Source organism: Bacteroides sp. DH3716P (assembly GCF_025914115.1).
Taxonomy (GTDB): Bacteria; Bacteroidota; Bacteroidia; order Bacteroidales; family Bacteroidaceae; genus Bacteroides; species Bacteroides ovatus.
On record NZ_CP083673.1, the window covers coordinates 230687 to 346029 of the forward strand.

General features: G+C 40.1%; 84 protein-coding genes and 1 pseudogene (2 of these 85 running past the window's edge). 45 read left to right on the forward strand and 40 right to left on the reverse strand.

The features are described from left to right. Window positions 1-1091 carry the 3' portion of a glycoside hydrolase family 28 protein gene (locus KQP79_RS00670; protein ID WP_004308505.1) on the forward strand. It extends 373 nt beyond the left edge of the window, so only the last 1091 of its 1464 coding nucleotides appear in the window; its start codon lies beyond the left edge, outside the window; its stop codon occupies window positions 1089-1091. A 68-nt stretch (window positions 1092-1159) separates the two neighbouring features. On the opposite strand, the gene KQP79_RS00675 is transcribed toward KQP79_RS00670, so the two are convergent. The 6 genes from KQP79_RS00675 to KQP79_RS00700 all read right to left on the reverse strand — a co-directional run bounded on the left by KQP79_RS00675 (window position 1160) and on the right by KQP79_RS00700 (window position 11848). Beyond that, window positions 1160-2635, reverse strand: coding sequence for a hypothetical protein (locus KQP79_RS00675; RefSeq protein WP_229093001.1), 1476 nt, complete (start codon window positions 2633-2635; stop codon window positions 1160-1162). Between the two features lie 31 nt (window positions 2636-2666). Next, the gene (locus KQP79_RS00680; RefSeq protein ID WP_262912952.1) at window positions 2667-4331 is read right to left on the reverse strand and encodes a DUF4450 domain-containing protein; all 1665 of its coding nucleotides are present in this window, start codon (window positions 4329-4331) and stop codon (window positions 2667-2669) included. Beyond that, a complete protein-coding gene (locus KQP79_RS00685) occupies window positions 4297-4806 on the reverse strand; it encodes a DUF4450 domain-containing protein (protein ID WP_004308507.1) in 510 nt (169 codons plus the stop codon). The genes KQP79_RS00680 and KQP79_RS00685 overlap by 35 nt, the downstream gene beginning before the upstream one ends. A gap of 39 nt (window positions 4807-4845) precedes the next feature. Then, window positions 4846-5922, reverse strand: coding sequence for a glycoside hydrolase family protein (locus KQP79_RS00690; protein ID WP_004308508.1), 1077 nt, complete (start codon window positions 5920-5922; stop codon window positions 4846-4848). A 663-nt stretch (window positions 5923-6585) separates the two neighbouring features. Continuing rightward, window positions 6586-7365 carry a hypothetical protein gene (locus KQP79_RS00695; protein WP_008642253.1) on the reverse strand — a complete coding sequence of 260 codons (780 nt, stop codon included), beginning with the start codon at window positions 7363-7365 and terminating at the stop codon, window positions 6586-6588. Window positions 7366-7489: 124 nt separating this feature from the next. After that, a complete protein-coding gene (locus KQP79_RS00700; RefSeq protein ID WP_004308509.1) occupies window positions 7490-11848 on the reverse strand; it encodes a hybrid sensor histidine kinase/response regulator transcription factor in 4359 nt (1452 codons plus the stop codon). Between the two features lie 302 nt (window positions 11849-12150). Between KQP79_RS00700 and KQP79_RS00705 the strand changes: the two genes are divergently transcribed. The 5 genes from KQP79_RS00705 to KQP79_RS00725 are packed head-to-tail and all read left to right on the forward strand — an operon-like array spanning window position 12151 to window position 22849. Continuing rightward, on the forward strand, window positions 12151-15291 hold the full coding sequence (locus tag KQP79_RS00705) for a SusC/RagA family TonB-linked outer membrane protein (protein WP_004308510.1): 3141 nt from the start codon (window positions 12151-12153) through the stop codon (window positions 15289-15291). Window positions 15292-15302: 11 nt separating this feature from the next. Then, the gene (locus KQP79_RS00710; RefSeq protein WP_004308511.1) at window positions 15303-16922 is read left to right on the forward strand and encodes a RagB/SusD family nutrient uptake outer membrane protein; all 1620 of its coding nucleotides are present in this window, start codon (window positions 15303-15305) and stop codon (window positions 16920-16922) included. Between the two features lie 38 nt (window positions 16923-16960). After that, window positions 16961-20203, forward strand: coding sequence for a DUF4450 domain-containing protein (locus tag KQP79_RS00715; RefSeq protein WP_008775435.1), 3243 nt, complete (start codon window positions 16961-16963; stop codon window positions 20201-20203). A 42-nt stretch (window positions 20204-20245) separates the two neighbouring features. Then, window positions 20246-21238: a fimbrillin family protein gene (locus KQP79_RS00720; RefSeq protein ID WP_008650787.1), complete on the forward strand. Its 993-nt coding sequence runs from the start codon at window positions 20246-20248 to the stop codon at window positions 21236-21238. 21 nt (window positions 21239-21259) lie between these two features. Then, window positions 21260-22849: a fimbrillin family protein gene (locus KQP79_RS00725; RefSeq protein WP_004308514.1), complete on the forward strand. Its 1590-nt coding sequence runs from the start codon at window positions 21260-21262 to the stop codon at window positions 22847-22849. 96 nt (window positions 22850-22945) lie between these two features. Here the strand turns inward: KQP79_RS00725 and KQP79_RS00730 are convergent, their stop codons facing one another. Next, complete coding sequence (locus KQP79_RS00730; protein ID WP_008645566.1) at window positions 22946-24916, reverse strand: rhamnogalacturonan lyase; 1971 nt, start codon at window positions 24914-24916, stop codon at window positions 22946-22948. A 260-nt stretch (window positions 24917-25176) separates the two neighbouring features. Here KQP79_RS00730 and KQP79_RS00735 point away from each other — a divergent pair. The 24 genes and pseudogenes from KQP79_RS00735 to KQP79_RS00850 all read left to right on the forward strand — a co-directional run. Then, a pseudogene (locus tag KQP79_RS00735) lies at window positions 25177-25470 on the forward strand (right-handed parallel beta-helix repeat-containing protein); the annotation flags it as partial. A gap of 362 nt (window positions 25471-25832) precedes the next feature. Further along, window positions 25833-27143 (forward strand): glycoside hydrolase family 28 protein, encoded by a 1311-nt coding sequence (locus KQP79_RS00740; RefSeq protein WP_004324943.1) that lies wholly within the window; start codon window positions 25833-25835, stop codon window positions 27141-27143. 302 nt (window positions 27144-27445) lie between these two features. Beyond that, complete coding sequence (locus KQP79_RS00745; RefSeq protein WP_373167095.1) at window positions 27446-29875, forward strand: glycoside hydrolase family 88 protein; 2430 nt, start codon at window positions 27446-27448, stop codon at window positions 29873-29875. 83 nt (window positions 29876-29958) lie between these two features. Further along, on the forward strand, window positions 29959-31644 hold the full coding sequence (locus KQP79_RS00750; protein WP_061448103.1) for a polysaccharide lyase family 1 protein: 1686 nt from the start codon (window positions 29959-29961) through the stop codon (window positions 31642-31644). Between the two features lie 29 nt (window positions 31645-31673). Beyond that, window positions 31674-32249: a hypothetical protein gene (locus KQP79_RS00755; protein ID WP_061448048.1), complete on the forward strand. Its 576-nt coding sequence runs from the start codon at window positions 31674-31676 to the stop codon at window positions 32247-32249. A 31-nt stretch (window positions 32250-32280) separates the two neighbouring features. Beyond that, a complete protein-coding gene (locus KQP79_RS00760) occupies window positions 32281-34542 on the forward strand; it encodes a fasciclin domain-containing protein (RefSeq protein WP_061448104.1) in 2262 nt (753 codons plus the stop codon). Window positions 34543-34562: 20 nt separating this feature from the next. Further along, window positions 34563-37820, forward strand: a complete 3258-nt coding sequence (locus tag KQP79_RS00765) for a SusC/RagA family TonB-linked outer membrane protein (RefSeq protein WP_061448049.1) — start codon at window positions 34563-34565, stop codon at window positions 37818-37820. 13 nt (window positions 37821-37833) lie between these two features. Further along, window positions 37834-39375, forward strand: coding sequence for a RagB/SusD family nutrient uptake outer membrane protein (locus KQP79_RS00770; protein WP_004304466.1), 1542 nt, complete (start codon window positions 37834-37836; stop codon window positions 39373-39375). Window positions 39376-39392: 17 nt separating this feature from the next. Then, window positions 39393-41117, forward strand: a complete 1725-nt coding sequence (locus tag KQP79_RS00775) for a DUF5108 domain-containing protein (protein WP_061448050.1) — start codon at window positions 39393-39395, stop codon at window positions 41115-41117. Window positions 41118-41120: 3 nt separating this feature from the next. Next, complete coding sequence (locus KQP79_RS00780; RefSeq protein WP_061448051.1) at window positions 41121-42788, forward strand: hypothetical protein; 1668 nt, start codon at window positions 41121-41123, stop codon at window positions 42786-42788. Window positions 42789-42808: 20 nt separating this feature from the next. Beyond that, window positions 42809-45952: a SusC/RagA family TonB-linked outer membrane protein gene (locus KQP79_RS00785; protein WP_061448052.1), complete on the forward strand. Its 3144-nt coding sequence runs from the start codon at window positions 42809-42811 to the stop codon at window positions 45950-45952. After that, window positions 45952-47634 carry a RagB/SusD family nutrient uptake outer membrane protein gene (locus KQP79_RS00790; protein WP_061448053.1) on the forward strand — a complete coding sequence of 561 codons (1683 nt, stop codon included), beginning with the start codon at window positions 45952-45954 and terminating at the stop codon, window positions 47632-47634. The genes KQP79_RS00785 and KQP79_RS00790 overlap by 1 nt, the downstream gene beginning before the upstream one ends. A gap of 121 nt (window positions 47635-47755) precedes the next feature. Next, a complete protein-coding gene (locus KQP79_RS00795) occupies window positions 47756-49867 on the forward strand; it encodes a hypothetical protein (RefSeq protein WP_061448054.1) in 2112 nt (703 codons plus the stop codon). 16 nt (window positions 49868-49883) lie between these two features. Further along, the gene (locus tag KQP79_RS00800; protein ID WP_081104618.1) at window positions 49884-53147 is read left to right on the forward strand and encodes a DUF4450 domain-containing protein; all 3264 of its coding nucleotides are present in this window, start codon (window positions 49884-49886) and stop codon (window positions 53145-53147) included. A gap of 35 nt (window positions 53148-53182) precedes the next feature. Next, window positions 53183-54592 carry a glycoside hydrolase family 28 protein gene (locus KQP79_RS00805; RefSeq protein WP_171036015.1) on the forward strand — a complete coding sequence of 470 codons (1410 nt, stop codon included), beginning with the start codon at window positions 53183-53185 and terminating at the stop codon, window positions 54590-54592. Window positions 54593-55225: 633 nt separating this feature from the next. Beyond that, window positions 55226-55918 carry a hypothetical protein gene (locus KQP79_RS00810; protein ID WP_061448057.1) on the forward strand — a complete coding sequence of 231 codons (693 nt, stop codon included), beginning with the start codon at window positions 55226-55228 and terminating at the stop codon, window positions 55916-55918. Window positions 55919-55955: 37 nt separating this feature from the next. After that, entirely contained in the window at window positions 55956-56678 is a 723-nt protein-coding gene (locus KQP79_RS00815) for a DUF4369 domain-containing protein (RefSeq protein WP_061448058.1), read from the forward strand. Window positions 56679-56973: 295 nt separating this feature from the next. After that, entirely contained in the window at window positions 56974-57483 is a 510-nt protein-coding gene (locus KQP79_RS00820) for a DUF4251 domain-containing protein (RefSeq protein ID WP_004304492.1), read from the forward strand. A 16-nt stretch (window positions 57484-57499) separates the two neighbouring features. Then, window positions 57500-58315, forward strand: a complete 816-nt coding sequence (locus tag KQP79_RS00825) for a DUF4369 domain-containing protein (protein WP_004304494.1) — start codon at window positions 57500-57502, stop codon at window positions 58313-58315. Between the two features lie 26 nt (window positions 58316-58341). Beyond that, window positions 58342-59175 (forward strand): DUF4369 domain-containing protein, encoded by an 834-nt coding sequence (locus tag KQP79_RS00830; RefSeq protein WP_061448059.1) that lies wholly within the window; start codon window positions 58342-58344, stop codon window positions 59173-59175. After that, complete coding sequence (locus KQP79_RS00835) at window positions 59168-59542, forward strand: DUF1573 domain-containing protein (protein ID WP_061448105.1); 375 nt, start codon at window positions 59168-59170, stop codon at window positions 59540-59542. The genes KQP79_RS00830 and KQP79_RS00835 overlap by 8 nt, the downstream gene beginning before the upstream one ends. Window positions 59543-60056: 514 nt before the next feature. Beyond that, window positions 60057-61220 (forward strand): O-antigen ligase family protein, encoded by a 1164-nt coding sequence (locus tag KQP79_RS00840; protein WP_264386653.1) that lies wholly within the window; start codon window positions 60057-60059, stop codon window positions 61218-61220. 23 nt (window positions 61221-61243) lie between these two features. Next, a complete protein-coding gene (locus KQP79_RS00845) occupies window positions 61244-63193 on the forward strand; it encodes a discoidin domain-containing protein (protein WP_138343483.1) in 1950 nt (649 codons plus the stop codon). Further along, a complete protein-coding gene (locus tag KQP79_RS00850) occupies window positions 63184-63606 on the forward strand; it encodes a PD-(D/E)XK nuclease domain-containing protein (protein ID WP_004304505.1) in 423 nt (140 codons plus the stop codon). The genes KQP79_RS00845 and KQP79_RS00850 overlap by 10 nt, the downstream gene beginning before the upstream one ends. Before the next feature lie 291 nt (window positions 63607-63897). Here the strand turns inward: KQP79_RS00850 and KQP79_RS00855 are convergent, their stop codons facing one another. After that, window positions 63898-64332: a DUF6078 family protein gene (locus KQP79_RS00855; RefSeq protein ID WP_032842376.1), complete on the reverse strand. Its 435-nt coding sequence runs from the start codon at window positions 64330-64332 to the stop codon at window positions 63898-63900. 432 nt (window positions 64333-64764) lie between these two features. On the opposite strand from KQP79_RS00855, the gene KQP79_RS00860 reads away from it, so the two are divergent. After that, window positions 64765-69051 carry a two-component regulator propeller domain-containing protein gene (locus tag KQP79_RS00860; protein ID WP_234120719.1) on the forward strand — a complete coding sequence of 1429 codons (4287 nt, stop codon included), beginning with the start codon at window positions 64765-64767 and terminating at the stop codon, window positions 69049-69051. Between the two features lie 65 nt (window positions 69052-69116). On the opposite strand, the gene KQP79_RS00865 is transcribed toward KQP79_RS00860, so the two are convergent. After that, a complete protein-coding gene (locus KQP79_RS00865; protein ID WP_004301669.1) occupies window positions 69117-70256 on the reverse strand; it encodes a glycoside hydrolase family 88 protein in 1140 nt (379 codons plus the stop codon). Window positions 70257-70520: 264 nt separating this feature from the next. Between KQP79_RS00865 and KQP79_RS00870 the strand changes: the two genes are divergently transcribed. Together KQP79_RS00870 and KQP79_RS00875 are read left to right on the forward strand one after the other, a co-directional pair. Continuing rightward, entirely contained in the window at window positions 70521-70844 is a 324-nt protein-coding gene (locus tag KQP79_RS00870) for a nucleotidyltransferase domain-containing protein (protein ID WP_004301671.1), read from the forward strand. Continuing rightward, window positions 70841-71242: a HEPN domain-containing protein gene (locus KQP79_RS00875; RefSeq protein WP_004301673.1), complete on the forward strand. Its 402-nt coding sequence runs from the start codon at window positions 70841-70843 to the stop codon at window positions 71240-71242. Before KQP79_RS00870 ends, KQP79_RS00875 begins: the two co-directional genes overlap by 4 nt. A gap of 23 nt (window positions 71243-71265) precedes the next feature. Here KQP79_RS00875 and KQP79_RS00880 read toward each other — a convergent pair whose 3' ends face one another. After that, window positions 71266-71916 carry an HAD family hydrolase gene (locus KQP79_RS00880; protein WP_004301675.1) on the reverse strand — a complete coding sequence of 217 codons (651 nt, stop codon included), beginning with the start codon at window positions 71914-71916 and terminating at the stop codon, window positions 71266-71268. Window positions 71917-72095: 179 nt separating this feature from the next. Between KQP79_RS00880 and KQP79_RS00885 the strand changes: the two genes are divergently transcribed. After that, on the forward strand, window positions 72096-72470 hold the full coding sequence (locus KQP79_RS00885) for a hypothetical protein (RefSeq protein ID WP_004301677.1): 375 nt from the start codon (window positions 72096-72098) through the stop codon (window positions 72468-72470). A gap of 2 nt (window positions 72471-72472) precedes the next feature. Further along, window positions 72473-72901, forward strand: coding sequence for a DUF6575 domain-containing protein (locus KQP79_RS00890; RefSeq protein WP_004301681.1), 429 nt, complete (start codon window positions 72473-72475; stop codon window positions 72899-72901). An 82-nt stretch (window positions 72902-72983) separates the two neighbouring features. Here KQP79_RS00890 and KQP79_RS00895 read toward each other — a convergent pair whose 3' ends face one another. The 3 genes from KQP79_RS00895 to KQP79_RS00905 form a co-directional block, all read right to left on the reverse strand. Continuing rightward, window positions 72984-74660: a glycoside hydrolase 43 family protein gene (locus KQP79_RS00895; RefSeq protein ID WP_004301683.1), complete on the reverse strand. Its 1677-nt coding sequence runs from the start codon at window positions 74658-74660 to the stop codon at window positions 72984-72986. A gap of 154 nt (window positions 74661-74814) precedes the next feature. Then, window positions 74815-76056, reverse strand: a complete 1242-nt coding sequence (locus tag KQP79_RS00900) for a DUF4861 domain-containing protein (RefSeq protein WP_004301684.1) — start codon at window positions 76054-76056, stop codon at window positions 74815-74817. Window positions 76057-76220: 164 nt separating this feature from the next. Further along, complete coding sequence (locus KQP79_RS00905) at window positions 76221-77840, reverse strand: glycoside hydrolase family 28 protein (RefSeq protein WP_004301686.1); 1620 nt, start codon at window positions 77838-77840, stop codon at window positions 76221-76223. 351 nt (window positions 77841-78191) lie between these two features. Between KQP79_RS00905 and KQP79_RS00910 the strand changes: the two genes are divergently transcribed. The 3 genes from KQP79_RS00910 to KQP79_RS00920 are packed head-to-tail and all read left to right on the forward strand — an operon-like array spanning window position 78192 to window position 80822. Next, on the forward strand, window positions 78192-79049 hold the full coding sequence (locus KQP79_RS00910) for an enoyl-ACP reductase (RefSeq protein WP_004301687.1): 858 nt from the start codon (window positions 78192-78194) through the stop codon (window positions 79047-79049). A 6-nt stretch (window positions 79050-79055) separates the two neighbouring features. Then, window positions 79056-80063, forward strand: coding sequence for a hypothetical protein (locus KQP79_RS00915; RefSeq protein ID WP_061448063.1), 1008 nt, complete (start codon window positions 79056-79058; stop codon window positions 80061-80063). A 54-nt stretch (window positions 80064-80117) separates the two neighbouring features. Beyond that, on the forward strand, window positions 80118-80822 hold the full coding sequence (locus KQP79_RS00920) for an SAM-dependent methyltransferase (protein ID WP_004304520.1): 705 nt from the start codon (window positions 80118-80120) through the stop codon (window positions 80820-80822). Here the strand turns inward: KQP79_RS00920 and KQP79_RS00925 are convergent. From KQP79_RS00925 to KQP79_RS00935, 3 genes are all read right to left on the reverse strand, one after another. After that, window positions 80788-81906: a hypothetical protein gene (locus KQP79_RS00925; RefSeq protein WP_008650834.1), complete on the reverse strand. Its 1119-nt coding sequence runs from the start codon at window positions 81904-81906 to the stop codon at window positions 80788-80790. The genes KQP79_RS00920 and KQP79_RS00925 overlap by 35 nt on opposite strands. A 63-nt stretch (window positions 81907-81969) precedes the next feature. Continuing rightward, window positions 81970-82818 carry a lipoyl synthase gene (gene lipA, locus KQP79_RS00930; protein WP_004308530.1) on the reverse strand — a complete coding sequence of 283 codons (849 nt, stop codon included), beginning with the start codon at window positions 82816-82818 and terminating at the stop codon, window positions 81970-81972. Then, complete coding sequence (locus KQP79_RS00935) at window positions 82818-85028, reverse strand: S9 family peptidase (RefSeq protein ID WP_004308531.1); 2211 nt, start codon at window positions 85026-85028, stop codon at window positions 82818-82820. Before KQP79_RS00935 ends, lipA begins: the two co-directional genes overlap by 1 nt. Before the next feature lie 154 nt (window positions 85029-85182). On the opposite strand from KQP79_RS00935, the gene KQP79_RS00940 reads away from it, so the two are divergent. From KQP79_RS00940 to KQP79_RS00950, 3 genes are all read left to right on the forward strand, one after another. After that, the gene (locus tag KQP79_RS00940) at window positions 85183-85485 is read left to right on the forward strand and encodes a hypothetical protein (RefSeq protein ID WP_004301693.1); all 303 of its coding nucleotides are present in this window, start codon (window positions 85183-85185) and stop codon (window positions 85483-85485) included. Window positions 85486-85624: 139 nt separating this feature from the next. Next, the gene (locus tag KQP79_RS00945) at window positions 85625-85993 is read left to right on the forward strand and encodes a BlaI/MecI/CopY family transcriptional regulator (protein ID WP_004301694.1); all 369 of its coding nucleotides are present in this window, start codon (window positions 85625-85627) and stop codon (window positions 85991-85993) included. Between the two features lie 23 nt (window positions 85994-86016). Beyond that, entirely contained in the window at window positions 86017-87648 is a 1632-nt protein-coding gene (locus tag KQP79_RS00950; protein ID WP_061448064.1) for a M56 family metallopeptidase, read from the forward strand. 49 nt (window positions 87649-87697) lie between these two features. On the opposite strand, the gene miaA is transcribed toward KQP79_RS00950, so the two are convergent. The 21 genes from miaA to KQP79_RS01055 form a co-directional block, all read right to left on the reverse strand. Further along, window positions 87698-88594 (reverse strand): tRNA (adenosine(37)-N6)-dimethylallyltransferase MiaA, encoded by an 897-nt coding sequence (gene miaA, locus KQP79_RS00955; protein ID WP_004308534.1) that lies wholly within the window; start codon window positions 88592-88594, stop codon window positions 87698-87700. 121 nt (window positions 88595-88715) lie between these two features. After that, on the reverse strand, window positions 88716-89270 hold the full coding sequence (locus tag KQP79_RS00960; RefSeq protein WP_004308535.1) for an IS1096 element passenger TnpR family protein: 555 nt from the start codon (window positions 89268-89270) through the stop codon (window positions 88716-88718). Window positions 89271-89291: 21 nt separating this feature from the next. After that, window positions 89292-90059 carry an acyl-ACP--UDP-N-acetylglucosamine O-acyltransferase gene (gene lpxA / locus KQP79_RS00965; RefSeq protein WP_004320906.1) on the reverse strand — a complete coding sequence of 256 codons (768 nt, stop codon included), beginning with the start codon at window positions 90057-90059 and terminating at the stop codon, window positions 89292-89294. Window positions 90060-90077: 18 nt separating this feature from the next. Continuing rightward, window positions 90078-91463, reverse strand: a complete 1386-nt coding sequence (locus KQP79_RS00970; RefSeq protein ID WP_004301699.1) for a bifunctional UDP-3-O-[3-hydroxymyristoyl] N-acetylglucosamine deacetylase/3-hydroxyacyl-ACP dehydratase — start codon at window positions 91461-91463, stop codon at window positions 90078-90080. 11 nt (window positions 91464-91474) lie between these two features. Then, window positions 91475-92515, reverse strand: coding sequence for a UDP-3-O-(3-hydroxymyristoyl)glucosamine N-acyltransferase (gene lpxD / locus KQP79_RS00975; RefSeq protein ID WP_004308537.1), 1041 nt, complete (start codon window positions 92513-92515; stop codon window positions 91475-91477). An 82-nt stretch (window positions 92516-92597) separates the two neighbouring features. Further along, window positions 92598-93827: an HD domain-containing protein gene (locus tag KQP79_RS00980; RefSeq protein WP_004308539.1), complete on the reverse strand. Its 1230-nt coding sequence runs from the start codon at window positions 93825-93827 to the stop codon at window positions 92598-92600. A 30-nt stretch (window positions 93828-93857) separates the two neighbouring features. Beyond that, a complete protein-coding gene (gene pyrF, locus KQP79_RS00985) occupies window positions 93858-94682 on the reverse strand; it encodes an orotidine-5'-phosphate decarboxylase (RefSeq protein ID WP_004301706.1) in 825 nt (274 codons plus the stop codon). Window positions 94683-94764: 82 nt separating this feature from the next. Continuing rightward, window positions 94765-95877 carry a peptide chain release factor 1 gene (gene prfA / locus KQP79_RS00990; protein WP_004301709.1) on the reverse strand — a complete coding sequence of 371 codons (1113 nt, stop codon included), beginning with the start codon at window positions 95875-95877 and terminating at the stop codon, window positions 94765-94767. A gap of 3 nt (window positions 95878-95880) precedes the next feature. Next, window positions 95881-97047 (reverse strand): AIR synthase-related protein, encoded by a 1167-nt coding sequence (locus tag KQP79_RS00995; RefSeq protein ID WP_008997792.1) that lies wholly within the window; start codon window positions 97045-97047, stop codon window positions 95881-95883. A 128-nt stretch (window positions 97048-97175) separates the two neighbouring features. After that, window positions 97176-98945, reverse strand: a complete 1770-nt coding sequence (locus KQP79_RS01000; RefSeq protein WP_004308543.1) for a TIR domain-containing protein — start codon at window positions 98943-98945, stop codon at window positions 97176-97178. Between the two features lie 34 nt (window positions 98946-98979). After that, window positions 98980-99324, reverse strand: coding sequence for a hypothetical protein (locus KQP79_RS01005; RefSeq protein WP_130060920.1), 345 nt, complete (start codon window positions 99322-99324; stop codon window positions 98980-98982). Window positions 99325-99393: 69 nt separating this feature from the next. Next, entirely contained in the window at window positions 99394-99975 is a 582-nt protein-coding gene (locus tag KQP79_RS01010; protein ID WP_004304537.1) for a LemA family protein, read from the reverse strand. A 48-nt stretch (window positions 99976-100023) separates the two neighbouring features. After that, complete coding sequence (locus KQP79_RS01015; protein ID WP_195455756.1) at window positions 100024-100971, reverse strand: TPM domain-containing protein; 948 nt, start codon at window positions 100969-100971, stop codon at window positions 100024-100026. Window positions 100972-101043: 72 nt separating this feature from the next. Beyond that, complete coding sequence (locus KQP79_RS01020) at window positions 101044-101994, reverse strand: alpha/beta hydrolase (protein ID WP_004301723.1); 951 nt, start codon at window positions 101992-101994, stop codon at window positions 101044-101046. Between the two features lie 18 nt (window positions 101995-102012). Further along, on the reverse strand, window positions 102013-102759 hold the full coding sequence (locus KQP79_RS01025; RefSeq protein WP_004304542.1) for a shikimate dehydrogenase family protein: 747 nt from the start codon (window positions 102757-102759) through the stop codon (window positions 102013-102015). A gap of 6 nt (window positions 102760-102765) precedes the next feature. Beyond that, window positions 102766-103794: a hypothetical protein gene (locus KQP79_RS01030; RefSeq protein WP_004308551.1), complete on the reverse strand. Its 1029-nt coding sequence runs from the start codon at window positions 103792-103794 to the stop codon at window positions 102766-102768. A gap of 17 nt (window positions 103795-103811) precedes the next feature. Then, window positions 103812-104549: a bifunctional demethylmenaquinone methyltransferase/2-methoxy-6-polyprenyl-1,4-benzoquinol methylase UbiE gene (ubiE, locus tag KQP79_RS01035; protein ID WP_004308553.1), complete on the reverse strand. Its 738-nt coding sequence runs from the start codon at window positions 104547-104549 to the stop codon at window positions 103812-103814. Between the two features lie 162 nt (window positions 104550-104711). After that, complete coding sequence (locus KQP79_RS01040) at window positions 104712-105656, reverse strand: phosphoribosylaminoimidazolesuccinocarboxamide synthase (RefSeq protein WP_004301731.1); 945 nt, start codon at window positions 105654-105656, stop codon at window positions 104712-104714. Window positions 105657-105727: 71 nt separating this feature from the next. After that, window positions 105728-106744 carry a PhoH family protein gene (locus tag KQP79_RS01045; RefSeq protein ID WP_004301740.1) on the reverse strand — a complete coding sequence of 339 codons (1017 nt, stop codon included), beginning with the start codon at window positions 106742-106744 and terminating at the stop codon, window positions 105728-105730. Window positions 106745-106845: 101 nt separating this feature from the next. Then, the gene (locus tag KQP79_RS01050; protein WP_004301742.1) at window positions 106846-107523 is read right to left on the reverse strand and encodes a DUF5715 family protein; all 678 of its coding nucleotides are present in this window, start codon (window positions 107521-107523) and stop codon (window positions 106846-106848) included. Between the two features lie 84 nt (window positions 107524-107607). After that, a complete protein-coding gene (locus KQP79_RS01055) occupies window positions 107608-108468 on the reverse strand; it encodes a hypothetical protein (protein ID WP_004308557.1) in 861 nt (286 codons plus the stop codon). 191 nt (window positions 108469-108659) lie between these two features. Here KQP79_RS01055 and KQP79_RS01060 point away from each other — a divergent pair, with 191 nt between their 5' ends. Continuing rightward, entirely contained in the window at window positions 108660-109097 is a 438-nt protein-coding gene (locus KQP79_RS01060; RefSeq protein WP_004304549.1) for a DUF6078 family protein, read from the forward strand. A gap of 629 nt (window positions 109098-109726) precedes the next feature. Here the strand turns inward: KQP79_RS01060 and KQP79_RS01065 are convergent. Together KQP79_RS01065 and KQP79_RS01070 are read right to left on the reverse strand one after the other, a co-directional pair. Then, on the reverse strand, window positions 109727-111379 hold the full coding sequence (locus KQP79_RS01065; RefSeq protein ID WP_004301748.1) for a flotillin family protein: 1653 nt from the start codon (window positions 111377-111379) through the stop codon (window positions 109727-109729). 20 nt (window positions 111380-111399) lie between these two features. Then, window positions 111400-111897, reverse strand: coding sequence for a hypothetical protein (locus KQP79_RS01070; RefSeq protein WP_004301750.1), 498 nt, complete (start codon window positions 111895-111897; stop codon window positions 111400-111402). Window positions 111898-112026: 129 nt separating this feature from the next. On the opposite strand from KQP79_RS01070, the gene truA reads away from it, so the two are divergent. The 3 genes from truA to KQP79_RS01085 are packed head-to-tail and all read left to right on the forward strand — an operon-like array spanning window position 112027 to window position 114457. Further along, a complete protein-coding gene (gene truA, locus KQP79_RS01075) occupies window positions 112027-112830 on the forward strand; it encodes a tRNA pseudouridine(38-40) synthase TruA (RefSeq protein WP_004320895.1) in 804 nt (267 codons plus the stop codon). 29 nt (window positions 112831-112859) lie between these two features. Continuing rightward, entirely contained in the window at window positions 112860-113762 is a 903-nt protein-coding gene (locus tag KQP79_RS01080) for a DMT family transporter (protein WP_004301754.1), read from the forward strand. A gap of 44 nt (window positions 113763-113806) precedes the next feature. Beyond that, window positions 113807-114457, forward strand: a complete 651-nt coding sequence (locus KQP79_RS01085; RefSeq protein WP_004304571.1) for a DUF3256 family protein — start codon at window positions 113807-113809, stop codon at window positions 114455-114457. Here KQP79_RS01085 and KQP79_RS01090 read toward each other — a convergent pair. Next, window positions 114449-115343, reverse strand: partial view of a phosphotransferase enzyme family protein gene (locus KQP79_RS01090; RefSeq protein ID WP_004301757.1) — the 3' portion only. 194 nt of this gene lie beyond the right edge of the window; only the last 895 of its 1089 coding nucleotides appear in the window; its start codon lies off the right edge, out of view; the stop codon is at window positions 114449-114451. The two genes, KQP79_RS01085 and KQP79_RS01090, sit on opposite strands and share 9 nt — an antisense overlap.

The following is a 115343-nucleotide window of genomic DNA, read 5'->3' on the forward strand; positions in this document are numbered from 1 at the left end:
CGGAATTTCCTTCCCGCATTGCCGGTATCGAAATGACATGGCCTTCGGCCGTTATCAATATAATGGATGCGGAAAATGCCGCTCTTACGGGGGAAGGTTTTATCGATTGCCGCGGAAAAGTATTCTGGGATAAATATTGGGCGATGCGGGAGGAATATGAGAAGAAGAATCTGCGTTGGATTGTGGATTATGATTGCAAGCGGGTGAGGGGAGTACTGGTTTCCAACAGCAAGCATATCACGTTGAAAGACTTTACGTTGGTGCGTACGGGATTCTGGGCTTGTCAGATTTTGTATTCGGATCATTGTTCGGTGAGCGGACTTACTATTAATAATAATGTAGGAGGTCACGGACCAAGTACGGATGGCATTGATATTGATTCATCTACCAATATTCTGGTAGAAAACTGTGATGTGGATTGCAACGATGATAATATTTGTATTAAGGCAGGGCGTGACGCCGACGGACTGCGTGTGAATCGTCCCACGGAGAATGTGGTGGTTCGTAACTGTATTGCCCGTAAAGGTGCAGGGTTACTGACTTGCGGAAGTGAGACTTCCGGTTCTATTCGTAATGTACTGGCTCATGATCTGATAGCGTATGGCACAGGATCTGTATTACGGCTTAAATCGTCTATGAATCGTGGTGGGACAGTAGAGAATATTTATGTCACAGGAGTTGAGGCTGATAGTGTATCTAATGTATTGGAGGTGGATTTGAACTGGCATCCAAAATATAGTTATTCGAAATTACCTGTAGAATATGAAAGTAGGGAGATTCCTGCACATTGGAAAATAATGCTGACTCCAGTAGAACCTAAAGAAAAAGGGTATCCACACTTTCGCAATGTTTATTTCTCTCATGTAAGAGCGAAAAGATCTAAATGTTTCATTACAGCTTCGGGGTGGAATGATAGTTTACGTATTGAGAACTTCTATCTATTTAATATTCGAGCACAAGTGAAAACAGCGGGAAAGATAGTGTATGGAAAAAAAGTTCGATTAAGTGAAATTTATTTGGAAGTGGAAGATAAGAGTCAAGTAAGACAAGAATACAATATTGATAGTAAAATAGAAATCAGTTATCAGTAGGAATATTATGGACAGTGTCCAGAAATATATAGAATGAGGGTGTATCATTGATCACCCTCATTCTGTGGCTATTTGACTAGCGTTACTCCCATCAATCCTATCACGACTTCATTGGCTGTCGTCTCCAAAGATAATGATTTTAATTCTTTAACTGGATTGAGTGGCAGATCAAGCATTGTAGCCATACCACCATCAATAGATATCGGGTTGTTCGATATTGTTTTTCCAAGTTCGCCTGCATGATATTTGCTTACATCACCTGTTTTAAGGCGTACTCTCCACGGACGTGGATCTTTAGTGTTGAAAGCATATCCATCTACGAATATATCCTGATCTAAAGGAATTAAATTATCTGGTAATATAAGTTTCAGTACTTCTTTTTGTCCATCTGTATATTCTATTTTGATTTCGCCATTTACTATATGAGATTGCATATAATAAGTGGAAGCTGCAATGAGGAAATAGGCTTTAGAAGCTTTACCGTTTAGTGGTATATTAATGGAAGTCGGGTAGTTATCCCATAATGTGGTGAATGCAATATTATTATATTCTTTTTCTCCTGGAGTACTGAAAGGTATTCCTTGTGGCATAATGAATCTATTGTTATTTCTTGAAGCCTTATTTCTTATTCCACGGTCATCAATAACAGAAATACTTTGAGGATGACACCATTGTCCCATACCTTGGGTCGGAACTTGTAATGTGGTGTATTTCCATCTTGGGAACATATATTTTCCATAAGCGAATATATTACTTACTTTGTCATTAAATATTTTCTTCATGTCTACCGTCTTATAAACTGATTTTTCCGGTACAGAGATATTCCAATTGATGGCTCGAAAAGAGTAAGTGTCTTTTCCGGATTTGACTTTTATTCTATTAGTTCCTGAAGATGCAATGGGAATATCAAATTCATAGTTGTTTTTTCCATGAGCTTCTATATTGATGTTTTCATTCACCTTTTTACCATTGATATACAAATCACCTTTTATCACTTTATCCATATTGTTTTTCAAGGTAAAAATAAGAGAAGAAGATTCAGAATCACAAACGATATCAAGCGGATTGTTGACATTTATATCTATGGGAAGCCAATAATTCATATTTCCATTGGTGATATTGACAAATACAGTGCGATGTCCGTTTTGAGCGGTTATAGTGCCGGTTAGTATGTCATTCTTTAAGTTTGCATGACGCAGAACGTTTTGCGGGTCATATATTTTTCCTGATTTATAAGGAATATTTAGTCTGAACTGGCTGCCATTGGCTACATTGACAGATATCATGTCTCTGTTTATTTTTTCTCCGTCCCATTCTATCGTGATATCGTATTTGTCAGCTATTCCTGCCTCAAACTTAATTTCTGGAGATAAAATAGTGGTTGTAAGTAAAGTATAGGGTGTATCTTTTCCATTTACTTTGATAGATTTAATTTTGTTTCTTATAGCTTTTATTTCCATTGACAAGCTGACATCTTTTTTGAGTAAATTAGGAGTTATAGAATACCTTTCTATATTGCCTTTCCTTTCAAAAGTATATGCCATATTTTGAGTTTCAATTTCTGCAAAATTCCAATCATCGGGGGAATCCGGGTCTTATCGTTAGTCTATTATTAATAAGATCTGGCATGATACCGTACATACCCTGTACAAGAGCACGTACCCCTGTCGCTATTCCATCGGCAAAATCACGATATGTCTCTCTGCGGGCTGCGTCATAGAATGACAATTGTGTGACATTTCCCGGACCTGAACCAAGGTACATCGCATCCAGAACAGCTCCTTTGAACATTTTGAAAGCCTCTTCATAACGTCCTGTTTGCCAATAAGCAAGGGCGGTATGTGAGATTTCTCCGAAAGCGACATTGTTGATAGACCACATATAAGGTTGCCAGTTTGTTGTTGAAATCACATAATTGGCAGTATCCTTCAAACCTTTTCCCATGACGGGGATGTGGGGGATTTCCGTATCTATATATCGGGTTGCCTGATATGCCTTGAAGGGATCATGTATATCAGAATCTATTGCATGATAAATAGTCCATATGGCAGCGTTGTCATGTCGTATCCGGTTTCCCATATTATCTTTAAACTCCGCCCACCATCCTTTGTCTTTTATCCATAATTCTTTGTTTATGGCAGATAATATAAGTTCTGCTTCTTTTTTGTATATGCTTGGATCTTTTCCTAATTTTTCGGATATTTCTGCCATTATTTTATTTGCCCGGTAGTTATATGCAGTAGAATGTGTCACTTTACCGCCATTGTATTGTAATGCGTCTGAAGCCCAGATACAAGCATAGGCATCATATAACCCGTCGTTATCGGGGTCGAATAGTTTTTTTTCCCATTTAAAGTGACGTTGGAGGGCAGGATATATTTCTCGTGCGTAATCAAGATCTCCGGTCCATTTGAGATGCCACAACAGTTGGTCTATAAAGACTAGATTCATATCATAATGATGCATGACGTCTCTTCTATTAGGAACTCTTCCTATATAACCATTACTATACATGGGGGTTCCCCATATTTTTGCAGACCGTGCGAGGTTTAGGGCTGTGTCCTGAAGATGGGGTAATGTGACGGGAACATCTATAACTTGCGAATTAAGATAACCGTTAAAGTGAGTTTTTGCCCTATCTTCTAATCCCATCAAGTCTGCGAGATAAGCCCCTCTCCAACCGGTAAGAAGTAATTCGCGGAAACAGATGGCTCCATGTAGATACGATGGAGATTGCCATACAGCATCTTCCGCTCCAGAGAAGGTGCCTCCTAATGTGTTCAGAAATGGATCAGGTGTTTTTATTTTGATTCTGGAAGCTATTTGGGTTCTGAACTCAACACCTTTGTTGAAAACATTACTGAGATCATTATATTGAAACTCACTATGACTTTTAGGGTTGTGCAGTTCAATATAGAAAGGAATGGTACTAACCGGATATTTTGCTATGATAACCGGTTTGTTTGATTTGCGGGATGTGATAAGTTCGTCCAATTGGTCAATAAGGTTTCCATCCACTTCTTTTATATCAGTTCCGATAGGAAAGGTTCCTGCTATGGACATTACTTTATGTTGAGAGGCTCTGTTGCTGGTGTGGTGCCCGTATTGTATCGTAAATTTGTTTTGATTAATTTGATATATATTTCCGGAACAATTGTTGGCTTTAATGAAAAAACAATCGGCTGGGTCGGAATTCAAGTCTCCCTCACGTCCGAATTTCTGATTGTTGGCTCCCCCCATATATCCACAAGATTTTAGTGCCGGCAGGGATGTCTTTGGCTTTGTATCTTACTACTAATCCATCGCCATCGGACATAGCTACAGCATCAATTGTCAGACTGCCGTTTCCTAGATGTCTCCTGTCTCTCACAATGTAGGTGCGTTGCCCGGATTTAAAACGAGATTCAATGAATTCCATATCTTTTATCCAAGTAATATTTGAGGGGGTAGATATAGCCATATATACACTTCCACCGAGGTTAGGCATGTAAAGTCCGAATTCGGGGAAGTCACTGGTTTCAAAACGAAAGCCGGTATTAGTTCCATAAATAGCTCTAGTAAATCTTTTATTTCCATTGGTTATTACAAACTCTTCTCCTTCGGGTTTATATCGAAGAGTTCTTTCTTCTCCGTGCCAATAGGAGGAGTGAGGCAAGTCTTTTGCGTTTGCCGGGAATTGCAACAAGGTAAATAATATCAATATAATTTTTTTCATAACAGTTTTTTATAAGTGTACTTTAAGTTCTATGTTCGTTTATTCGGGCTTGATTTTAAAGACGAAACCTGAAGATGTTTCTGCTTTTCCCCCTTGGGAAGCCGTGAAAAGGTAAGCCGGTTTTCCATTTTTCATTAGTACTTGCAGGCGTTCGAAACGTCCATAACGTTTGAGATGTTTAGGAGCGGGTGGTTGTTTGATATAATGCTCTGCTCCAAACCAACCAATTTGAGGGTTTTGCCAGTTCAGCCCGTCTTTGGATTCGAAATAGAGCCCCACTGTATGGTCGTAGAACCCCATATCTCTCATTAACATTTTGAATATACCGTTTTCATACCAGATATACGCATCTTCTACTTGCCTGTTTTCTCCGAAACCGGAGAAATCGACGATCGGATTTTTTTCATATCGTCGATAAGGTCCTGTGATTTTATCTGCAAAAGCTACCCCATATTTCCGGTTACCTGAAATACCATTGATATGTTGGTTCACATATTCATTTTCATTACAAGATTTATAATAAAGCCAGTATTTTCCGTCCGGATGTTTTAAGAAAGCTGGATTAGTGGTAATATAATCATCCCATTCACCTGTATTTCCAGGCATTAATAATGGTTTTTCGCATCTTTCCCACGGTCCCCAAATAGAGTTTGCTACAGCGTATCCGATACGTTTCGTTCCAAATTTACCATTGGTTGCTCCCATGTAAAATAGCCAGTAACGACCGTCTATTTTATAAATGCTTGGATTGTGACATGTATTACCATCAAAATAGCCCGGGCGGGGGGACAGTACTGTTGATACATATTTGTATGGGCCTTCCGGTTGGTCGGCTACGGCGTGTGCGATTTCACAATGCCCCAGCCATCCTTTCATTTCATACTTTTTTTCCCAACGTGAATAAAATACATGTACTTTATTCTTTTCATCTATAATTGGTGCACAACACCACACATAATAATTATCGTCTTCCAAGATGCGTCCCATAGGTTCCAGACGTTCAGCAAAAGAAGAAATAGCATCTGCTGGATAGTTCTTCGGCTGGTCAAGACTTTGGGCTTGTGCCGACGCAATCTTTAAAATAAAGAATAATGCATAAAAAAGGATGTGTTTCATAATTTCTGTGATATTTATATATGATTAATAATTCTTTTAGACCTGTATGACAAAATTAGGTTGATTCTGCAAATAGCTATGATGAAAAAATTCCATTTTGTATGTAGTTTTATCCACAAATAGCGATATTATGGTTGTAAGGTATTAGATATGGAACTTTGTTACAAATACTTTTTCTTATAGTAGCGCACTCTTGACAAAGCCTTTTTAATTTTGTATATTTGCAAGCGGAAAGATTAATGGATAAAGAATTTAAAAAAGAATGAAAATAGAATAGTACAATATTATAACAATATATCAGAAGCTCCTTACAATAGTTAAGCTGTGAGAGTTACCGTATAAGCTAAAGGCTGCAAATCTTTATAAGGTTCGCAGTCTTTTTTGTTATGAAAAAGTACAGGGAGAACCTTAAAATCGAAATTTATAATTTATAATAAACTTGGATACCGTTTTTAATAAACTCCTCAATAGTTTATTAAAAACAGAAAGCTTGTCTATTAAAGATAAGTCATTTTTTTTCTTTATGTGAAGGAGGAGGATAATACTTATTATGATGTAAAATGACAGAAGTGAATTTAAGTGACATGATTGTAAAAACAATGGAGCATTGTACACAATTCAATGCTCCATATTACATCATAATGCAATAATAAAAATAGATTTTTATTGAGCTATCACACCTGCCCAACTGGAAGAGAAGCGGAAGTTACCGACATTTCCGGTCAAATCATCGCGGTTCCTAAATGAAATAGAACGAATCCCCCCTTTTAATTTGTTATTATCTTCGTCCCCCTTCGCTACCACATCGGGTTGAGGTTCTTCTGCTGTTAAGGCTGGGTCTACAAATAATGAAACCTCGTTCTTTTTATAATCCAGTTTGAGAACCAATAGATGCGTCTTATTAAGCGCATGGCTTTTGAAGGATTCTGCATTAACTCTTAACAGATTAGTCCCGAATCGGATATGTTCATCGTCTATCTTACCGACATATACTCTGGCACGCAGATTACCGCCAGTATGAACAGGGGAAAGAGCAATGAAATCGCCTAAGCGACTGGAAGCGACGGAGGAAAAGTTTGCCAAAAATGAAAGGTATAAAGTTCCCCTGCAATAGTCATTCTTTTCAGAAATGGAATATACGCTAAATCTTGAACCTTTCACATTTTCCGGGAGTTCTCCTATTTTGATAGATACTCCTTTTTCCGTATATCCCTCATAACTGAGCTCTTGTCCGGTAATGGGACTACCGGCATTCTTGTCAGTTTGGGAAGAGAATGCTTCACACCAGGTATCTATTTTTATCGGAGCATCAGCTTTATTATATGTAGCTTTTTCCAATTTATCACCTTGTTTATATCCATTTAGCAGATTGCTTTTTAATACTTGTGCGTTGCTTGATAATACAAAGGCTGCCAGGCTTAAAATTAATACTGATCTTTTCATAATGCTATAATTAAATGTGTTGATAATTTTTTCTGAGACAAAATTAGTCTGAACTTTTTATTCCGACTAGTGAAAAAATTCCATTAAACATGTACATATGTTCACAAACACATAAATATATTTATTAATCTTCGTTTATTTCTGTTTCTCTTATGCCCTCTTGGTATCTTTTCTGATAACTGGAAGGAGAGATGCCAAATTGAGCCTTAAAACATCTGCTGAAATAGAACGGGTCATTGATGCCGACCATATAAGTTACTTCAGATACGGTATATTTCTTGGTTGACAACAATTCAGCAGCTTTCTTCATTCGCATGATACGAAGATATTCTTTGGGAGTATATCCGGTCACTCCACGCACTTTACGGTAAAAGATGGTGCGACCCAGTGACATCATAGAAGCAAAATCATCGGCAGTAAATTCAGGGTTAGTCAGTTGTTCTTCCACTATCTTGGTCAGATTTTCGACAAACTCCTTGTCTTTATCCGATGTACACATCACAGGACGTTTGGCTGACAAGTCATTGGAAAACTTCTCCTTTAGTTTGTCACGCTGTTCTATCAGTTTGAATATGCTTGCCAGTAACAGTTTGGTACTGAAAGGTTTTGTTATGTAAGAGTCTGCACCGCTTTTCACTCCTTCCAGATGGCTTTCCGCTGCATTCAGGGCTGTAAGTAGGATTATAGGAATATGACTGGTACTAAAGTCACTTTTTAGTTTACGGGTTATCTCGAAACCATTATATCCAGGCATCATGACATCGCTGATAATGAGGTCTATATCATTATTATGGGCATACTCCAGACCATTTTTTCCATCCGCTTCGGCAGCAACCTCGAAATATGGGGTCAGTTCTTCTTTCAAGAATTCCCGTACGTCATTGTCATCCTCGATAATAAGTATTTTCCGTTTGTTTAGAGGACCCTCTTGATCAGATGCGTTCAGTTCTGTTTTTAGTTCTTTCTCTATATTTTCTACTTCTTTATCTATTTCTTCTTCTGATTCAGAGTGAGCATTTTCCTCATTAAGAGCAGAAAGCGAAGGATGGTTTTGTGCTTCTTCTTTTAATATGGCATTTTCAGGAATAAGGAAGTCGTTAGATTGATAAATGGAAGAATCAGTAGGTAAAGTTACAATGAAAATAGAACCACCTGACGGATTTTCTTCATAGCAGATGTTCCCTTTGTGAACATGAACCAGTTCATGGGTAAGATGTAAACCTACTCCTATACTGTCGCTAGAAAAACTGCTTTGCATGAAACGTTTAAACAGCTCATTACGTTTTTCTTTGGGTATGCCTACACCTGTATCCGTTACTTTCATGATTAATAGCTGTTTCTGTTTATCAATATAAATGCTGAATTCTATCTTTCCACCGGAAGGAGTATATTTGAAAGCATTTGATAAAAGATTGTAGGCGATTTTGTCGATATTACCTTTATCAATATACATTTTGTATGAATTGACGGATGGTATAAATTTGAAATCCATATTCTTGGATTCGGCTGTATCCTGAAAGCTTAGGTAGATTTCATATAAGAAAGCGATAACGTCAGTTTCTTCAAGTGAAAGGGCGAGTTTGTTGTTCTGCATTTTCCGGAATTCAAGTAATTGGTTGATCAGACGCAGCATACGCTGGGTACTTTTGTCCATTAGTTTGATAGAGTAACGTATCTCCTTGGGGATATTGTGGGTACGGTGGATTCTGTCCAAAGCCCCTTGTATTAGTGTAAGCGGAGTTCTGAATTCATGTGAGATATTGGTGAAAAATACTAACTTGTATTCTGTTAATTGCTTTTCTACTTTAATTTTATTCCGCAAGTTGTTAATATTCCTGATAGTACGATATACAAAATACATGATAATGCCTGCAATGAGTATGTAAACAAAGAAAGCCCATCCGGTTGCCCAAAAAGGGGGAGTTACTTTGATTTCAAGTGTCTCCTCGTTATCACTCCATATACCTGATACGCTGCAGGCTTTGACATGTAGATAGTAGGTACCTGCCGGTAAGTTTTTATAAGCTGCAAAGTTTAATGTAGAAGGAATACTCCAGTCATCGTCATATCCTTCAAGTTTGTAGCTGAACCTTGTATTAGTCGAAATGGGATAGTCAAAAGTGGAGAAGTCTATGACAAAGGAACTTTGGTAATATTTCAGACTGATGGCATCTGTATATGCCAGAGCGGCTGTCAATGGAGAGTCCATATCGGCAGGACGGACTGATATTCCGTTTAACTTTAAGTCTGTAAATGTAACGGACGGAATTTTCTCTTTGTTTTTAATTTGCTTAGTATTGAGTATTATAAGTCCGTGGTTGGTGCCGAAAGCCAAACGACCATCTTTTAATTTGGCACATCCTTCTGTATATACATTCCCCAATATATCATTAGAAAAGAAGTAATTGTTGAATATTTTGTTTTCCGGGTTAAAACAAGAAATCCCATATTCGGTGGATACCCAGATATTTCCTTCATCATCTTCAATGAAAGCTTGTACTACACTGTGGACAAGTCCATCATTGACCGTATAGTGAGTAAAGGATATATCTTTATAATCATTCTTTATATTGGCTACGCAAAATCCGATACCTGATTCGGCAATCCATATCCTGCCTTTCTTATCTTGTATAATTGATTTTATTTCATTGCTTTTCAGGGCATGGTTATCCAGATTGTATTGGTAAAAATCGTTCGGGTCTTTTATAATACGGTCAGGATCGAATACAAAAACACCTTCACTGGTTCCTACCCATATCCATCCGTTACGGTCTTCGCAGATAGTGCGGATTTCCTTTTGGCCATAAGTCTTATTGAAAAAATGCCGGAATATGTATTTGTCTTTTTTAGGAACAGCGAGATCAAGTCCTCCGCCGAACGTTCCTATCCACATACGTTGTTTGCGGTCTTGCAAAATGCAGAATACTGGATCGGCAGCTAAGGAATTTGTATCGGTTGCCTGATGTATATAGTGTTGGTCGTCTCCGACTTGGAGCCCTTTCCCGCGTGTTCCCAACCATATATTACCTTTACTATCCTCACATGCAGAATAGATATTTATATCATAATACTTTTTGCTTTTCTGTTTTGTTAGTTTATTATCGTAGATATATAATCCGCCTGCACGCGTTGTTATCCATACTTCGTCATCTTGCATGTGGGATATGAAGCGGATGGCATTTGCCCTGTCGATATTTAATTCACCTTCGGGATATACTTTTGCAGCCCCTTTATTTATGATTTCAATTTGGGATATACCGGAATATTCGCTACTTGTCCATAAATTGCCCGAGTGATCTTCTATTATATATTGAAGATAGTTTGAGGCGATGGGATTTGTATGATTGGCGGTTGCGGTAAAATGTTCCAGTTCTTTAGTAGTAGGATTATAGGCAAAAAGTCCGTTCCCATAAGTCGTTATCCATATAATGTCTCTGGAGTCATGATAGACATGATAGCGTTCGTAATCAATGAAATATGGAAGCTTTGACGATCTTACATCAATCTTTTTGACACTACCGGATTCTTTTTGAATATAGTTAATGTATCCAGTCTGATTATGAACCCAGTAGTTGTTGCGGTTATCTTTCACTACCAATCCATTACGGATATTGAGCTCTTCCGGAGCAATTCTGGTTGTATTGGTCTTGGGATTGAATAAGATTCCGCCTTGTTTGGTAAATAACAGCCATTCGTTACGTAATACAATATTGCCTGTTAGCAAAAAATCAGTTGATGTGGCAGTATTGGCAACTTTCGTGAGGTGCTGCTGGTTGTATTTCCAAATAAATCCCTCTGATGTTATGAAATAAATAGTATTATCAATGACTGCGCTTTGAAGGAAGTAGTGAGTCGAATCTATACATTCGAGCGTGTTATCTTTAAGTAAATACAGCCCTTTTCCTGTACCAATCCAAATGGAATTTGAATCAAATACACTAAGAAAACGTATATTGTCGGATTTTAGTTTATGGTTGTCGGTAGAATATGTTTCCGAACTGAATTTGTTGTTTTTATAAGTAATTTTCCGGCAGCCTTGCACCCTTCCCCAAAGCCATATATCCTTATTAGGGAGGATTGTGACTTCATTATAACGGTCTTTCATTTCTCCTTTGCCGGTGAAATCTACAAAACAGTCTTTTTTCAAATCATAACAACTGATTTGTTCCGCGGAAGTTGTAATCCATAGGAATCCGTCAGAGTCTTCCTGTACACTTCTGATACGATGATCCGCTAATGACAGTTCTTCACCGCTCTGGGGACGGAAAGTAACAAATGAATTTCCATCATAACGGCTCAGGCCATTTAAAGTAGAAAACCAAATGAATCCTTTGCTGTCTTGATAGATATGCCTGATAGAATTATTGGCTAATCCGTCAGTGGCAGTCAGATTCCTAGCATGTATTTCTATGGAGGCGTTTGCCGGATATATAATACATGTACATATAAAAAAGAAAATTGTAGCTTTAATGAAGAATCTCATACTTGTATAGTGATAATAATGATTGTGTTTTTTTAGATTTGCGGTAAAGATAGATAAATAGCACGTAATTTTAAAGTTTAAATTCAGACTTTTGCATTGAATTTCTTGAATAACCTGAAAAAAAGAAAGAGGGACTATATAAGAATGTTCAGGTGGACAAATGTGCATGGTATATGGAGAAAAATGCATGAGCAGCTTCATGTATGCCGCTATATTTGCTGTTGAATTGATAACTGGATTTTGTATTACCATGGTTTATGAGATTGTATAAAACTAATATTATTAAATGAAAACTAGAATGTATGAAAAGCACTGTTTGTGAGATTAGCTGTTGGAGAAGAAAATATATATTTTTCTTCTTGATGATGATTTCGGCTCTCCATTCGGTCACAGTATTTGCACAAAAACGTACCATATCCGGTACGGTGGTTGATGAACGAAATGAACCGTTGATCGGGGCAACTATTGTAGCAGAAGGGAAGTCTGGAATGACAATTACCAATGTGGATGGCAAATTTACTCTTACAGTTCCTGATAAAGCTAAGACAATTGAGGTGTCTTATTTGGGATATGCTTCACAGACTATTTCTATTAAAGGAAAGAGTGTTTTTGCCATCAGGATGAGCGAAAATGACGTGCAAATGGACGAAGTGGTTGTAATCGGTTATGGTACAGCCAAAAGGGGGAATGTGACCGGGGCCATTGCCAAAGTTGATGCAGCGAAACTTGAAGACCGTCCGGCACCCAATCTTGCCTCTTCATTGCAGGGGCAGTTGGCGGGAGTAGAAGTACGGTCAACTAATGGTGCGCCGGGATCAGAATTACAGATTCGTGTGCGCGGAGCTGCTTCCATTAATGCGGATGCCACTCCTTTATATGTAGTAGATGGAATTCCGATAGATGATTTGGGAAGTATCAACCCAAATGATATTCAGTCGATTGAAGTTTTGAAAGACGCTTCATCTTCTGCTATTTACGGTTCTCGTGGTGCTAATGGTGTTGTTTTGATTACAACTAAAATGGCTAATAAGGATGATAAAGTCCGGGTACAGTTTTCTGCTGCATTCAGTATCCAACAATTGGAAAAGAAAATAGATGTACTAAGCCCGGAAGAGTGGATCACTTTCCGGACTGCCTATAACAATAGTAGATACCTTGCTGCTTTAGGAGGAAAAGGAGCTACGGCAGATGATGATTGGGATACCCGTTATGCCTTGAATGGTAATCGGGTAAACTATGAGTATATGAATGACCCGCGATGGACACAGCCCGGTTACGGTGGATTAAGACTAATTGACTGGCAGGATGAATTTTATCGTTTGGCTCCGATGCAGAATTATCAGCTTTCTGTTTCAAATGGTAGAGGGAATACTCAATACCGGCTTTCTCTGGGATATATAGACCAGCAAGGTATTGCTATAGAGAGTGCTTACAAACGTTTGAATCTGCGGGCTAATGTGGAGACAAAATTGTATGATCGCATCACTTTAGGCGTTAATATGGCTCCGTCAATGGACTGGAAAGATGGTGGGCGTGTGGATGGCAAAGATCAGCAGGCAAATCAGGTTTTGACAATGTGTCCAGTTGCAGAGCCAGATGCTGGGATATATTCCGGTGCGGAACCTTATGCCTCTTATTTATGGTCTAGTACAAAAATCAGCCCTATTGCTTATATGGAGCAGGTCACCAATCATATCGAAACGGCCCGGTTGAATTCTTCAGCTTTTATCAGAGTCAATATTATTGACGGATTGAGGGCGGAAGTGAAAGGTGCGTATGATTTTACAAGCCGTCAGACTCGCACTTTTACTCCGAGTTCGGTAATTAAGAACTGGACGGATGGTGAAGGGTATCATAGTTCTGCCAACCGTATAGATATACGGTCATCCAAATATCTGTTGCAGGCTGTATTAAATTATGATAAGAAATTAGGCAAGCATAATATTGCCGCTATGGCAGGTTATTCAATGGAAAGTTCTTCGGGAGCCACTACAAACTTGTCTGCGCAACAGTTCCCGGATAATTCACTTGAAGTTTTCAACCAAAGTGATGAGGCTATAAAAGTTGCGTTAGCTACCTTGTCAACTCCCAATCGCTTATTATCCTATTTCGGGCGTGCCCAGTATGAATATGATAACCGTTACCTGTTGACAGCAAGTATTCGTCGCGACGGTTCTTCACGTTTCGGAAAGAATAATCGTTGGGGGATGTTTCCTGCTGTTTCTGCTGCCTATCGAATCTCTAACGAGAAGTTTTGGCCGGAAAAGTTTGTGGTCAATCAAATGAAAATACGCGGTAGCTGGGGTATGAATGGAAATAATTCTATTTCTACTAACGCTGCTATCGGGCTGATGGGTAGTTCCAACTATTCAATTGGTGGAAGCCTGACCAATGGTTTTGCTCCCTGTTCAATTGATAATAAAGAACTTGGATGGGAAAAGACACACAGTTGGAATGTTGGTTTGGATTTGGGATTTTTTGATAACAGGATAACTCTTGCTGCCGATTATTATGATAAAACGACTAAAGATTTATTATATCAGGTTTCTGTTCCTGGTACAATGGGATTCACACAAGCATGGGGGAATATCGGTAGTATAAAAAATAAAGGGTTTGAGATTGAACTGACTACCCAAAACTTGACAGGAAGGTTCAAGTGGACTACTTCTTTGAATATAGCTTATAATAAGAATAAGGTGTTGAGTTTGGGAGAAGATAATAGTACGGTTTTCATTGGATGGGATAAATCGAATACACAGGTATTGATGGTTGGACAACCTTTGAGGGCATATTATATGTATGATGCTGTAGGAGTGTATCAGTATAAGGAAGATTTGAGGAAATATCCTACAATGTCCAATTCTATCCAGGGTGATGTGAGATACCGTGATGTGAATGATGACGGTAAGATTAATGACCAGGATCGTACGTTGGTTGGTAAACCGGATCCCGATTATACTTTTGGTATGACAAATACCTTTAAATATAAAGATTTCGACCTGTCTGTATTACTGACTGGACAGACAGGGGGAATGATATATAGTCTGCTCGGTCGTGGCATGGATCGTCCGGGTATGGGAGCATCTATCAATGTATTGTCACGTTGGGAAAATATGTGGGTTTCCGAGGAACAGCCGGGTGATGGGAAAACTCCCGGTATTAATAACTCTAATACAGGTTCACTGTACGATACCCGCTGGTTGTATAGTACCGATTTTATTAAAATTAAAAACGTAACGCTGGGCTATCGTATTCCCATCAAAAATAAGAAGATAATTAATTATGCCCGTGTTTATATTTCGGGAGAAAATCTTCTGATGTGGGATAAATATGAAGGTGGTTATTCTCCGGAAGTAAATAATGACGGAAAGAATAGTGACTATGATTACGGTTCATATCCGCAGGCTAGAACTATTACTTTAGGGGTAAATGTAACATTCTAATAAAAGAAACTATGAAACTATATCAATATATACTAAGTGGAGCTATGAGTATGGGATTGTTATTCTCTTCTTGTAGTGACTGGCTAGATGTCACTCCGGTAGATACCCGTACTACTGAAAACTTTTATACGACCCCGTCGCAAATGGAGCAAGCGTTGATAGGAGTATATAACGGACTGCTTCCGTTGTCGACTTATGCTTTACTTATGTCAGAGGTTCGTTCGGATAATACATGGTGCGGAGAACTGAGTACGGCACAGCGTGACTATATGGACATCAGTTCTTTTAACCCTAATATATCGACCATTGCAACAGTTCGGGATGCATGGAATGACTTGTTTGAGATTGTTTCGCGTGCCAATTTGTTTTTGTCCAAGGTAGATGGGGTGAATTATACTATTGAAGGAATAAAGGAACAACAAATAGGAGAAGCGCGTTTTTTGAGAGCATTAGCTTATTTTGATTTGGTTCGTTATTACGGGCGTGTTCCTTTGACGCTTGTTCCTCAGACTATTTCAGAAGCAATGTCGACTCCGCAGTCGGAGGCTGTAGAAATTTATGAGAAGGTTATTATTCCTGATTTGGAATATGCTGTCGGAAGCCTGACGGAGGAACCGAAGGATTATCTAGGAAGGAAATCCGCCAGTGGCCGTGCAACATTGACTGCGGCAAAGGCATTGTTAGGAAGAGTTTATCTGACAATGGCGGGATTTCCTCTGTATGATGAAACTAAAAAGGAACTCGCTAGGGAGCTTCTTGAAGAAGTAATTGATTATGCGGATGCAACCGGTAAATTTTGGGCTAAAAATGCAAGTGAATGGCAAAGAATGTGGATAAATGAGAATGATAATAAATATCACATCTTTGAAATTCAATATATAGTCGCTAAAGATTATGGTAATCCGATGGTATTTCACTCCGTGCCTCGTTTACCTTCGAAATATGTTACTCTTGAAATGTCCGGTAATAGTATTGCTTGTGCGAAGGGGCTTGATAATTTATTGAAAGAGGAACAAGATGAAGAAGGACATTTTCTTGATGTACGGTGTCTGGCTACTATTGATACGACCAAGTTTGTGAATGATGACAATCCTAATAGTGTGACGAAATATGCAGGTGAGGATTTCTTTATCAAATTCCTGGAACATAAAATGAAAAGAGAAGCATTGGGGTATGATGATATTAATGCGCAGATAGTGGATCGTACTTATTTCCCTCTGAATTTCCCGTTGATTCGTTTGGAAGATGTGATGTTGATGTATGCCGAGATTGTAGGTCCAACTTCAAAAGGGGTTGATATGGTCGACAGGATACGGCGGCGTGCAGGAATACCGGTATTGACAAATGCCGAAAAGGAACCGGCTGCATTCCGGGAATGTGTTGACAAGGAGAGACGGAGAGAGTTGGCTTGTGAAGGAATCCGTTGGCATGATTTGGTACGTCATAATAATCTTCAAGCTGTTCGTGATAAATTTCAGGAATATGCAGTGGATGCCAATGGTAATGTCATACGTCCGACTTTGTTATTGTATATCCGGCAAATAAAGGATGGAACTTATCTCTATCCTATTCCCGATTCGCAGATGAAAGTGAAAGAGGGGCTGTATGTACAAAATGAAGCGTATCGTTAAAAATTGAAGTAAATGTAATAAATATAGGATAGGAAAATATGAATAAAAGTTGTTTGATTGGTTTTCTGATGTGCTCTGCGTTCTCACTTGTTGTACAAGCAGCGACAGATGGGGCGCATATAACAAAGACAATTTCCCAAATTGAACGTAAAAAAGGGATAAAACGTACTATACAATATCGTCCGGATGGTAATGATTTTGTTTGTGTGAACGGCAAGAATCGCTATACTCGTGCATTGTACGGAGGTATTACAGACTTTAGGATTGAAACGAGCGACCGGCCTGTGTTTGCTACTTATAAGCCGAAGGATAGTAAGCATATCTGTTTTCGCTTGCAATGTGGTAATCAAAGTATAGCCCTTGATTCTTTAAAATTTTGTGAGGCCAGATACAGGGCGGGAAGGCGTACTTATCGTCTGACAGATCCTTTGTTGGGCAAAGGTGAATTAAATATCTCCGTACTGGCATTTCCTGACGCAGAAGGAGGGATATGGCGGTTTACAATGAAGGATATGCCGGAGGGGGCTCTTTTACATTGCTATATTTCAGAGATTAGAGCGAAGAATTTAAGCCGCAATGGTGATATGGGTGCTGATCGTGCTGATAGTTTTGATGCTCCCCAACTTCCGAAAGAACAGAAACATTATAAATTGAGTTTGGATGGAACGACTGCTTATATTGTTGTGGAAGATCAGGAGTTACGTTTACCAGCTCTTGTTGAAGGAACTTCCCTATACGATAAGTCTGAAAAGTGGCGTTCGGAGATAGAGTCATCTCTTCAGATTTCTACTCCGGATCCCTATTTTAATCCATTGGGAGGGGCTTTGGCGGCTGCCGCTGATGGAATATGGGATGGCAAAATATGGCTTCACGGCGCTATTGGCTGGCGTTCGCAATTAAATGGCTGGCGTGCTGCTTATATCGGTGATTTTATTGGCTGGCATGATAGGGCTCGTACGCATTTCGATTCGTATGCAGCAAGTCAGGTTACGGATGTCCCTGCGACAATACCTCATCCTACACAGGATACTGCTTTACATTTGGCACGTTCGGTAAAAAAATGGGGTACCCCGCATTACAGTAACGGGTATATTTGCCGTACTCCTTACCGAAAGGATCAAATGCATCATTATGATATGAATCTTTGCTACATTGATGAGTTGCTCTGGCATTTCAACTGGACCGGCGATTTGGACTATGTACGTAAAATGTGGCTTGTATTGACTAGTCATCTGGCATGGGAAAAATTGAATTATGACCCTGATAATGACGGGCTGTATGATGCTTATTGCTGTATTTGGGCCAGTGATGCACTTTATTATAACAGTGGAGCTGTAACTCATTCGTCAGCGTATAACTATCGTGCTAATAAATTGGCCGCTATGCTGGCTGAAAAGATAGGGGAAGATGCTACTCCCTATGAAAAAGAGGCGGATAAGATATTGAAAGCGATGAATGAAAGGCTTTGGATAAAAGATAAAGGGCATTGGGCCGAGTTTCAAGATTTCATGGGGCATAAGCGTTTACATGAAAGCGCTGGTTTGTGGACTATCTATCACGCGATAGATAGTGAAACAGCCGATCCTTTCCAGGCTTATCAGGCAACCCGGTATGTCGATACCTCTATTCCGCATATTCCGGTATTTGCAGATGGGTTGGATCGTGATTATGAAACATTATCCACTACGAACTGGATGCCTTATGTGTGGAGTGTGAATAATGTGGCGTTTGCCGAGGTGATGCATACTGCGCTTGCTTTTTTTCAGGCAGGGCGTGGAGACGATGGTTTTAATTTGTTGAAAGGTTCTATTCTGGATGGGATGTACCTTGGGAAAAGTCCTGGCAATTTCGGACAAATAAGTTTGTATGATGCTGTTCGCCGGGAAACTTACCGTGATTTTGCAGACCAAATAGGTATAACATCCCGCACTTTGATACAGGGCTTGTATGGCGTTTCGCCGGATGCTCTGAATGGAAAATTGGTGATCCGCCCGGGATTTCCTATGGCGTGGGATAAGGCGTCTATGTCAATGGCTGATTTAGCTTATGAATTCTTACGTAAGGGTGATATGGATATTTATAATGTGACACAACGTTTCAAAGAACCATTGGCCTTGACGTTGCAAGTGAATGCAGTGAAGGATAAGATCCGTTTGGTAAAGGTGAATGGAAAAGCTGTGAAATGGAAGACGGAAGAAGCTGCGAATGGGTATCCTCTGATTGTTGTTTCTGTACCGGCTGTCACCAAAGCTGAAATCGAGATTCAATGGGAAGGTAATGTCTTACAACAGATTGCAAATGATGAAATTGTTACTACGCTGGAAGGACAGGTAGACTTGAACGCTCCTCAGGGTATTTCGTTTCTTAAAGTATATGACCCGCAAAATGTTCTGGTAACGAAGAAGGTAAACACAACCAAGCTTTCGTCGAAAGTGAATAAAGATAAGAAAGGACATCATACTTTCTTTGTGTACACTCGTCAAGGGAATATGGAATGGTGGCAACCTGTCAATGTCTATGTCAATGTTCCTCAAGTCGTATACAATGGATTTGAAAATATTGAAACTGGTAAATGTCGTGTGGTAAACATGGATAAGCAGTTTAATTCTTCTGTAGCGGATATTTTTAAAAATGAGTATTTATCTCCACGTTCTCCTTATACAACTTTGCAGTTACCGACTCAGGGAATTGGAGAATGGTGCCATCCATTGCTGACTGCTGAAATTGATGATTCCGGCTTACGTAGCTTGGTGAAGGATAATATGTATAAAACTTCACTTGGTATTCCTTTCCGTGTAATGAAAGAAGGTAACAATATCGCTTACACTTCTTTATGGGATAATTATCCGGATATGGTGAAGGTTCCTCTCTCTGGAAAAGCTTCCCATGCTTATTTGTTGCTTGTAGGGAGCACCAATCATATGCAGTGCCGGATAGCCAACGGAATTGTACGTGTATATTATACAGATGGAACTTCAGAGGTGCTGGAATTGGTAAACCCTGATAATTGGTGTCCGATTGAGCAGGACTTTTATCTGGATGATTTTGCTTTTGATGCTCCCAGACCTCGCCCGTATCGGTTTCATTTAAAAACAGGAATCGTGAGTCGTGATTTGGGAAAGGCTTTGAAACTTCGCGGATCTGCCGACCGCAGATTTGAAGGTGGCGCCGGTGTCATGCTGGATATTCCGTTGGACAAGAATAAGACTCTGAAAGAACTGACATTGGAAACCGTTGCTAATGATGTAGTGATTGGATTGATGAGCGTAACATTACAATAACAGTCTTTATTCCGAAAATATAACTTGTTAAATTATAGTCTTATGAAAAGAAAAATGCCATTTATTGCTGCATTGTCTATCTTATGTTGGGGATGTAGCAGCTATGATTACTCCGGCGATGATATCGTCGGGGTGAAAGCGGCAATCTCGGGAACAATCACGGAGGTTGTGGAGAAGTCCCGGACTGTTGGTACTACGTGGACTGATGGTGATCGTATAGGGGTAACTTGTGAAGATGATGTAAATATTTCCTATAAATATACAGGAAATTTATCTTCGTTTGCAGCATTTGACGAGAATCAGTCTATTTATTTCCTGGGAAAACAGGAACATGTATTGTCCGCCTATTATCCATTTACGGAGACTTCCGTTATGGTTGCCGATTGTATAACAGTGGAAACGACTTCGGATAAACAAACACAGGAAAAGCAAATGTCCATTGATTTTCTTTATGCGACTACGGAAGCCGGACGGAACAATCCGGATGTCAACTTTGCTTTTTCGCATCAGATGAGCAGGATTGATTTTTCTTTTGAAGGAAAAGACGGTTTGACGTTGGATGACATAACTTATACGTTGATTGGCTTGAAACTTAAAGGAACTTTCAATACAATAGACGGCACGACCGCTGTTGTCGAAGATGCACCGGCTTTGGCGTTATCTCAGAAGGTTATGGCCGGTGAAAATATGCGGACTTCATTGATTGTATTTCCTCAAAAAGTTTCAGAGGTTACTTTTGAGATAGAAATGGGCGGGAAATCTTTTATCAAGAAGATTGGTGAGATGGACCTGGTTCCCGGACACATACATCCGTACACTGTAATAATCAGTGAGAGGGATGAAACGATTTATGTAACTGTCGAATCTGGAGAAGTTCAGGGATGGGTTGAAGGAGATCGTCAGGAAATTAATACAAGTGACGGTAATACTATTACAGGAGTTGAACCAGGAGATGTACAATGGGATGGGGGAAATACTCAAACTATTGTGAGTCAGGGGGGCAGGTCAATAAGTATGGAGTTATATGATAATTAAACATTTAAAAGAAGAAATATTATGAGATATTGTAAATTCATTTTTGTAATTTATGTATTGCTCGGTTCTTTTCTGATGGTGGCATGTTCGCAGGATGAGGATGCCAAGCTGGCCGTCAATAGTAATATATTAAAGATTGAGGTGGTTGATTCCAGTATTCAACAAAATGGCAATGTAAGTCGTGCTGTCACTGATGTGACTTACAAGACAACTTTTTCGGACGGGGATGCGATTGGTATTTTTGCGGTAAATAGTGATAAGGAAGTTTTCATTAAAAATGTCCTTGCGACGTATAATGATGGAATATGGGGAATTGACGGAGGACGTCTTTCGTGTACGGAAGATTTGGAAACCGTGACTTTTTATGCGTATTATCCTTATAAGGAAAATATAACTATAGATATGACGAAGGAGGATCCGTTTGAAACGATTGTGGGGAACTGGACTGTTGACACAGATCTGAGTGGTGACAGATATACAAATAATGATTTAATGACAGGGGAGGCTTCAGCAGACGGAAGTACAATAACTTTTGTAATGAATCATCGGATGGCCTTGATGGTAGCCGAACTGCCTTCTGTTACTTATAATTTCACTAATGAGGTTTCTCCTGAACTGCCATCTTACAGTGTATCTTTGAGAGAGGTGAAATTTTCTATTGGTGAGCAGGTGATCATTCCTTATTATGATAAGGAAACAACGACTTACCGTGTTTTGGTAAATCCGACAAAAAAAGTAGAGCAAATAGGAGGAAGTTTTATCAGTTCAGTAGACAACGGGCTTAAAAAATACTCGATAGATGCGACAAAGTTGAAAGCCGGAGAGTATATTTATTGTGAGATAGACGGAGGACTGCAAACTGTGGATCATGAGTTGAAAGTGGGTGATCTGATATATTCTAATGGCGCGTTGGCTTCTGTTGACGATAATGCTCCTGTTAGCGATGATTGTGTAGGAGTCGTTTATTTTGTTGGTAATCCGATGCCTTCTGTGTTATATCCTTTTACAGAAGATAATGAATTTACTTATTCTGAACGTCAGGATGCATTATTGCGTGATCATCCGGGCTGTACCCATGGATTGGTTTTGGGGCTGAAAGAGAATACCAATATTGTTTTTGGGGAGAAAGATGAAATAAGAGTTTGGTATCGTACAGAGTTTGCCGAAAGAAATTCCTATATTGATTTAAGTCCGATGGGATGGGATGGATCGGCGTCTACCGGAACATTGAATGGTACGTCGAGGGATCAGCGATTAGGGTATAATCACACGGAAGTAATTAAAAAATATGCGGAAGCAAAGAATAAGTCACTTTTAGTGAATTCCTTGAATAACTATAATTTGGTTGCTCCGAGTATTTCTTCCGGTTGGTTTATTCCTTCTGTCGGTGATTTGAGGGCAATGGTAACTAATTGGGAAACGATGAATACGCAGTTGGGAAAAATAACAGGTAGTGACGGACTGAAAAATGACATGTATTATTGGTCGTCTACAGAGCGTAATAATACAAGTATATTTGGAGTACAGTTGACAAGCAGTGGAAGTACCAAAGTTGATGGATTGAAATACGACAGACCTGGAGTAAGCTCCCGATATGTATTTGCTTTCTGATATTTATTGAGGTAAGGAAATGATAGAGTTTTGAATAGGGTTAGTTTTATAAAAAGCGTGTATGTTCTTTGCGGAAAGCATACACGCCTTTCTTTTTTATTTGTTCAAGTCAGAACCGATATAGTAACCCGGATGAGTGGGCTGGTTGTAACCTATGTTCTGATGTGTAGCGCTTAAACGATATAAATGGTCGTCCATTAGAGGATGGAAACGATAGTCGGTTTCAAAATCAGTAGTAAAGATTCTTAGCTCTGTATCATTTTCATCAACGAAGATAACTTCTTCCCGCCAGTCTCCCCAAATATCGCCATAAAAACAGGCATTGTTTTTGGTTCCGCTGGCTGTTTTTACACCCCAATCGCTGCCATTGAACAAACGTCCGTCGGTATAGCTGTGAATAACGAGGTAATCAAGCATTTGCCTGTTTAATGATCCACTCCACCAGATTGTCATATTGTATGATGTATCACCACCTTTGGCTATAGGTGCCCTTTTACCTGTCAGTTCATTTCCTTTGCAGGAATACATGACACCGTCCGGTTCTGACGACCAATATTCACATCCGGGACTGTCCGGATCAACATCTGCGACCATACAACGTCCTACGTCCTTGCCGTTTCCGGGAATATAATGTAATATCCTGCCCGTTCTGGCATCCCGGAATTCTGTTCCAATATTTCCATACTCCTTGGGTTCTTCATGGCAGACTACTACTTGATACCCTTCCTGTGTAGGATCAAATTTGCCCAAATGCATGGCATCACCATGTCCTAATTTTGTGCTATATAGCCCTTTACCGTTATGGTCTATGACACATGCCCCATATAAGACTTCGTCTTTTCCGTCATCATCTATATCTCCGACTGCTAAATTATGATTACCTTGCCCTATATAATCCGAATAGTTGTCAGCTGTATCAAAATGCCATCGCTCTGTTATTTTGTTATCAGTAAAATCTAAAGCTACAATCTGGTAGTTCTTATAATATCCTCTGCACATGAGTAGGCTTGGAATTCCTTTTTGAGATCTGAAGTGTCCGACTCCCATCAGAAAACGATCCATCCTGTTTGCCCAATTATCTCCCCAATATGTCACCCATTTATTTTTTTCACCACGGTAGATATAGTCGGTTCGGGCTACTTCCTTTCCGGTTCTGCCTTCAATGATAGATAAGAATTCCGGCCCTGTGATAATTCTGCCATAAGTGGCACTTTGGGGAGCCCTGTCTACATAGTCGGTTATTCCATCTTGGTTGACATCGCCTATTTTCGTTCCGTCCCCGAAAACGGTACCTTCGGAGGTGCGGACTGCGATCTCCGCCTTGCCATCTCCATTCAGGTCATATACAATGAAGGGAGTATAATGAATACCTTGCCGGATATTAGAGCCTAAATCGATACGCCATAAAAATGTCCCGGTTGTTAGCTTGTATGCTTCTAACAGGCAACTTCCGGGAGTAATTCCAATTCCCGTGCTACCATTGTCAAGAGGTGACACTTCACGTTTCAGAACCAATTCATAATCTCCGTCGCCGTCTAAATCGCCAATAGCTGCATCCGAAGCTTTATATACTAAATCGGGATATGGCAGATTATTATTGTTTAATGGGACCGTCCGGTAAAAGTTCTGTGCCATTTCCGGAGTAAAGTTACATGAACATAAAATATTATTGGTATTTGCTTGTCGAACTTCGTATTTGAGAATCTTATTAATGTTTGCTGTTAAATCTTTGTAATTAGAACTATTGATAATCGGAGTTTTGTTTAGCTTTTGGAATTTATAGTTACCTTCTTTGCGGTAGATATCAAAACCAATATCGTCCGGATCGGTGGAAAGCCATCTCCAGCTGAGTAGTACGCCTTTTCTTTCTATTCTTTCTGTTTCTTTATTAGGAAAGATAGTGTTATAACTTGCCACCATAGCACGATTTCTTAGAAACTCAACAACTTGCATATTATTGTTATCACCATTATCAGACACGGGAGGTGGTGTTGGATTTTGGACTGAATTATCACTACAAGCTGTGACAAAACTAAAAAATGTAAGCGCATAAAATAAGTTTTTCATAATTATATTGTTATAAAGATTGAATATTTTCTTTCTACAAAGGAAGTGGATTGGGAGAGTATTCACCTGCAAATTTGTATATAAAGGATGCATTTTTATCCTTATATCAAACTATTGTTATTATGAACTATGATTGTTAATGCTGGAATTTGTCTGATAATTGAAGTAGAAAAGACAAAATTCTATTCTTTACGTACGATATTACAGCTCCTATGGTATAAAAAACAGTAGCTTTGCTGCTACATAATACTTAATATACAATGAAACGTATTAGCCTTCTTCTTTTTTTTATAGGATGTTTCCTCTTTTCTCTTTCGGCTACGAATTATTTTGTGGCTACTAATGGAAGCGATTCAAACAGTGGGACGATTGATAAGCCTTTTGCCACGTTGGGTAAAGCACAATCAAAAGTGATGGCAGGAGATACTGTATATATCCGGCAAGGTACATATCGAGTGACGGAAGCAGAGATAATGGAACATTATACTGCGGGAAGTACTACTTGGAGCCGGGTGTTTAAAATGTCAAAGAGTGGAACTGGACCGGACAACAGGAGGGGTATTAAAAACGGTTATACGCGGGGAACAAACAAAGAATACGGATTTGGATCTGCTGGAAATAAAAGAATCAGGAAATAGTACTTATGAAATCTTTCTTCGTGGTGGCGGACGTAAAGGAGAGATTGTGTTTACAAAATTTATAAAGAGGATGCGCTTTTTTGATACTGTAGAGAGCGTTTTATTTTAATTCGATATATGTACAAAAATAAGTCTGAATATGGAATATTGTATATAGATAAATAGTATTTGAATCCTTTGTATAGAACTCCATAAGAAAATCAATATCTCCATATCCTTTGCTTTGGGGCAAATGGAAACATGCGGTACTTTTGCAAAAAAGTAACGAGATATAGAAAATGATAAAGTCAGCATTTTTAATAGTAGCGACATGTTGCAGTCTGCAACTGTTTAGTCAGGAAAAATTTCCCGATGGTAAAATTATACCGGATTGGTTTTACAAAAATGAAAAAACTGATATAAATGGATTAGGAAAGAGTTTCTTGATTACCGACTATGGAGTAGTGAATGATAGTACACTGTTACAGACAGAGAAAATTCAGGCTGTTATAGATTTGGCGTCTAATAATGGAGGCGGAGTCATTGTTATACCTGAAGGTACTTATCTTAGTGGTGCGCTGTTCTTTAAGCCGGGAACACACTTGCATTTGGAAGAGAAAGCTATATTAAAAGGTAGTGACGATATTAGCAACTTTCCTGTAATAGAAACACGGATGGAGGGACAGAACCTAAAGTACTTTTCAGCTTTGATTAATGTTGATAAGGTAGATGGTTTCACCCTTTCCGGAAAAGGAAAAGTTGATGGAAACGGTGAACGATATTGGAAGTCATTTTGGTTGCGGCGGCGTGTTATTCCTAAATGTACTAATATGGATGAATTGCGTCCTCGTCTACTTCATATATCTCATAGCAATAATGTACAAGTTTCAGATGTGCGACTTGTTAATTCTCCGTTTTGGACAACTCACATTTATAAGTGTGATAGCGTAAAACTTTTGGATTTGCATATCTTTTCACCTTCTTCTCCTGTAAAGGCTCCAAGTACGGATGCAATCGATATTGATGCATGTAAAAATGTACTTGTCAAGGGATGCTATATGTCGGTTAATGATGACGCAATTGCATTAAAAGGCGGCAAAGGACCATGGGCTGATCAAAATCCCGATAATGGTGGCAATTGTGATATTATTATTGAAGACTGTACTTTTGGATTCTGTCACGGAGTGCTGACTTGCGGTAGCGAATCGATATATAATCATAATATAATTCTTCGACGCTGCAATCTGGACCAGGCTAAACGCCTGTTGTGGTTGAAAATGCGTCCGGATACTCCCCAACAATATAAGTACATCCTCGTTGAAGACATAAAAGGAAATGTCCGCAATTGTATCTTTATTGCTCCTTGGACACAGTTTTATGATTTGAAAGATCGCAAGGATATGCCAGTCTCGTATTCCAGCTATATTACAATGCGTAATATTCATCTGGATTGTGATTCCTTTTTTGCTGTAGAGAAATCAAAACAATATAAATTATCCAATTTCTGTTTTGACAATTTGACTATTACGGCTAAAAAAGATGTGAAGATAGATGAAGATATTATTGATGCATTGGTTATGAGAAAGGTTGAGATAAATAAAGTGAATTAAAAAAGAAGGGTAGAAAGACTGGAAAATCGTACATAGCCTGTAAAATCGTACAAAATAGGCGTGTGATGGGCTGTACACATATGAATTTACATAAGAAAGTCGAATTCTCCATATTCCTTTTCTTTAACTCTACCATGTAATGCGGTATCTTTGACATGTGCTTATTCAGTAAAATATTGAATCTAAAACTATAAAATACAATGAAATTCTGTAGAATTATTTTTTGTCTGTGGTTATTGGTCTGTTTCTTTCCAATAGGTATTCATGCAGATATACAACTTCCTTCTATATTATCAAATAATATGGTACTTCAGCAAAATGCGAAAGTACGTTTTTGGGGAAAAGCACGTCCCGGAGAAAAGATTTTGGTAAAGACTTCATGGGATCATAAGAAATACAAGGTGACTGCTTTAGCAAACGGTCATTGGGAACTGATGATACAAACACCGGCTGCTACTTCCGGACAATCTGTAATGTTGAAAGGTGATAATAAGATCCGGATCAATAATATATTAATAGGTGAAGTTTGGCTTTGTACGGGACAGTCAAATATGGAATTTCCCGTAGCCCGTAATCCGCAAGTGAAATGGAAAACAGGAATGTTGAATGAAGCGGAAGAAATGAAAGATGCTGATTTTCCGGAAATCCGCCTGTTTCATGTAGAGCATCAACTGGCACCTGATAGTGAGAAAGAAGATTGCGTTGGAAAGTGGGTGGTTTGTAATCCGGAGAATCTGAAAGACTTTTCTGCTGTAGGATTTGTCTTTGGACGTAAATTGTATAAAGAATTGAGTACACCGGTTGGATTGATTCAGTCTACTTGGGGAGGAACACATGCTGAATCTTGGACAAGTATGAAAGTGATGGAAAACAATCTGCTGTATGCTGATGTCTTAAAACAATATTCAAAAGAAAGGGTGAGTAGGGAAAAAGATAAGTGTAAGGTTCCGGCTACTTTGTGGAATGGCATGATTGCTCCTATAGTAGGGTACACTGTAAAAGGAAATATCTGGTATCAGGGAGAATCCAACTCTGTTCGTTATGAGAAATATCAGGAAGTATTTACTAACCTGATTAATAGTTGGCGGAAAGAATGGAATCAGCCGGATATGCCTTTCTATTTCGTACAGATTGCACCACATTACAAGCAACCGGCAGGTATTCGTGAAGCACAATTAAAAACATGGTTAAGTGGACTTGAAAATATTGGTATGGCAGTAGTGACGGATGCAGCCGATTCTACCGACATACATCCACGAAATAAAGTTGCACCGGGCGAACGGCTGGCAGCTTGGGCATTAGCAAAGCAATATGGTAAAAAGATTGTTTATTCAGGACCTCTCTACAAATCAATGAAAGTGAATGGGAGAGAAATTACATTAGATTTTGAATTTGCGGAAGGTGGCCTGCAGACACCCGGCAATGAACCGGTAAAAGGATTTTTTATTGCCGGCAATGATGCGCGGTTTTATCCGGCTGATGCTGTGATTGATGGAAGTTCGATAACACTTTCTTCAACTTATGTCTCTGCACCTGTAGCTGTACGCTACGGTTATGGGACTTTCTTTAGAGTGAATCTGTTTAATAAAGCCGGACTTCCGGCAGTTCCTTTCCGTACGGATACTTTTGCTCCCGACACTTATTATCGTCTGTTTGCCGATTCGGAAATTCGTCGTTTCCCGGAAGCGTGGCAACTGGATCATGGAAAACGCCTGTATTTTGGTTATGCGCAAGGAGTAGGTTGTTGTGCGATGTTACAAGTTTGGAAGAAAACAGGAGACCGTAGGTACTTTGATTATGTAGAGGCATGGGCTGATTCTTTGGTAGACGATAAAGGTGATATTCATTTATATAAGAAAGAAACCTATAATCTGGATTATATAAATTCCGGAAAAGTTCTGTTTGATTTGTACAAGGAAACCAAAAAGGAGAAATATAAATTGGCTATCGAGAATTTGATAGATCAGCTGAAAAAGCAACCTCGTACAACAGATGGAGGTTTTTGGCATAAAAAAATATATCCCTATCAGATGTGGTTGGATGGATTGTATATGGCTTCTCCTTTTATGGCTAGATATGGAGCTGAATTTAATCGTCCGGAATGGATTGATGAGGCTGTTAAGCAGTTTACTCTCTGCCATCAACATACATACGATACCAAGACGGGACTTTATTATCATGCATGGAATGAGGACCGGAGCCAGCGCTGGGCTGATCCGGAAACTGGCCATTCTCCTAATTTCTGGGGACGTAGTATTGGTTGGTGGTTTATGGCTTTGGTAGATGCTTTGGAATATATTCCCCAAGATCATTCAGGCTATGCTGATATGATTAAATGGACGAAGGAATTAGCGGAGACTCTTTCAAAATACCAAGATAAAAATGGCTTATGGTATCAGGTGATTGATCAACTTTCACGTACCGGTAATTTCCCGGAAGCTTCTGTTACGACACAATGTATGTATGCTTATATGAAAGCAGTGAATAAAGGATATATTGATAGTCAGTATCGTGCCATTGCAGAAAAGGCCTTTAAAGGTCTGTGTGATAAACTACTAATCTCAAATTCGGACGGAACATTGACATTGACAAAATGTTGCCAAGTGGGTGGATTAGGTGGTAAGCCTTACCGTGACGGCAGTTTCGAGTATTATATAGGAGAGAAAATGAGAGATAATGATGCTAAAGCAACAGGACCTTTCATTATGGGATGTATTGAGTTGAATTATTGAGTGTATTCCATAATAGATGTACACTTTTTAAGTTTGATTTTATTTATTAATCAAATTAACAATTTAAATTATAATTTATGTTGATGAAAAACACAGTATTTTTTCAAAAAAAGGCATGTCCAATTGCCGTGAGATGCTTAACAAGCATTTTATATTTCTTTTTGTTTTCACTCTCGTCGTTAGCGGCTTGCGTAGATAAAGAACCTGTAGATGAGGAGGATGCAGATCCTGCCATCAATCCTCACAGTTCATATCTGGAGGAGGAAGAAAGTGGTGGTAATACAAGTTCTGGTCCGGCATTTCCTGTCTTAGCCAATTATGCACCGGCATTTCCGGGTGCAGTAGGATATGGCAGAAACGCTGATGGTGCACGTGGTAGTAACAACCGAGAAATTTATGTAGTAACTAATTTGAATAATAGTGGTGCTGGATCGTTAAGAGATGCTGTTAGTCAAGCAAACAGAATTGTAGTGTTTCACGTGTCAGGTGTGATTGATTTGAATAAAGAAGTACTTGTGTTTAAAGACAATCAAACAGTCTTGTTTCAGACGGCTCCCGGCGATGGCATCGAACTTTATAATGGTAGGGCTTCTTCCACCAATGCGAATAACCTGATTGTACGTTATATGCGTATGCGTACTGGTCGCCAGGTTAGTGGCAGTGACAACATAGACGCAGGAGGAGCTGCCTATGGGCATGATCAAATTTATGATCATTGTTCTTTCACATGGGGAACAGATGAATGTTTTTCACTCAATAATGACAAGCAACCGAAAGGTCTCTATAACATAACATTGCAGAATTCAATTTTAGGACAAGGATGCCAGAATCATTCTTGCGGAGGTTTAGTTCAAACTAGTGATAAAGAAGGAGTTACTGTCTTTCGAAATCTATTTATTGACAATAAAACTCGTAATTTTAAGGTGAAAGGATTGAATCAATTTGTTAACAATGTTATTTATAATTGGGGAAATGGAGCGGCTTATAATATGGGGGGGGAATCTTCTGGGCACTCTAATACAGTTATTGAAAATAATTATTTTATCAAAGGACCAGCTTATACATGGGTGAATACGTCATATCCTATAGAAACTACAGATAAGAGTATGTTCGATGATGAAACGAAATATCATTATAATGGAATAAGTAGTGACAATAAAAATTATTTGGTAGATACTTATCAACAAGTAAATCCAACTAAACCTTTCATAGGTGGTAATGGTGATGGTGATTTTGATACTTATTGTGTAGGTAATTATTATGATAACGATAAAGACGGCACATTAAATGGATTCGAAATCACTCAGAGTAATTGGCAGACTTATTGCAGTGCCACTCCTGTCTTTTTGAGTAAACCAGATAGCCAACACTCGGAAATCAGCATAAAAACTAGTGCTACAGAAGCTTATCATTGGATAGTTGAAAATGTTGGGCCGGTTTTACCCAATCGTGATTTGGTAGATAAATTCATGATTGATGAACTGACTTCATTAGGTACTAAAGGAACAATTTTTAGAAATCAAAACATAGAGACACAATACCCTCTTGCCAAGACTTGGCAAAATATTAATGTTGGCACTGCTAGAAAAGATACGGATGGCGACGGCATACCCGATGATTTTGAGGACAAATGGGGGCTAAATAAAAATAATGCGGGAGATGCCGTTCGTATTGCAGAGAACGGATATACGATGATTGAAAACTATGCTTTTTCACTCGAATTTCCAGATGAGTATGAAAAGGCTTGGAAAGAAGCGTACGGTGAATAAATAGTGAAATACAATAAATAATAAGTTATATGAAACAGCAAAATTTTTTACAATTCATCTTAGGAATTTTATTTTCTTCTTTTTTCATTGTTGCTTGCGATAGTACGGATTTATTCGACACATCTACTTGTATACAAAAAATAGAAAAGAGTACAAAAAGTATATCAGAACAAGATTCTACTTTTGAGAATCTAATATCTGTTATTGCAATGGCTCATAATGGCTATATTTATAATACGCAAGATAGACAGGATTATTGTCATGTATATTTAGATGGGGCAGAGTATCCTGCTTATCCCAATATTACTGTACCCTTAGAAAACGAAAAATATGTTGATATATGGCATAAAATGTCTTATGGAAAACATCATGTAAAGCTAGTTATTATGATAGACGAAGGAGTCCGTTACTCATATCAAAAATGTACAATATTAGTAACATCTGAAATTACTGCTTTAGGGGAAGAATTTTATTACAATACGGTAGATTTGGATGAAGACCATACATCTACCACAACTGCCGGATTTGTAGCAGAATTTGATGTAGATTATCCATATTTGGAAGAGAATAATTATGCGTTATCAATCAATCTGGATTTCAAATAATAAAACTCATAATTTTAAACTAATGAAAACAATGAAAAATAAAGTATCTTTACGGAGAATGCTTTGGCTGTTATGCCTCCCATTACTCTTTACAGCCTGTAAAGACAACATGGACGAGCATTACGAAGTGCCTGATTGGGTAGCAGACAACGCATGGGAAGTATTAAGTTCTAGTGAACACGGAAACTATTCCATCTTCCTACAAGGAGTGGAGATTGCCGGTTTCAAGCAAATGCTTGAAGGTAAAGCAATCTTAACTATTATGGCACCAGACGATAGCGCTTTCCAAGCCTATCTAAGCGAAAAAGGTTATGCCACTATTAACGACATGCCTGTCGATGAGGTAAAAAAAGTAATAGGTTACCACGTACTTTATTATTCTTATAATAAGGAGAAACTGGTTAACTTCCGTCCGACGGGAAACACAGAAACAGAAGAAGAGCAGAATGTAGCTGCAGGTCTGTATTACAAACACCGAACAAGAAGCAGCGACGCACCAACAATTGAGACAACTGCTACAGGTTCTTCTGTTATGGTATACCACTTGGAACGCTATTTGCCGGTATTCTCTTATCGTTATTTCCAGACGAAAGGTATTGATGCGAAGAGTAACTACGAAGCTTTTTATCCCAACTCTACTTGGACAGGAGACAATGGCTTCAATGTATCTAATGCATCAGTAAAAGAATACGGAATAATTGCTAATAATGGCTATATTCATACGGTTGACCGGGTGATTGAACCATTGGAAACAATTTATACCGAATTGAAGAAACAAGATGAATATTCTATCTTTTTCAATTTATATGATTCTTTCGGTGAATATATTGCCGATAATACATTAAGTAACTCTTATGCTGCGGCATACGGAGTAGATACACTTTATCAATATCAGCACAACAGTCTGCCGAATATTGCTTGCGAATGGCCTACAAGCAGCTATCTAAATTTCACGTTATTGACTGCTACCGCTTACAGCATCTTTGCACCGTCAAACACTGCCATTAATCATTTCTTCGACAATTTTTGGAAAGTCGGAGGTTATTCTTCATTGGGAGAGGTTGATCCATTGGCTCTTAACTATTTTCTATACCAGTTTATCTATGGTGGCTCATTGGTATTCCCTGAAGAAATAGGAACAGGAAAACTGGAATCCTTGCTCGGTTCGCCAATCAATATTAATCCGGCAATGTTGAACGAAAAAATCATGTGTGTGAACGGTGCACTCTATGGAATGAACGAGATTCAGGAACCGAGTGCATTCGCGTCTGTAGTAGGACCTTTGTTCCAATATCGGGATGCGCGTTCTTTCCTTTATGCATTGGGAGGTTCTTCCCTGATATCCTCTTACACATCTAATTTAGTGAAATATATTATGCTTGTTCCCACTGCGGACCAATTTGATGCTTCAGGTATCAGAACCGTTTATAGTACTCAAGGATTGGAAGAAATGGGAGATGATGGTTGGTCAGAAATCAGTAGTTCTGCCAAACAGAATATTATGTATTTACACTCTGCTAGCATTCCTAGTGGTCAGGAAAGTGAATTGCCGGAGAATGGAATGAAAGTAATCCCTACACAGTCCAGTTGGAACTTCTGGTTTGTTAAGGACGGAGAAATTACTTGTAATGCTATTTTCAATCAGCAATTGAATCCTCAATTCAATGGAGAGGTCTTCTTCCCATTTACGAAACTGAAAGACGGCTCTAATGGCAGTGCCTACAGCTTTGATTGTAATCAGCTATTTATGGCAGAAAGTGGTGACTTGAACTACAACCTTGCTATTTGTGCGGACAGGAATTATCCGTATTATTGCTTTACCCAATTACTGCGTCAAACAGATATTATATCTAATCAAGTACTGATGAATATTTTCTTAAAAGGACGGTTTGTCGCATTTATCCCTACCAATGAAGCTATCAGACAAGCGTTATTGGATAATAGGATTCCGGGAGCAACCAACGCTTCATTTGATGCTAATGGTGAGTTGACCGGTGACTTTGATAAAGCAAAATTAGCAAACTATCTGAACTCATACTTCATGACTGCCAAACAAAATGTGATAGCTTCTTATCCTTATATTGGATCTGATTTCAAGAGCGGGCGTTATTGGAGTGAACGTACGGCAGAAACAGAAGGAGCGACTGTGCCACAACTGATTTATACAGATAATGGGACTTCACTGAGTATCCAGTTGGAAGGATACAAAGAATGTCATGTGATTCCGGACTACAACTATTTCCCGTTTGCATACGAAGAAGGTTGTTTCCACCTGATTGATGACGTCTTTTGATTAACAGAAAAATAGAGATTATGAAATTATTAAAATACATACTGATTGCTATCGTATTCGCGGCAACTGCCGGCGAAGCTTTTGGGCAAGTTAAAGTCCTGTCCGGTAAAGTGACCGAGATGTTCGGTGCGACAGCAGAACCTATGGTGGGAGTGAACGTTAACATCCTTAATTCCCAAAACCGTTCATTAGGCGGTACTATCACAAATATGGACGGTATCTACAACTTGAAAGTACCAAATGAAAATAATCTGACCATCGTGTTTTCTTATATTGGAATGAAAACTCAACGAATCAAGTACAACGGTCAGACTAAATTGAATATTACCATGAAGGACGATACACAGTCAATCAATGAGGTGGTAATCTCGGGAAAACGAATTGAACGAAACGATATGGGTATCAGTTCCAGAGAGCAATCTTCTGCCACGCAGAAAGTTAACATGGAAGATTTGGTAGCAATTGCTCCGGTCACTTCTATCGAAGATGCCCTGCAGGGACAGTTGGGTGGTGTCGACATTGTATTAGGCGGTGGTGACCCCGGTGCACGTGCTTCTATCCAGATTCGTGGTGGAAGTACACTGAACGCCAATTCCGAGCCGTTGATCGTGGTCGATGGTGTTCCTTACCCGGCTGAAATTGATGATAATACAGATTTCTCGACCATCAATAATGATGATTTGGGCGCCTTGCTGAATATTTCACCGCAAGATATTGAATCTATTGAGGTTTTAAAAGATGCGGCGGCTACCGCTGTTTGGGGTACCAAAGGTGCTAATGGTGTGTTGGTCATCAAAACAAAACAGGGAGTGCAGGGAAAAACGCGTTTCAGCTTCTCTTCCAAGTTCTCCGCTAAGTTTGAACCGGAAAGTATTCCGATGCTGGATGGTAATCAATATTCAGCCTTAATTTCCGATGCTCTGTGGAATAGTGCCAATTACATTGGCCTTGCCAACTCTACCAACTATTTGCAGATGCTTTACAATTCTCCGGAGATTGGTTATCAGCCGGACTGGACTTATTTTAATGAATATAACCAGAATACTGATTGGCTGTCTGAAGTACGCAGAAATACGCAATCATGGGAAAATACTTTTTCTATGAGTGGTGGAGGCGAAAGAGCGACTTACCGTTTCTCTTTAGGCTATCTGGACGAAGGCGGCACGACTGTTGGAACTGACTTCAGCCGTTTGAACTCCTCGTTGAACGTACGTTATAAGTTTTCTGACAAGCTAATTTTCACAACGCAATTTTCTTTTGTTCAATCTACGAGAAACAATAACTATTACAATGTACGTACAGAGGCTTTCCGCAAAGCACCGAACAAATCTCCTTACTATATTGACGATGAAACTGGAAATTATACTTCACAGTATTTCAATCACAACGAAAATTCCACATTAGACCCGGCTTTTGACAGCAAGAAAAGTCGATACTACAATCCTATCGCTATGGCGAATGAGAGTGTCAACAAAACCATCCAGCGGGAAAGTAAGATGAACTTCAACATTGAATATAACATATTGAATGGACTAACCTACTGGGGTAATGTCAACATGAATATCCGTAATACGAAAGGACGTATGTTCTTGCCGCAAGTAGCTACCGGACTTGCTTGGACTGATAGCAATGCAAACCGCAGTACGGATACTTCTTCTGATCAATTGACCATCAATACGGAGAACAAGTTGATCTACCGCAAAAATTGGAATGATAAGCATAGCATCATTGCAACCGGCGTGTTCCGTACTGTGGAAACGACAAAATCCAGCTATGGAAGTGAAACTTCCGGTAATGCTTCTTCCGGTCTTGCCGACCCTACTATCGGAAGTGCCGTACGTAAAATTAGTTCCGGAGATTCTAAGACACGTAGCATCAATGGGGTAGCTTTAATGAACTATACTTTGCTGAACCGCTATATCGTCAATGCTTCTTTGGGCTTGGAGAGCAACTCAACTATGGGTAAATCGGAACGTTTAGGTCTGTTCCCTACTGTCGGTGTCGCTTGGCATCTGGCAGATGAGAAATTCATGGACTTCTCGAACGACTGGATGGATGAGTTTAAACTTCGCTTCAGTTTGGGACAGACGGGAAATGCTGCCTCCGGTGCTTCGCTCTATCTGGGTTCATACGCCTCTGGTGACAATTACATGGATATGAGTGCCATTACCCCGAGCACCATGCAGCTCAATCGCTTGAAATGGGAAACAACCACTGAATATAATACAGGTCTGGACGCTTCTTTCTTAAAAGGGAAACTCCGCTTTACGGTCGATGTCTATCAGAAATATATCAAAGATCTGTTGCAAAAGAAAGTTAAAATGCCAACTAGTATCGGTTATGGAAATGGTTATGAAGTCAGCTACATGAATTCCGGAAAGATGACGAATAAAGGGTGGGAATTCCGTGTTGATGCCGTCCCTTTTGAAAACAGAGACTGGCGTGTTGGATTCTACTTCAACATCGCCCACAACGAGAACAAGATTACGGAAATGCCGGATAACTATACCGAAGAAAACTATACCTTCAACAATGGTGAATATGCATACCGTAGAGAAGAAGGACGTCCGATGGGTTCTTTCTATGGTTATCGCTACAAAGGCGTTTGTCAGAATAAAGATGCCACGTATGCACGTGATGCCGATGGAAACGTGATGAAAGATATTTCCGGCAATGCGATTGTTATGCGGAATGGAACAGCTACCATAGCTCCCGGAGATGCTCTCTACGAGGATATAAATCATGATGGTGTCATCAACCAATATGATATTGTCTATTTAGGTAACTCTAATCCGAGATTCACCGGAGGTGCTGGTGTTAATGTCAGCTATAAGCAATTTAAGCTGTCTGCTATTTTTTACGGACGTTATGGACAGGATGTAGTCAACTCTACCCGTTTAAACAATGAGTCCATGCGCGGAATTGACAATCAAAGTACGGCTGTCCTTAGACGTTGGCGCAACGAAGGTGATCAGACAGATATTCCGCGTGCACTCTATGGAGAAGGATACAACACACTGGGCTCTGACCGCTTTGTGGAAGATGCTTCTTACCTGCGTTTGAAATCTTTGTCGTTCAATTATCGTTTGCCGAAGAAAATAATTCAGCGTTGGGGATTTAGTAATATTGATGTATATGTCACCGGATACAACCTCTTTACTTGGACTAAATACACCGGTCAGGATCCGGAAGTGAAGACCGAAAACACATATGCCAGAGATAGTGCTACTACACCGGCTTCTATTCAGCTTGTTGCCGGCTTTAATTTAAGTTTTTAAAAGATCTACGAACATGAAAAAGATATTTACTATATTGTTACTATCCGGAAGTTTGTTGATGAGCGGATGCAGCGATTGGCTTGATATTCTGCCCAAAGATAAGCAATCTACCGATATGTACTGGGAGTCTTCTGAAGATGTGGAAGCCATTCTCGCACAGGGATACAGTCGTTTGCGTACTTGTGTCCCCTATATCATCAACTGGGGAGAATTGAGAGGGAGTTCCGTCATTGTTCCCGGTAGAGGAACAAAAACCGGTCTGATTCAGAACTTTCAGGTGTTGCCCAGTACATCAACTGTTCAGTGGGGTACCTTCTACCAAGTGATCGGTATGGCGAATGCTGTGTTAAAATATGCACCGACCGTGATGGACAAAGATGCAAGTTATTATGAATCGAGAATGAACTCACATCTGACGGAAGCTTATTTCCTACGCGGACTGTCATACCTGTATCTGGTACGTAACTTCCGGGAGGTGCCCTTGATTACCGAACCCTACGTAGACGATGCCATGCCTAATGACGTAGCCAAGTCATCCGAAACGGAGATTTTGGAATTGATAAAAAGCGATGTACGTGCAGCGTTAGCAACTAATGCTGCCAAAGAAACATTTGATGGAACATGGGCTACCAAAGGGCGTGCCACTAAATGGGCATTGTACGCACTGATGGCGGAAACTTGCCTTTGGGCAGAAGAATACGAAGAATGTGTCACGTATGCTGATTACCTAATTAATGCTACAGCCGCTATGCGACCAGTATTTATGTCGACACCCGGACAATGGTTCAATATGTTCTATCCCGGTAACAGTAACGAATCTATCTTTGAAATACAATATGACGAAACCAATTATGCACAAGGAAGCGGAAGCCCATCCAAGGTTTTCCCTTATGGCACTGATGTTACAATAGACTCATATATGTATTCTGAGCCGATGACTCTTCGCTTAATAGAAGAATACACACAGCATAGAGGAGATGAAATAAGCCGCACTTATTATGGTTCATTTGCCGGTACTGCTTATGCTAGCTATCCGGACAACGGCATTATCTGGAAATATTCAGGAATGGGAGTTGCTGACCGGGAAGCCGTACGTACCATTCAGGATGCCAATTATATTATCTATCGTATGGCAGACGTAATGTTGATGAAAGCGGAGGCACTGATTCGTATCGGCGGTTCCGCCAACTGGACAGAGGCATTGTCTATCATTAATCAGATACGCGAACGTTCAGAGCTAAACCCACGGAGTGAAGTCAGTGCGGACAATATCAACGAAGCTACTGAAGAAATGTTATTGGAGATGCTATTGGATGAACGCGACATGGAGTTTGCTGCAGAAGGCAAACGTTGGTATGACCTATTGCGCTACGGCAAGCAGCAAAACTTCAAGTATAAAGCCCGCTTTAAAGCAATCATTATGGAGAACAACCTTACAGCGGAAAATAAATGGCTGAGTTCTGTTCTGGATAATGATAATGCTTGGTATCTGCCAATTCCTGCTGAAGATATATTCAACAACTCGTTATTGACACAAAATCCTTATTATGAATAATTAAATAACGATATACGATGAAAAAATTAAAAAAAATATACTGGATGCTGCTCATCGTTTTATGTGCAGCTTGCAATGATCCGTATGATGGAGACACTTTCGTGGTCTTCGACACACAGCCTGCCGCAACTTATTTATCCAGCAGATCGGAAGACTTTTCCGAATGGATTCACATCATGAAATATGCGGACTTATACAATGCGGTGAATCAGGCTACCCAACGCTTCACTCTTTTCGTCCCCAACAATACGGCCGTACAGGAGTTTTACACCCGAAGAGGGGTTTCTTCCATTGAAGAGTTGGGAACAGAATATGCGCGTAATTTGGTATCTTATCATATTATACAAGATACCATCAATCAAGCAACTTTTATTGAGAAGGAAGGTGCATTAGCTAAAAGAACCGTTTCTGACGATGTTTTGATGGTATCATTCGGAAGTGCGGAAAATGGCGGTGGTGGTATGCGGTCTGTTTATCTGAACAGTGAAGCTCATGTGCTTGAATTTGCAAATCCGGTATCCAACGGTTACATATATGTATTGGGAAATACGCTAACTCCGCTTACTGAAAGCGTATATGCCCGGATATCCGAAAGCGGACGTCCTTATACCCTCTTAAAGTCCGCTTTAGATGCGACGGGGTGGGGAACCGAGTTGAACATTATCTATGATGAACTGAAAAATGATCAGGGACAAACTATCAAGCAGAAACGTAATTATACACTGTTGGCTGTAACGGACGATGTCTTCCATGATGCAGGTGTCAATAATCTGGCTGATTTAACACAACTGTTGGGAGCAAGTAGCGACTATACTAATCCGGAGAATGCATTGTATAAATATGTAGCCTATCATATTCTGACCGGAAGTTATGACTTGAACAACTTGCAGAGTTTCGACAGTGAAAATGCGACTTCTAAGATATGGAATACATCGTGCAAAGGAAATGTGGTAAGAATAAGCCAAGAGGAAGATCGAAAATTCTATTTGAACTATCAGGACGAAGCAAATAAAGCTGTCTTTGTGGAAGACGCTTGTAATTTGCAAGCTAAGAACGGCTATATTCATCAGGTTTCCACTTACCTGCCGATTGCGGATGTAAAACCGGAAACAGTATTGTTTGATGTATGTAATTTCTCTGCTATCAAAGACTGGATTGCAGACGGTCATGGAGAGGAGGGGATTAAATTTCAGGAATCATTTGGAACGGCAGAGAAGAAATGTGACATCTCAGAGCTCAATTGTTATGAATATGAACTAAAGAATCCATCAGGAGCTTTTGATAAATATTATAATATTACCTATTTTACTACTCGGACGAATAATGACTGGAAAACTGCCCGCAATTATGACTTTCTGATGTTGAACATTGGTAATACAGGTTGGATCTCAATGGAAACGCCGTCTATTATCAAGGGAAAATACAAAGTAACATTACACTTTGGTTATGCTACATCTATGGATTTTATTAGAACAAAAAGCAGCGGAAGTAACGGAGGACAAATGATTTTTAGCTTTGACGGAGAACATTCAGTTACACGTGCACCGTATACCAGTTCAACCACTACTCTTAAAAGCAATAAGTTGGGATGTTATGAAGATGTGATTTATGATGAGATAGAATTTACAGAAAACTCTACTCACACATTCAGACTGATATTGACTGATCCTGCAGCTAGTGATAAATCCGACTATCGTATATACTTAGATTATTTAGAATTTGAACCCATATTTGACGAATAAACCATGAAAGCAAGAAAATATATACTCGGCGTTGCCCTTATCGGATTGATAGGGAGCGGTTGTACTAACACATGGGATGAGCATTATGCCCAAAACGCCAGCACGGTTAATAATACGGAGATTTCCATAGTCAATGAATCCCTTACAGATTATTTGGCTCAAGAATCCTCTTTAAGCAATATGTACCAGCTGTTTAACGAAACGGGCATGGTGGACCAATTATTGGCGAAAGAACAGATGTATACTATTCTAGCAGTGGAGTCAAGCATTGCAGCGGGGGATGATCCTATATACACGGCTCAAACCTATATTTCCAATGCGTCCATCTCGCCTTCCAATCTGGAAGACGGACAACGTCTCTTGATGTGGAGCGGTAAGTACCTGAATATTTCTGTTGATTCTCCCGAAACAAGAGCGGCTACCGGTATTCGTTTCAACAATGCAACAGTAACTCGGGTAATTAAGTTGACTAATGGGTATCTGTATTTGTTAGATCAGGCTATCAATGCTCCGCGAAGCATGTATGAGATCATAGAAAATCTGGGTGACGATTATTCTATCTTCCGTGAAATGATCTTGTCACGTAATGTTTTGACATTTGACAGAGACGCAAGTAAAGTGGTAGGAGTAGACAATACGGGCAATACTGTATATGACTCGGTATTTACCGTAAGAGCTCCTTATTTTGAAAAGGTAAAGTTTGACATCATGTCCGAAAATCTCAGTGCTACCATGCTAATTCCGTCCAATGATGTTGTCAATAACGCATTAAGCGTAGCACGGAAGAATCTGGAAAACTGGAATATGACACGTGCAGATAGTATTCTGGAAAACTGGATATTTCAATCGGCTTTCTTTAATAAGATCTATGACAAAGCCGATTTTGAAAGCAATGAGGATTTGACTTCTGTATTCAGTAAACAATGGCGCACGACTGTACAGAAAGTAGATCTTGACAACCCGATATCTATGAGTAACGGAATAGCCTACCATGTCACTGAAATGAAGATACCTACTAACGTATTGATTTATCGCCTTAAAGAACTTTTCAGAAATTACGAATATCTGAGTGCCGATGATAAAGATACGTATTTCAAGACTACCAATCTTTCATTTAACAAGATTAGTGAGACAGATGAAGCGAACTGCGCAGGATGGGCAGCATTAGGATTCCCCACTATATATTACAGAGTTCTCTATTTTAACTTGACAGATGCTGATAATCAAACATATACACTTGATTATACTCCGTTTAGAGGTGAAACAGTGGGAACCCGTTACGTAGCTACTCCTTATAAGATTCCTCCTGGAACATATACACTCACCATGGGGTTCAGACAAAAGAAAACTTTAGGAGCGATTGCCGTTTCAATTATCAAGAATGGAGAAGAAATTCCTGTAACCACTCTTTCACAATCGGTGCTTAATAATGCATCTGCTTACCACTATGATCGTGCAGGAGGTGGATATCCGGAAGGAATAGATGAAGCTGTTGCGCAGGGATTTAAAAATAAATCAAAATATGATCGTGATGGAGGTGCTGTAGGTACAGTTACTATTCCGGGCGACGAAGCCAGTGAAATTATAATACGTCTTAGTGGATCAGGTTCCAATTTATCTGAAGCAGCATTATATCATTGGTGTCTGCGACCAAACAAGGATTGTTATTAATCTTATGAAATAAAGACAACATGAAAAAGATACAAATTTTGTTTTTCACCCTGTTAGTTTGCCTATTTGCTGTCGATCTGTATGCGCAGGAACAAGGTAAAATAAGCGGAAAAGTATTATCCACCCTTAATATTCCGGTTGAGGGTGCGGTGGTGTCTGTCACCGGAAGCGAAGATGTCACTACGGACAAGAACGGAGTATTTCAAATAGAATGCAAGAGTTTGCGGAAAGCCAATATTTCAGTTTGGGCTGCCGGATATTATACAGTGCTTCAAGCAGTGGATAATCGTAAGGAGATGACGATCATTATGATTCCTGAATCGGAATACAAATATAATGAAACAACAGTATTGCCTTTCCGTATTGAAACGAACGAAGTGACTACATCTGCGGAGAATATCACTAAAAAGGATTTCGTACCTGCGGGTATGAAGATAGACCGTGCGTTGGCTGGACAGATTGCAGGTTTGCAAGTGACTCGTGGCAGCGGTATGCCAGGAGAGGGAAGTTTCATTAATCTTCGTGGAACACGTTCTTTCGTGGGTAACAATGCTCCGCTGGTGGTTATCAATGGTATTCCTTATATACCGGACGTAAATGACTCACCATTGATTAACGGATTGAGCCGTAATATCTTTCAGTCTTACAACCTCAATGATATTCAAAATATTACCGTATTGAAAGGGGCGGAAGCGGCTTTATATGGTTCTATGGGGGCTAACGGTGTCATTCTGATTGAAACGGATGGTGCCACATCGGAGAACATGAACACTGAAATCAGTTATTACGGTCAGTTTGGTGTTAACTGGAACAACAAACGTATGCCCTTGCTGAATGGTATAGATTACCGCTCTTTCCTATCAGACATGGGAATGAGTTATTTCGGGAACATGGATGAGTTCTTTACCGAATTCCCTTTCATGAGTGACCCTACCAACAGCAGATATGCCAACTACTACAATAACAATACGAACTGGCAAGATAAAATCTACCGGAGCGGATTTGTGACAGAAAATCTGTTTCGAGTAGAAGGTGGTGATGCTATCGCCAAATACGACTTGTCTCTGGGCTACTCTAAAGAGGATGGAATATTGAAAAGTACTCAACAGAACCGCTATCATACACAGTTGAACGGAAACTTCTTGGTCAGCAAGAATTTTGAAGTCTATGCTACCGTCGGATTGGCATATATCAACGGTAATTATCAAGAACAAGGGATGAATGTTCGTACCAACCCTTTGCTTGCTGCTTATGCACAGTCTCCACTGCTTGCTCCCTACCAGAAAGTAGATAACGGAGAATTTACTCCGATTTACTCTGAATACTATTATGGAATCAGCAAAAATATGGACTTTGCTGTAAGTAACCCGTTAGCTATTGTCAATAATCTGGATGCGAACAGTCGCCAATATGACGTAAATGTTAAAGCTGGTTTCAATTATAAAATATTTCCAGGTTTTTCTCTCAGTGGTGCCTTCGGTCTTTACTACAACTATAATAAGGAGCATATTTTTGTTCCAGGCAGAACCGATTTTACTATCGTTCCTACTACAGACGCATTCGGTACTGAAGAAAATACAATCCGGGAAGGCGTAAACGAAACGACTAATTATTTTTATAACCTAAATGCGCGCTACAACAAACAATTCAGTAGCCGCCATGCTTTGAATGCTATGGCAGGAGTGCAAATTTTGACTACTTTGCAGGAATACGATGGGGCCTATGCGCGCAACACAACCAATGACTTCTATCAAGTACTGGGTTCGGCTGATGCTATAGGTCGTTATTTCGACGGTTATCAGAATAAATGGAACTGGGCTAATATTTATGGTCACGTTGACTATACTTATAATCATGTATTGAATGCTGCATTGAATATGTCTATCGACGGTTCTTCCGCAAACGGAAGATACACCAACCATTTTCGGGTTTATCCATCAGGCGGAATCACATGGATGGCGAAGAATATGTCTTTCCTTATAGACAAGGATTGGATCACCCGTCTGGATTTGCGTGCAGAATACAGCCTGACAGGAAACAGTCGCTTCTCTTCCAATTATGGAAAATCTTATTATAGTAGTTTACCGTATATGGCTGTATCGGGTATTATTCGTACCCAAATACCGAACACACATTTGAAACCGGAGATAACCTCGCAGATGAATTTAAGTTTGGATGCCTCTTTCTTGAGAAACCGTATCAGTTTGGGAGTAGATTATTATCGTGGCAGAAGCAAAGATGTAATCATGAACATTGGAAAATCTGCTATCTACGGAACATCTGCCTACTATGCAAACGTCGGAAAAATCGATAACAACGGAGTAGAACTTTCATTGCAGGCTTCTCTCATCCGTATGCGTAACTTTGAGTGGATTGTAGGAGGTAATATTTCTTTCACGGAAAGTAAGATTAAATCATTGGGCGGAAACGATCAGGAAACAGTTCAATATAGTGATGGTTCGATGATAGTAAGTCGTGTAGGTGGAAATCCATACGAATTTTACGGATTGCAAGCAAATGGCGTCTACTCTACCCAAGCGGAAGCGAGTGAAGCCGCATTGACCAACAGCAGTAATCAAGCATATAGTGCTGGTGATGTACGTTATGTAGACCAGAATAATGACGGACGCATCGATTCTAAAGATTATGTATCATTGGGTAGTGCCACTCCTGATTACTTTGGAGGATTCTATACCAATATCCGTTATAAGCATTTCGCACTGGCGGCCGAATTTTCTTATTCAAAAGGGAATGAGGCATACAATGCGGTAAGAAGGACACTGGAATCAGTTTCTTCTTTCTCTAACCAAAGTGTAGCAGTGACCAACCGTTGGAATGTAGAAGGACAGGTTACCAATATTCCACGCGCTAGCTATGGAGATGCTATCGGCAATAACAACTTCTCTTCCCGTTGGATTGAAGATGCTTCTTTCCTACGCATGAAGAGTATTACGTTAAGCTATAATTTCGACAAACCAGTTTGGAATTTTTTCCGTTCAGGAACAATTTATGTGACAGGAGAAAACCTGTTGACCGCTACCAAATATTTGGGTATGGATCCGGAATTCGCTTATTCATCTGGCAGCAATGCTACACAAGGATTTGATTATGCGAAAGTGATGCAACCGAAATCTGTCAAACTGGGTATTAACTTGAAATTCTAATGATGAAGATGAAAAAGATATTATTAAATGCCGCTTTCATGCTGGCGGTTACTTTATTGGGAGGATGCGATGACTTCTTCAATCCTGATACAGATGTTACCCTGGATAATGAGGATTATATATCAGAAGAAAGTGAGATGTACTCCGGTTACATTGGTATCATGACTAAAATGCAAGCCATTGGAGACAAAGTGATTTATCTGAATGAACTTCGGGGAGAAATGGTGGTGCCGACTGCAACGGCACCCACTGAACTCTACAACTTGTACAATTACGATGATGATTTAAGTGGTAATTCATATGCAGATCCTTCTGGATTCTACGAAGTAATAAATGCCTGTAACGATTATCTTCGGAAATTGAAAACATACGAAGAAAAGAACTCTATTAATGAAAGCCACTATAAAGCATTGGTCAGCAGCACGCTGCGTGTCAAGGCATGGATGTTTATGACGATCGCTAAAATCTACGGAGAAGTAGCATGGGTGGATAAACCAATGACTTCGTTGAGAGATTTGTCACAGTTTGACATATTGAATCTTGACGAAACGATGGTAGCTTGCAAGAATCTGCTAGATATTGGTTATGACAATATTGACGGAACTTACGAAACAGCATGGAAAGACTGGGTAGACCCGGATACGGAGCTGGCAAATAGTGAATATCGCCGCTGGGATATGATGACTCCTCCTTACTATGCTCTATATGCAGAGATTTGTTTGTGGTTAGGTAGATACCAACAATGTGTCAACTTGATACTTAATAAGATGAACAGTATCTACCAAAGTACTACCAATCAATCTATCGCTTTCTTACGTAATGATATGTTGTTCAGTCATTATACCAATTTCTTTAATAACGAGACTCCGTATGATTATGAATCGGCGTCAGCAATTATGTATGACTATCAAAACAGGCAGACAAACAGTCTGCTGAAGCATTTCGACTCTGATTATCCGAATAAATATTGGCTGGCACCGGCAGAGGTCGCTGTAGAACGTTTCAGAGATAATGACTTCGGTCCGCTGGGTAGTAAAGATAAAGATTTCAGAATGGGTTACACAGTATCTGAATACAATGGTAAATGGGTTATCAGCAAATTCCGTCCAACTTCTAAACCTGTACGTACCGCTTATCGCGATGATGTATTCGTATATACCTACCGCGGTGCAGACCTTTATTTTATGTTGGCAGAAGCATTCAATCAATTAGGTAGAAGATCTGTAGTTGACGCACTAATTAATGTAGGAGTCAATGCCTACTCTAGTGAGTTTGATATTGATGAGGAAGGTACTTATTCCGGCAATTGGTATGGTATTACTCCTCATTGGACGAATAATAGTACTGTATATTATTATTCAAACGGGACAACTGGTATTGGTAGTCGTAAATATGGTGACAGAGGGATTCGTGGAGTAGAAGTAAGCTATAGTAACTTAGGAGCACGTACTTTCACATCTAATGTACAAAACAATGACGAAGAAATATTGAAAGAAATGATGCTGGAAATGGCATGCGAAGGAAAAGTTTATCCGGCTATGATTCGTATGGCAAAACGTTATAATGATAATAGTTTCATGGCGAAGTATATTTCGGAAAAGTACGAAACTACTGGCAATGCTGAAGACATTCGTTCCAAAATAATGAATGGAGACTATTTTATCAAATGGAATTTAAAATAAAGATCCTCAAATCATCCTTTGGATTGGATTATTAGGGTGGAGTGACGCGGGTTTTTGAATGAGAATCCGCGTCATTTGTTTCAAAAATAAATACTTTTGTAAATAACAATAATAAAGAATCATGAAAACATTCGCAGTATCTATTGCAGCACTTTTTATTTGGACAGCTTGCGGAGATGGAAATCAGCCGATAATTGACCGCGAGGCATTAGTAGAAAGGAACAGTCCTGTTGTGACGGCATTCGATTCATTGGCTTCACTTTCTGTAGGAAATGGAGAGTTTGCTTATACGGTAGACATAACCGGATTACAGACGTTTCCGGACAATTATAAAAAAGGAGTTCCATTGGGAACGCAGAGCCAGTGGGGCTGGCATAGCTTCGCCAATCCGGACCGGCTTACTTCGGAAGAAACTCTGAAAGAATACGATTTTGGCAGGGGAAAGAAAGAACTTTACGCTACTCAATTCAAAGAAGAAGGCAGACAGCAGGATGCCGCTAATTGGTTTCGTGTCAATCCGCATCGTCTTCATTTAGGAATTGTCGGTTTTGACGTGGAAGAAGGTACGGATATTGAACAGGTAACTGACGTTCATCAGAAACTTTGCTTGTGGGATGGAAAAATCGAAAGTCGGTTTAAATTAAACGGTGAAGATTATCAAGTGGAGACAGTCTGCCATCCTTCTAATGATATGATTGCTGCAAATATTACCTCTAAGGCGCATACCGGGATTTGTTTTCGTTTTCCGTATCCTACGGGCGCTCATTGTGATGATGCATGTAATTGGGAAGCCGTTGATAAACATACAACGACTATTGTTACTCAAAATGAATCTTCCGCAGTTTTGAAACATACTTTAGATAGCACAGAGTATTTCGTAACTTTGTATTGGGAAGGGAAGGCTACTTTCAATGAGAAAGCAAAACATTATTTTGTCCTGACTCCGATGGACGATCATTTAGCTTTTACATGTGCTTTTACTAGTACAGCTCCTTCAACGCAGCCTGTTACTGTAGCACAAACTCAAGAAGAAGCAAAAAACTATTGGAACTCGTTTTGGAAGGAAGGCGCAGCTGTTGACTTTTCGGCATGTACGGACCCACGGGCCAAAGAACTGGAACGACGTGTGGTACTTAGCCAATATTTGCTTGCTATTCAGAGTGCAGGTACTACTCCTCCGCAAGAGACGGGGCTTACCTATAATTCGTGGTTTGGCAAATTTCATCTTGAAATGATCTGGTGGCACGAAGCTCAATTTGCTCTTTGGAATCGTAGCAACTTACTTGACCGTACATTAGGCTGGTATGAAAAGGCTGAACCGATAGCGCGTCAAATAGCCCAAAGACAAGGGTTTGATGGTGTTCGCTGGATGAAAATGACCGACCCTTCAGGAACAGAAGCCCCTTCCAAAGTAGGAAGTTTTCTGATTTGGCAACAACCTCATCTAATTTATTTGGCAGAATTACTTTATCGTGCTGATCCGACTAAAGAAGTGTTGGAGAAATATAATCGTTTGGTACAGGAGACTGCAGAATTTATGTACTCTTTTGCTACATACGATGAACTGGAAGGACGTTACGTATTGAAAGGTGCCATTCCTGCACAAGAAACGTTGCGTGCTGCAGAAACAATTAATCCTCCTTTTGAACTTTCTTACTGGCATTTTGCCATGCAGACCGCTCAACAATGGCGTGAACGTATGGGACAGCAACGTAGTCTGGAATGGGATGAAATGATCGACAAACTTTCCCCTTTAGCATCTAATAATGAAGGACTTTATCTGGCTGCTGAAACAGCCATAGATACTTATAAAGATATTCGTTATACTTCCGACCACATGGCAGTATTAGGGGCAGTCGGTATTCTTCCGATGAATAAACTTATCCGGGAAGATTATATGAAAAATACATTGCACTGGATTTGGGATAACTGGAATTGGGGTAAAACCTGGGGATGGGATTATCCGATGACGGCTATGAATGCTGCCCGTTTGGGTGAACCGGAAAAGGCCGTCGGAGCTTTACTGATGGATAAACGCACAAACACATACTTGCCGAATGGTCATAATTATCAGGACGGTCGTTTACGTATTTATTTACCGGGTAATGGCGGCTTGCTGACTGCTATTGCGATGATGTGTGCCGGTTGGGACGGATGTACGGAGACTAATCCGGGATTTCCGAAAGATGGAACTTGGAATGTCCGTTGGGAAGGATTGAAGCCATTACCATAATCAAACACAAAAAAATATGAGTTATTTTCATCTGAATCTTATTTTAAAAGGAAAGCTGACAGTTTGTTGCCTCTTGATGTTGCCGGCGATACCATTAAATGCTCAAAGAGAGGCAAAGCAGATCGGTGACTTTAAAGAATCCATTTCCTTGAATGAACATCTGCGAGGTACAAAAAGGACGTTGCAATATCGTCCCGATGGTGATGAGTTTGTTTGTGTCAATGGTAAGAATCGGTATACCCGTGCTTTGTACGGTAGTCACAGTCCCTTTCGGGTCGAAACAAGTGACCGACCGGTTTTTGCTTTTTATAATAACGGACGCGGAGGAAATATAAGTTTCAAAGTCATTCTTCGTGACGGAACAGAATTGGCGCTTGACTGCACCGGGCATTGTGAATCCCGTTATTCGGCTGGAAAACGTACCTATTATTTGACAGACCCGTCTTGGGGAAAAGGAGAACTGCGTATTTCTGTATTGGCATTAGCCGATATGGATGGAGCTATTTGGCGTTTTTCTCCTTCGAATATGCCTAAAGGAGCTATACTTCGTTGGCAACATGGGGGAGCTACCGGAAAACGTTTGAGTCGTAATGGAGATATGGGGGTAGATCCGGCTGATTGCTTCGAACTTCCTGTCGAAGCGACTGACCTTGTCACTGGTGAACTTCCCTTGCAGAAAGAAGTATACTTGGTACGTGGGGAGGTTCCCGAAGACTATAATGTCCGTAAACTCTATCAACAAGCGGAGGCAGCTTCTTTGGCATTGGCTTCTCATTTGAAGATAGAAACGCCGGACCCTTATTTGAACACTTTGGGTGGTGCATTGGTCGCAGCTGCCGATGGAATTTGGGACGGACAGGTTTGGTTGCACGGTGCTATTGGCTGGCGTATGCCGTTAAGTGGGTGGAGGGCCGGATATACTGGTGATGCTTTAGGTTGGCATGACCGGGCACGGACTCATTTTGATGCTTATGCAGCTAGTCAGGTGACTGATGTCCCGAATACAATACCTCATCCGGTACAAGATTCTACAATGAATCTGGCGCGTTCGGAAAAACGTTGGGGAACTCCTCAATATAGCAATGGGTATATTTGCCGGAATCCTAGACGTAACAACCAGATGCACCACTATGACATGAACCTTTGTTACATGGATGAATTGTTATGGCACTTCAACTGGACGGGAGATACTGCGTATGTCCGCAAAATGTGGCCTGTGATTACCCGCCATCTAGCTTGGGAAAAATTAAATTATGATCCGGACAATGATGGTTTATATGATGCATACGCTTGTATTTGGGCAAGTGATGCGCTTTACTACAACAGTGGCGCAGTCACCCATTCGTCGGCTTATAACTACCGTGCCAATAAAATGGCTGCTTTTCTTGCTTCTTTGATAGGCGAAGACCCTTCACCTTATCAGAACGAAGCCGAGCAAATATTGAAAGCGATGAATAAGCGTCTTTGGATGCAGGGCAAAGGTTGTTGGGCGGAATATCAGGATTTTATGGGACATCGCCGGCTTCACGAAAGTCCGGGATTATGGACTATATACCATGCACTCGATAGCGACGTTGCCGATCCTTTTCAAGCTTATCAGGCTACACGGTATGTTGATACGGAAATACCACATATCCCCGTGTATGCCGATGGACTGGAAGAGGGGTATGCAACGATTGCCACTACCAATTGGTTACCTTATTCCTGGAGTATCAATAATGTGGCTTTCGCAGAGGTAATGCATACAGCTTTGGCTTATTTTCAGGCAGGACGTCCGGAGGAAGCATATCGATTGATGAAAAGTTCATTTCTGGATGGCATGTACTTAGGTAACAGTCCCGGCAATTTGGGGCAAGTCAGCTTTTATGATGCTGCCCGTGGAGAGTGTTATCGTGACTTTGGAGATCCGATAGGGGTAGCTTCCCGATTACTGGTACAAGGATTGTATGGCATTTTACCCGATGTATTGAACGGGAAGATGGTGATTCGTCCGGGATTTCCCGCAGAATGGTCAAAAGCTTCTATTTCTTTGCCTGACATAACCTATCACTTTGTCAGGGAGAATGATACAGATATTTACCGGATAGAGCAACGTTTTAAGGCACCTTTGGCTTTGACATTACAAGTGAATGTCGGAAGAGAAAGGATTCATTCTGTGAAAGTAAATGGGAAAGAAGTTGACTGGAGCTTTGCGGAAGCTGCTTCCGGTTATCCGGTGGTTGTTATTCCTGCTTCTTCTGCCAAAAAAGCAGTTGTCGAAATTGTGTGGGAAGGAAACTGTCTGAATCCGGTTTTGCCTGAAATACAGGCGGAGGCTTTAGCGGAGATCCGTATTCCATCCATTTTAGGGGCGGTATTCGGTGAAATATATGATCCGCAGGGAGTGCTGATACAACCGAATGTTAGTGATACATCTATAAGAAGTAAGGTCAATGATCATTTGGGGCATCATACATTCTTTGTTCGCACGAAACAAGGACAGATGGAATGGTGGCAGCCTGTAAACGTACAGATTACAAAATCGGAAAAATCACCGGTCATTCTTCCTTTCTCACAGGTGAATACGTCAGAGTGCCGGGTGATGAATATGGATTCTTTGTTCAATGCGAATGTGACAGATATTTTCCGGAATGAGTATCTGACACCCCGTTCGCCTTATACCACTTTGCAACTTCCTGTTCAGGGCATTGGCGAGTGGTGTCATCCGAAATTAACTGCTGATATTGATGATGCAGGTTTGCGTGCCTTGGTACGTGATGAGATGCTGACTACCAAACTGGGTGTGCCGTTCCGAACATTGGCTCAAGGAAGCAATATTGCTTTTACTTCGTTGTGGGATAATTATCCCGACAGTTTGAGTATTCCGCTTTCCGGTCGGGCTTCTCATGCCTATTTAATGATGGCAGGCAGTACCAACCACATGCAGTGTCGCATTGCTAATGGTATTGTTCGTGTATACTATACAGATGGAACTTCTGATGTATTGGAATTAGTGAATCCGGATAACTGGTGTCCTATTGAGCAGGATTTCTATGTTGATGGTCAGGCATTCACCGTTGTTTCTCCCCGTCCTTATCGCATTCATTTTAAGACAGGTTTGGTTAGCAATGACTTGGGAAAGGACTTAGGCATAAAGGGTGTTTATGGACGTTCCATCGAGGGAGGAGCAGGTGTACTTTTGGACATGCTTCTGAATCCTTCCAAAGAGTTAAGTCATCTGACGTTGGAAACACTTTCAAACGATGTTGTTATCGGTCTGATGGGAGTTACATTGCAATAAAATAAAAATAACATATTAATAAAAGGATAAGAATTATGATGAGAAGAACTATTAATTTACTACTGATGTTGCTTTTTGTGGCAGAGGTAACATTTGCGAATACTGTTGATTTTGATAAAGCATTTAAAGAAAGCGCCCGTATCGAAAAACAGATTAAACGGACCTCTTTTCCGAAACGAACATTTCTTATAACTGATTTTGGAGCAAAAACGGATGATGAGGCTAATCCTTGCCATGAAGCCATTAATCAGGCTATTCTACAGTGCAGTCTGTCAGGAGGTGGCACAGTAATTGTTCCTAAAGGTACTTTTTATACCGGACCTATTACTTTAAAGAGCAATGTGAATTTTCATCTCGAAGAGGGAGCTGTTTTGAAATTCTCTACAGATCAAAGCCTTTATTTTCCTGCTGTTTTAACTCGTTGGGAAGGAATTGATTGCTATAATGCTCACCCCTTGATTTATGCTTATGGTGAAAGTAATATTGCCATAACCGGAAAAGGTATTATCGATGGACAAGGTAGCATGGAAACTTGGTGGCCGATGTGTGGAGCTGTAAAATATGGCTGGAAAGAAGGCATGGTGGCTCAGCGCAATGGAGGTCGTGAACGTCTGTTGATGTATGGTGAAACATCGACTCCTGTCTACAAGCGTCTGATGAAGCCGGAAGATGGCATGCGTCCGCAGCTATTGAACTTACATTCCTGTCACACAATCTTGATTGAAGGTGTTACTTTGTTGAATTCTCCGTTTTGGGTGATTCATCCTCTTTTCTGCGAGAGCTTGATTGTTAGCGGAGTGACTGTTTTCAATCGTGGACCTAACGGAGACGGATGTGATCCTGAATCTTGTAAGAATGTGTTGATTGAGAATTGTACATTTGATACGGGTGATGATTGTATTGCCATTAAATCAGGACGTAATGAAGACGGACGTAAATGGAATATTCCCAGTGAGAACATTATCGTACGTGGTTGCATGATGAGGAATGGACATGGAGGAGTAGTGATCGGCAGTGAGATTTCCGGTGGTTACCGTAACTTGTTTGTAGAAGACTGCCGAATGGATAGCCCGAATCTGGATCGTGTTATTCGTATTAAGACGAGCACTTGCCGCGGAGGACTTATAGAAAATGTATTTGTTCGTAATGTAACGGTAGGACAATGTCGTGAAGCTGTGCTTCGCATCAATCTGCAATATGAGAATCGGGAGAAATGTAAGAGAGGGTTTGACCCGATTGTCCGTAATGTGCATTTGAAGAATGTAACTTGTGAGAAGAGTAAATTGGGTGTGCTTATTATAGGGCTGGAGGATGATAAACATGTATATAACATCAGTGTAGAGGATTCTCATTTTAATAATGTAGCCAAAGGAGCAAATGATATTAAAGGGGCGAAAGATGTGACTTTCAAGAACCTTTATATCAATGGTGAATTGGTGAAATAGAATATAGTTGTAATAGATAAAAATAACTATGGATGAAGAAGAGTGGAAGACTGCCTATGATGTACAAATCTATGTTACATCTTTATCCGCAATAAGCGATTGCAATTGGAATAGATTAGAACTCTGAGTAAATTTTCATCAAGATGGTTTTATCTATAAGTTGAGACATTATTACCCTGTACTTTCAGAAGATGATATACATGTCATTCTTTTGTTACGTATTGATTTTAGTAATGCGCAGATTTCAAAGTTATTCCAGATTCTAGGAAGTTCTTTTCGAATACGCCGTAGTAGATTGAAAAAGAAAATGAATGTTTCTTGTGAATCTATTACTGATTTTATTAAATCATTACGTTTGGAATGATCTTTCTTTAAAAACCATATTTAAATGCGTATACATTGGCTGTGTATACGCATTTGTATACGGTTGAAATTTGTATTTCAATTTATAAATGTCGTCCTTTGTTACAACAAGAGCGATAAACTTTTATTTGTACTAATATTATGGAAAAATACAGCTCCTTATCTTATATAATATAGATGGAATTGGAAGTGAACTATACAATTTTTACAAATATATGGTATTGCTCTGAAAAAGATATTCAAAATTAGTAATCTCTAAAAGTCATTCTTATGAGAAAGTGGAATTGTGGCTTTGTTATGGTTGGATTAGCCTTTCTAATCAGTATTTCAGTACTTAGTTGTCAGACGGATGATGCTGACGATTACTCTCAACAGGCAGAAGATGTGACTGCTGCAGATCTCTTTATTGCTTCGGAAGCTTATCAGAATTTGGAAAAAGAAATAGGAAAGGACATGAGAAGAGAACGAAACGCAATCTCTAAATTGTCTAAAGAAGACTTGGAACAATATCGCTTACTCCGGAAAAATCTGCTTAATATCGAGACTCGTACCGAAGCAATTACTCAATTAAAGATTCTGACAGGATATGATTATCAAGCTAACCGTAATCGTATTTCTTCTTTGGTCAGGGACGTTTTTAAAGATGCTGATTTTACTAAATTAGAATTGATGAGGGCACGACAAAAAAGTCGAATGTACAAAGTCGTGATTACGCGAGCAGATACCAATGCAGAACTACGTGAAAAATGCAAAAAAGATTGTGCGGAAACGGCCAAAGAAGAAATAATGGAATGTCATAATCATTTTAACGAGAATATTGAGGATTTACCTGCGAGTGAATTTCCCAATGGTGATAATTATAAATTCTGGGTAAAAGTAAGAGATGCTTGTCTATCGGCTGCAGGAACAAAAGAAGGAAATTGTGAAAGCAGTTGTGATAAAAGCTATCCAGATGAGGAGTAAATTTTAATTGTAAGAGTAATATTTAATAGTCGTAATAATGAAAAAATATCTATTTATTTTTATTTTCGTATCTATAGCCCAGCTATTCTATGGACAAGAAAAATACACTATCCAGGGTGAATTACCCGACCATTCGTTAGATAATAGTTATTTGCGTTTGACTAATAGTTCAGCTCTTAGTCAAGAAAAAGAACGAATTAAACATTTATTTATTGATAGTATATTGGTGGTTGACGGGAAATTCCATTATGAAGGTGTACTTTCACAAAAGCCATTCTTGGCGTATCTTTATAGTGCAGGGACAAAAAGAAAGATGTTGGATTTCGGCCTGTATTTTATAGTTGAGTCTGGTAATATTCATATCCGCATCGCTAATTGGGCAGATGAGGGTGTGGTATCAGGTACTCCTATTAATGAAGATTATAATACCTATATAATCACAAGGAGAAGTATGGAAAATCAATTACTCTTTTTAGAGAAATATGCCCAATACCCGGATGTCGTACGGTTCCACTTATCTTTTTTATTGAACGGACGAAGAATGTCAAGGGATCCTAATTTTCCAAAATATCTACAGATTCTCGACCGAATGCCTAAAGCAGATCGGGATATTCTTTTGGCTTGGCTGGACTATACTATTAAAAAGTATGAATATGAAAAAAAAACCAAACCATTATTGGACAGTATACGTAACAATGCCCCTCGTTTCATCGAGACTATTCCGAGTAATTCATCATCAACAACGATGAAAAATAAGTAGAATTTTAGTCTTATTGTGATTTGTGTGACGTGTTTTTGATTATGAAATTGACAATCAGCGGGAGAATAAGTGCCCTATATGTTACTACCTTAAAAATAGTTTTATGAAAAAAAGCAAAGCTTTCTTGAATATGGTTGTGTTAACCTTTTTAATAGCTATATCTATGCTTAGTTGTCAATCGAATGATGATTATTTGCAAATCGGAATAGGCAATTGTGAGAGTAGTAATGGTACGTGTCCTATAACCGTATTTCATTAGGCTTTTTATACATCCATATTTAAGTTATAATCTAATATGAAAGTAAAAAGGCAAATTCTTGTTCTATTTTTGACAATGCTGGTAGAAATTCCGATTCTTTCTGCCCAAAGCAAAAAAGAACAAAAGAAACAAAAGGCGGAAGTTGTCGGAAAGATTGTTACATCAAAAGTCTACAAGATAAATGTAGGTACTTGCATTCTTCCATGTAAAGCTCCTATATTATTGAATGAGTCTGATTATTCAATAGAAATTAAAAATGATTCTATTTTTTCTGATCTTCTTTATCTCGGTCAAGCTGATATACCATACAGGAGAGGAGCTGAACTTTACTTTCAGGCTCCTTTGAAAAAATATACTATGGATATAGATAAAAAGAAAAATGCTCACATCAAGTTTTCAGCAAATACAACAATAGGTAATTGCAACTTTTATATTAAGGTATATTCCAATGGAAGTGCGAGCATTTATATCACCTTGCAGCAGGGGAAAAGTATCAATTTTTTAGGAGAATTAAATATGCGAAGAGAAGAAACGGAGTCTCTGTAACACTTAAATTATTATCATGAGAAAATATCTATTCATATTAATGTTTGTATCTATAGCCCAACTATTTTACGGACAAGAGAAATACACGATTCAAGGTGAATTTCCAGATAATTCGCTAGACGGAAAATATATAATACTGACAGATAAGTCTTTTCTTCCTGATGAGTACAAACGTAAATGGAAAGCATCTGACGATGAAGTAAAGATATTGGTAACTGATAAAAAATTCTATTATAAAGGGGTAACTACACGAAAACCTTTTTTGGTGCAAATATATTACGATAGACCAACATTCAGTGGTCAGACAAGTGCGACTTCTTTTGTAATAGAACCTGGGAATATCCAGATCCATATAACCAATTGGTATGAGGAAGGAAATGTATCGGGTACTCCTATTAATAAAGACTATAATACTTGTGTCATTGAACGGAGAAATCTGGTAAATAGAATTTTTAGAACTATCCGTTTAAAGGGGCAGACTTCGGAAGCTGAAGGAGCTTATTCTTTTGGTTCAGCATTTGAGGATTTTGAAAAAGGTGAATTGGCTTTCTTTGAGAAATATGCCAAATATCCGGATGTTATCCGAGTAATGTTATCTCGTTATTTGGAAGTTAAGGACTTAAATAAAAGATTGGTGGATGCTAAATATTTACGTATTCTTGACTTAATGCCCAAAGCGGATCGGGATATTTTGATAGCGTGGCGAGAGTATACAATGAAGAGAGAGGAGTATTGGGCAAAGAGAAGAGCGTTGACCGATAGTCTTAATCGTAATGCTCCTCGTTTTATTGAAAGACGGGTAAATAATATGCTTGATATAACTGTAAAATGATTTTATAGAATTAAAGTGTAATTAATATGAAAGAGAAACTGTTTTTTCTCATTATAATCGTATTTTCTGCTCAATTACTTTTGGGGCAAGAGAAATTTACGATTCGGGGTGAATTCCCTGATAATACTCTAGATGGTAAATATGTGTTATTAATAGATAAATCGTATCTTCTTGAAGAAAGGGAAGGACAAAAACAAGCATACGACAACAGCATAAAAATAAAGGTGATTGGCAAGGAATTTTTTTACGAAGGAACTGTCACACGAAAGCCTTATTTTGCACAAATATCCTATGATGGTTCATCGTTCCATAAAGAGACTGATATTAATCTTTTTGTGGAACCTGGGAATATCTATATTCGTATGGTCGATTGGGATACTGACGCTAATGTATCGGGCACTTCCATCAATGAAGATTACAATACTTACATTCTTGAGCGAGAAGCTCAATGGAGTGCTGTATATTGGAATAGAGATCGGAGAAAAGTGGCGGAAGATAGTACTAAAACAGAGAATAGTAACTTATTAGATACATCAGTAACTGAACAGCGTTCAGAAGGTCGGTTTACTTTTCTTGAAAAATATGCAAAATATCCGAATGTCATCCGAGTCATGTTGGCTCGTGATTTAAGGACAAAATATCCGATTAGGGAGTCTGAACTCTCTCAATATCTACGCATTATTGATTCAATGCCCCAAGCGGATCGAGATGTTTTTTTGTCATGGTGGGATTATATTATAAAAGAACGAGAATTTAAAAAGAAGACCAGAATAATATTAGATAGTTTGATCGGTGATCCACCTCGTTTCATCGAGACTATTCCAAGTAATTTACCATCAGCGACAATGAAAAATGAGTAAAATCTTTGGTCTTATTGTTATTCTGCTGATTTGCGTTTCTTGCAATCAAAAAAGGAAGGCAGAGGTATCTCTGTCTTCCTATACACACGATTTCGGAATAATTAGTTCTGATATAATTTGTCGTGATAGCATTACAATCACCAATGTAGGCAATGCCAGATTGGAGATAGGAGAGATCGAAACTGGATGTGGATGTACACAAGCATCGGTGGAGAAGTATGAATTAAATCCTGACGAATCGTGCTCGCTTCATTTTTCTTTCAATCCGAAAGGAAAAGGAGCAGGGGCAAAGGAAGAACTAATTATTATCAATGCAAACACAGATTCCCTCTTTTATATTCTGCAAGTTAAGGCAATTATTCAGTGATAATGTTTTTACGTTTTCTTTTTTACTTATCACCACCTTATACTTATCGGCTGATTGGTTTATGGATAGGTATTTTATGCCTAAAAATATAAGTTTCGTTGTCGGCATCGTAATATGGGGAGGTATTTGCATAGGGAACTGGAAGCGAAAAATTAGACTGTCTGTTGATTTTCTATTTGTGTCCTTTACTGTTTTTATAGGATATGTTTTCGTTTGCAGTCTCTTTACATCGCAATATATACACAGTGTATACATCGTATCTGGATGGATTCTTTTTGTGTTGATGCGTAATGGAAAAAATTCTACAGAAACATTTAATAGCATTTTAGCTGCCGTTGGAGTTTTGTCGGCCTTATATGGCTTATTGCAATACACAGGATATATAGAAACTCAATCTTATTTTTCTGTTACTGGTTCTTTTGATAATCCCGCCGGATTTGCTGCAAGCATCGTTCTCTGTTATCCTTTTCTTTTGTGCCAGACTTCTAATGGAAAAAGAAAAACGCTCAAGTTTATGGCGTGTCTTCTCCTCATTATAGTCGTTATCTTATCCGGTTCGAGAACAGGTATACTTACTTTATGCGTAGTAACACTCCTTTTTTACGCTCTCCGCTATCGGAAGTTAATTCATAGAAGGCGCATCTTTTTTATCAGCGGAGGCGCTTTGTTTCTAATAGGTTTATTCATTGGACTGATTTATCTAAAACCAGCTTCCGCTTCCGGTCGTGTTCTGATTTGGAAAGTATCTGCCGGATTGTGTAAGGAACATATAATTCAGGGAAACGGACTCGGCTCTTTTAAGGCGGATTACATGCCGGAACAAGCCAAATATTTGTCTTCCTCCTATGCAGATGAAAGCGATAGAATATTGGCAGGGAACACGAATCATCCATTTAATGAGTATCTGTTGTTGCTGATTGAACAAGGACTTATAGGAATCGCTTTATTCTTATTGTCGTTGATTGCTGTTTTTCGAAGTAATGTGGTATTTGACACTCCAGCCTTACTGACGCTTGTTTCTATTGCTATATTTTCCTGTTTTTCTTATCCATTCAAATATGCTTTTGTTTGGTTCATGATTATCTACTGCCTCGCTTCACTTAATCAACGGGAGGTTGCTCTACGAACAATACATTTCAACAAGCCATTTTTATTGATTATTCTTTTTATACTCTGTTTTTTTTCGATTAAGAATATCATTTTCGAGTGTACATGGAAACGAATTTCGTTGGTTGCAGAAAAGAACAATGGTTTGCTGGATAACGAATTATCTGTATTTACCAAGCTATACGATGAGTGGAATGGCAATCCCTATTTCTTGTACAATTATGCATCAGAATTGAAAAATGTGGAATTGTACAAACAAAGCGTCAACATATTCTTGCATTGCGAGTCGTATATCAATACGTATGACCTGCAAATGCAATTAGCTGACAATTACTATCAGATGGAATGTTGGAAAGAAGCTGAAAGACGCTATAAACTGGCACAATGTATGTGTCCTAGCCGTTTTCTTCCATTACAAGGACTTTTGAGAGTCTATGCAAAATCTAAAAACTGTATACTTGCCGAACGGGTAGCCTTAGAAATAATCAATAAACGGATAAAGATACCATCTTACACTGTTTCTATCATACGAGAAGAGGCTAGAAACTATTTGCGCAAAAAGAATATTTAATTATAAACTAACAATCATACAAAATGAAAGCTACATTCATCTTTCTTTTTCTTCTTTTGCTTTTCAGTTGTCAAAACTCTGAAGAAAAACAGCTGGAAAAGGTGCTGACACTGTCGGGCAATAATCGTCCGGAACTCGAAAAAGTGTTGGAGCATTATAAAGAAAACGAAGCCGACAGTTTGAAGCTTAGAGCTGCTAAATTTTTGATAATAAATATGCCCGGACACCAGTCGTATACAGGGAAAGATATTGAAGAATATTATGTTGAAGCTGAAAAGATAATCTTCTCCGACAGAAAGATTGATGAACAGGTGAATGAATTAAATAATTTGTTGTTAGAGTTTCCATCAGATGATTTTGAGTTTAAGGAAGATTACTCTGTCATAAAAGCCAGCTATCTGATACAGAGTATAGACGCGGCTTTTGACGATTGGCAACAAGGTCGTTGGGCAAGAGGCATTACATTCGATGAATTTTGTGAATATATGCTTCCTTATAAGTGCGTAGAGTTTCAGGCTTTTGATGATTGGCGCAATGTGTTGAAACCGATAGCTAATGACACATTATGCGATTTTTCTTATAATGACATTTGGAATAAAACACCTTATCATGCGGCAGAAGCTATTAATATTAAACTACGTGATACTGTTATTGTCGATTTGAAAAAGCCTCTGAAGTGGCATGCGTTATATAAGATTCCGTTTTGGTGCAATATTCCTTCCAATTCTTGTGAGACAAGGACAAATACTGCTTTAGCCATCATGCGTAGTAAGGGTTTTGCGGTTTCGTATGATTTCGTTTTGCAGTGGCCTACAAAAGCACATGCACATTCGTGGCTAAGTATTCTGATAGATTACGATCGCCGAATGGTATGTGAAGGAGGGCATGAACCTTTTTTAGCTACCCTACGACCGGGTGAGTGTAAAGGTAAAGTATATCGAAGAACATATTCTCCCAATTCGGCCTTAGTCCGGCTGAATAAAGAAGCTGGTAGTGTCCCGTCAACGTTGCGCAATGTGTTTATAAAAGACGTTACGGATGAATATGCAACGACCATTGATCCTGTTTTTCCTGTACTTTCCGGGAAAAGAGAACGCAAAGAAAAATATGCATATCTGGCAGTATTTGACAATGCGAAATGGGTTCCTATTTGTTTTTCGGAAATAAAAGATAGTAAGCAGATCGTCTTTGATAAAATAGAGAAGGGAGCTGTCTATCTGCCGGTATATTATATAAATGGAAGGGTTCGTCCATTCAATTATCCTGCTTTGTTGAATGAAAAAGGTGAACTGGAGTTCTTGAATCCCGATAACACATCCAAAAGAAGTATTAGTTTAAAACGGAAATATCCCTTAACACGCAAAGCGTTCACTACAGCACTCCGTTTAAAACACAGCATGTTTCAAGCAGCACACAAGGAGGATTTTAGTGATGCCGTCACAGTACATACGTTCAAAGAGTATAGCGTATCGGGTAGTATAAATGTGAGCGATACTACAAAGTATCGTTATTGGCGTTATATCTGTCCAAAGCCCTACCGCTGTAATATTGCAGAATTGATGTTCTTGGATAAAGAGAATAAAAAACTGACAGGAACAATTATTGGTTCTGAAGAACGAAGTAAGAATCCTCATTATAGCCGTTCTGCTGCTTTTGATTTAGATCCGTTGACATTTTTCGCATCTAAAACTTTAAGAGATGGTTGGGTAGGATTGGATTTGGGCAAACCGGAATCTGTTGGAAGAATAGGCTATATGACACGTAATGATGACAATAATGTTCGTATTGGAGATACTTACGAGCTTTTTTATTGGGATATGGATTGGGTGTCGTTGGGCAAACAAATAGCTGACGATTTTAGTCTAACCTTTCACCATGTACCACAAAATGCTTTACTTTTATTGAGAGATCTTACTAGGGGGACGGATGAACGAATTTTCTTGTATAAAGATGTTAAGCAGATATGGTATTGATTCATCGGCAAAATGCCATCCGTGAATTTATCGACGGCGAGGCGCACGTCAAGGGATTCCTGCTGGCTTACTTAGGGTTGACGCAGGGCTACATCCTTCTTCCCGAATACGAATCTTCCAAAGGTTATGCGGATTTCTACATGATGCCCGATCTGGTGCGCCAGCCGGACATAGTCTACAGCTATATCGTGGAGGTGAAGTATGCCCGGCGTGACACCTCCGATGCCGACATCGCCTTGCTGAAACGTGATGCGGCAGAACAGTTGCGCCGCTATGCCGATGATGGGAAGGTGGCCCGCACGAAAGGGAATACCCGGCTTGGATTGATTACGCTGGTGTTCAAGGGATGGGAATTGGTGGCACTGGAGAAGCTGGCGTCCAGAGCGGATTGCGAAAATGCATCAGAAGCCTAAATATGGTATCCGATTTTTTTTAATATTTATGCTTGAACATTTGGACGGGCGTCTGCGGAGGCTTCTTATTATAAGGGGAATATGACGCATGTGTAACCTTTAGGTCTTCGCTTGCCTGTTAATCTTTATTTGTGCTAAAAGTTTCACAGGTTTCATCGTCGTGAAACTTTATTTCCATCACGATGAAACTTTTTTTTCATTTCTATGGAACTTTTTTTTTATCGTTATGAAACTTTTATTCAATTCCTATGAAATATTTTCGCAAGTATCTTTCCCGTCACAATCTGTGGCTTACCAGTCATAATCTTCAATGTATTCGTCGAAGTTAATCTTTGTCTTGATGCCGTGTTCCAGGAAAACGTCTGCGATTTGTTTCTGTTCCGATGGATGAAGTCGACGTTGTTTGTTGCGAATACGGTAGTACATGCTTTTCCCCATTAAAGATTTAAGGCTGTTTTGTATGGCCATAGCTTTTTTGTGCGGAACGTCGTCTAATATATGGCTGATGCCAAGTGCAAAGGTCGTGAGAGTGTATGCACTGAAATAGGAACATTCCTTTTCATTCCCCGCTACATGGTTGATGTTGATCGCTTCGTAGTGAGGAACACTTTGGGGCACAATCATCGCAGCCTGAAAACGGAGGCATTTGTTGCGGCGCGGACATTTGGTGTGGTTGCAAAACAGATACATTTTAGGTATATCATCGTATGTAAGTGGCTTATTCATTGTTTTTATCATATTCAACTTTTATATCAGACGAATTTGATACAAATATAAGGATTTATCTTGAAATACAGAATTTGCTTCACTTGTTCTTATTTTTTTAGATGACAACCTTTTTAGAATAAAGACATTCCACCTGCAAACTCCTTATTTATCGAAGAAACAGAGAAAAGTAAAGGAGATGGAAGAATTGACCATGTTATAGAGAAAAGCATTGAATTGTTCAAAACCGTACCGATTATGAACCAATGCAAATCATTGGTCAGTATATGGAAAAAATGACATAAATATGGATAATAATCCTTGTTTCGAAATAGACTGCTAAGTTTTTTGTATTTATTCTTCCTTTTGGTTAGTTTTGCTTGTATAAATCTTAAAAAAACTATGAAAAGATGTATCTTTGTAACCAGCAATCAAAATAACCCCAACCACTATATGAAATATAAATTATTATGCCTCTTCGTTTTGTTAAGTTTTTCTTTATCGGATTTGTATGCTGATATTGAACTTAGTTCCAAACAAATGAGAACCAGTGATGGGCTACCTAGTAATTCTGTACGATGCATGTTTCAGGACAGTAAAGGGTTCTTATGGTTGGGTACTTTAGACGGATTGACCCGTTATGATGGAGATACTTTTCTTACTTATCAGTTGGAAAGCGGGAAACACGATCGGATTTCTTTAGCAGATAACAGAATAAAACATGTGGCAGAGGATAAGAATGGTTTTTTGTGGATAAAGACTGTGCCGGAATTATTCAGCTGTTATGATCTACAGAAAGCTTGTTTTGTAGATTTTACCGGTACCGGAAGTGATGGAGAGAACTATTCAGAAATATTTATGTCCTCTAATGGAAATGTGTGGCTTTGGCATAGAAGGAATGGTGTACGTCAAATTGTTTGTGAGGACGATCGGACTATGACCTCTGTGAAGTTTAGAACGAAATTTGGAAACCTGCCCGATGACCGGATTAAATTTATAAATGAAGATTTTAGTGGCAGGATCTGGATTGGTACCATGCAGGGACTTGCGTCTGTTTATAAAGGGAAAGTTGAATTTATCGATAGGAAATTGAATTTTTCTTCTTCTTTCCCTCATGGAGAGGATATGTATTTTCTGACAAAGAGTGGAGATGTGTATCGTTGTGTAAATGGATCGAAAAAAATAGACTGTTTAGCGTCGCTGTCTGCTATTGCCGGTAATACATCTGTCAGTACACATTCATTGATAAAAGATAAATGGGTTATATTTACTTCTAGCGAAGGGGTATATGAATTTGATTTTCAGAATTTTCAAATAACTCCTTGCCGGGAATTGAAAATAAATAATGGAAAAGTTATTCATGACAATTATGGAGATTGTTGGGCTTACAATAACACTGGACGAATTTATTACATAAACTCGAAGAGCGGAGAAATAAAGAATTTTCAACTGATTCCTGAAGAGAAGATGAAATATATAGATTATGAACGCTATCATGTGGTGCGTGATGACCGGGGGATTGTGTGGATTTCAACTTATGGAAACGGACTTTTCACCTACGATATTCAGGAAGATCGGTTGGAACACTTTGTTTCCGAAGGGAAGAATGCAGGACCTATAGGGTCAGATTTTTTGTTATGTTTGATGAAAGACAGAACAGGAGGAATATGGGTAAGCTCCGAATATTCCGGTTTGTCTCATATTTCCATTTCAAATAAAGGCATTACACATGTCTATCCAGAATCGCCGGATGTTTTTGATCGTTCGAATACAATCCGGTTACTGACTAAAATGTCGAATGGAGATATATGGGTAGGAACGCGAAGAGGTGGATTGTATAATTATGATTCTCATCTGAAAACTAAGATAGATAATCATTATTTGCCCTATAATATTTATGCGATTTCAGAAGATAGTCAGGAGAATATATGGATAGGAACCCGGGGAGACGGACTAAAAATAGGAGATACGTGGTATAAAACGGATCCGTCTAATCCTTTTGCCTTATCTCATTCTAATATTTATTCCATTCTTCGCGATAAGAAAGATCGTATGTGGGTGGGGACATTTGGAGGAGGACTGGATCTGGCAGAATCAACGGAAAAAGGACAATACAAGTTCCGTCGTTTCTTTCAAGGAAAGAAGTATGGCTTACGGATAGTCAGAGTAATGGCAGAAGATGAGAAAGGGATGATATGGATGGGCACAAGTGAAGGTATCTGCATTTTCCACCCTGACTCATTGATCGCTAATGAAGATAACTATCATTTGTTCAGCTACACCGATGGCAATTTTTGCAGCAATGAGATTCGTTGCCTGTTTCGTGATAGCAAAGGGCGCATGTGGGTAGGAACTTCGGGTGCCGGGCTGAATCTATGCGAACTGTCAGACGACTGTCAGTCTTTGAAATATACACATTATGGAATAGCGGAAGGACTGGTTAATAATATGGTGCAATCTATTTTGGAAGATCATTCGGGACAATTATGGATTGCTACGGAATATGGAATTTCAAGGTTCAATCCCAACAGCCATTCTTTCGAGAATTATTTCTTCTCATCTTATACATTAGGAAATGTGTATAGCGAGGACAGTGCGTGTATGGGGGCAGACGGTAAACTGATTTTTGGAACAAACTACGGATTGACGATTATTGACCCGAAGAAGATTCCAACAGAGAGATTGCTTTCTCCTATTGTTATCACAGGATTGTCCGTTAATGGAATTCAGGTGAAGCCTAATATGCCGGGTTCTCCTTTGCAAGAATCTTTAGCCTATTCGGATAAGATTACATTGAAATATTTCCAGAATTCTTTTATGCTTGATTTTTCTACTCTCGATTATTCGGATAATGGTCAAATCAAGTATATGTATTGGCTGGAAAACTATGACAAGGGATGGAATGTTCCGTCTTCGTTAAGTTTTGCCACTTATAAATATCTGGAGCCGGGCAGTTACATTTTCCATGTGAAATATTGTGATGGTGCCGGTATTTGGAATGATACCGAAACAACTTTGAAGATTGTTATCGTGCCTCCGTTTTGGAAAACAAATTGGGCTATGCTTGGATATTTCATCCTGATGTTAATAGCTTTGTACTTTACATATCGTATCATTTTTAATTTCAATAGGTTGCGCAACCGCATCAATGTTGAAAAACAACTGACAGAGTATAAACTGGTATTTTTCACAAATATCTCTCATGAATTCCGTACTCCGCTTACATTGATCCAAGGAGCATTGGAGAAAATGTACCGGATGGATGATATTCCACAAGCCTTATTGCATCCGTTGAAAGTCATGGATAAAAGTACACAACGTATGTTGAGGCTGATTAATCAGTTGCTGGAGTTCAGAAAAATGCAGAACAACAAGTTGGCTCTTTCTCTGCAGGAAACTGATGTAGTTGCTTTCCTGTACGAAATATATTTAAGTTTCAGTGACGTAGCAGAACAGAAGAATATGGATTTCCGCTTTTTGCCGTCTGTGCCATCCTATAAAATGTTTATTGATAAAGGTAATTTGGATAAGGTGGTGTATAACTTACTTTCAAATGCTTTTAAGTATACTCCTTCGGGTGGGACAATTCTGTTTTCTGTGAATGTGGATGAGGTGAAGAAGTGTTTATACATTCAGGTAGCGGATACCGGAGTAGGTATTCCTAAAGAAAAGCAGGGAGAATTGTTTAAACGTTTCATGCAAAGTAGTTTCTCCGGAGATAGCATTGGAGTAGGGTTGCATTTGAGCCATGAATTGGTGCAGGTGCATAAGGGAACGATTGAATATAAAGATAATGAAGGGGGAGGTTCCGTATTTACGGTATGTATTCCGACTGATAAAACTGTTTATTCGGAAAAAGACTTCCTGGTTCCCGGCAATCTCCTGTTGGAAGAAGCGAATATGCAGACTCACCATTTGCAGGAGCTTTCAGAGGAATGTCAGGAACATGAAAAGACAGTCACCACATCAAGAAAACATAAAATATTAGTCATCGAAGACGATAATGATATTCGTGGGTTCCTGCAGGAGGAGCTTAGTGCTTATTTTGAAGTAGAAGTGGCTGCGGATGGAATATCCGGATTTGAAAAGGCATGCAACTATGACGCAGACTTGATTATCTGCGATGTATTGATGCCTGGGATGACCGGTTTCGAAGTGACAAAGAAACTGAAAACTGAATTTGCGACAAGTCATATTCCTATTATTCTGCTGACTGCCTTGACTTCACCGGATAAGCACCTGGAAGGACTTGAAGCGGGAGCGGATGTTTATGTTACAAAGCCATTTAGTTTTAAGCTTTTGCTTGCGCAGGTGTTCCGGCTGATAGAGCAATGCGAAAAGTTACGGAAGAAGTTTTCCAGTGAACCGGGGGTAGTGCGTCCTGCTTTATGTAACACGGACCGGGATAAGGAGTTTGCAGATCAGTTGGTGGCTGTGGTGGAAAAGATTTATTCTCAATACAACATTTCTATTGATGAATTTGCGCAGATGATGGGGATGGGACGAACTGTGTTTTATAAAAAATTACGCGGAGTGACAGGATACTCACCGAATGAGTATTTGCGTGTCGTACGAATGAAGAAGGCTGCCGAACTGTTTTTGACCGAAAGGGATCTGACTGTTGCGGAAGTTTCTTATAAAGTGGGTATTAACGATCCTCTTTATTTCAGTAAATGTTTTAAAGCGCAGTTTGGAGTATCTCCTTCGGCTTACCAGAAAGGGGAGAGAAGTAAAACGTAGTATATACTTACCTTGAATCCGGTTTGTGAAGGATAGACCGGATTCAAGATAAGTATGTTTATCAGTTACATATTGAGGTCTAATTTATAGATTTCACTTCCGGCAAGAAGGAAACATCCTGTTCCGAAATCCTCAAAATCAGGAACTTTGTCGTATGTGACAGGTTGACTGTCTTTCGGTTCTTTGCCGGTTCCCTGTACATAACCAAGAAAACCATTCGGGTGAACTGCATCCTTCACCATAGCATTCCATGCTTTTATGATTACAGGCAGATAGGTCTTTTTATCCAATAGACCGTTGCGTACGCCCCAAGCCATACCATATACGAAAAGAGCTGTGCCGGAAGTCTCTTTGCCTCCGAAGTTTGACGGATCGTGGAGGCTGACATTCCAAAAGCCATCTTCACGCTGGCATTGTTTCAGTGCTTTGCTCATAGCCATAAAATCATTGATGTAATCTTGGCGATGTTTTTCATCAGATGGAATTTCGTTCATTACCCGCACCAAAGCTGCGTATACCCATCCGTTACCACGGCTCCAATAACAGTTTTCGCCATTAGGCTCTTTGTATGGAGGATCGAAATTATGGTCTCTCCACCACAAACCTTCTTTGACATTGAACATTCCGTTCTCTCCGTGTTTATTACGGGTATATTCGTACATATCCCACATTTTGTCGAAGTACTTCTGTTCGCCTGTAAGTTTCCCCATTTTGGCAAATATAGGCATCCCCATCTGGATAGCATCTATCCACCACCAGTCGTTTATTTGTGGAGTATTGACCAGCATATCCATATTGGCTTTCGTTTTCCGTATTTTTTCAGGATCGGGGCAAATGTTGTATAAATCGAGATAGATTTGGCTGGCGCAGTAATTATCTGCATTACGGGTGGTTGTCCCACGGTGGAAGCCCCATTGGTGGTAATCCGCCCATTCTTTGGCATAGAGATAATATTCGTCTGCGGGATAGATGGAGTAGAGTGCCATTAAGCCTTCGTAATATACGCTTCGTGTCCAGATATTACTGGGGCGAACTACTTTTTTCACAAAGGAAGGAGTGCGATAGTTGGCATATTTCTTCATGAAATAGTCGTTCACATGAAGAGTTACTTTCAGAATTTCTTTTTTATCGGGAACTGTCTGTGCTTTTATGTTCCCGTAACTCAATATTACTCCTGCAAAAAATAGTATAAGATGCTTTTTCATTTTATAATAAATTAGATTACTATTGTTCTTAGATTTAGGCACACAAAGGTGAGCCTTTCTTTACCTGTTGCAAAGAAAATGCATTGTAAGGAAAGTGATATTGAAATTTGTACGGAAAATATGTAATATTAGACTTTATTCTTTATTCATATTAGTCATGGATAAGAACCAAGTATGAATAATTAGCAAGAGCGATTTTTTTGTAAGTCATATTGTTGTATTGATATTTATTGTATATTTGTAGAAGAGTAAGGGGAGACGAATATGAAAAGTCATACAAATAAAATATTAGAGTCTATTAAGCAGGCATTGACAGAGCATTTACCAAAAGGTGGCAAGGCTTTGTTGTTTGGTTCTCAAGCTCGTGGGGATGCACGGATTGATTCTGATTGGGATATTTTGATTATCTTAGATAAAGAAAAATTGGAGCCTGAAGATTATGATAAGGTAAGCTTTCCCTTAACTATGTTGGGATGGGACTTGGGAGCGCGAATTAATCCGATTATGTATACGATGAAAGAATGGGCTGCAAGTTGTATTACACCATTTTATAAAAATGTAGAGCAGGAAGGAATTGAATTAGTATGAAATTGACAGATGAAGAACGTAATTCTTTGGTGATATTACAGTTGGAGAAAGCTAAAGTATTTTTGAAACAAGCAGATGAGATGTTTGATCTGAAGTATTGGGATATTGCTTCCAATAGATATTATTATGCCTGTTTTCATGCTGTTCAGGCTTTATTAATACAAAATGGATTATCATGTAAAACCCATGATGGGTTGATAGCTTGCTTTGGCTTGAATTTTATAAAAACAGGCAAAATTAGTGCACGTTTGGGAAGTTTTTTGGCGCGTATGGAACAATTACGGCAAAAAGGGGATTATAATTGCATTTATTCAATATCGGAGGATGAAATCAGTACGATAAAAGCTCCGGCAAGAGAACTTATTGAGACTATTGAAGTTTTACTTGCCGAATCATAATTATTCTTGTAAGGATATCATCGTTAAAAGACCATTTTTTTTATTTTTTCGGCCACATCTGTCATATATGCCGGATTAAATTCTTCTAGTTCCGTGCGTGGTCGGAATCCCCATGTCACTCCGCAAGCGGTTACACCGGCATTGGCTGCTGTTTGCATGTCTACACCGGAATCACCTACATAAAGAACATCTTCTTTTCGTACATCGGCAAGTTTTAATATATCAAAAACGATTGTTGGATCAGGTTTGACATTTACTCCTTCCCGTTGGCCGAAAACGGCAGTGAAATGAATTTCCGGAAAGTAGTGGGCAACCAGTTTCTCGGTAGCGGCCTGATATTTGTTGGAGGCTACGGCAATCTGAATGCCTGCGGATTGCAGATAAGACAATAACGCTGAAATACCCGGGTAAGGACGACTATCGTCTGCATTGTGAATATCATAATAAGGAATAAACTCTTTTCTTACCCGGAGCACATTCTCTTCTGTCTTTTCTCCTTCGGGTAATGCACGTTCAAAGAGTTTGTTGATACCATTTCCTACCATGAAGTTATACTTTTCTACATCGTGTGTGGGGTATCCTAATTTATTCAAAGCATAATTAGTGCTATGGGCGAGGTCTGCGATAGTATTTAATAATGTACCGTCCAAATCGAATATTATTAGTTTTTTCATTAAGGCTTATGTTTATAGTTAATTCTATATTTAAATCTTTTATTCTGCAAAGGTATACTAAAAAAATGAGATTGGGAAGAATGAGGCAATAGTTTAGAGAATATCGAATGAACAACAAAGCCGGAAATATATTTGTTATTCTACCAGATTGGCTTAACTTTGCGAAAAACTAAAGAATAATGAATGCAGAATGGTTTGAGGCATTGCCTGAACAATGTCCCCCAACAGATGCGAAGCGGTGCGAAGGCTGTTATTATAGAATTGCAAATGGTAATCCTGTTACAACAGAAGATTTCTTTTCGCAAAGAAAAATGCAGCCGGATAAGGTCTTTAAAGGATTAGGAATAGATGAATGTGTGACAAGGGCAGTCTCTCTATTTTCAGAGAGGGAAGAAGCGGAGAAAAGATTAAAGCTTCCTAAGTTCAAGAAGGCAAATATTGCTTTAGTCATATTGGAACCAAAAGATGGAGTGTTAAAGAAAACATTTGATATAGCACATTATTCTTGGTGGAGAACAAAGGATTTTAATGTTTTACAAGCTAAAATAGTCTGATTATGGGAATGGAAGATGTGTTAAGGATAGACAAAATTCTGGATTTCTGTGATGTGCCTCAGCTTTTTGTGGCAAGAGATGCCTTTGATACACTGTATCTTTGTCTTTTATATGATGATGAGACGGTTTATCGCTATACGGGAATACGTATCTCTACACGTAGACTTGAATCCTTCTTAGCAGGTAAAGCCGATTTACGTTTACTCTATCTACAGCCTGAAAATGAACATGAGTATTACGATGTTGTGTTTCAATCGGGTGAATACCAGAAAACGTTATTAAAGGAAAGTGTATTGTTGGAAGATAAATTGCCGGCTGAGGGATATGTTTTATCTGGAGAGAAGCGCGAGAATGTGGTCATTAATTTGCCAATAAAAGACCGTAGTCTGCTTGCAGAGCTTGTTCGTAAATTTGGCTGGGCTTGTATGTAAGTTTAAAGAAGATAAAAAAGATTGTCCCGCTACTGCTTGAAAGTTGTGGGACAATCTTTTTTCATCCTTATATATACTTTGATTACTTCTTCGTAATACGGAACCAGTCAACGTCTGCCCAACCGCCGTCATTCGTTTTAATAGCCGGACGCGTACAGAACATACCGACTTTGGCACCAATCCATTGTCCTTCTCTTGCCTGGAAAGGAACACCTAATGATTCATATTTCTTTCCGTCGAGGCTATAGCTGAAATTACACATCACAATGAGGTCATGTCCGCCTTCACTACCCTTGATTTTCTTTCCGTCACAACTGAAACGCACTTTCAGATAAACCGTGTTTTGCGAAAGATCAACAGCGGCTTTCACTTCTTCTGGTTTGCCTTTATCTGCTCTGTCACATTCAACTTGCGACAGAACCAAACCTTTGTCTGTATTTTCTAGAACAAGTCCGGCATAATCCCTGCCCATAACGACAAGTCCAGTGCGTTCGCCTTTATTCTTTTGGTTAGGGCTGAACGTCAGTTTCATTGTTGCGGTAAAATTATCAGAAGGAGTTTTTTGTAATAAGAGGTTGGCTACATCCCACAGGTTCTTATAATCTTCTACTACCGGATAAGAGTATAATCTGACATAGCTTTTGTCACCTGCATAATACGCCCATTTTTCATTAATGTTAGCATGCCATTGCCACTGCGGAGAAAGTGTATACCCATCAAATTCGTCACTTTCTTGTGGAGTGCAGATAGGATATGTTTTACCGACATTTGGCTTCTTGTAAGTCAAAACAGGTTCTCCGCAGCCGTCACCGTCTTTATCAATACCGATAATAGGCCAGTCGTTCACCCATTTCATCGGTTGGAGATGCATAATGCGTCCGTAAGCACCGACATCTTGAAAGTGGAGGAACCAGTCTTCTCCGGTAGGAGTATCTACCCATGCACCTTGGTGAGGACCGTTGACAGGAGAGTTACCTTGCGCAAGTACTGTTTTCCATTCGTAAGGACCGTAGATGTTTTTAGAACGTAATACGACCTGCCAGCCTGTCGGCACACCGCCGGCCGGATGAAAGATATAATAATAGTCGTTTCTCTTGTACATTTTAGGACCTTCGCAAGTCTGATGTGCTTCGTGACCGTCGAAAATTATACGGGAAGGAGTGATCGCTTTTGTTGCTTCTGCATTCAGTTCGCAGATAGTGATTACACTTTTCAGTCCGGCACGACTTCCTGCGTATGCGTGTACCATATATACTTTTCCGTCTTCATCCCAGAACGGGCAAGTGTCAATGATACCTTTTCCCGCTTTCACCAAGACCGGTTCGCTCCACGGACCTTTCGGATCTTTGGCTTTCACCATAAAAGCTCCCTGATCGGGATCTCCCCAAAAGATGTAAAACTCACCGTTGTGATGACGAATAGCCGGAGCCCATACACGATTGCCGTGTTCCGGCCGTTCCGGAGTTTCGATAGGGGAGAGGGCATTGGGAACTGCGGCACCGATGATTGTCCAGTTGACTAAATCTTTAGAATGAAGGATTTGCAATCCCGGCAAACAGTTGAAACTGGATGAAGTCATATAGAAATCATCTCCTACACGGCAAGCATCCGGATCGGAATAGTCGGCATAAAGCACCGGATTTTTGTATTTACCGTTTCCGAGGTCGGAAACCCATACTTCAGATACATAGTTCTTCTGTGCTACTGCGGTGAAAACCGTTAATAAGCAAAAGGCTAAAGTCTGTGTCAATCGTTTCATGTTATAGATAGATTATTTATAGATATGATTCGTTGGTTTTATCTGATGGCAAAGGTAAATAAAAAGACTCTGCACAAGGAGGAATATTTGTGCAGAGTCATAGAAAAATTGGTAGATACCTCGTAATTTTTGTTTAGTTGTATTTGTTTCTACCCTATTTATTGGGGCGGTTATCTTTTATTCTCACTGTCACCGGATGAGCCAGCTCTTCTTTCCATTCGCGGAGATGAGCAAACCATGCTTCCGGCGTTTTATATCCGAATGTCTCTTTCATCGAGGTGAAAGTCGTGTGATACTGGAAATATTTATTTCCCGGGGCGGTAATTGTATAAAGGAAGTTGGCTTTATCCTTTTCTTCCGATTTTACATAACGTTGGGGAATACAAGTGCCCAGCCCTACAGTTTCTTTAGCATATTTTACGGTATCGTTTACCGGCCAGTCCGTTCCCCAACTTCCTACGAGTCCTTTATGATCGGAGAAAGATTTGGAAGTACCTACGATGTCTTGCACACCTGTGCAGAAAATTTCTTTATCGAGCGGTTCGTCAAAGAATGCTTCGATATGAAGATCGCGATGTCCGGCATAAAGCGTGTAGCGTGTCATCATATTCAGTTCCTGGTCCTGATATTTCCATCCGGTTACTTCTATTTCTGCAATTACACGTACCGGTCCATAAGAGACGATACGTTCTGTACGAGTGTCCACTGGAGTAATATGGGTTGCCTTTTGTCCGTCCCAACCTTTCAATGCACCCGGTCCGCAACTGTCGAACACGCGAAGTACGTCATCTCCGAATCCTTTAGCTAACTGCTCATCCGTCGGATAGAACTGCGATTCTTTGATTTCCAGTCCTTTGTTGAACTTGCCGTAAATATCCGGTGTCTGTTTTTCATTGAAATAAAGACGGTATCCTACCAGTTCCGATTCCAAAACCGGACCGTGAGGACGTACCATGCTGTATATATTGCTAGTGCCGGGAACGGTGATAGCCTGTACCCGTTGATGTTTACCTTTCTTGTTGTCTACAATAAACATATCGGCATAAACTCGTTCAGGATAAGTCTTTGTACTCTTTTCCGAAGAAAGTGTAACCTGAAATGTTTTTCTACCATGGGCAGGAAGATCGGCAACAAAGACCAGTTCGTCCATCTTGCGGTCCCGGTTCAAATCGTCCAACTGCGAAGGAATTTCCTTCCTTCCTTCCATGACAACGGCTGATTTTACTTTGAAACCAGCGTGCAACTCATGTAGATTGATAACAACCGGAGCATCCGCTTTGGGCTGATTCCAGTTGTTTTGTACTTCAACTGTGATGGTTTTCTCCTGTTTCTGCGTTTGGGCAGACAGGCTGAAAGCTCCTAAAAAGAAAGTAATAATAAAAAGATTCTTCTTCATGTTTCTAAGGCTGAAATTATACGTCGTATTTCTCCTTGCAAAAATAGCAGAAAAAATAGCAGACTGTGTCTCTTTTGAGGAGATTATAGTCTGCTATTTGAGCTTTTTACTCTATATAATGATATTGTGGTTTCTATTTTGCATCACAGAATGGCAATGAGTTTTTATTTGAGACTTAAAATCTCCTCTTTTGCACCTAATTCCTCATATACCTTTCCGTCTATAGTCAGATTCTTGGCATTCTTAACGTTTAATATATTGTTACCTTTAGAAGATTCTACATAAATATTTTCCAAAGTAACTCCGTCTACCTGACTGATAACAACTCCATCCGCAGCTTCCGTCATCACAACGTTTTTAACGGTAATATTGCTGATGGGCATTTCCGGCAGTCCGTTGAAGAACATGGCACGTCCCGAACCTCTGCAAACAATATTGGAAATATGAATATTGCGGAAAGCTGGTGTTTCTTCTGTCACCGGAGGAATGGCAGTTTTCATACGGCTCAACAGATCTTCTTCCGATTCTTCACCGGCACCTTTTCCACCGTAGAACAAGTCGAACAATAAGGGTTCATTCGGAATATTAATCATATTGATATTGTTAATGTAGATGTTTTCTACCACACCGCCACGTCCGCGGGTACTCTTGAAACGTAAACCTACATCTGTACCCATAAATGTGCAGTCCTCTACATAGATATTCTTCACACCGCCGGACATTTCACTACCTACCACGAATCCGCCATGTCCGTGCAATACTGTATTGTTTTTCACGATAACGTTCTGGCAAGGTTCTCCACGACGGCGTCCATCTTCGTCTTTACCGGATTTGATACAGATGGCATCATCTCCCGCATCAAACACACTATTGATAATTAGAGCGTTTTTACAAGATTCCAAGTCGATAGCATCACCGTTTTGAGAATACCAGGGGTTGATGACCATGATATTATTTACTGTGAAATCTTCGCAAGACAAGGGGTGCAGACACCAGCTTGGTGAGTTTTTGAAAGTAACTCCTTCCAACAGCACCTTCTTGCTTTTGACGATGCTTAACAACACCGGACGTAACCATGGACGGATTTCAGCCCATTCTTCATCTGTGTTGATACCTTCGGGGACATTGAAGTCTTTGCAAGCCATTGCACCTCTCAGTGAGCCGGCAGTGGGATACCATATCTCTTGTTTCTCGTCGAGAACACCTCCCGAGTTTACCAGCTTTTTCCATTGTGAAGCAGTCAGCTTTCCTTTTTTTACCGGACGCCAGCAGTCACCGTTTCCGTCAAATGTACCATGTCCGGTGATAGCTATATTTTCTGCATTGCGTACTGAAATCGGTGATTGGCAACGACGAGTCTCGAGTCCTTCGAAAGAAGTGGCAATGATAGGATATGCTTCAAAATCACCGGTAAAAAGTACCAGCGCATTTTGTTCCGTATATAGATTTACATTGCTCAACAGCTCGATCGGACCAGTCAACCAGACACCTTCCGGGATAATCACTTTACCCCCTCCGCGTTGATTCACGTCTTTAATAGCATCGTTGATAGCTTTGGTATTCAGGAACAGACCGTCTCCTTTGGCTCCGAATTTCTCAATGTTTACTTCGTAAGCAGGGAAAACCGGTTGCTGTACTTTCGGCATTTCAAAAGGTAAATTCTGGTAAAGAGCGTCACTGATGGAGCTTTCTTTTACGGTAGTCTCGCTTTGTTTACATCCTGATGAGATAAACGGTAAACAGCATAGGGCCATCCAGAAGAGTCTTTTTGTCAATGTGTTCATTTAGTAACTTATTTCTATAGGGTTATACATCTATTGTTTTTCTTGGTAATTGGGTGATGATTAATGAGGGCGATTTCATAATTCTTATGTCCTTCCGCAGGCGATCTGTCGCAGGCAGCCTGCAGGAGAGGAATAAGACAAATTCATGTTAACCTAATTCTAACCTTAAATAAATATTATGAAAAAACCTCTTAATTATCGATTGCAAAGATAGGTGGCAAACCCCAAGAGGATGTGGACTAATTGATAGAATACGTGTATTTTTTGTCATTTCTGTCTATTATTTGCACACTTCTCGTGTTTTTATGCAGAAAGTTCCTATCTTTGCACAAAATTTAACTATTAAAAGATATGAGTTATAACTTGTTGAAAGGAAAAAGAGGTATTATCTTCGGTGCTTTGAACGATCAGTCTATTGCCTGGAAAGTAGCAGAGCGTGCCGTAGAAGAAGGTGCAACTATTACATTATCAAATACTCCGATGGCTATCCGTATGGGAGAAGTCGACGCTTTGGCCCAGAAATTAAATTGCCAGGTTATTCCGGCAGATGCCACCAGTGTAGAAGATTTGCAAAATGTATTCAAGACCTCCATGGATATACTGGGTGGACAAATTGATTTTGTACTCCACTCTATCGGTATGTCTCCCAACGTGCGCAAAAAACGTACTTACGATGACCTTGACTATGGAATGTTGGATAAGACATTGGATATTTCAGCTGTTTCATTCCATAAAATGATTCAGTCGGCCAAGAAATTGAACGCTATTGCTGATTACGGTTCTATCGTTGCTTTGAGCTACGTGGCCGCGCAGCGTACTTTCTACGGCTACAATGATATGGCAGATGCAAAGGCATTGCTGGAATCTATTGCACGTAGCTTTGGTTACATCTACGGACGCGAACATAGCGTACGTGTGAATACTATCTCGCAGTCTCCTACATTTACTACTGCCGGTTCGGGCGTGAAGGGTATGGATAAACTGTTTGATTTCTCCAACCGTATGTCTCCTCTCGGAAATGCTACGGCTGACGAATGTGCCGATTATTGCATCGTGATGTTCTCCGATCTTACCCGTAAGGTAACTATGCAGAACTTATTCCATGACGGTGGATTCTCCAGTGTAGGTATGAGTCTTCGTGCCATGGCTACTTACGAGAAAGGACTCGATGAGTATATGGACGAAAATGGTAACATCATTTACGGATAAAAAAATATGAAACTACGGATCTCTCTTCTTATTATTTTAATGAGTATGCTTTTCGCCTCCTGCGGGATAAGCACAGGAAAGGGTACGGAGCAGAAGGAAGAAGAGATTTCTGTTCTGAGATATGATAAGCTGTTGAGCGAATATGTTCGCTCCAACAGTTTTTCTGCTATGCAGAAGTTGACGATGGACTACCGTATGCCGACGAGAATCCTGATTGAGGATGTATTGTCTATCGGTACAGTGAAAGATGATACCATCTCGCAACGTCTGCAAAAATTCTATTCGGATACGACTTTGGTTCGTTTGCTTAGCGATGTAGAAGCAAAATATCCTAATCTGGATGAAGTGGAAAAAGGACTTAGCAAAGGATTTCGGAAACTGAAAAAGGAAGTGCCTGATACGAAAGTGCCGTTTATCTATTCGCAAGTATCCGCTTTCAACGAATCTATTATTTTAGTGGATTCTTTATTGGGAATCAGTCTTGATAAATATATGGGGGAAGATTATCCTCTTTATAAGCGTTTCTATTACGATTATCAATGTCGCTCGATGCGTCCGGAACGGATTGTGCCGGATTGTTTTGCTTTTTATCTTTTGAGCCGTTATGGAATGAACTATCATGAGGGTACTTGTTTGATTGACTTGATGATGCATACGGGGAAGATCAATTACGTAGTGCAAAACTTATTGGGATATAGTGATATTGGTGAAGCAATGGGGTATTCTAAGGAGGAAAGCGACTGGTGCAAGGATAATGAAAAGGAGATATGGAATTATATCTGTACCAACGATCATCTGCATGCTCGTGACCCGATGGTGATCCGCTATTATATGAAGCCTGCTCCTGCTGTTGATATGTTGGGTGCTCAAGCTCCGGCATTGATAGGTACATGGATGGGAGCAAGAATCATTGCTTCTTACATGAAAAAGCATAAGGATATGAAGCTGAAAGATCTTCTGGAATTTACTGATTACCACGAAATGTTAAGTGAATCTAACTACCTGGCTTCCTGAATCGTTTCTCTTTCTTATTTCTCAATTTTTAATTTTCAATTCTCAATTTAATAAGTGGAAACTGCCCTTTATTTGTTGCCCGTGACTTTAGGCGATACACCTATTGAAAAGGTGTTGCCTTCTTATAATAAGGAAATTATTTCCGGTATCCGGTATTTTATAGTCGAAGATGTTCGTTCTGCCCGTCGTTTCCTGAAAAAGGTGGACCGGGAGATTGATATTGATGCGTTGACATTTTATCCGTTGAACAAACATACTTCACCTGAAGATATTTCCGGTTATCTGCAACCTTTGGTAGGCGGAGCTTCAATGGGAGTTATCTCCGAAGCCGGTTGTCCGGCGGTAGCTGATCCGGGAGCGGATGTGGTTGCCATCGCACAACGTAAAAAACTGAAGGTAGTTCCTTTGGTTGGACCCTCTTCAATTATTCTTTCCGTGATGGCTTCGGGCTTTAACGGGCAGAGCTTTGCGTTTCATGGTTATCTGCCGATTGAACCGGGGGAACGTGCCAAGAAACTGAAAACATTGGAGCAGCGTGTGTATGCTGAAAATCAGACACAACTTTTCATTGAGACGCCTTACCGGAATCATAAGATGATAGAAGATATTTTGTTAAACTGTCGTCCTCAAACAAAGCTTTGTATTGCTGCCGATATTACATGTGAAGGAGAGTATATACAGACGCGTACTGTGAAGGACTGGAAGGGACATGTGCCTGAATTGTCTAAGATTCCCTGTATTTTTCTCTTATATAAATAACGTCTTTTAGGTGTTCATATTCATCTTCGAAACAGCTACTGAAGAAGCCTTTTCCCAAGTTTTCCTCTATCTGTTTGAAGCTCCATAGCTTACTGTTCTTAAAGCGAGGGGTACAAAGGATGGAATCATCCTTGATATCAACGATGAATAAGTAGATAAGACGATTGGTTACTTCATTCTCAAAGTGATAAACGATATTGAACTCTGGCTTGATATCTTTTTCGTGCGGGAAAGCATTGTTAATCAAACGGGTGGCACCCGCCTCTAAAGATTCTCCATATCGGAGATAACATTCCATGGGAATGTCCACTTTTCCTTTGTCCAAAATGGCTGTTGACGGTCTGTCGCAAAGGAACAGCATTCCATGAGTGGATATGGCAATTCTTATCACCGGATTGATGTATGCGTTCTTATAATTAACAGCTTCTATCGCAGGGGTTTTCCCGATCACGTCTCCTTTGGTATTCACAATAGGAACATATTCTGTGTGAGACATTAGGTGATTGAAGAAACGGATAGCGATCTGGTTGAACAGGATGCTCATAAGAAAGACAGTAGGAGGTAACACTTTATAGAGTACAAACAGACTTGTCTTACTTAGTGGGTTTTGGAAAATGACGGTGATGCTGATTATAATAAAATGCAGTATTCCGAAAATCAAGGCAATGCGAGCAGATACAACGGCGGCTTCTGCTCCCTGAGCATATAAACGTTTGTTGCAAGAACCTATCTGTTTTAAGAAGTGGTTGATAAACCTTTTCTTATGCATATAAAGACTTAGCATTGGAATGAGAATACTGACTTCCAGAGTAAGCGGGAGCGCACCGGGGGGAACATAATCACCAGGAATGAGAGCTGCTACGGATAATAGTGCCAGCACTCCGGTCGCTATATAGAGGATAAAATTAGGAATTAACAATCCTTTACGTCGATAAGAAAGGTATATTCCTATAATACCTATACCTGTACCGATGTAAATAGCCGTGTCTTGCGTTATAAGTTCACACAATAAAATGGAAATAATAACGGGGATAAAACCCAGCGACATGTTAAATGCGGAAGAAAGTATTCCTTTATGATCCATCTCTATATTTATGTTTATTTGTCGGTTCTATCTATAAAACAAATAGTGTATGTGTTTTGTTTGCTAACGAATATGTTTCTCTGCATGGTAGGAGGAACGAACAAGGGGAGCACTCTCTACGATGTTGAATCCTTTCTCTAAACCAACTGTTTTATATTTCATGAATTGCAGCGGAGTGATGTATGCCACAACGGGATAATGCCGATGACTCGGTTGCAGGTATTGCCCTATGGTAAGAATCTGGCAACCGGTTGCTAGCAGATCGTCCATCAATGTTTCGACTTCCTCCGGAGTTTCACCCAGTCCGACCATTATGCCGCTTTTAGATTTGACTCCCTTTTCGGAAATATGTCTGATAACCTGTAAGCTTGTATCATAATTTGCTGCACTGCGGACTAGTGGACTAATGCGGCGCACAGTTTCCATATTGTGTGATATGATGTCGGGCCGGGCGTCAATTACTAAATCTACCAACTCCATTCTGCCTTGAAAATCCGGAATCAGTACTTCAATGGTTGTCTGTGGATTCAACCGTTTTATCTCCCGGATGGTACGTGCCCAATGCTCTGCACCCAAATCAGGTAAATCATCCCGGTCTACAGAGGTGATGACGGCATGATCCAATTTCATCAGTGCGATGGATTCTGCTACATGGGTAGGCTCGTTTGCATCTAACGGATGGGGACGTCCTGTCTGTGTGTTGCAAAATTTACAGCTACGCGTGCAGATGTCACCGCCAATCATGAAGGTGGCTGTTCCTTTTCCCCAACATTCCCCCATATTAGGGCAACGCCCACTGCTGCATATCGTGTGCAAGCAGTGGGAGTCGACAATTCGCTTTGTTTCGGTGTATCGTTCGTTGGCACCGATATTAATTTTCAGCCATTCGGGCTTACGTACTCTATCCGTCATTATAAGTTGTTCAAGAAGAAGTTGGTCAACCGTGTGTACAAGTGTTGGCGGGTGTTGCCACCATATATTCCATGATTACGGTTCGTGTACACTTGCATATCAAATTGTTTTCCAAGCTGAACTAACTGTTCGGCATATTCTGCACAGTTCTGGAAGTGAACATTGTCATCTGCCATACCATGTACCAGCAACAAGTTGCCATGAAGTTTGTCGGCACGGGTGAAGGCTGATGATTCCTTATATCCTTCCGCATTTTCTTTGGGAGTGCGCATGAAGCGTTCGGTGTAAATCGTATCATAGAAACGCCAGTCGGTCGGTGCGGCTACTGCTACTCCGGCTTTGAATACGGGAGTTCCTTCGCTCATGCTCATAAGAGTCATGTATCCGCCATAACTCCAACCCCAGATACCGATGCGGTCTTTGTCCACATACGTTTGTTTGCCTAGGTAAAGCGCTGTTTCCACCTGGTCTTTGGCTTCTTTGACGCCAATTTTTAAATAGGTACATTTCTCAAAAGCTTCTCCACGACCTCCAGTGCCACGACCATCTACACATACCACGATATAACCGAGGCTTGCCATGTATGTCTCCCAGCTGATTCCCCAAGTATCCAATACCTGTTGGGAACCCGGGCCACTATATTGATACATCAGTACCGGATATTTTTTGGATGCGGAGAAATTAACCGGTTTCATCATCCAGCCGTTCAACTTCACGCCATCTGTGGTTTGGAAAGTGAAGAACTCTTTTTGTGGCACAGCATATCCAGACAATGTTTGTTTCAATCCGTCATTGGTAATAAGCGTTTTGAGTGTTTTGCCCGAATTATCATTCAGTGTAACCAGCATCGGAGTATTCAAGTTGGAGAACTTGTTCATGTAATACTTCATCGATTTGCTGAAGAGCGGTGTATTGGTTCCTACCTGTTGGGATAGTTTGAGCTTCTTGCCCTTCTTGTCTATTTTATAGACAGCTTTGCGCAGAGGGCTTTCTTCATTGCTGGTGTAATAGAAAGAACCGTCTTCTTCATCATATCCCAGAAAATCTTTCACCTCAAACTTACCGTTAGTAACCTTTTTAATCAGATTCCCCCCCATGCTATACCAATAGAGGTGACTGTAACCGTCACGTTCGCTAAGCAGGCTGAAGTATTCCGGATAGAACTGGATATTATCGAAAATATTCTCCTTGATATAATAAGGAGACTCATCGCGAAGCATTAGTTTGCAAAGTGTGGAACGAGGATCGGCAAAGTAAAGATCAAAACGGTCTTGATGGCGGTTCAATGTCATGATAGCCAATTTATTGGCATCCTTTGTGAAACGGATACGCGGAATGTATCCATCTGCATCCAATGGGAGTTTCATTGTACGGGTGACATGTGATTTGATGTCATACGTGCGTACCTCTACTTTCGAATTCGGATATCCGGCTTTCGGATACTTGTATGTATATTCGCCCGGATAATCTTTTAAAGCATCAATGCGGGGTGCTTGTCCGGCAAATACCGGGAAAGAGTAGGAGGGAACTTCCGACTCGTCGAAACGGATAAAAGCAATCAGCGTATTGTCGGCGCTGAATTCCAAAGCACGGTCGAAGCCGAACTCTTCTTCATACACCCAGTCAGGAATACCGTTGATTACCGAATTCTGTTTGCCATCTTCTGTGACCTGGCTTTCGCTGTTGCCGTAAAGCAACTTAACAAGAAATATGTTATTGTTGCGTACAAATGCAATCATGGTACCGTCCGGAGAAAAGACGGGGACCTGTTGAGGTCCACCGTCAGACAGCCGTTCAATAATGTTGTTTGTCGTAACGCCCTTATCATTTCGTTTCAAAGGGTAAATGTAATGTACAGCTGTGTATGAATGCCTATAAATAGGTGTTGTTTTAGTAGCAATCAGCAATTTCTGACCGTCGGGAGAGAACTGATAACTGTCGAAGTTCTTGAAGTCACATTCGCGTGTAGTATTTACATCGAAAATCACTTCTACTTTCTCACCTGTCTTGAAAGAGTATTTAATGATTTGCGTGCCGTCAGCGTTCATCTGTGTGTAGTGTTCACCATCAGGCATAGGGATTACTCTCTGAATATTTTCCGGGCGGAAACGTCCGGAAGTAATATCTTTTAAATCGAGTGCCTTTTGTCCTTGTGCCATTCCGGTCAGACAGAGAAGGCAGAGTAATAAAGTGATGCTGATCTTTTTCATCTGCGTTTATAATCGGTTTTGGTTTTAATTCGTACTTGCAAAAGTAACAATAAACTTAGATTCAACAAAGCCTGACCGATTTTTATATAGATTTGATAAGGATTATTGGGTGAGATTCAATATCTTTGTGAAAAGGACTTTAAACATTACCACTATGAATTCAAAAAGAAAAGACTTGCAATATGCTTCTGTCTTCTTATTGGCCGTGGCATTGACGTTCCTGATGGGGAAGGGTGATAATCTGTGGTTGGTGTCATGGGGTGACTTGATACCGAGTTTATTTGTACTGTTCATAGCAGGTGATTGTTTACATAGTTCCCTGCTTCGTATCAAACGTGGCGAAGAGGAGGGAGGAGCCCGGTGGAGTACTTGTTTCACTTTTCTGGTATTCAGCATTATTTTTATGGGCGACTTGTTCTTTATCGGCAACTTTATAGTCAATAAACTGTGGAGCTAAAAGAGATGTAATAAATCTGTTTCACAGGTGTTTAATAGTAGATTCTTCGTCTTAACTATAGCTTTTAGTTTACTTTAACTAGATAAATTAGTTTATGAACTAAAACTTTTCGTTATTTGCAGCAAACAAAGTTGCAGATATGAAAGGATTAACAGCAAAAGAAGAAGAAATCATGGGCTTTTTCTGGGAAAAAGGTCCCTTGTTCGTGAAGGAAATGTTGGCTTTCTATGAAGATCCCAAGCCACATTTCAATACATTATCTACGATTGTGCGTGGGTTGGAAGAAAAAGGTTTTCTAGCTCATTATACTTTCGGAAATACCTATCAATATTATCCCGTAGTTAGTGAAGAAGATTTTCGTAAAGGAACGCTGCGGAATGTGATTAGTAAGTATTTTAATAATTCTTACCTGAATGCCGTTTCTTCTTTGGTTAAGGAGGAAGATATTTCCTTGGATGAATTGAAACAGCTCATCGAGGAAGTGGAACAGGCTGACAAAAAACACTAATCTATTAAACGAAAATCTATGCTATGGGAGTTTTCTTCATTTATATATTAAAATCATCTGTTTGTCTTGTTCTGTTTTACCTGTTTTTCCGGTTATTACTTAGCAAGGAAACCTTTCATCGTTTCAATCGTATGGCTTTATTGGGAGTGTTGTTCTTTTCATTACTCATTCCTTGTATCGAAGTAACTACCCGGCATCAGGTTGAAGTGCAGCAGGCTGTGCTTTCCATTGAACAATTGCTATTGATGGCAGAGTTGGAGACTACTCCTGCCAATGTCGGTGCAGTGCAGGAGACGTCGGCCATATCTTGGGTACAGATTGTTCTGTTGGTCTATTGGGCGGGTATTCTGTTTCTTGCCTGTCGCAATATCTATTCTTTGATTTGTCTCTTTCGGTTGGTACATTCCGGCAAACATGAGAAGTTGGAGAAAGGGGTTACACTTGTGGTGCATAATCAGGAGATAGTTCCGTTCAGTTGGATGAAGTATATTGTCATCAGCCGGAAAGACTTGGAGGAAAACGGGAGGGAAATCCTTATTCATGAAATGGCTCATATTCACCATCGCCATTCAGTAGATTTATTGGTGGCGGATATTTGCATCTTTTTCCAATGGTTCAATCCTGGTGCATGGTTGTTGAAACAAGAGTTGCAGAACATTCATGAGTATGAAGCGGACGAGACCGTCATTAATGAGGGTGTAAACGCGAAAGAATATCAACTATTATTAATAAAAAAAGCCGTTGGCACAAGGCTCTACTCTATGGCCAACAGCTTTAATCACAGTAAACTTAAAAAACGTATCACTATGATGTTAAAAGAAAAATCGAATCCGTGGGCACGGTTGAAGTACTTGTATGTACTTCCGTTGGCAGCTATTGCAGTAACTGCTTTTGCCCGTCCTGAAATCTCTGAAAAAGTGGAAGAGATTTCTGCAGTCAAAGTTAATGATTTGGCGGAAATTGTGGAAAAAAAGAGTGAAGAAAATGTTGTTAAGGAGCCTATTGATACTACCAAGAATAAGGTAGTAGTGGTAGGTTATCGTACAGAAAAAAAAGATTCTGTCTTAACATCCGGGAAAAAGAAGGTGGCTATTTCGGTACAAGGAATTTCCGGTGAAGGAAAACCTTTGGTTATTATTAATGGGAAAGAGTCTGAACGTGAAGTAGTAAATGCTTTGAATCCTGAACGTATTGAAAGTGTGTCTGTCATAGGTCCTGAAAAAGCTATTAAGATTTATGGAGAAAAGGCTAAGGATGGAGTGATGGATATAAAACTATATTCGGAAAAAAAGTTTGCGCCGAGAAAGATTGAAATCGAAGGCATTAATAAAACAAGGTTGGATGCATTAAATAGTGGGGCAAAGAGTTGGGGAGCTACGTTTCGTTCTGCTGATGGAGGTAAACCTTTGGTTATAATTGATGGCAAAGAGGCTACAGGTGATGATCCTTTAGCGAATATTTCTCCTGATCGTATTAGGAGTATATCTGTATTGAAAGATAAGACTGCATTGGCTGCTTATGGTGATAAGGGAAAGAATGGAGTGATTGAAGTAAATCTATTAGTGAAAGAAGAATATCAAGCCCGTCAAATTTCTATTCGTGCTATTAATGATACAGTGACTTCAACAATAAAAGTAACTGCATCTGAAGAATAGCAGTAGATTTTAGATGTCTTCTGTTTCTAAATATTGTCAAAATATAATGTTATAAAGATTGACGGAGGTACGCTAGTATCTCCGTTTCTTGTTCCGGGTGGAACCATTTTATTTCTTCATCTCTTTTGAACCAGGTCATCTGTTTACGCGAATAAATGCGGGAGTTTTGCTTGATTTTGTCTATAGCAAAGGAGAGTTCCCATTCTCCGTCCAGATATTTGAACAGTTCTTTATAGCCTACTGTATTGAGTGAATTGAGGTGACGATAGGGAAGTACGGAACGTACTTCTTCCAATAATCCTTCCTCCATCATCTGGTCTACCCGACGGTTGATACGGTCATAAAGTTCTTCCCGATCACGAGTCAGGCCGACTTTCAGAATACGGAAAGGACGCTGTTTTTTTTGTTGGGTGCGAAAAGAAGTATAAGTGCGTCCGGTCATATAGCAAATCTCCAACGCATGAATCACCCGCTTGGGATTCTTCAGATCTACAATCCGGTAATATTCCGGATCTAACAGGCGAAGTTCTGCGCAGAGTTGTTCAAGGCCTTCCTCTTCATACTTTTGTAACATGAGTTGACGGGTTTCCGCATCAACGGTAGGAATATCGTCAATTCCCTTACAGATAGCGTCTACATACATCATTGAGCCACCAGTGAGAATCACGACTTCGTGTTGCGTGAATAATTTCTCCAGAATTTCCAGTGCTTCTGTTTCGTATTGGGCAGCGCTGTAATAGTCTGTGAGGTGGAGCGTGCCGACCAGTTGATGGGGGACACGTTTGAGTTGGTCGGGAGTAGGAGCTGCCGTGCCTATTTTTAATTCGGCATAAAGCTGTCTCGAATCGGCAGATACAATGCTTGTCTGAAATGTTTCTGCCAAGCGCAGGCTCAACTCCGTTTTCCCCACACCTGTAGGACCTATAAGAACAATGAGAGTAGGCATAGATTTTTAAGTATTAAGTATAGAAGTATTAAGTATTAAAGCGTACGGGACTAAAAAAATATTAGGTATTAACTGCCTGACACTACATAGCAATTAATACCTAATACTTGATATTTAATACTTAAAATTTTTCTTCTTCGTATGGGCTGCTAGTGTCACCACCTATGTCAAATCCTTCCTGATCGAAATCTTCCATGTCGAAGTCCTGGTCTCCATAGAAGTTTTCATCCAGATCAAGAGAACCTCCCGCAGCGGTCATTTCTTCAAAATCTACCGTTTGTTTAGGAGCATCTCCTGATTTCTTGGTACATTTGGCACCATTCATATCTTTTCCGGTGATAATTTCGGATAGTTCGATGAAGAAACAACGTTCTGTTATGTAATCGAATACATATAGCAGTTTCTGTTTTTCGTCTTCTACCAGTTCACTGATAGCAGTGTCTTTCATTACCCAGCTATCTATTTCCGGATTGTCGTCCATTTCTTCTAAGGTTACTTCTTTTCCTTTTTCCCAGTCGTCATCGCAGATAAAGAAAGAAGTCATCTGGTCGTTTGCGTACCCTACTGATTTCAGTATTGCTTCATGGAAGTCATAAAAAGTTGCTTCCGGATCAATTTGTATTTCTCTGACAAAATCGTCAACTTCATCAGATATGATAGTAAATCTGTATATCATAATATGACTATTTTGAACTGTTTATTTAATAATACCACGTTCTGAATTACGGATAAAATTGACTATATAGTCAATCTCCGGGCTCTTTTCGAATTCATCTTCTATTTTTTTCAATGCTTCTGTCGTGTTCAAACCACTTTGGTAGATGATACGATATGCATTGTGAATACTTTCGATCACTTCATTGGAGAAGCCACGACGGCGCAAGCCGATGATATTGATTCCGCTAAAAGCGATCGGTTCACGTCCTGCAATGATGTAAGGAGGAATATCTTTACTGAAACGGCATCCGCCCTGAATCATTACATGACTGCCTACATGACAGAATTGATGCATCAATACATTGGCGCTGACAATCGCGTTATCATCAATGACGATTTCGCCTGCCATCTTGGTAGAGTTACCGATGATACATCCGTTACCAACCAATGCGTCGTGTGCTACGTGTACACCTTCCATCAATAAATTGTTATTTCCCACAATCGTGCGCCCTTTAGCTGCCGTACCACGGTTGATTGTTACATTTTCACGAATCAGATTATTATCTCCGATTTCGGCTGTCGATTCTTCACCGCGAAACTTGAGGTCCTGCGGAATGGCTCCGATAACGGCACCCGGAAAAATCGTGTTTCCGTTACCAATACGTGAACCGTATAAAATATTGGCGTTAGCCATAATTTTATTGTTGTCGCCGATAACTACGTTCTTATCTATAAATACAAAAGGCGCAATTTCTACATTTTCTCCGATCTTAGCTTCGGGATGGATATACGCTAAAGGACTTATCATGCTTTTAAATATCAATTATTACTTATTTTTTACTATTTGTGCCATGAATTCTGCTTCGCAAACAACTTTCTCGCCGACAAACGCATATCCTTTCATGGTAGAAATGCCACGGCGGATAGGTGCCAGCAGTTCTACACGAAAGATGATTGTATCTCCCGGCACTACTTTCTGACGGAATTTCACTCCATCTATTTTCATGAAATAGGTAGAATAACGTTCAGGATCATCTACGGAATTCAAGACGAGCAAGCCTCCGACTTGTGCCATTGCTTCCACTTGAAGTACTCCCGGCATAACGGGCTCCTGTGGAAAATGTCCCTGGAAGAAAGGTTCGTTGGCTGTGATGTTTTTAATACCTACAATGTAGTTGGCACCAATTTCAATCACTTTGTCCACCAGTTGGAAAGGATAGCGGTGCGGTAACAATTCGCGGATGCGGTTTACATCCATTATCGGCTCGCGGTTACAGTCGTAACTTGGTGCCTGTATTTCGTGCAGACGGATTTCTTTCCGCATCTGGCGGGCAAATTTATTGTTGATGGTGTGTCCCGGACGGGTAGCGATGATACGGCCTTTAATCGGTTTGCCAATTAAAGCGAGGTCACCAATGACATCCAGCAGTTTGTGACGGGCACATTCATTGGGCCAAACTAACGGTTTGTGATTGATATAGCCTAACTGATCGGCATCCATGTGAGGTACTCCCATCACATCTGCCAACTTATCGAAGCTTTCCTGTGACATCTTGCGTTCGTAGATTACGATCGCATTGTCCAGGTCGCCACCTTTAATCAATCCGGCGGAGAGCAACGGCTCTATTTCACGAACAAAGACGAAAGTACGGCTGGCAGCCACTTCGTCTTTGAAATTATGCATATCTTCAAGGGTAGCAAACTGATTCGGGATAATAGTCGAATCGTAAGAAACCAGTACATTCAGACTGAAATTCTCGTCAGGTAGTACAATAATAGAAGAACCAGTCGTTTCATCCCGGAACTCAATTTTAGACTTGATAATATAAAAGTCTTTGACGGCATTTTGTTCTACTGTTCCTACACGTTCTATTTCTTGTACGTAATATTGTGCACTACCATCTAAAATAGGAAATTCCGGTCCGTTAACTTGGATCAGGCAGTTATCAATGCCCAATGCGTAAAGGGCTGCCATACCATGTTCAATGGTGCTTACTTTGACTCCATTTTTCGACAATACAGTACCACGGGTGGTTTCTGTTACATTGTCGGCTACTGCGTCGATAGTTGGTTGTCCTTCTACGTCAATGCGTTGGATTTTATATCCGTGATTGTCCGGAGCTGGATTGAATGTTACAGTGAGATCAAGTCCAGTGTGAAGACCTTTCCCGCTCAGTGAAAAGCTATCTTTCAGCGTTTTTTGTTTCAGCATTGGTTACTTATTTACTTATTTAATAGTTGTTTTAATTCTTCTATTTCTTTGCGCAAGTTACGCAGTTCTTTCTGCATATCCGGCAGGCTTCTTTGTGCAATGGATGATTTGAAATATTGCTTCAGTTCCATAGGAGGAGTTCCGATAAGCTGGCTACCGGACTTGATGTCTCCCGGCACACCTGATTGTGCGCCTAATCCAACTTTATCTCCTATTTTAGCATGTCCTGCAATACCTACCTGACCACCGATCATACACCATTCACCCACTTTGGTAGAACCGGCAATTCCGGCTTGCGCAGCCATAACGGTATGCGAACCTATTTCATCATTGTGTGCTATTTGTATCAGATTGTCTAACTTGACACCGCTGTGTACTACCGTAGCTCCCATTGTAGCACGGTCTACACACGTATTAGCACCTATATCTACTTTATCTTCCAGAATAACAATTCCGATTTGCGGAATCTTATCATATCCGTTCGGAGTGGGAGCAAAACCAAATCCGTCAGCTCCGATCACTGCACCCGAATGAAGGATACATTCATTACCTATGCGGCAGTCATGATAAACATTTACATTGGAGTAAAGCAGGCAACTGTTGCCTATCTTCACGCCGTCTCCAACGAAAGTGTGGGGGTAAATTTGAGTATTATCTCCAATCACGGTATTTTCACCGATATAGGCAAAAGCACCGATGTATACATTCTCACCAATTTTGGCGCTGGGTGCAACGAAAGCTAATGAATCTATCCCTTGTTTCTTAGGCTTGCTCATCTCATAAAGATTGAGCAATTTAGCTAGACTTTCGTATGCATTGTCTACTTTGATAAGAGTAGCTTTAATTTCGTGTTCGGGAGTGAAGTCCTTATTAACCAAGACAATGCTTGATTGTGTTTCGTAGATGTAAGGTGTATATTTGGGATTTGACAGGAAAGAAATTGCTCCGGGCATTCCCTCTTCAATTTTAGCGAATGTGTGTACCGTAGCGTTTTCGTCTCCAATGATTTCCCCTTGGATAAATGCTGCAATTTGCTTAGCCGAGAACTCCATGTCTTTTATTTAAAATTTAATTAGTTCACAAATAACGGATTTTTTTTTCAGATTTCCGTGTTATTGCATGAATATTTTATACTTATCTGTGTAATCTCTGATAGCAGAGATAGTATTTCTTTACCTTTTTGGACAATAATGAGATGTTCAGCATGTCCGATGCTTCGGCAATATTTTTGATAGTGCCGTCTTTGTAGATAATATCAATACTGTCATCTGCCGGGTCATACATATTCTTTTCGATGCTGGGGGTAGAGACAAAATAGTTCGCTTCGGAAAGGGTTATGCCTAGTTGCTGGCTGATGTGCAAAGTTAATTCTTTTTTTCTGTCCTCACTAATAGGTTCCGACGAAATTTCCACTTTAAAGATATTTCGGTTTATCATTCCCGTGCTTAAAGTGGAAAGTACCTTATCTGTGTGGGTGCTCCACACTTTCAAGGCTGTCCATATATCATTGTCGTCCAGCTGGATAAAATTCTCCAGACAGTCGGGGTTGTTATAGAATTCCGTTGGATTGATATCATTGTAAAGGAAAAAACGTAATGCAGGAGATGCAAACAGTTCCACTCCTTGTGAAGCCAGTTCTTTGGCACGCAAGAGAGTACTAATCAGCATCTTTTCGTATGCCACAGACGTCTTATGCAGGTATACTTGCCAGTACATCAGGCGACGTGCCGTGAGGAAATTCTCGATAGAATAGATCCCTTTGGATTCGACAACCAAACGGTCATCCGCTACATCAAGCATTTTGATGATTCGGGCAGAGCCGATGTTACCTTCCGTTACGCCTGTATAAAAGCTGTCGCGGCGAAGATAATCAAGTCGGTCCATATCCAACTGACCGCTTACGAGTTGATGCAGAAAGCGTTTCGGGTATTCGTCCTTGAAGATTTGAATGGCAAGACTCAGCTGGCCGTTCATCTCTTTGTTCATCCGTTCCATCAACATAAGAGAAATCTCTTCGTGCGAGACTCCTTTTACAATCGTGTCTTCCAGTACATGCGAGAAAGGGCCGTGTCCTATATCATGCAACAGGATGGCAGCCTGCACGGCCTCCGCTTCACTATCAAAGATAAAATTGCCTTTGGAGGCCAGTTGGGTGATAGCTTCACTCATCAGGTGAAAAGCACCTAAGGAGTGTTGGAAGCGGGTGTGTTGTGCACCGGGGTACACAACAGATGATAATCCTACTTGCTTGATGCGGGTAAGACGCTGCAAAAGGGGATGCCGTACTATATCGTACAGTAACCCCTTTGGAATATTGATGAACCCGAATACGGGGTCGTTAATTATCTTTCTTTCGTAAGGCATTCGTTTTCTTTAGAGATCCTTTTTCCCTTTTCAGAGAATTGCTTTGAGTTGTTCAGCCATTTGTGCTTGCACTTCTTGTGCGGCGGTGCGGGCAGCTTCTGCAAATTTCTCTGTTTTATCTACGTAGATAATACCACGCGACGAGTTAACAATCAATCCGCATGTACTGTTCATACCATATTTGCAAACTTCTTCGAGTGAACCGCCTTGTGCTCCCACGCCTGGTACGAGAAGGAAATGGTTCGGGACAATCTTGCGGATGTCCTCAAAAGCACGTCCTTGAGTAGCACCTACCACATACATCATGCGGTCATCGCCAGCCCATTCCTGTGATTTGCGTAATACTTTCTCGAACAGACGTTCGCCGTTTACGTCTTCTGTCAATTGGAAGTCATGAGATCCTTTGTTGGAAGTCAATGCCAACAGGATCACCCATTTGCCTTCGTAGGTAAGGAACGGAGTAACGCTGTCTTCACCCATGTAGGGGGCTACTGTTACAGAGTCGATATCCAATTCTTCAAAGAATGTGCGGGCATACATTGCAGAAGTATTTCCGATGTCACCACGCTTTGCGTCAGCGATGATGAATTGATCCGGATAGTTATCTTTGATATATTTTACTGTCTTTTCAAATGCGATCCATCCTTTTACACCCATGCTTTCATAGAAAGCCAGATTGGGTTTGTAGGCGATACACAAATCAGCTGTCGCGTCAATGATTGCTTTGTTGAATGCAAAGATCGGATCTTCTTCTTTCAACAGATGTTCCGGGATTTTCTTGATATCAGTATCAAGTCCTACACAAAGGAATGATTTTTTGCGCTTTATGTTTTCAAATAATTGTTGCTTATCCATCTTGTTATTTACTATTTTGCAATTTACTATTTACTATTTTAAGAAACCGTTCTCAACTCTCAATTCTCAACTCTCCACTTCTCTAAAGTTCGCTTTCTTTCAGGCGTTCTGCATTTTCCGCTACGATCAGATGGTCGATACAATCCTGGATATCCCCGTCCATGAAGGCTGCCAGATTATAGATTGTATAGTTGATGCGGTGGTCGGTGATACGTCCCTGGGGATAGTTGTAAGTTCGTATTTTGGCTGAACGGTCTCCGGTAGATACCATTGTCTTACGTTTGGAGGCAATGTCATCGATATATTTCTGATGTTCTTTGTCGTAGATAAAAGTACGGAGACGGGCCAAGGCGCGCTCTTTATTTTTCGGCTGGTCGCGTGTCTCGGTACATTCGATAAGGATTTCTTCGGCAATACCGGTGTTCGGGTTCTTCCAGATATAGCGCAGACGTACTCCGGATTCTACCTTGTTTACATTCTGTCCGCCGGCACCGCCGCTTCGGAAAGTGTCCCATTTGATTTCTCCTTCGTTGATGACTACATCGAATTCTTCAGCTTCGGGAAGCACGGCCACGGATGCGGCTGAAGTGTGAACACGTCCTTGCGTTTCCGTCGCAGGAACACGCTGTACGCGGTGTACTCCCGATTCGTATTTTAAAATTCCGTATACATTATCGCCTGTCACACTACAAACAATTTCTTTGAATCCACCGGCTGTCCCTTCGTTCGCATTGGAGACTTCCATTTTCCAACCTTTGGTTTCACAGAATTTGGCATACATACGGAAGAGGTCGCCGGCAAAGATAGCTGCTTCGTCGCCTCCTGCACCTCCGCGGATTTCGAGAATAGCGTTCTTGCTGTCTTGCGGATCGGCAGGGACAAGCATCAGTTTGATTTCTTCTTCCAATACCGGAAGGCGCTCTTGACTATTGTCCATTTCTTCTTTCGCCATTTCGCGCATTTCAGCGTCCGATTCATTGGCAAGGATATTTTTAGCTTCTTCAATATTACCCAGTAATTGGATATATTCTTTCCTTGCTTTCATCAAGTCGTCTAATTCCTTATATTCTTTAGTCAACTTGACATAACGTTTCTGGTCGGCAATCACTGCCGGGTCTGTGATAAGGGTAGATATTTCTTCAAAACGGGCTACGAGTCCGTCTAATTTTTCTAGTATGGTACTATTGTCTGCCATTCTTTAATATCTAAATTCTCCGAATTCGCTCTTAATGATTAATTCTGTTTGCTCGCATGCTTCAACACGTCCTACAATCTGTGCCGGGATACCGAATGACTCGGAGATAGCTATCACTTTTTCTGCATGTTCCGGTGACAGGTAGACTTCAAGACGATGTCCCATATTGAATACCTTGTACATTTCTGCCCAGTCCGTACCGCTTTGTTCCTGGATCGTTTTGAATAAAGGAGGAACAGGGAAAAGATTATCTTTTACTACGCGTACGTTTTCTACAAAATGCAGAACTTTAGTTTGTGCACCACCGGAGCAGTGTACCATTCCGTGGATTTCCGGACGCAATGCATCAAGCAATTTTTTGACTACCGGTGCGTATGTACGAGTAGGAGAGAGTACTAACTTACCTGCATTAATTGGAGAATCTTCCACGCTGTCTGTTAGTTTTAATTTACCGGAATAAACTAACTCTTCAGGAACTGCAGCATCATAGCTTTCCGGATATTTTTCAGCAAGATATTTTCCGAATACGTCGTGGCGGGCACTTGTTAAACCATTACTGCCCATACCGCCATTGTATTCTTTCTCGTAAGTAGCTTGTCCGTAAGAAGCCAGACCAACGATCACGTCACCCGGACGAATATTGGCATTGTCGATAACGTCTGAACGTTTCATGCGGCAAGTTACGGTAGAGTCAACGATGATGGTACGTACCAAATCGCCGACATCAGCAGTTTCACCACCGGTTGCATATACGCCTACACCCATTTCACGGAGTTCGGCCAGCAATTCGTCTGTTCCGTTGATGATGGCGGAGATTACTTCTCCGGGAATCAACAGTTTGTTACGTCCAATAGTAGATGAAACAAGGATATTGTCTACGGCACCTACACAAAGCAGGTCGTCGATATTCATAATCAATGCATCCTGCGCAATACCTTTCCAAACGGACAAATCACCCGTTTCTTTCCAGTACATATAAGCGAGAGATGATTTGGTTCCGGCACCATCGGCATGCATAATATTGCAATATTCCGGGTCACCTCCCAATATGTCCGGGATAATTTTGCAAAACGCTTTTGGAAAGATTCCTTTGTCGATGTTCTTGATGGCGTTGTGCACATCTTCTTTTGATGCGCTTACTCCACGCATCATGTATCGTTGATTACTCATGAGTTATAGAATTATATTGTATACGGCTGCAAAAGTACAGCTTTTTTTTGGTACAGCCTAGAAAAACAGTCAGGTAAATTCCGGAGTAAACTTTCGATTATCATACGGCTATGCGTGTAAAGCCAAGATTATAATGCATATTTTATATGTTCACTCCAGATTGAATCAATCAGTTTTCCGACTGTGGCATGGCACCTTAAACTATATTCACTGATGTTTATATTGTACTTTTCAAGCAATGCTTTTCTTAAATCAGCATACTGAATTTCTGCAACATAGAAACCTGTATTAAGTGTTATTAGTTTTCCCTTGCAGAAAGGGCGAACGAAATTGAATACATCATTTTTAGAACTGAACTTTCTCTTCTTTTGAGCTGGCGGAAGTGTATTGGGAATTATAGAAGTCTTTCTTTCCCATATTGCATTAACAAGATTTCCTATGGTAAATAGATTACTGATTGCTTTCTCACTATATGTTAATTCATAATCTTTATCTAAGATTTGAATTAAAGGATATATACGTAAACCTGCAGTGATGATATTGGTGTCAAGAGTTATTAAAGATCCTGTACATAAACTTCGAACCAATCCAAATACATCATTCTTGTTCTTGAATGCTTTGTTTTTATTTGAATTTACTACAGACGAATTTCCTGATGCCATATTTGTAGATCTGTTGACAGAAGGCGCTTCTTGTTTGGGTACGATAGGCTTTGATTGAGGTTGTGTTTTGACTTTTTGCTCTGCTAAAAGATCCTCATATTCTTTCTGTACTTTTCTAGCTTTAGTTTGTTCATCGGACAGGCGTTTTTGTAATTGTTTGTTTTCTTCTATAGAACACAATAAACGCTTCTCTTTATCGCGTAAATCATTTTTTATTTTTTCATTTTCTCTTGTGCTTTCTATTATGGAAAACTCTAATTCTTTGATTCGAGAATCTGATTCTTTATTTAGGATTTGCATCTGCTTGATTTCAATCTTAGCTTTTTGTATGGCAGATTCATTCTTTTTTAAATTCTCATTCATACTATTGCAATCTTCGGTAGCCTGCAAAAGAGAACGTTGCAATCGTTGATTTTCGATTTCTAAATTACTTTTTATGGTCTGCAGTTCGCTCACCATATTTATACTACGCCAATTGGTTCGCGCTACAGACAATTGTTTCTCATCCAATTGATAAGTGTCATTTCCATCAATGTAGTATAATATAGGAAAAGTCCAACCACATCTGCTGCAAAAATTAGAAGATATTGACACTTCCTTATCACATATAGGGCATATCTTGGTTGTATTTCCTATATATGTTTGTTTTTCAAATATTTGGTTGACTACATCTATTTGTTGTAAAGTCAAACGTTGACAGTCTTTTGCCAAAATGCTGATTTCTTCTTTTATCTTTTCCTTCTTTGCTTCAGCCTCTTTCTCTTGTCTAAGCTTTTCTTCTTCCCGTTGTTTTTGGGCAATATCTTCTTTGACTTTATTAATGGCACGGAGCAAATCTTTTAATGCATTTTGGGGATTTTCTTGATAATCGATATAATCTAATGGACGTATCAGAAGTTTAAATTTTTTGTTGTACTGGCAATTATCTATTTTTACAGGAATGATTGCTTTTTCTCCATCCAAAGCTTCGAATATTTCGCCCGCAGTCCATATCGATTCATTTGAATGTTTGGAGGATATAAATATGAGCATCTTAGATTCAGCTATTGCGCCTGTGATAATTTCAATGAACTCTTGTCCACTGTAAATTCCGTCTTTATCGAACCAGTAGGTAATACCATTTTCATCGAATACATTTTGGATTTCCGCTATGGCATTACCAGGTATTACATTGTAGTTTTCATCAACGTAATCTCTGCGTGAATAGCTTATAAAAACATCGTATTTGTATTTCATGTTATATTGTATTTACTAAAATGTGACCTCTGATTTATAGTGCGAATATACTCTTTTTGAGTGGAATAAAGAATAACAAAGAAATATTTTGTGAAAAAAAAGACGACATAAAGTAGTGTTCGATATTAGTACTTAAAATAGTTGTTGAAAATTTGATAATTAATTGATTCTCTATTGAAACAGATACTTGATTATTTCCAAGCGAATGCTTTAAGATTGCATCACGAATATAATGATTTAATGCTGTAAAATGACATTTGTGATTAAATGGAAAATAAATGTACTTTTCTATTAGAAAACCATGCTTATCTGGGCCATCTTTTGTAAAATGTGAGGTGGATATAAATAAAAATAGTGGGAAAGTTTCTTCTTTTCCCACCAGCTAAAGATTTATTTATATTGCTAAGTATCTCTAAATGTAAAATATAAAGATCGATTTAGCCTCTTTTTAGAATTCTACCTTCGGAGCCTTCTCACTTCCTTCTTCTGCTTCAAAATATGCTTTCTTATCAAAGCCGAACATTCCTGCAAAGATATTTTTGGGGAAACGGCGGATATTGGTGTTATAAGCCTGTGCAGCATCATTGAAATTTTTGCGCGCTACATTGATACGGTTTTCAGTTCCTTCCAGTTGAGCCTGTAATTCCAGGAAGTTTTGATTAGCTTTTAAGTCCGGATAATTCTCGGTAATAGCTAATAACTTGCCCAGTGCTGATGTTACAGCACCTTGTGCCTTTTGGTATTGCGCCAACTTTTCTGGTGTCAGATCGGCAGCGTCCACTTTAATTTGAGTTGCTTGGCTACGTGCGGCAACAACTCCTTCCAATGTTTCCTTCTCATGTGTTGCATATCCTTTCACGGTGTTTACCAGATTAGGAATCAAGTCGGCACGACGTTGGTATTGAGTTTCTACATTTGCCCATTGACCACTTACATTCTCGTCCATAGTAACCAGACCGTTATATACACTTACTGCCCATATGACAAGGATAGCCACAACGGCTAAGATGATAATAATTGACTTCTTCATGTTTCTTGTTTTTATTGAATTTGATAATTTGTTTTCTACTTATTTTCTTTAGAAACGAGAACCGGCGCCGCCGCCACCGCCCATTCCTCCGCCAAAGCTGCCTCCGCCAAAGCTGCCTCCGCCAAAGCTGCCTCCACCGAAACCGCCTCCGCCTCCGAAACTACCTCCGCCGAAGCCTCCAATAAATGGACCACCTCCGCCACCTCCCCGGTGGTGGTAATCATTATCATAACTTTGTTGGCGGCGTATGATGGTATGTCCGCAGTTTCTACATGTATAGGTAACATCCTCGGTTTTCACCCCGTTAATTCGGGATACGACAGCACTTCCGCTTCTCTGTAATTGATGTTTACCACAATTCGGACAACGGCTTTGTTTGCGTGCCGAAAAGAAAGCAAGACCTCCGCCAATAGCAATAAAACAAAGAATGGCAAGAACAAAATCAAAAGAACCACCGCTGTTCGAATCGGAGAGAGCATCATTTTCCATAGAACCGTCAAGCCGCTGACAAGTCGCTTTTAGGCCGGCCACCATTCCGGCATCCCAATTTCCGTCTTTCAGGTAAGGAATCATATATCTGGTTTGAATCCTTTTACAGATCGCATCGGGGAGCACTCCTTCCAAACCATAACCGGTATAAAACTGGATACAACGTTGATCTGTAACCAACAAAATAACCAATCCGTTATTTTTATCTTTCTTCCCTACACCCCATTTATTAAGTAACTGATGGCAGAAGTTGAAACAATCTTCTTCTCCGATTGATGGAACTACGGCAACCACCGTTTCAATTCCTGTTTGTTGTTCCAAGGCATAAAGCATGGAGTCTATACTGTCACAAGCTGCCTGTGAAAGTATGCCGGCCGGGTTGCAAACATATTGCATTTTGTTTTGCAGGTGAACTTTTGGGAGGTTGTCCACCGTGTATACTTTCTCTTGAGCTTGTAGTGGGAACAGAAGAAAAGTAGCTAGTATAAAAGTCAATATTGATTTCATAACGATTATTTTACGTTTGCAAATATAGAAACTTTTTCTGTTATGAATCTAAAACTCCTTGTTATAATAGGTTTAATGAATGTATCGCCCGACGAATGCACGGACTCGGTCGGTGTATTCCTGTTTATTCTCTTTGTATGAAACTGCATGAGCCGCTCCTGGAACAATCCATAGTTCTTTGGGTCCCGGTTTGGCTTCGTAGAGCGAATATACCATCCAGGTAGGCACATACGTGTCTTTATCCCCGTGAATAAACAGCATCGGAAGCTGTGATTTGGCTACTTGTTTCAGTGAGGAAGCCTCTTTAAAATTCCATCCATATTTCTTCTCGCAAAGCCAGCTTGTGGTATACATGAGTGGAAAAGGGGGAAGGTGGAAACTAGCTTTAAGCTCATGTGAGAATTCGTCCCATACACTGGTGTAGCCGCAATCTTCCACAAAGCATTTAACAAATGGTTTCTGTTCCTCACCGGACACCATCATGGTTGTCGCACCTCCCATTGAAATGCCGTGTACAACCATTTGTGTACTATCTCCGAAAATCTCATTGGCAATGTTCATCCATTGCAATACGTCCCAACGGTCTTTCCATCCCATCTGGATGGCTGGGCCTTCACTTTCTCCCTGATGTTGCAGGTCGGGAAGTAATATGTTATATCCTAAATCTCGATTATACAGATAACCAATCATAAACATACGGATAGCATTATCTGTATGTCCATGCACAATGACTGCTGTCTTACTGGTGGGTTGGGGAGCAGCAACATAATACGCATGAAGTTGTATTCCGTGCGGATTGATGATGAATGTATCTTTCAGTGCATCCACTTGTTTCAGGCTGTCCACCCATGGACGTAGGAAAGGGTAGTTTCTATACATGAAGGGATAAGAGTCAGCATCTTTAGACAAAATCTTGGCATTCGGAGTCAATGAAAAGTTTAACATATAAAAACTTCCTCCGATGGTGCAGCCGGTCAATGCCAGCATGATAATAATGATGCTATATACAACTTTTCTCCTCATAAAAACTCTCTCTAATCCTTATTTATGCCATATCTCCCATGCGGCAAATGCCTGGAGCAGCAGCATTTCCAGACCGTTTTTAACAACAGCCCCTTGTGCTTCTCCTTTTTTCATGAACAGCGTAACATTCGGATTATATAACAAATCATAGAGCAAATGGTTTGGAGTCAGTAGCTCATAAGGAATATTAGGGCAGAAATCTACCTTAGGAAACATACCTACGGGAGTACAGTTGACGATGATTGTATATTCTGCCATAATTTCGGGAGTCAGTTCCTCATAAGTCAGCATATCATCGGCTTTGTGGGTGCGTGATACGAATATACTTTCAATACCCAGGTTTTTCAGCCCGTGGTAGACGGCTTTGGAAGCTCCGCCGGTACCCAGAATCAATGCTTTTTGGTGATGAGGCTGCAATAAAGGTTGAATGGATTGAGTAAATCCGATGATGTCGGAGTTGTAGCCAACCAGTTTGACTTTCCCTTTCTGCTGGCGGATGATTTTAATGACATTCACAGCACCTATCTTTGCGGTATCACGGTCGAGTTCATCCAAAAAAGGAATCACTTGTTCTTTGTAGGGGATAGTCACATTAAGCCCGCATAAATTGGGATTCTCTTCGATAACTTCCATGAAGTTATTAATGCTGGGAATTTCAAAATTCACATACTCTGCATTGATACCTTCGGATTTGAATTTCTCATTAAAGTATCCGATAGAAAAAGAATGTCGCAGAGGGTAGCCGATTAAACCATATTTTTCCATAATCATTTATTGCTTAGTTGGGTTATTGGGTTTACTTTTTAGAAGACGTACTATTTCTTTTACTTTACCGTCAGGGTATTTGTCTTTATAGTATTCCGTCAAATCTTCGTATATCCAGAAATTATAAGGGCGGCCGATAAAGATATTGAAAGTGTTAGATGACTTCTCGCCGTCAATGCCTAATTTCAATTTTATATGGTTGTATATTTGGTCGTCAGGAGGAATAAGTCTGCAAGTTTTGGCTATTTCAGTCGTTATTCCATACATACCATGAGCTTCTGCTTCTTCGATTGCGAATTCCTTTTTTGTTATAGGAAAGCCATCAGAATTGAGTAATGTATATGTACCGGAGTTCTTTTCCTGAATAGATATACTGTATGATTCTCCATTGGTATAGGGAGATTTACTCTCTAAATCGGCTTTTATTTTTTCTTTAATTTCGTCCGTTTCTACATCTATGCCATATTCTACGGCAACGATATCGAATTTCTGTTCAGATTGAGAGGGGGGGCTGGTAATTACTAAACCTTGTTTCTGGTCAATTTCTTGTCCGTTCAGGCAGAATTTCCGGTCGAATACGGGTTCTTTCTTTGATTTCCAGGTCAGTTTACTGGAAAAAGTGATGACAGATGGTTCTTTTCCGTCATTCCAGTCTATTTCTACTTTCTCATTATCGAATGTATGATCGCCATTGAATTCCCCGAAAGTCAGATAATATTTTCCGTCTTTGCTTACTCCTGTTTGCAGACCTGTGAAATAGGCCATATAAGCTCTGGTGCGTTCGTTTAGCGGAGCATCTTTTTCGTAAGTCTCCCCTTTGTAGATCGCTTTTATTCCTTGATTGGCGATAGAGCCTTTGGTGAGTGGATTCAGTAAGTCATTGCCTTGAGCATCCTGTACTGAAATGTAAAGAACTATGGGAGCAAAATCCCATATTAGGTCATCTCCTCCATTGTTTGCCGGATCACAAGAGGTGAAATTGATACAACAAAAAATGCAGAGTAGAAATAGTCCAATTGATTTTGTTGTTTTCATAAGGTTACATTATTAGGTTATTTGGTTGCGGTATAAAGAGTGCAGATACCAAAGGTCAGCCGTTTGAAGTTGACTTCGCTAAAACCGGCTCGGGCGATGACTCCTTTCATGACTTCCCCTTGAGGAAATACTTTGATGGTGTCCGGCAGATAGCGGTAGGCACTGTTATCTTTGGATAGAAGCTTACCCAATAATGGAATGACGACTTTAGAGTAGATGGAAAACAGTTGTTTCATCGGGAAGCGGTCCGGAGTGGTAAGTTCCAGAATAACAAGATGACCGCCCGGTTTCAGTACGCGGCACATCTCGGAGAGCCCTTTGTCGAGGTCTTCGAAGTTGCGGATACCGAAAGCTACAGTAATAGCGTCAAAATCATTGTCGGCAAAAGAGAGTGAAGTGCAGTCCTCCCGGGCAAAAGATATTTTATCCGACAGTCCTTCCTTTTTTACTTTTTCACGTCCCACATTCATCATACCTTCCGAGATGTCCGTGCCGATTAGTTCGGCAGGTTGCAGTTTGCGGCAGGCGAGGATGGCAAAATCCCCTGTACCGGTCGCTACATCCATCATTCGCTGCGGTTGAAAAGGGTGTAACCAGGCAATAGCTTTTTTGCGCCAGCTGCGGTCGATACCTAAAGATAAGGTATGGTTCAGCTTGTCGTAGGCATGTGCGATGTTGTCGAACATACGTTCCACTTGCTCGGTCTTTTTTCCTTCTTCGTCGTAAGGCTTGATATGTTGTTGCGGGTAATCCATTTTTTAGTTGATAGTTGATAAATGATAGTTGATAGTTGAAGAAGATAGTTGATAAATGATAGTTGGAAGATGACAGAGTTAATAGTTATATGCGATAAGCTGCATATTAACTATCATTTATCATCTATCAACTATCATTTATTATCTGTCATTTATCGCTTATCAGCTGTTCAAAAAAGTTTCGACGTTTTTGAATATACGTTCAGCGATATTGCTAGTATCTTCTTTCACGAATTTCTCACCGGTGATGTTTTCGAACAATTCGATGTAGCGGTCACTGATACTTTGTACGATAGCCGGAGTCATTTCCGGTACTTTCTGACCGTCTTTGCCTTGGAAGCCGTTTTCCATCAACCATTCGCGAACGAATTCTTTAGAAAGTTGTTTCTGCGGTTCGCCTTTTTCGAAACGTTCCTGATAACCTTCAGAGTAGAAATAGCGGCTTGAATCCGGAGTGTGGATTTCGTCCATTAGGTAGATAGTGCCATTGTGCTTACCGAATTCGTATTTTGTATCTACGAGGATCAGTCCGCGCTCTGCTGCGATTTCAGTACCGCGTTTGAAAAGGGCTAATGTATATTTTTCGAGAATTTCATACTCTTCCGGAGTAGCCAGTCCTTGTTTTAGGATTTCTTCTTTAGAGATGTCTTCGTCGTGCAATCCCATTTCAGCTTTCGTAGTCGGAGTAACGATGGGTTCCGGGAATTTCTGGTTTTCGCGCATTCCGTCCGGCAACTTCACGCCGCAAATTTCGCGTACGCCGCTTTTGTAAGTACGCCATGCGCTACCACACAGGTAACCGCGTACAATCATTTCTACCGGAAAACCTTCACACAATACGCCTACCGTTACCATTGGGTCCGGAGTAGCCATTTTCCAGTTCGGACAGATGTCAGTAGTGGCATCGAGGAATTTAGCTGCAATCTGGTTCAGCATTTGTCCTTTGTAAGGAATACCTTCAGGAAGTACTACGTCAAAGGCCGAAATACGGTCGGTTGCTACCATGACGAGTTTTTCGCCGTTGATGTTGTACACATCGCGCACTTTTCCGTGGTACACGCTTTTCTGTCCCGGAAAGTTGAAATCTGTTTTTGTTAATGCTTTCATTGTCTTTATTATAATTACAAATTACAAGTTACAAATAACAAGTCGCAATAGGATTTCGAATCTAAAGACGATTAGTCTTTGGCCAGTTTCACCGGACGTTCGCCGTTGATAACCAGTTGTTCGTTTTTCCGTTTCTCCCGTTCGGCTTTCGCTTCTTTGTCGAATTTTTCGTAAGCATCCACGATACGTTCCACCAGTTTATGGCGTACGATATCTTTTTTATTCAGTTCAACAAAACTGATACCTTTCACTCCCTTTAAGATGCGGAGAGCTTGCACCAATCCCGATGTTTGTGAAGCGGGGAGGTCAATCTGTGTCATGTCTCCCGTCACAATCATTTTGGTGTTCATACCCATACGGGTGAGGAACATTTTGATTTGCTGTGTGGTAGTATTCTGGGCTTCGTCCAAAATGACGACCGCATCATTCAGCGTGCGTCCGCGCATAAAGGCTAACGGGGCAATCTGGATAATGTTCAATTCCATGTATTCCTTTAACTTGGCAGCAGGTATCATATCTTGCAGGGCATCGTATAAAGGTTGCAGGTATGGGTCGATCTTATCTTTCATGTCGCCGGGCAGGAAACCGAGCTTTTCTCCGGCTTCTACGGCGGGGCGGCTAAGGATGATTTTTTTGATTTCTTTATTCTTCAATGCACGTACGGCGAGGGCGATAGCGGTGTATGTCTTTCCCGAACCTGCCGGACCGATGGCAAATACCATATCATTCTTGGCGAATCCTTCTACCAGTTTCAACTGGTTTTCACTTCGGGGGATGATAGGTTTTCCTGTGACACTGAACACAATCACGTTTCCTGTCTGTTCTGCTTGCGGCGCATTTCCTTTTATAATGTCAATGATAACTTCTTCTTTCAGTGAATTATATTCGGCGCAGTACTTTTCAAGTTTGGTGATATTTTCTTCGAAGGCACACATTTCTTCCTCGTCGCCCAGCACTTTGATGACATTGCCTCGGGCAACTATGCGTAGCTTTGGATATAAAGCTTTAATTAACTGTATGTTGGCGTTGTTTACGCCGTAAAAAATAACCGGATCAATGTCCTCAAGAACAATCAGCTTCTCTATCATTAAGTTGTATTAAAGAAAAATTTCTGCAAATTTAATGAAACGTTTTGGATTCTCTGATTGTTTGGAGGTGAATTTTACTGCAATTTACATTCATCTTCCGTTCATCGGGCAGTAATATGGAAACAACCTTGCTTCAGTTCGTATTTGATATAGCATTTTTCAGCTTGTCGTAGATCTCTTAAAACTTCGGATAGAACAAGTTTCAGTGTGTCGGCACTCACGTCCTGCATAGGGCGACCGTCTTTATCTTCCACTTTCTTAAAACGTTTCCAACTAACATCAAAAGTAGCCCCGAAACAATGTGCCGAGTTGGCGGAGGCATTTCCATTGCGACGGCGGAGACGTTTCACATCGTTTTCAGTACGTAGTACGGAGGTGATGATTACCTGATTGGGATTCAGCCCTTTGGCAGCCAATGAATCGAGAAAGTTGGAGCCGATTGTATCGAGCAATGCGCTGGCACGTGGAACGAGGTAGGGAATGGAATGTGTCAATGAATCCACTGCATAAAATTCATTATCAGTGATATGAGTCAACTTTTCTTTCATTGCTTCCGCTTCCTCTCGGTCTGCCAGCGGGCTAATACCTATCTTTTTAGCGACTTCCAGATGTGCATCGTTCAAATCAGGGAAAGAACGTTTGTAACTGACAACGCCACGAATATTGTGCGGCTTGTTCAATTTCAGTGACATGTCTTTCTTTTTGCAGCTTGAAGTAAGCGTTGTAAGCCCAATAACAAGTAAAAATAGCGGTAATATGCGAAGCTTGTAAGTAGTCATTTTGTATTTTTTGCCCGCAAATATACGCTATTTTTTCATACGTTCTATGTTTTGCATTATTTTCCGCCTCATATCTTTTACGGGTCACTCTAAAATATTTTCCGGTATTTCCGGACGGGTATCAAGAGTGCCTATAATGGTATAATCCGTGTTATCTATTGTTGTCTTCAGCGTTGGTATTATTAAATAATCACTTCTAGTAAGAGCCTTGTTAATAAGTTGCTCCCAATCTATCTTTAAATATCTTTGTATAAGATTGATAACTGCATTTACACTTGTAACTCCATCAAATAGTTCAAATCTTAATTTGTGAGGGGTGGGAGGGGTTGATGCATCCGTGAAATTTCCTTGTTCGTCAGATGCATAATTTAATGTTAAATAAGGTATGGCGTATGTAGGAGATGAGTTGCCGAAACCATTTTCTAATTTGACTGAAAAATCGTATGTTCCTTTGGCTATCGGATTTTGGGATAGTTCGTTTTTGGAGTCGCTATATCGGAAGAAATAGCAATCTTTAGATTCATTGTTAATCAAATAGACCACAGTGCCATTGGACAGTGCCGGATGATTACTTTCTTTTATTGCGTATGCCAAATAACTGTCTATAATTTTAATTTTTAATTCAACTATTTCGTTGGTGATATTATCTTTTACTTTCACCTTTGTTTCTCCTTTCTTTTTGGGGGTAACTTTTAAACTTCCCATTCCTATTGAGCTGGATAAATCTACATCGATGCTTAAAATATCAGTTTCTTCTACAGTCACGGTATAGTCTCTGTTTCCACCTCTAATGGTAATATCTGTTGCTCTTAATAAAGGTTGTTCGTAATACTCTTTTTCAAAGGATAAAGGATATATCTTTTCTTCATTATTATTGCCACAGCTAAAAAAGATAATTGTACAGAGGAATGACAGTAGTGCTCCAAGTAAATGTTTTGTTTTCATGATTATTTTGTTTTATAGTTTTGCAGGAGAGATATAGTCTTATAAGTTCCTGTGTTGACGTTGGAGGCAAATATAAAGATTTTATCGATATGTTGGAGTAAATAGTGTATTTATTTCCTGTCCTCCAGCTATTTTCATACATTTGTAGCGGTTTATAAAAATAGGCCACTTTCCCACTAAACATAACACACATGAAAACAGATTTCGATTACAATTCTATGCCCGTTAGCTTCGCTCATTGCTTGAATGGACATTGTTTGCGTGCGGACAAATGTTTGCGGCGACAAGTAACTCTCCGAATGCCGAAAGAGCGGGCTGCTGTAATGGTTATTAATCCCGAACATGTCACTTCCGATGGTGTAGACTGCACTTACTTTATTGATGAAAAGCCGGTGTTGTTTGCACGGGGTATGAAACATTTGCTGGATCGGGTGCCGCTTGCTGATGCCACCGTTATCAAACGACAGATGATAGCCTACTTTGGCAAAACGATCTATTACCGTTGTTGCAACAAGGAGCGGCTGATTAAACCGAAGGAGCAGGAATACATACAGGGACTTTTCCGCAGGCGGGGAGTTACAGAAACGCCTCAATTTGACGAATATATAGAATACTATGATCTTGGGTAAGTATATCCGTTAGTTCCGGTAGTCTCACATATTGTGGGAAAGTATTCTTTTATATTATGGGAATTTATTCCCGCAAAATAAGGGAATAAATTCCCTCCAGCTAGGGAATCTTTTCCCATAATATATGGGACTACCGGGGACTGTAATACCCTGATAATAGTTGACTGCCTTTTTTCTTATCTTCGGGTTGGGTTGACATTTATTATGTAGGTATTATATAGCAGTCCCGGTATGAGAAATGCATGATGAAAGTATGAGAAATACCGGTTTTTTATGACATTTCAGGCAAAATATTATGAGAAACAGCTTTTTGAAAAGTATTTCTCATAGTGCTATTGCTTTGAATTACAGGTAATTATTCTATGGATTATGAGAATATGAGAAATGATTTTGCAAAATCATTTCTAGTGGCGCGACATTCCGGGATTATTGTAATTGTATACAAAGAATGAGCGATATGGCTTCACGACTTATTACATATTTTGTGTTACATATTTTATGTAACATAAAGAACGTAATAAATCCGGAATGTTCAAAGAAGATTTATTCGAGTTATATATAAAAAACAAACGCTGATGAGAACAAGTAATCATGCTTTTCTCATCAGCGTATATTATGTTGGATTACAACTATTTCTTATCTTTTTTCTCGTCAGCTTTTGTTGCAGGCTTTTCCTCCGTTTTGCTTTCCGGATTGATAATACCCTTCACTGTTTCACCGATAGGAAGCTTGTCCAATACGCCAAGGCTCGGAGCTACTGTCTTTACTAATGTGTTCAGGAAATTGCTAGTTCCACCGTTTCCTCCGTCGAATACAGTGATATTTCCTAGGTTCATGTGTTCGAACGCCTTCACCTGTTCGCCGGCGATTTCCTTCCACTGGTCTACCATCTTATATTGGATAGCGATAGCTGGATTCGATTCAGCTGCTCTTACCATTGCTTCGAAACCTTCTGCTTCCGCAAGTAATGATTTCTTCTTACCTTCCGCTTCTGCTTCCAGTTTCAATTGGATAGCTTTTGCTTCCGCTTCGGCTTGTGCTAAAGTAGCCTTTGCGCGTGCTTCCGCTTCGCGGGTAATCTTTTCAGCGATGGCATTTGCTTGCAGGATAGCTTCCTGTCTGGCGATTTCCGCAGGAACAATCTTTTCAGCCTTCAATGAAGATTCCACTTTCCGTGCCTTAGCTTCTTCCACTTCCTTTTGCGCAATTTCGCGTGCAGTTTGTACGGCAGCTTCCGATTTTGCGGTAGCTTCACCTGCTTGCTTATCGGCATTAGCTTGTGTTACAGCTAGTTCAGCATTGGAAAGTGCTACCTCTTTCTGTGCGTCATTTCGTCCGATAGCAGCTTTCTTGGCAGCTTCCGCCTGTTTGATTTCCATATCCGAGTTTAGTTCGGCAACACGGCTTTCTTTTTCTGTATTTGCCTGCTCGATACGGATATTCTTTTCGGCTTCAGCCTTTGCTACTTGTGATTCTTTTTCTGCATTGGCAATGGCTACTTGTGAGATTCTGTCCTTATCTGCATTTGCAACGGAGATTTCCTGTAGTTTTTTGGTTTCTGCAATAGCAATATCCTGATCTTTGCGGGTTTCTGCTACTTTCGTTTCACGCTCCTTTATTTGATTGGCAATTTTGATAGCACCCAGCTTTTCCTGTTCTTCGATGTTAGCCTGTGCCTCGTTCAGTGCTTTACTTTCAGCTTCCTTACCTAAGTTGACAATGTAGTTGGCAGCGTCGCGAATATCACTGATGTTGATGTTCATCAGATACAAACCGAATTTGCGAAGTTCAGTATCAATATTATCTTTCACTTTAGCCAGGAACTTATCCCGGTCAGAATTTAATTCTTCGATAGTCATATCGGCGATCACCATACGCATCTGACCATATACAACATCAGTAATTAAGTTCTGCTTGTCATCCATCGTCAGACCCAGCATACGTTCTGCGGCATTCTGCATCACTTCGGGATCTGTGCTGATGGCTACGGTGATTGTAGTCGGCACATCTACACGAATATTCTGAGCGGATAGCGCACCGGTCAGTTTACATTCGATCTGCATGGGTTTCATGGACAGGAATTCGTAGCCTTGAATAATAGGCCATACGAAGGCTGCACCACCGTGGTATAGTTTTGCCGACTTTTTATCTCCTCCCGTTTTACCATATACGACGAGTACCTCGTCACTCTTACATTTGCGGTAACGGGAAAGGATACCAATGAAGGTAAGCAAAATGACTGCCACTAATATAGCAGCCATTATCAACATTTCTTGTGTCATAAAATTATGTATTTGAATAGTTATTGAATGAACAGTGTTCCGTCTTTGTAACTGGTGATGATTGTTCGGTCTCCAGTCTGGTATGTTTTTCCGGATTCGGAGATGACGTCTACTTCACGCATGGCTCCGTCCCGGGTGGTCTGTACAGTATATTTGCTGTCGCTTTGCTTGAAGTAGATGGTACATTCTCGTCCCACAAGTTGATCTGTCTGTTCAGAATGATTCACTTGTTGCAGTTGATAAGCTTTCTTATAGAGAAACCACACAGCGAGAACAAAGAAAAGACCCACCAGAATTCCGATGACATAACTTTGAATTTCAGTGTTTCCCGCTAAATACATGTACCAGCCGAATCCGATTCCAAAATGAGTTAGTCCTTTAAAAGAAACTACGCTACTGATGTCAGCATCTACGTCTACATCTGCATCTATGTCTCCGAAAAAGATGGATAGAACGAATTGGATTACAAATATTCCTGTTGTCACAAGGGCAATAATAAGGAAAATGGTACTACTCATAATTGTGAGGTATTAGTGAATCATGATTATTTTGTTCTCCAAATATACAGGTTTATGCGAATTATACAAAGATAAATGAGATAAAATGACTACTTTTGCGCGCGAAAACCCTAAAAAAGAGGAATTAGCGTGCAAAGGTATTTTATTTATTTGGCTTACGACGGAACCAACTATCACGGTTGGCAGATTCAACCGAATGGGATTAGTGTGCAGGAATGTCTGATGAAGGCATTGTCTACCTTTCTGCGTCGCGAAATTGAAGTAATAGGAGCAGGCCGGACGGATGCGGGAGTGCATGCCTCTCTGATGGTTGCTCATTTTGATTCCGATGAACTGTTGGATACTACTTCTGTTACTGATAAATTAAATCGTCTGCTACCTCCCGATATTTCCATTTATCGTGTTTGCCGGGTTCGGCCGGATACCCATGCCCGTTTTGATGCGACTGCGCGAACTTATAAATATTATGTGACGACATCGAAATATCCTTTTAACAGGCAATATCGCTGGCGTCTTTATAACCAGTTGAATTATGAACGCATGAACGAAGCAGCGCGTATCCTTTTCGAGTACAACGATTTTACGAGTTTCAGTAAACTTCATACGGATGTAAAGACCAATATTTGTCATATCACTCATGCAGAATGGACGCAGGAAGAAGATGCTACCTGGGTGTTTACCATTCGTGCCGACCGTTTCTTGCGGAATATGGTGCGAGCCATTGTAGGCACGCTCATTGAAGTGGGACGCGGGAAACTGACTGTTGAAGGTTTCCGGCGGATTATAGAACAGCAGGACCGTTGCAAAGCCGGGACATCTGCTCCGGGGCAAGCCCTGTTTCTGGTCAACGTGGAATACCCGGAAAGTATATTTGAATGTGATGACCAGCAATCATCTATAACTGGCGAACCGTCTGTCGCTGATAACTTATAATTGGTAATTAGTAAATAATAAATATTCTCATGTGGTTATTATTAGCATTCCTCTCGGCTACTTTGCTGGGCTTTTATGATGTATTCAAGAAGAAATCGTTGAAAGATAATGCAGTACTTCCTGTTTTGTTTCTAAATACATTCTTTTCCAGTCTCATCTTTCTACCGTTTATCCTGATATCCGTTTATCAACCGGACTTGTTGGGAGGAACAATATTCAATGTTCCCGTTGCTGGTTGGGAACAGCATAAATATATTATCATCAAGTCGTTCATCGTATTGTCTTCGTGGATATTCGGATATTTCGGAATGAAACATTTGCCCATAACCATTGTAGGACCTATCAATGCCACCCGTCCGGTGATGGTGCTCGTGGGAGCTATGCTGGTATTCGGTGAACGATTGAATCTCTATCAATGGATTGGTGTGATGCTGGCCATTGCCTCTTTCTTTATGTTGAGCCGTTCGGGAAAGAAAGAAGGAATTGATTTTAAGCATAACAAATGGATCTTTTTTATTGTACTGGCTGCCATTACAGGTGCTATCAGTGGTTTGTATGATAAATATCTGATGAAGTCTCTGAATCCGATGTTGGTGCAATCCTGGTATAATGTTTATCAGGTGTTTATCATGTGTCCTATCCTGTTGTTGCTTTGGTGGCCTAAAAGAAAGTCCACTACTCCGTTCCGCTGGGATTGGACGATTATCCTGATCTCCATTTTCCTTTCTGCTGCCGATTTTGTTTACTTTTACGCATTAAGTTACGATGATTCGATGATTTCTATCGTTTCGATGGTCCGTCGGGGAAGTGTGGTTGTTTCTTTTACTTTCGGTGCGCTTTTCTTCCGTGAAAAGAATTTAAAAAGCAAAGCGATTGACCTTATACTGGTGTTAATCGGAATGATATTCTTATATTTGGGGTCTAAAAGTTAAAACAGTTACACAAGACTGTTTGTCATAGGTTAAATAAGATAGATATGAAAATAAATAAACTTGTTATTACTATATTCTTCTCTGCTGTCGGACTTTTTGTTTCGACTGCTCTTCAGGCACAAGAGGCCAAAACGTTGTTTGTGAATATGCCGGATTCTCTAAGCCCCTTGCTTACAAAAGTGAATCGTGAAGATTGCATAGACTTTCTGGAAAGTAAGATGAAAGCGCAAGTAGAAAACCGTTTTGGCAAGAAGTCGGAGATGACTGATCTTAGCAAAGACTATATCCGTATGCAAATGTCAGCTCAATCGACCTGGCAGATGAAAGTGTTGGCATTAAATGATTCAACGAACGTAATCTGTACAGTCTCTACTGTTTGTGCTCCTGCCTGTGATAGCAGCATCCATTTCTATACGGACGACTGGAAACCGCTTACAACATCTCTCTTTATTACCCTGCCCCTGATGGATGATTTTCTGAATGCTCCCGATTCAGCAGGAGTTTATGAGTTTGATGAAGCACGCCGTTCGGCAGATATGCTATTGATGAAAGCCGATTTTAATAAAGAAAATACGGAACTGACACTTACGTTAACAACCCCCGACTATATGTCAAAAGAAACAGCAGAGAAACTGAAACCGTTTCTCCGCCGCCCTGTAGTCTACCATTGGAAAAATGGAGCATTCTCAATTTAATAAGCATTCGTTGATGAACGCTATCATTTCCGGTGTGTTTGCTTCCACACTTTGAAGTAATTTGAATTGTGCTTTGGTGCGAACGAGGTTATGTTCCGGATATTTGATTTTATAATAAGTATCTCCGTTGATATAATCTGCCAGGAACCGTACACACTGCATGTATGGGAATAAAGCCGCCGCATAAGGAAGATTCTCAATCTCGATCTGAGTCAGGAATGATTTGGCTCCTTTCAGATAGCCCTTGGTAAATGCTTTGAATATTTCCATATTGAAGTTTACACGATCAAGGTCTTTGTCGTCTTCATCACCTGTGTTGGCACCTGTACGTAAGAAGTCACCATAATCGGAGAATATAAAGCTAGGCATTACCGTATCCAGATCAATGACACAAAGCACTTTACCATCCTCGTCGAACATCATGTTATTCACTTTCGTATCGCAATGGCAAACGCGTTTGGGAAGTTTCCCTTCACGATATAAACGTTCAGCCTTACACATTTCATCTGCGCGTTTCTCTATTTCATCCAGATAGTACTTCACTTCTGCTACCCGTCCGGCAGCATCCTTCGCAACGGCTTCACGTAGTTGTTTGAGACGGAACTCCATGTTGTGGAAATCGGGTATGGTTTCACCCAATGTTTCCGGAATATCGGCCAGCATAGCCTGGAAGTTACCGAAGGCTTCTCCTGCATAATTGGAATATTCGGGATTTACCGTCTCATACGTTTTTGCACGTGGGATGAATACCATCACACGCCAATAACTGTCACCGTCAAACCAGTATGTTTTACCTTCTTCTGTTTCGAGGAAACTCAACACCTTGCGGTCTATATCCGATTCTCCGGCTTCCGTCAGTTTCTTGCGAATGTGATTGGTAACAGCG

What these genes read in the sequence shown, in the direction of transcription:
- KQP79_RS00675 (WP_229093001.1), bottom strand. Translation starts at nt 2,635, where the DNA reads ATGGCATATACTTTTGAAAGGAAAGGCAATATAGAAAGGTATTCTATA.
- KQP79_RS00680 (WP_262912952.1), bottom strand. Translation starts at nt 4,331, where the DNA reads ATGGGGGGAGCCAACAATCAGAAATTCGGACGTGAGGGAGACTTGAAT.
- KQP79_RS00685 (WP_004308507.1), bottom strand. Translation starts at nt 4,806, where the DNA reads ATGAAAAAAATTATATTGATATTATTTACCTTGTTGCAATTCCCGGCA.
- KQP79_RS00690 (WP_004308508.1), bottom strand. Translation starts at nt 5,922, where the DNA reads ATGAAACACATCCTTTTTTATGCATTATTCTTTATTTTAAAGATTGCG.
- KQP79_RS00695 (WP_008642253.1), bottom strand. Translation starts at nt 7,365, where the DNA reads ATGAAAAGATCAGTATTAATTTTAAGCCTGGCAGCCTTTGTATTATCA.
- KQP79_RS00700 (WP_004308509.1), bottom strand. Translation starts at nt 11,848, where the DNA reads ATGAGATTCTTCATTAAAGCTACAATTTTCTTTTTTATATGTACATGT.
- KQP79_RS00705 (WP_004308510.1), top strand. Translation starts at nt 12,151, where the DNA reads ATGAAAAGCACTGTTTGTGAGATTAGCTGTTGGAGAAGAAAATATATA.
- KQP79_RS00710 (WP_004308511.1), top strand. Translation starts at nt 15,303, where the DNA reads ATGAAACTATATCAATATATACTAAGTGGAGCTATGAGTATGGGATTG.
- KQP79_RS00715 (WP_008775435.1), top strand. Translation starts at nt 16,961, where the DNA reads ATGAATAAAAGTTGTTTGATTGGTTTTCTGATGTGCTCTGCGTTCTCA.
- KQP79_RS00720 (WP_008650787.1), top strand. Translation starts at nt 20,246, where the DNA reads ATGAAAAGAAAAATGCCATTTATTGCTGCATTGTCTATCTTATGTTGG.
- KQP79_RS00725 (WP_004308514.1), top strand. Translation starts at nt 21,260, where the DNA reads ATGAGATATTGTAAATTCATTTTTGTAATTTATGTATTGCTCGGTTCT.
- KQP79_RS00730 (WP_008645566.1), bottom strand. Translation starts at nt 24,916, where the DNA reads ATGAAAAACTTATTTTATGCGCTTACATTTTTTAGTTTTGTCACAGCT.
- KQP79_RS00740 (WP_004324943.1), top strand. Translation starts at nt 25,833, where the DNA reads ATGATAAAGTCAGCATTTTTAATAGTAGCGACATGTTGCAGTCTGCAA.
- KQP79_RS00745 (WP_373167095.1), top strand. Translation starts at nt 27,446, where the DNA reads ATGGTACTTCAGCAAAATGCGAAAGTACGTTTTTGGGGAAAAGCACGT.
- KQP79_RS00750 (WP_061448103.1), top strand. Translation starts at nt 29,959, where the DNA reads ATGAAAAACACAGTATTTTTTCAAAAAAAGGCATGTCCAATTGCCGTG.
- KQP79_RS00755 (WP_061448048.1), top strand. Translation starts at nt 31,674, where the DNA reads ATGAAACAGCAAAATTTTTTACAATTCATCTTAGGAATTTTATTTTCT.
- KQP79_RS00760 (WP_061448104.1), top strand. Translation starts at nt 32,281, where the DNA reads ATGAAAAATAAAGTATCTTTACGGAGAATGCTTTGGCTGTTATGCCTC.
- KQP79_RS00765 (WP_061448049.1), top strand. Translation starts at nt 34,563, where the DNA reads ATGAAATTATTAAAATACATACTGATTGCTATCGTATTCGCGGCAACT.
- KQP79_RS00770 (WP_004304466.1), top strand. Translation starts at nt 37,834, where the DNA reads ATGAAAAAGATATTTACTATATTGTTACTATCCGGAAGTTTGTTGATG.
- KQP79_RS00775 (WP_061448050.1), top strand. Translation starts at nt 39,393, where the DNA reads ATGAAAAAATTAAAAAAAATATACTGGATGCTGCTCATCGTTTTATGT.
- KQP79_RS00780 (WP_061448051.1), top strand. Translation starts at nt 41,121, where the DNA reads ATGAAAGCAAGAAAATATATACTCGGCGTTGCCCTTATCGGATTGATA.
- KQP79_RS00785 (WP_061448052.1), top strand. Translation starts at nt 42,809, where the DNA reads ATGAAAAAGATACAAATTTTGTTTTTCACCCTGTTAGTTTGCCTATTT.
- KQP79_RS00790 (WP_061448053.1), top strand. Translation starts at nt 45,952, where the DNA reads ATGATGAAGATGAAAAAGATATTATTAAATGCCGCTTTCATGCTGGCG.
- KQP79_RS00795 (WP_061448054.1), top strand. Translation starts at nt 47,756, where the DNA reads ATGAAAACATTCGCAGTATCTATTGCAGCACTTTTTATTTGGACAGCT.
- KQP79_RS00800 (WP_081104618.1), top strand. Translation starts at nt 49,884, where the DNA reads ATGAGTTATTTTCATCTGAATCTTATTTTAAAAGGAAAGCTGACAGTT.
- KQP79_RS00805 (WP_171036015.1), top strand. Translation starts at nt 53,183, where the DNA reads ATGATGAGAAGAACTATTAATTTACTACTGATGTTGCTTTTTGTGGCA.
- KQP79_RS00810 (WP_061448057.1), top strand. Translation starts at nt 55,226, where the DNA reads ATGAGAAAGTGGAATTGTGGCTTTGTTATGGTTGGATTAGCCTTTCTA.
- KQP79_RS00815 (WP_061448058.1), top strand. Translation starts at nt 55,956, where the DNA reads ATGAAAAAATATCTATTTATTTTTATTTTCGTATCTATAGCCCAGCTA.
- KQP79_RS00820 (WP_004304492.1), top strand. Translation starts at nt 56,974, where the DNA reads ATGAAAGTAAAAAGGCAAATTCTTGTTCTATTTTTGACAATGCTGGTA.
- KQP79_RS00825 (WP_004304494.1), top strand. Translation starts at nt 57,500, where the DNA reads ATGAGAAAATATCTATTCATATTAATGTTTGTATCTATAGCCCAACTA.
- KQP79_RS00830 (WP_061448059.1), top strand. Translation starts at nt 58,342, where the DNA reads ATGAAAGAGAAACTGTTTTTTCTCATTATAATCGTATTTTCTGCTCAA.
- KQP79_RS00835 (WP_061448105.1), top strand. Translation starts at nt 59,168, where the DNA reads ATGAGTAAAATCTTTGGTCTTATTGTTATTCTGCTGATTTGCGTTTCT.
- KQP79_RS00840 (WP_264386653.1), top strand. Translation starts at nt 60,057, where the DNA reads ATGGCGTGTCTTCTCCTCATTATAGTCGTTATCTTATCCGGTTCGAGA.
- KQP79_RS00845 (WP_138343483.1), top strand. Translation starts at nt 61,244, where the DNA reads ATGAAAGCTACATTCATCTTTCTTTTTCTTCTTTTGCTTTTCAGTTGT.
- KQP79_RS00850 (WP_004304505.1), top strand. Translation starts at nt 63,184, where the DNA reads ATGGTATTGATTCATCGGCAAAATGCCATCCGTGAATTTATCGACGGC.
- KQP79_RS00855 (WP_032842376.1), bottom strand. Translation starts at nt 64,332, where the DNA reads ATGAATAAGCCACTTACATACGATGATATACCTAAAATGTATCTGTTT.
- KQP79_RS00860 (WP_234120719.1), top strand. Translation starts at nt 64,765, where the DNA reads ATGAAATATAAATTATTATGCCTCTTCGTTTTGTTAAGTTTTTCTTTA.
- KQP79_RS00865 (WP_004301669.1), bottom strand. Translation starts at nt 70,256, where the DNA reads ATGAAAAAGCATCTTATACTATTTTTTGCAGGAGTAATATTGAGTTAC.
- KQP79_RS00870 (WP_004301671.1), top strand. Translation starts at nt 70,521, where the DNA reads ATGAAAAGTCATACAAATAAAATATTAGAGTCTATTAAGCAGGCATTG.
- KQP79_RS00875 (WP_004301673.1), top strand. Translation starts at nt 70,841, where the DNA reads ATGAAATTGACAGATGAAGAACGTAATTCTTTGGTGATATTACAGTTG.
- KQP79_RS00880 (WP_004301675.1), bottom strand. Translation starts at nt 71,916, where the DNA reads ATGAAAAAACTAATAATATTCGATTTGGACGGTACATTATTAAATACT.
- KQP79_RS00885 (WP_004301677.1), top strand. Translation starts at nt 72,096, where the DNA reads ATGAATGCAGAATGGTTTGAGGCATTGCCTGAACAATGTCCCCCAACA.
- KQP79_RS00890 (WP_004301681.1), top strand. Translation starts at nt 72,473, where the DNA reads ATGGGAATGGAAGATGTGTTAAGGATAGACAAAATTCTGGATTTCTGT.
- KQP79_RS00895 (WP_004301683.1), bottom strand. Translation starts at nt 74,660, where the DNA reads ATGAAACGATTGACACAGACTTTAGCCTTTTGCTTATTAACGGTTTTC.
- KQP79_RS00900 (WP_004301684.1), bottom strand. Translation starts at nt 76,056, where the DNA reads ATGAAGAAGAATCTTTTTATTATTACTTTCTTTTTAGGAGCTTTCAGC.
- KQP79_RS00905 (WP_004301686.1), bottom strand. Translation starts at nt 77,840, where the DNA reads ATGAACACATTGACAAAAAGACTCTTCTGGATGGCCCTATGCTGTTTA.
- KQP79_RS00910 (WP_004301687.1), top strand. Translation starts at nt 78,192, where the DNA reads ATGAGTTATAACTTGTTGAAAGGAAAAAGAGGTATTATCTTCGGTGCT.
- KQP79_RS00915 (WP_061448063.1), top strand. Translation starts at nt 79,056, where the DNA reads ATGAAACTACGGATCTCTCTTCTTATTATTTTAATGAGTATGCTTTTC.
- KQP79_RS00925 (WP_008650834.1), bottom strand. Translation starts at nt 81,906, where the DNA reads ATGGATCATAAAGGAATACTTTCTTCCGCATTTAACATGTCGCTGGGT.
- lipA (WP_004308530.1), bottom strand. Translation starts at nt 82,818, where the DNA reads ATGACGGATAGAGTACGTAAGCCCGAATGGCTGAAAATTAATATCGGT.
- KQP79_RS00935 (WP_004308531.1), bottom strand. Translation starts at nt 85,028, where the DNA reads ATGAAAAAGATCAGCATCACTTTATTACTCTGCCTTCTCTGTCTGACC.
- KQP79_RS00940 (WP_004301693.1), top strand. Translation starts at nt 85,183, where the DNA reads ATGAATTCAAAAAGAAAAGACTTGCAATATGCTTCTGTCTTCTTATTG.
- KQP79_RS00945 (WP_004301694.1), top strand. Translation starts at nt 85,625, where the DNA reads ATGAAAGGATTAACAGCAAAAGAAGAAGAAATCATGGGCTTTTTCTGG.
- KQP79_RS00950 (WP_061448064.1), top strand. Translation starts at nt 86,017, where the DNA reads ATGGGAGTTTTCTTCATTTATATATTAAAATCATCTGTTTGTCTTGTT.
- miaA (WP_004308534.1), bottom strand. Translation starts at nt 88,594, where the DNA reads ATGCCTACTCTCATTGTTCTTATAGGTCCTACAGGTGTGGGGAAAACG.
- KQP79_RS00960 (WP_004308535.1), bottom strand. Translation starts at nt 89,270, where the DNA reads ATGATATACAGATTTACTATCATATCTGATGAAGTTGACGATTTTGTC.
- lpxA (WP_004320906.1), bottom strand. Translation starts at nt 90,059, where the DNA reads ATGATAAGTCCTTTAGCGTATATCCATCCCGAAGCTAAGATCGGAGAA.
- KQP79_RS00970 (WP_004301699.1), bottom strand. Translation starts at nt 91,463, where the DNA reads ATGCTGAAACAAAAAACGCTGAAAGATAGCTTTTCACTGAGCGGGAAA.
- lpxD (WP_004308537.1), bottom strand. Translation starts at nt 92,515, where the DNA reads ATGGAGTTCTCGGCTAAGCAAATTGCAGCATTTATCCAAGGGGAAATC.
- KQP79_RS00980 (WP_004308539.1), bottom strand. Translation starts at nt 93,827, where the DNA reads ATGCCTTACGAAAGAAAGATAATTAACGACCCCGTATTCGGGTTCATC.
- pyrF (WP_004301706.1), bottom strand. Translation starts at nt 94,682, where the DNA reads ATGGATAAGCAACAATTATTTGAAAACATAAAGCGCAAAAAATCATTC.
- prfA (WP_004301709.1), bottom strand. Translation starts at nt 95,877, where the DNA reads ATGGCAGACAATAGTACCATACTAGAAAAATTAGACGGACTCGTAGCC.
- KQP79_RS00995 (WP_008997792.1), bottom strand. Translation starts at nt 97,047, where the DNA reads ATGAGTAATCAACGATACATGATGCGTGGAGTAAGCGCATCAAAAGAA.
- KQP79_RS01000 (WP_004308543.1), bottom strand. Translation starts at nt 98,945, where the DNA reads ATGAAATACAAATACGATGTTTTTATAAGCTATTCACGCAGAGATTAC.
- KQP79_RS01010 (WP_004304537.1), bottom strand. Translation starts at nt 99,975, where the DNA reads ATGAAGAAGTCAATTATTATCATCTTAGCCGTTGTGGCTATCCTTGTC.
- KQP79_RS01015 (WP_195455756.1), bottom strand. Translation starts at nt 100,971, where the DNA reads ATGAAATCAATATTGACTTTTATACTAGCTACTTTTCTTCTGTTCCCA.
- KQP79_RS01020 (WP_004301723.1), bottom strand. Translation starts at nt 101,994, where the DNA reads ATGAGGAGAAAAGTTGTATATAGCATCATTATTATCATGCTGGCATTG.
- KQP79_RS01025 (WP_004304542.1), bottom strand. Translation starts at nt 102,759, where the DNA reads ATGGAAAAATATGGTTTAATCGGCTACCCTCTGCGACATTCTTTTTCT.
- KQP79_RS01030 (WP_004308551.1), bottom strand. Translation starts at nt 103,794, where the DNA reads ATGAAAACAACAAAATCAATTGGACTATTTCTACTCTGCATTTTTTGT.
- ubiE (WP_004308553.1), bottom strand. Translation starts at nt 104,549, where the DNA reads ATGGATTACCCGCAACAACATATCAAGCCTTACGACGAAGAAGGAAAA.
- KQP79_RS01040 (WP_004301731.1), bottom strand. Translation starts at nt 105,656, where the DNA reads ATGAAAGCATTAACAAAAACAGATTTCAACTTTCCGGGACAGAAAAGC.
- KQP79_RS01045 (WP_004301740.1), bottom strand. Translation starts at nt 106,744, where the DNA reads ATGATAGAGAAGCTGATTGTTCTTGAGGACATTGATCCGGTTATTTTT.
- KQP79_RS01050 (WP_004301742.1), bottom strand. Translation starts at nt 107,523, where the DNA reads ATGACTACTTACAAGCTTCGCATATTACCGCTATTTTTACTTGTTATT.
- KQP79_RS01055 (WP_004308557.1), bottom strand. Translation starts at nt 108,468, where the DNA reads ATGAAAACAAAACATTTACTTGGAGCACTACTGTCATTCCTCTGTACA.
- KQP79_RS01060 (WP_004304549.1), top strand. Translation starts at nt 108,660, where the DNA reads ATGAAAACAGATTTCGATTACAATTCTATGCCCGTTAGCTTCGCTCAT.
- KQP79_RS01065 (WP_004301748.1), bottom strand. Translation starts at nt 111,379, where the DNA reads ATGACACAAGAAATGTTGATAATGGCTGCTATATTAGTGGCAGTCATT.
- KQP79_RS01070 (WP_004301750.1), bottom strand. Translation starts at nt 111,897, where the DNA reads ATGAGTAGTACCATTTTCCTTATTATTGCCCTTGTGACAACAGGAATA.
- KQP79_RS01080 (WP_004301754.1), top strand. Translation starts at nt 112,860, where the DNA reads ATGTGGTTATTATTAGCATTCCTCTCGGCTACTTTGCTGGGCTTTTAT.
- KQP79_RS01085 (WP_004304571.1), top strand. Translation starts at nt 113,807, where the DNA reads ATGAAAATAAATAAACTTGTTATTACTATATTCTTCTCTGCTGTCGGA.